Here is a 115,343-nt window from a genome sequence, read left to right as displayed (position 1 = left end):
GGATGGCGCAATGCCCAATGGACAGTTACCATACCCCGATAAATAAGGATAATTATGAAAAGAAAGAGAATAGAGAACGGGAATATAATTTTGCAATTAATCTTATCTGTAATATTCGGAGCAGTTATGCTGACCGGATGTACGGATGATGCATTCGAGCCAAACAAACGTAAGCCGGTCGACCAGACCGGTGTACCCGAAGGATTCGTACGGGCACATGTCAATATGATAGCATCCGGCTTTGAAACTGTACAAACTAAGTCATTAACCAGTCAGCAGGAGCATAATTGGACACATGTTGTTGTCGGACAGTTCGATGCGAATAATGAACTGATTGATGCGTCCGTTAAACAATACGTTCCCGATGAAAGCGGTAATTTTAATGTCATTCTAGCCAATAGTGATGGTACAAATAACCTTATTTATTTCATTACCAATTACGGTAAAACCAATGGTGATATGGGAATGTCAGGGAATAATCCTTTTATTAATCCAGCCACAGGTACTTTTGCTGTAAATCTGGACGAATTTAAAACACTCGTTTATACGCCGGACAGTACGGATAATGCAAGTATCTCATCCGGGGATAAACTGGTGATGGTTGGTTCTATAAATATGGAGGTTAGCCTGGAGGAAACACCTATATCAAGTATACTGGTTTATGTGGATAAACTTACAGCAAAACTGGATGTGATGATAGAAGCTTCCCAGTCGATCAGTTCTCCCTCTCATCCTTTCATTGGTGCAACCCTTTCTATAACCGGACTTCAAATAGTGAATGTTCCCAAGCACGCCGCTTTTGCTACTGATGGAGACAAAATTACTGTTCCGGAGAATCTGTCATCTATTAAAGCTGATTTGACAGATAATGGAGGAGATCTGGTTAAAAATTACAGCACTTCCGAGTCATATTATATACTGGAGAACAGAATGCATGGTGATGATGAGGCTCTATATCCGAATAATACATCTGAAAGGGGAAAGGAACAGTTTAAAAACAATGCGGCAGCCGATAATGAAATCGACAATCTGGCTACATATCTGCTGGTCGAGGGAGTAATGAATGATGGACGTAATGTGGGAAAGGTGACCTGGAAAATATATTTGGGTGAAAACAATATAGACAATTTCAATATCAAACGCAACACTCATTATACCGTTACCGTGAAAATTGACGGAGCCGGTATCGTAACTTCCGATATCCGTGTAGATAAAGAAAATCTGCATGTGCGTGAATTGCGTTATCTGAATGGTCGGTATGCTTCCAACCGTTCGCCCGAAACCTCTTATCTGGATCCGAATGATACGAATTGGGGTAATCAGGTAAGACCTGTTCCTGTCGCAAACACTAATTCTTATCTGTATATGGATGCAGGCGAAGATACCTGGGGATTTGAACTGGTCGATATTTATGGCAATGCTATCACCAACTGGCAGGGGCTATCGCTTTCGTATCTTCCTCTTAAAGATGGTGCATCGGATCCCGGAACAAATGCAAATATGGGAATTGGAGAGATTCGTTCCAAGTGGGTAGAAGATGATGAAGCAAACTGGATAAATGTAGGTATGAAGAAGAATGGATTGCCTTCGGGAGCACGTATCAGAATAAATGTCGGAGTAAACGTTATGCCTGTGCCGCGTACTGTAGAATTACGGTATTTTAATGATAATGAACCGGATATGAGCCGAGCTTGGCGGGTTACCCAGTATGCTACCGATAAGATTACGATTCTCGACAATAACTTTTTCCCTTCTGAAGCCGGTACGTATGGTGTGATGGTTCGGGCTAAAGAAGGATCCTATTGGAGACTTCAGGAAATAACGGATGCGGGACCTGTATTTGAGGGGGTGATGGATCTTGGTGGGGACAAAGTTCAAAACACTGTAGGGGATGGTTATGTCAGCGGACATGGTACAATTCTCTTTAAAGTAACAAGATTTGACGGTGTTGCTAATAAACGCAAGAGAATCGTAGTGAGAACATTTGATGGAAATCCCAATGGTGAAATTCAACCCGGATATGCTGATAAAACGGTATACATAAATCAAATGGCCTCTGCAGAGAATCTTATAAAAACTAAAGCATTAGCGTCCGGAAGATATGTTTATGATTATACTACCGATCCTTTGTATGAAACAATGTTTGCCTTTGAGGGTAGTTTGCCGATGGGGATAAATCTTGTTGATGAAGGTACTGACTACGACAAAGATGAATCCAAGTACGGGGCTACGAGTACGAGTGACGGAAAAGAGAACACGTTAAAGATTTTCAAAGCATTGGAAGGATATGTGGCTGAACAGATTAATTATGCCGCTCAGGGAATGACGGCTCCACCGGTCTTTTCACCGGCAGGTTTTTGTATGATGATGAATGAAGAATGGTGGGATATAAACAGTGCGGATGATCCCCGTTTGGAATGGTATCTGCCTGCACGTTACCACGGATTGATGGGGGCTACTGCCGTTATGTTAGGAGTGAAAGGCATTGCGCTTAATAGTCGTGGACATTACTGGACGAGCACGGTGCCGAAGACTACTCCCTCGTCAGTACAGAATTCGGCATACTTTGCCGGAACTACCGTGGATGTGAGTGCCAATTATAGCTCAAGCAGTATTGTGCGCTGTGTGCGGGATAATAAAAATGTGGAAAAGACGTATCCATACCTCACGAATATAAGCGGTAATCCGGTAATCGTATCATACGAAAAAGTGAATGGTGTAGAAAAAGGATATGTCGATGTTAATCCCATGACCACAGGAACGTATAGTTATTACAGATTGGGATCGCCCTTGCGTTTCACTGAAAAAGATCAGGTATCTGACGTGTCGGGAGAAGGTCCAGCAGACCCAAACTGGAGTTACCTTTCCCCCCGATTCCGTGTAGCGAAAAAGGATGCTGTTATAGTTAATTCTTTGTCAAACGGCACTTGGGTGGAAGCTTCAGGATGGAGTAATTCGAATGCGGTTGATCTTGCAACACCTCTTACTGGTTGTGCTGCTTACAGTGAAGAGGGCAGTGAATCAGGATGGCGTCTTCCGTCGGAATTGGAGATGAGGCAGATTCTTTTGCTGGGAGGTGGTGTCGGCTCTAAATCGGGTAGTCCCGCGCAGATTCCGGAATTACAAAAAGGAGGGATGACTTTTAATGATTTTACTGATCTCGGTTTCGACCATCTCGGAGGAGAGCAAACTAACGGACGTTATTATTGGGTAAACCGAAAATATCCGAATGATAATCGTGCTGTATATTTCAATGTAACCAATAGATGGGACAATGCAATCAGCGGTAGTGCCATGGATTGGAATACGTCTTCTGTTTACGTCCGTTGTGTAAGGGATATGTAAGAATGATGCAGTGTAAATAAAAAGATATAATATACTCATTGAATTAATATCAAAGCCACTCCACCCCTAATGAAGTGACTAATAACCTCATGTTTGCGATGAGTTTCCGAACCCCAGGCATACCCCGGCTAACAGGACAAAAACTACTATCCAAATACTCACAGACGATGAGTGTTTGTACTGATTTTCGGAAAAAAAAGAAGAAACAGCGGTTTGATGGCGGGTCAATTCTACTGACGAATTAGCGGTCTTACTACTTATGTCGGTTATGCTGTGATGTTTTTTCCCTTGCAATAAAGCTATCTCTGCCGGATATTGTCGGCCGGTACTATCAGGTGGCGAAAAGACCACCCGGGTTATATTCCAGTTAATAGAATCTATAGTGAATGTTTTACGGTTAAAAAGGGAAGAGTCTTTGCCGGAGGCAACTAATGAGTCAATATAGAAAGCATGTTCTTCTCTCGTGCTGCCCCGTCGTATCTGGCAAGACGGCAACAGAAATACCAGACATAAAATATAAAATAATATCTGCATTCTATTGGTACCTTTCTCTTTCAGGGAGAGATGAAGAAAATTCCGTTTCTTGTACAGAATGGCCTGGTCGAAAAGCAATCCTGATTTCTTCAGGATATCCAGTAAACGGCACGGTCCTTCCGGGATATAGCAATCGGCAGCCTCCCCTTTCCGGTGCTGGCTGTTAACGACACCACCAGCTAGACGGTTAACAGAGTCACTACGATAACCACTCAGTACGGCAATCGGACTATTATAGAGCCCTCCCAATGGTTCCAACAGATGAACGGCCAGATAACAAAGTGACTGACGGACAGCAGGAGGCGGTTCATTATCCAATCCGTTCTCTACCGCTATACGGCTATAAGTCAACTCTTCCAGACTGAAATGTTCACTCAACATGGCTTTATGCTTTTTGTTACTCATGATTGTTGATTTTAAATTTATACGAATAATCCACTCCTTTATCACGAGCTATTGTCGCCCAGGAATGCCTTGCCACATGAGTCGTCAATTTTACATTCAAGCCGAGAATCTTTGCAACCCGTTTCAATCGTTTATTTTGTAACCTAAGCGCACTTTCATAGCCTGCTCCATCTTTTGTCAGGAGTGGGAACAGATAAGGGCTGTCTTTTACTTCAGATGCATACCGCCGGATAATCATGATCATTTCCGGGAGTAATTCAATATGTAACACCTTTCCAGTTTTGCGCCTCACATAAGTCAAGACTCCCCCTTGGATATCCTTTTTCTTTAAATGTGCCAAATCCACAAACGACATTCCCCGCGTATAATAAGAAAAAAGAAATATCAAAAGGGCAAATTCCAGCTTTTCGGGTAATCGCGTCACAACCTTTTCCTTCCGGCTTATCTTCCATCAACCAATGTTCATACGCCACCATCAACTCCCCGTCCATCTTTTCCGCATACACTCTCTTCGATCCTAAAAAACGCCGGAACGAATTGTACTCCTGTAATTATGTGCCGTACTCTTTTTACCACTATCTTCCAAGCGGTCTATTTTCTGCTGCATAAACTGCAACATTTCCACTTTCTGCCGCCTGCCTGTAGCCCGGCTTTTGTCTGTTCTCATATACTTAATTATTTACTAATTGATAAATATTAAAGGAATTTAGTAAACAAAATAACACATAAACAGGCTTTCTACTAACAAGCGAATCAAAGAAATCCGTATAAACAGAAAAGTATGTATTCCTTTCCTTCCGGATAGCATTCACTACCTGCACAGATAGATAAAAAGGGAATCAGAAAAGAAAGGACATGACCTGATCTGAGGTATACAAAGTGAATATTTTTTTTAAATAGCAGCTATTTTTCTTCTAAAAGTATCTACCAGACAGTCTAACTTTCACTTTACTAAATGTTATACAAAACAATATAAAAACAAACCGGACTACACCTATCCGTACAGATAAATGCAGTCCGAAAATCATTTTTCCATATTATTAGAAAACTACCATCCAAAAAGATAATCCTTAACTTCCGTACAGTTCCATATTTTACAGGCAAACCGGAACCGGATACTTACAAAGCAAAGATACAGAAGGTAAAATAACAAAATGACATTTTGACTTTAGAGTGATAATACTTCATCTACTTAGACTTTGCAAATTTAGAAAACAATTTTTCATCCAACTTAGTATGAATAATTTTAAGTATATCACAAAATTCTTCTTCAGTAATTATTTCTGGTTCATCCTCTATTATTATTTCACAATAATTTTCTCTTCTGTTTGTATATTCATCAGAATTTTCATATTCAAATATACCATATCTAAATCCAGCATAAACGCCTTTAAAATCAATAACATCATACCCATCAAGATCCAAACGGTATATTTCTCTTACATAACAAATTTGTAATTCTGAAAGCCGCAAATACTTGTTATTATAGACCTCTTGCAAAAGCTTTTTTCTCTTCTTTTCACATGATTCTATTTTCCTCTTTGCATTAGCGATAGACTTCTCCATCTTCTCTATTTCCGCGTTCAATTCATCTATTTCCATTATTATAATATTTTATGTTTCAACAAAAGTAAACATTTCTACACCCAAACCGTAAAAATCAAGATGTTTAACAACACAAACAACGAGATTGGAGATAATATGTGACAGGAAACAACACCCTGAGACTCAATCAGCAAAGAGTACTTTTAATAATTAATGATTATTCGCATTACAGATTGATTTATTTGTCTATTTTTGCGCACTCATTTTAATATTCAATATGAATAATGTGCTGATTCTTTTAGACAGTCTGAATGATTGGAAACCGTATTATAAGACAAGCAGTATCTTAACTGTTTCCGATTATTTAAAAAACAAATCTCTCCAAAAAGAAAAGGGGAGTAAGTTTGTCATCAACCTCAGTAATGACTACAGTTATAATTCCGAAGGATATTACTGTTCATTACTGGCTCAAACCCGAGGGCACAAGGTGATTCCCGGAGTAGATATCATCAATAAGCTGGAAGCCGGGGCGGGTGTCCGCATGGACCGGAACTTACAGAAGCTCTGTTATCAATGGATACAGAAAAACAATATTACCGACGATATCTGGTATCTGAACCTCTATTTCGGGACTTGCCAGGAAAAAGGGCTGGAGAAAATTGCCCGATTCATCTTCGAAAACTATCCTGCTCCCCTCCTTAGGATCAGTTTTAATACCCGGGCTAAGAACCAGATCGAATCCATTCAACTCTTGTCATTGGAACAACTGAACGATGAAGAACAAAGTTTCTTCGCTGAAGCGCTCGACCGTTTCAACAAAAAGGTATGGCGTGCACCCCAAACCGTTAAATCAGCCCGGTATAGTCTGGCTGTATTATACGACCCGGAAGAAAAGTTTCCGCCCAGCAACAAACAGGCCATAAACAAGCTGTTGGAAGTAGCCAAAAAGATGGATATACATGCCGAACTGATCACGGAAGAAGATGCCACCCGTCTGATGGAGTTCGATGCTTTATTTATACGTACGACGACTTCACTGAACCATTACACCTTCCGGCTTTCGCAATTGGCAAGGCAGAACGGAATGGTCGTGATAGACGATCCGTTATCCATCATCCGGTGCACAAATAAAGTATTCCTGAATGAATTATTTGAAAAGGAAAAGATACCGGCTCCCCTCTCGATGCTGATATTCAAGTCTAACGAAAATACATTCGAACAGATCAGCAACCAGTTGGGATCACCGTTCATCCTGAAGATTCCGGATGGTTCTTTCTCTTTCGGGATGAAGAAGGTGACCAACGAAACGGAGCTGGAAGCAGCACTCGACCTGCTGTTTGAAAAATCGTCCATCCTCCTCGCCCAGGAATTTACTCCGACTGAGTTCGACTGGCGGATCGGTATCCTGAACGGTGAGCCGTTGTTTGCCTGCAAGTATTATATGGCCAAAGGACACTGGCAAATCTACTGTCATTATGATTCGGGAAGAAGCCGGTGCGGACTGGTCGATACCATTCCTATTTATCAGGTTCCCCGCAAAGTGCTTGACACGGCAGTCAAAGCGACTTCATTTATCGGAAAAGGATTATACGGAGTCGATATGAAAATGGTCAACGACCGCGCCATGATTATCGAGATCAACGATAATCCGAGTATCGACCACGGTATCGAAGACGCTGTACTGGGCGATGACCTGTATTACAGGATACTGAATCATTTCGGGCGTATGTTGGATATGAAACACTTCTAAAAGATGGAACAGGAGATTATAACCAGGCAGGCAACCCGGGCAGACCTGGACGGGATTATGAGAATAGAGACATCCTGTTTCGGTCCGGACAGCTTTTCCAAAAAACAATTCGTCTATCTGATCACAAAAGCCAAAGGAATGTTTTATGTCGTTGAATACCAAGAGAGAATAGTCGCTTACGTTTCTCTCTTGCAAAACGATCATACCCCTAATCTGCGCATCTATTCTTTAGCCGTACATCCCGGTTTCAGAAAGCAGAAGTTAGGGCAACACCTGATAGACAAAACGATCGAATTTGCCAGACAGCATAATCATCCAAAGATTACGCTCGAAGTAAACGTATCAAACCCGGCAGCGCTCCGTCTTTACCAAAAAAACAAATTCGAACCGGTCCGCACAATAAACAATTATTATGCGGACGGTTCGAACGCTTATTCCATGCACCTGGAAGTCGGTTATTTATAGATCTTTGCAGCATATCCGCCGCCCGGAGCCATTTTGATCTTCAGCTTACGGTCGGCGGGAACCGGGATGATTTCTTTTTTATAATCGCAGGCGGCACGGTCGGCATTGATACCGTCTTTGAAAAGTTCCAGTTTGTAATCGCCGTCACCCAGGAAAGAAAGATCCAGTTCCATCTCGCGCGGCTCCCAATTGGTCAGGGCACCCAGATACCAGATATCATCGTGCTGGCGGGCCATCGCGATATATTCGGATACTTTTGCATCGAGCACCTGTGTTTCGTTCCAAACGGTCGGGATGTTTGCGATAAACTCGGTACATTCTTTTTCACGCATATAATTGGTCGGATTATCGCAAAGCATATTCAGAGGCGATTCGAAAATCACATAAGTAGCCAGCTGGCGGCAACGGGTACCCTGGCTCATCGGTTCGGAGTTAACCGGACGATAGTTGGCACGGGTTGCATTCCGCATGGCACCCTGTGTATAATCTACCGGACCGGCAACCATACGGATGAACGGGAATGTCACGTCGTAAGTAACCATATCGTAAGAGGCAGGCGACCATTTCAACTGTTCCAAACCATTCACCCCTTCATAATTGATCACGTTCGGATAAGTACGCTGCAAACCAGTCGGTTTACATATGCCGTGAAAATCGACCAACATCTTATATCTGGCACAAGTTTCTGCCGAGCGGTACAAGAAATTGATAAGTTCCTGATCGTCACGGTCCATAAAGTCAACCTTGAAACCTTTGACACCCATATCCGCATAATGCTTTACCACATTCTCCATGTCACGGTCGAAAGCATAAAAGCCTGCCCAGAGGATAATATCCACATTCTTCGATTTGGCATACGATACGATTTCCTCCATATTGATTTCCGGGATGACTTTCAGCAAGTCAGCTTCCAGGTTAACAGCCCAGCCCTCATCCAGAATTACATATTCGATGCCATGTTCGGAAGCGAAGTCAATATAATATTTATAAGTATCGTTATTGATACCGGCACGGAAGTCCACTCCATAAATGTTCCAGTCGTTCCACCAGTCCCAGGCAACCTTACCCGGTTTGATCCAGGAAACATCACTTACACGGGAAGGAGAAGCCAGGCGATACACCATATCGCAATCGACCAGCTGCTTGTCATTTTCAGAAACGACAAATACGCGCCACGGGAACGAACGGTTTCCTTTGGTTTTAGCTATAAAATCTTCACGTTCCTTGACCAGCATCTGAAGGCGGTTATGTCCGCCCTGTTGTTTTACCTTCGGATAAGGGGCATGCACAGATTTCAGAGAGGGCTTATCTGTTGCATTGTTCAGGAACATACCCGGATAGTCTTCCAAATCGGCTTCGGTGATACATAGTTTCTTTCCGTTACCCAGATCTACCAGATAAGGGAGGATCATCAAACGCTTGTCGTTCAGTTTGGTGATAGCTTCATTCACATAAGGTTGCTCAAACGAGTTGGAGAACTGTTCTTCGAATGTCGGCTTCGTACTATTCACATAAGCAGAAAATGTCTTATGGTCTGTCGAGAAGTTATAGGTTGCCGCTTCGTCTGCAACGACAATCTCCCCTTTCTTACGGGTAATGAAACGATAAGCCAGTCCATCGTTATATAAGCGGAAGGCTATACTGTAATCTCCACGGAAAGAAATCGTCATTTCATTATAGATATCGCTTACTTCCGTCTTCTTATAGAAAGGAGAAGGGATCACTTTGTCTACCGACCCTTTGGTTACTTTCGATACTTTTGGTTTTGCTCCCAAAACTTCTCCATTCTGTAAAGTCATGGAGATTGCGGATGGAGCCAGGACCTCTGTTCCGTCATGAGTCAGGGAAAATTCTACATTATCACCTACGGTAACTACCGTTTGCAGTTTTCTGTCCGGCGATTGTAACTGATAACTCTTCTGAGCCATCAACGACATGCTTCCGGCCAGAAGGAATACGAGCAGTGCTTGTACTTTCATGGTATTTTTACTTTTTGTTTAACTATGGCAAATATACATGAATAAATAAAAATAGAATTCCTGAAATTGTTTTATCTTTGTCAATATCGTATCAAAAAGTAACATAAACACATAATAACGACCATGAAAAGACTCTTTTGCCTACTATTTTTCTGTATGGCATGCCTTTCTGCCGGGGCACAATGGAAATGGCAGAATCCGATGAATGCAGGTTTTCCTGTAGTACAAAACCAGGGCTGGCCTGATGAAATAGGTTACAAATATGTCCGCCTGCCTGACCGGGCAGAGAAGGAAATAAGATCCGACGTATGGAACCTCTCCCGCAACTCGGCCGGGTTAGCGATCCACTTTTATAGTAATGCCCCACAGATCACCGTCCGCTACAAAGTGAGTGGCGGATTGAATATGCCGCACATGCAAAGTACCGGTGTATCCGGCGTCGACCTGTACAGTATCGACAGCAACGGGAAATGGGGCTTTTGCTTCGGAAACTATTCTTTCGGAGATACCATAACATACAGTTACAGGAATTTAGGTCAGGACAGCTATCATAACCGTGGGTTTGAATACCGTCTTTACTTACCTTTATATAATACGGTAGAATGGATGGAGATCGGCACTCCCGAAGGCAGCGAACTGACCTTTATCCCGCAATCGCCGGAAAAGCCGGTCGTACTCTATGGTACCTCCATCGCACAAGGAGCCTGTTCTTCCCGTCCGGCTATGGCCTGGGCCAATATCCTGCAACGTTCGCTGGGCTATCCGCTTATCAACCTGGGATTTTCCGGAAACGGGAAACTGGAAAAGGAAGTGCTGAACTACATCATAGAGCAGGATGCACGTATATATATCCTGGATTGCCTGCCTAACCTCACACAAAAGACAGAACAGGAAATCACAGACCTGATCATTGCTGCCGTAAAACAGATCAGGGCAACCCGCAACGCCCCCATCCTGCTGGTCGAACATGCCGGATACAGCAATGCGCCGACCGACAAGGGACAATACCAAGCATATACACAAGCCAACAAAGGCTCGCAAAAAGGTTTCGAAATACTACAATCGGAAGGTGTGAAAGACCTCTACTACCTGACACACGACGAGCTCAATTACTCGCCGGATGCCTGGGTAGATTACGTACACCCCTCCGACCTGGGCGCACAGGCTCAGGCGACAGCCGTAGAAAAGAAAGTACGTGAAATACTCCGTATCCCGGAAGGTAACCGCCCTACCTGCCAGCCGGTAACCCAACGCCGCGAACCGAACAATTACGAATGGCAAAAACGCCATCGCGAAATAATAAGCCATATCAAGCAGCACCCTCCCAAAGCCGTTATCATAGGCAATTCAATTACGCATTTCTGGGGAGGCGAACCTGCCGGCCCATTAAACAGAGGTCCGGAAAGCTGGAAGAAATACATGGCAGCCGCCGGTTTTCAGAACCTGGGATATGGTTACGACCGCATCGAAAACGCACTCTGGCGTATCTACCACGATGAACTGGACGGTTACGAAGCAGAGAAGGTCGTCCTGATGATCGGAACAAACAACATGGGTTCCAGTACGGACGAAGACATTGTAGAAGGTCTACGATTCCTTATCACAGCCGTTCGTAACCGCCAACCGAAAGCAACGATCCAGGTAATGGGTATCCTTCCCCGTCGCGAACATGAGGACTGGGTGAAAAACATCAACCGGAATATCCGGACGATGGCCGAGGAGGAAAACTGCCTGTTCGGCGATGCAGGGCCAGCCTTGCTCCTACCCAACGGAAAGATAGACGAATCTCTCTTCTCCGACGGATTGCATCCGAATGAAAAAGGATACCGGCTAATTGCTCCGATTATTAAATAACGACCTACGTACCAGCCAGAAAGAAACGGACAAGGTACATATCTCAGCGATCGGTACATCATACCAGATGGCATCGATACCGAACACGGCAGGGAGGACAAGTATGCCGATTCCCACAAATACGAGTCCTCTCAAAGCTGAGATAATAATAGATATCTTAGCATTCCCTATCGCCGTAAAATAGCTGGAAGCCAATATATTCAGTCCACACAACAAGAAGGCGAAACAATAAATCGAAACACCCCTCGAAGCAATCTCAAAAGCCTCGCTCCCATGATCCTTGAAAAAGAGTCCGATCACCTGCTCGCCAAACAGCAACAACAGCAAAAACAAACCGATCCCGATCAGCGAATTCGTCCGCGCCGCCAATTTCAGGATCGATTTGATACGTTCCTGTTGTCTGGCCCCGTAATTATACCCGATAATAGGAATGATCCCATCCGATATGCCAAGGAATACGGTCGTTCCGATAAACAATATATAATTGATTGCCGTAAATGCAGCCACCCCACTCTCTCCTAGATACCTCATCATGGTAATATTGAAAAGAAATACCGTAATCGCCACCGACAACTCCGACATACCTTCGGACGAACCGTTATAGAAAGCATTCCACACCAGCCGCCGGTCATAGCGTCCACGCTGCACAGCAACCACTTCATGACGTGAGAATAAACGGGGCACGTTAAAACAGGCTCCCATCGTAAAAGCAATACCGGTAGCCAGTCCGGCTCCCATAACGCCCCACCCCAGAACGGCAACAAACACGAGGTCCAGAACAATATTCAGAACCACAGTCATCCCCATAACAGAGGTCGCATACAACGGATGCCCCATCGCCTTGATTATATAGTCGCTGAAAAACATCGCACACAGCAGCGGGAAGAAAGGAACGAGCGCCCGTATATAATGTACCGCATCGGGTAACAACACTTCGTTCGCCCCCAAAAAAGAAGCAATCTTTCCTGCTGACAGAAAAATAACCAGGCTCACCACCACGGACATCCCCAGCAAAAACACGAATACCGAGCGCAAAGCATCATTAGCCTCCTGCTTATCCCCTCTTCCGAGGCTGATACTGACAAGGGTTTGCCCCCCGATACCCATCACGATTGCAAATGCCGAAATCAAACTGTAACACGGCAAAACCAGATTCACACTGGCAAGCGCATTGGCTCCTACGAAACGTCCCAACACAATCCCGTCGATCACGGATTGTATACCCAGGAACAACAATCCCGCAACGCCGGGAAGTGCATACTTCATAAATAAGCGGGGAATCTCACCTGTCAACAATAATTTCTCCCTTTCCAGGCGGAAGAGAGCTTTGTCTTTATTCATAAATCAACTCACTTTTGGTTTCCGGCTGCAAAGGTAGGGAGGTCTTTTCAGAGAAAAATTACCATAGGATAATTTCGGTCTGCTCTTTTTATTTAGAAGAAGAACGAATACGGCTCAACGATTGAGGAGTGATCTGGAGATAAGAAGCGATATGCTTGAGAGGCACTCGCTGGAAAAGTTCGGGATTGCTGCGCAACAAGGCTTCGTATTGCTCGCGGGCATCACTCCAACTATCATTAATAAAATAATTTTCATACTCCCGGAGGTAATAATCAAGCAGTTTGAGTCCCCAGACAGCTATGTCGTGCGACTGCTCGAAAAGCTCTTCCAGTCTGCGGGCAGGGATACGGAGCAAGTCCGAATCTTCCACCATCTCGATATTATAAGCGGCAATATCCCGGTAGACGAAATTTATCATTTCGCCATCCGAAGCGAACCATAATGTGATGTCTTTCGTTTCCCTTTCGACATAAGAACGGATCAATCCCTTCCTGACGAACCACACGAACGGATCACGGTCACCCTCCCTGATAAGAAGATCGCCCTTCGGGAAAGAAACCTCGTCCATCTCATCGATCAGAAGCCGGATGGCTTCGTCCGACATCGGATAGATCAATCGCTGTTGTTCTATAAATTTATCCATCGGACTTCTGTAAAAGTTCCAGTAACATTGTCAAAGCGGTATCGGCTGCCGACTGTATGTTTTCGGCCCGCACCGTACCGAAATGATAACAATGTGAAACGACCTGTTCCTTCAAAGCGGCAGCGATCCAGACCGTTCCTACCGGTTTTTCGGGACTTCCCCCGCCCGGTCCGGCAACTCCCGACGTCGCCACCGAGCAATCGCATCCCAACGTACGGATAGCTCCCTGCGCCATCTGTTCCACCACTTCACGGCTCACGGCACCATGAAGACGCAAACTGTCTTCCGAAACTCCGAGCACATTATGTTTCACCTCGTTGCTATAAGAAACAACGCCCCCGACAAAATAATCGGAACTACCAGCCACCAGGGTAACCATATTGGCAATACGTCCGCCCGTACAGCTTTCCGCCGTACCCATTAACAATCCTTTCGAACGGAGAAGTCCGCCAAGTTGTTCGCTGAGCGAATTATTATTATTCATATCGTTTTATTATCAGGTTTAAATGTTTTAATAATTATCAGATTTAAACTAATTAATTGTCTTAGCTTGTCCTGAAAGGACTAATTGTGAATAGCCCCCTCAATATAAGAGGTTTTCACGGAATATACTATCATACTGTCATTACAACATGTAAATAACTATATAGCAACCATTTAAACTATGACAGTACGTTTTTATACTATCATTTACCTATCATGCAACCATCATTTTAACTCTATTTTAACCAACGGACAGTCTTTTTAATCCGATAAAAGCGTTTGTTACAACCGCCTACGGCATCTTATAATTCGTCAGATTACTTCCTTTTTATCCCAAAACTATGACTTAATTTCACTCGAACACAGACTTTTTGTTGCCGGGATGCCCATTTCACCCCTTTTTACACCCCCATCTCGACGATGCCTACACCCGGGTGTCAAAGGTTTCGAGACCCGGGTGTCGAGCAACTTTTATCACTATCCGCCTGTCTTTTAGCCATATACTTAGTAAAAACGACATACTGTCTATCCCATTTTTTAAGCAGGAAATGATAGTAGTATGATAGATAAATGATCGTTGAAAACAGCTACTATCATACTATAACAAACATGTATACAACTACTTATATCAAAATATGATAGTATGATAGTATATTTCAACCTTTGTATTCTTCTTTAAATAACAACCCTAGAGAAAGGAACTGCATCCATCGGGCAGAAATCCTTATCGAGGTATTTATAATAACCTGTAATGGCGACCATCGCTGCGTTGTCTGTTGTAAACGCAAACTTCGGGATATGTACCTTCCAACCATACCGCTTGGCATGATCCAGGAAAGCATCACGCAAACCGGAGTTAGCCGATACACCTCCGGCCACTGCTACCTCTTTTATATTCAGGTCTTTCGCTGCTTTACGCAACTTATTCATCAGGATATCAACCACTGTAGACTGTAAGGAAGCACAGAGGTCTTGTTTGTTCTTTTCGATAAAATCGGGATCTTCCTGCAACCGATCCCTCAACGTATAAAGGAAAGAGGTTTTCAACCCGCTGAAACTGTAATCGTACCCTGGAATATGCGGTTTACTGAAAGCGAAGGCTTTCGGATTTCCTTCGTTGGCCAGACGGTTCACCACCGGACCACCGGGATAACCCAATCCCATCACCTTGGCACATTTGTCGAAGGCTTCGCCGGCCGCGTCGTCTATTGTCTGGCCTATCACCTCCATGTCGTTATATGCGTTCACCTTAATGATTTGCGAATTGCCACCCGACACCAGCAAACAAAGGAAAGGGAAAGAAGGCGCATGATCGTCCTCCGGCGTTTCCTTGATGAAATGGGCAAGCACATGGGCCTGCAAATGGTTAATCTCGATCATCGGGATATCCAGAGAGGCGGCAAATCCTTTGGCAAAAGAGGTCCCGATCAGCAGGGAACCCATCAGTCCCGGCCCTCGTGTGAAAGCAACGGCGCTCAATACTGATTTATCGATACCGGCCCGCTTGATGGCTTCGGCAACCACCGGGATAATATTCTGCTGGTGTGCCCGCGAAGCCAGTTCAGGAACGACACCGCCATAAGCCTCGTGAACGGCCTGGCTGGCTATCACGTTCGACAGCATCACGCCGTCGCGTATTACGGAAGAGGAAGTATCATCACAGGATGATTCTATCCCCAATATTGTTACACTCATACTCTTCTCTCGTTTTTTTGTGCAAATTTAATGAAATCTATCGCGATATTGTTGTAGATTTGCGTTTAAAATATAGTAAAGATATCAGAGGACTAAAATACATAATCATTACCCTACTCGTTTTGTTCTGGATATTCTATGCAATGCCTTTCATTTTATTGAAGATACCTTATATCCAATCTCAGGTTTCCGGCATTGCATCGACAGAATTATCCAGCCATCTCGGTGTGCCCGTAAAGATAGGAAATGTAAATATCGAGTGGTTCAACCGCGTGGTACTCGACAACTTATACCTGGAAGACGAGGCTGGTAAAACCTTATTCGAAGCAAATCATGTGGCTGCCGGTTTCGAAGTCCTCCCATTGCTCAAAGGCAAATTCGTATTCTCTACGGTCCGGTTATTTGGCTTTTCGGTCAATCTTAATAAAAAGACTCCCGACAGTCCGCTAAACCTCCAGTTCGTTATCGACGCTTTCGCCAGCAAAGATACGCTGAAGAAGAATCCGAATATCGACCTGCGCTTCAACTCCATCCTGATACGCCGCGGTAATTTCCGGTTTGACGTGGAGAGCGAGGCGCAAACGCCCGGTAAGTTCAACGCCAAACATGTGGACATCAAGAACCTGAGTGCCAAGATTTCCATGAAAGCGTTCAATAAGGACAGTCTCAACGCGAATATCAAAAAGATGAGTTTCGACGAGGCTTCCGGCTTTACGTTGAATAAACTCTCGATGAATATCATCGGCAACCGCGACAGCACATTTATCAATAACTTCGAAATCAAGTTGCCGGAAACCGATTTGAAAATCAGCAAGGCCAGGATAGACATGCGCGAAATCAACAATGCTTCCGAGCTGCTGAACCATGCGCCGCTGGCACTGAACATCTCTCCGTCGCAAATCTGCCTGAAAGACCTTTCGTCCTTCGTTCCGGCCTTTAGTAATTTCACCGAAACCATCGAACTTTCGGCCGAAGCCTCCGGAGCCATCAACAATATCAACCTGAAACAGTTGACATTACGATACAGCGACAAGATGCTGTTTATCGGGAAAATGGACCTGAAAGGAATCAGCCACCCGGAAGATGCCTATATCTTCGGACAGGTGAACAAAATGTATATTACCACCGACGGACTGAGCGGACTGATAAACAATTTCAACAAAAAACCGGTCGTCCTGCCCGATCCGGTTATCCGGTTGGGTACGATCAACTTTACCGGGGAGATATCCGGCTTCTTCGATAACCTGGTAGCTTTCGGCAAGTTCTCTTCGGCTATCGGTTCCGTACAAACCGATATGATATTCGGTAGTGATAAAGAAAATAATATCGCAGCCTACCTGAAAGGACATGTTTCCACCTCCGGCCTGCTTCTGAACGAACTTTTCGACGAAGGCAACCCTTACGGTAACGCCAAGCTGAACATATCGGTCGATGCCAAACGGCATAAAAACAGCAGTTTCTTTGGTAATATCAAAGCAAATATCGACGAATTCGAATACAAGAAATACAAATACGAAGATATTCAGTTATCCGGAAATTTCAAGAAAAACAGCTTTGACGGGATGGTACAGGTGAACGATCCGAACGGAAAGTTGTATGCAGAGGGTATGTTCCGGCATGAAGGAAAGAACTCCATGTTCAACTTCACCGCCAATCTGGAGCATTTCCGCCCGGACAGCCTCCACCTGATCGATAAATACGAATCGCCGGATATCTCGTTATCCCTGAACGCCGACTTCACCGGCAACAATATAGATAACCTGGAGGGGAACATCACGATAGACAGTCTGTCCTTCATCACAGCACCCAGCAGCTTTTTCCTGAAAAAGTTTCAGGTAACGGCCTCCGGTCATTCGCTGGATCGCCATCTGACGATCTCGTCCGACATTCTGAACGGGGAAGTGACAGGTGCTTACTCGTTCAAAACAATCATCCCGAGTTTCATGAATACCTTCAAAGGATATATTCCGGCGCTTATCAATGCCACGCAGAAAAAGCAGAAAGTAGAAGAAAACAATTTCTCGCTGTTGCTGACTGTGGAAAACACGGAGAAGATATCCGAAACACTCAAATTGCCGGTAACAGTAGTGAACCAGGCACGTATCACGGGACATTACAACAACCTGTATAACAAATTCCGCATCGAAGCCTTCCTCCCCAAGTTCAGACTGGGCAAATCCATGTTCGAATCCGGTTATCTGACATGCGACAACCCGCAGGAAAACATCAACCTGCTATTAAAAGCGATCAACTACAACCAGAAAGGACTTCGCAACTACCTCGATCTGAAAGTGGATGCCAAGGATAACCGGATCAATACGCTGATCGGATGGGCAAACAACAAGGAAAAAGAATTTCGTGCCGAACTTTCGGCTTCCGCCCTCTTTACGGAAGAGGAACAGGAGAAAAAGCCTGCCGTGCTACGAACCGATATTGCCGTGAAAGAGAGCCAGCTGGTGCTGAACGATTCTCTATGGATCATCCACCCGTCGGATATCAGAATAGCCGACGGCAAAATAGATATCCATAAATTCAGGGTAGGCAACGAAAAACAATCGTTGTTGCTGGACGGAAGCATCTCCAAAAATCCGGCAGATACCCTTTTAATGGATCTGAAACAGGTTGAACTCAGTTATATATTCGATATACTGAACATTCCGGTATTACAGTTTGCCGGGAAAGCAACGGGTACATTCAACATCTGCGACCTTTACGGAAGCCGCATGCTGAACACCGACCTTGAAATAAATGACTTTTCATTCAACCAGACTCCCCTCGGCCGGCTAAATCTGTTCAGCGAGTGGGACGATGCCCAAAAAGGTATCCTGATGCTGGGCAGCATCTATAAAAACGATACGACATGGACCGACGTAAGCGGCTATATCTTCCCGGTCGGACAAAATGCCGGACTCTCCCTGTTCTTCGATGCCAACGATATCAACCTGGGATTCCTCCATCCTTTTGTGGAAAAGGTGGCCAAAAACATGAAAGGACGGGGATTCGGAAACGTCCACCTGCACGGCCCGTTCAAAGCGCTGACCGTAGAGGGCGACGCATACGTGCTGGACGGCGGCCTGGGTATCGAATATACCAATACGTATTATACATTCTCCGACTCCATCTACATGGATGCCGGTTCCATAAATATGCGCGACCTGACGGTTCACGACGAGTTCGGCAATCCGGGTACCGTCAACATGAGCGTCTACCATAACCACTTCAAAGATGTCAGCTTCGACGTGAATGTTAAGACAAAGAATATGCTGGTATTCAACGCTACCCGCAAACTGAATCCACTGATCTACGGTACCGTTTTCGGTAGTGGTTCGGCCTCCATCAAAGGAAATGACAAGCTGATCAACTTCGATATCAATATGCGGAGCGATCCCAAGACGTCCATTACCCTCGACTTCATCAATAATACTACTGCTGCCGACTATGACTTTATCACTTTTGTGGATAAAAAACAATTGAAAGATCTGGCCAACGGTACATTATCGCGGGATTCCCTGAAGATTGTAAACAATGAAGAAGAGGAAGGGGCCGAAATGCGCATGAACTTCCTGCTCGATATCACCCCCGATGCCAAAATCGAACTGATTATGGACCCGATTGCCGGCGACAAAATAACCGGTAATTGCAGCGGAAGCATGCAGATAGAATACGGGACGAAAACAGACTTACGCATGTATGGCAACATGGGAATCGTCAGCGGTAACTATAATTTCAGCTTACAGCAGATTATCCATAAAGACTTTAAGATACGCGAAGGCAGTGCAATCGACTTCCGTGGCGATCCCTTCGATGCGACGATGCATATAAATGCTATTTATAACCTGACCGCCAACTTGCGCGATCTGGATGACGGACTTGCCAGGGAAAGTCCACGAACCAACGTCCCCGTCAACTGCGTGCTTAACCTGGATGGTATGTTGCGCAGTCCGGCAATCTCATTCGACCTGGAGCTGCCCGGCACCAACGAAGAGATAGAACGACAGATGAAGGCATTGGTCGATACCGAAGATATGATGACGCGCCAGATCATCTATCTGCTGGTATTGAATAAGTTCTACACACCCGACTATTCTCAGAATGCGTATCGTTCGAGCGAATTCAGCGCAGTAGCTTCTTCTGCCATCTCTTCCCAGATTTCAAGCATTCTGAACAGCCTGACCGACAAGGTACAGATCGGAACGAATATCCGTACCAGCGAAGACGGTATACAGGATACGGAAGTGGAAATGTTGCTTTCCAGCCAATTGCTCGACAACCGCCTGCTGTTCAACGGCAGTTTCGGATACAGGAACAATACGTATCAGCAAAAGAATGACTTTGTCGGTGAGTTCGACCTGGAATACAAGCTAACCCCCAGCGGAGAAATCCGGCTAAAAGCATACAATCATGCAAATGATATGTACAAATACCTCAACGGGGCGTTAACAACTCAGGGCGTAGGTGTCATGTTCAAGAAAGACTTCTCCCATCTCTCCGAGTTTTTCCGCCGGAGAAGGAAATTAGTACCGATTATCCCGCTTGCCCCAGCCGATACAATCGCACCGGCAAAGGCTGATTCAACTATTGTAACAGTTCCTTCACGGCCTGAAGATAAGTAGGCAGTTGGTTGCTTTTCAGTATCTTCTTCCGCAGACGTTTCTCCGCCTCTGGCAACAAGTAATCCCAAAGGGTTTTCATTTTGGCCAGTATCTGATGGTCGCCTCCTTCAAGCGCACTGCTATATTTTTCAAACAACAACGTGTGGAAATGTAGCAGTTTCGCTTTCTTTTCTTCATCCGTAAAACCATTGCCTGCTACTGCATATTCCGCAGCCAGCCAGGGAGAGGATAACAAGCCACGCCCCAACATCACACCCGCCAGACGGGGAAACCGGCAGAGAATCCGGTCGATATCTTCCAGGCTGTTCAAATCTCCGTTATAGAAAAGCGGATGCCTGCATGCTTCATAAAAACGCGCAAAACTGTCTGTATCCACATTCCCTTTGTATTGTTGCGTACCTATCCGGGGATGCAAAGTAACATGAGCCAGCCGCAAGGAGTTCATTACCGGAAGCAAGGCAAAGACCTCATCCGGAGCATTCCAACCCAACCGGAGTTTAACCGAAAAGTTCATCTCCGGGAACTCCCGGATCGTCTGTAACAAAGCCTCCGCCTCTTCAACAAAAGGAAGAATCCCCGCCCCCCGGTGCAAACGCGCCTGCATAGGGTAAGGACAACCCATATTGATATCCGCCTGCCGGTATCCCTTTTCCCGAAACAATGCTGCCAGACGGCGGAACTCATCGGGAGTAGCAGCAATCAGTTGGGGAATCACAGGTGTTTCCGAATTTCTGTCCGGAGCGATATCACGGATATCTTTGTTACGGAAACCGTCTTTCTCCACACGCACAAAAGGGGTGTAATAATTCTCCACCCCACCGAATATACGGTGGTGGACTTCCCGGTACACGGCATCGGTATATCCTTGCAAGGGAGCGAAATGTATTTTATAATCCATCAGGGAAACAGTTCTGAGAATAATGAATGAAGTTGTGTTTTAGCCAGTTCGAAATCCTGCTTTCCACCTAATTCCTTTTCCAGCGAAGTGACGCCTTTATCAGTGAAGCCACAAGGATTGATCAGGGAAAAATAACTCAGGTCGGTATTGATGTTCAGCGCAAAACCGTGCATGGTGACGTACCGGCTACTCTTCACCCCGATGGCACATATCTTACGGGCACGGCCTTTCACCATAGGCTCGATCCAAACACCGGTCGCTCCTTCCAGCCGCTCCCCTTTTATCCCGTAGAGAGACAGGAAGCGGATAATGACTTCTTCCAGGGTATGGATATACTGTTTCAGTCCCAGTTGCCAATGCTCCAGGTCGAATACCGGATAGCCGGTGATCTGTCCGGGGCCGTGATAGGTAATATCCCCTCCCCGGTTCGTATGGAAGAAAGAAATGCCCCGCAGTTTCAGCAGCTCAGCAGGGATCAACAGGTTAGCGTCTTTCCCGCTTTTGCCGATCGTCAGCACGGGTTCATGTTCGCAGAAAAACAGTTTATTCTCTCCTTGTTCGCCCCAAACCTTGGCATGCAGCAATGTCTCAAACGCTTCCGTCTGAACCTTTAAAGCGTCGGCATAAGCGATACGTCCGAGGTCGTGAAAAGTGAAGCTCTCCATTTCTTTCTCTTTTTTATTTTACCATCTTTATTTTCTATCTCTCCGGCACCGTGGCCCATCTGTATCTTTATCAGCTTACCCATCAGGGAAAGGATCTGCCCCTGCCGTTTCAGCATGTAGGGAGAGGGTTTGCCGGAATTGAATTTCCGCGGATTGGGTAGTGAAGCAGCTATCAACGCCGCCTCGCCCGCACTCAACCTGGCTGCCGGCTTCTTGAAATGAGCCTGTGCCACCGCCTCGGCCCCATAGATACCATCCCCCATCTCTATGGAGTTGAGATAGACCTCCATGATGCGTTCCTTTCCCCATATCCATTCAATCAGCAGGGTGAAATAGGCTTCGATCCCTTTCCGGATATAACTTTTCGTGGGGAGAAGGAAGACGTTCTTGGCTGTCTGCTGTGAGATCGTGCTGGCACCACGGACACGTTTCCCTTTCTCGGCTTCGTCGCGGGCCTTCTGTATCTGCTCGATATCGAAGCCGTTATGGTCGAGGAACAGGTTGTCCTCCGAAGCGACCACCGCCTGCACCAGCGGCTGAGCGATCTCCGACAATGGCACCCATGTATGATCGAGCTTGAAGGGTTTGCCGGCCTTATGCTGGTCATACAGACGTGTCAGCATCAAAGGCGTATAGTAAACGGGGATGAACTTATACGCCACCACCGCCAGAATGCTGGATATGAACAGAAAGATAAGTATGTTCCTGCACCAGATCAATATCCGTTTTATAATAGGCATATCCGAAATCTTTTTAATCCGGACAAACTTACATAAAAATCCGGATTTATAAACGTGTCTGATAAGATATAAACTCTAAAACAGCGAAAGCTGATCATCCCTCAGGCTCTTCATCAGCTTGTCTTTTATCACATCCCCCGCTACGACATTACCGATCAGCATGGGAGAGTTTTTATCGTGCTTCCGATTGTTGAACCCGGCGGTATTGTAGTTACCCTTGATAGCATAGCAATAAATGCAGCCGTTCAGACAACTTTCGTAAGTGCCTATATCGATGCTTTCAATACAGTTGCAGATATCCCGCTGGTTCTTGTCCTTCCTGGCGGAGATAGGATAGCCAATGATCTTTTCGATCAGTTTTTTATCCACACACAGGCCACTGGGTATTCCCAGATGGGTCAAGTCCACTTTCCTCGTGCAGGTATCGAACTCGATAGACGGATACTGATTCATAGTTTGTTTGAAAGAAACGGCCATTTCTTCGATCTCTTCCTGCTTCAGAGGCTGTATGTCGAATTTGCTCACTTCGCCGCGAATATGCTGATAATGGTCGATAAAGCCGAGCATACACCGCTCCGTATGATCTTGGAGGCCATATGCTATCCCGGCAAATGCTTCTTTATGAAAAGAGGTGTCGTATTTCTTATTAGTCAATAAGGGATCGTATCGCCAAACGACCTTTTCCCGGCCTATCTTATCGGAAAGCCGTTTGAATATTTCGATACGTTCCTTCACCGCCGGTAAATGATTTTCCACATCTTCGCCATAAGGATTGAGGGTAAACTGAAAATAATAGTTGTAATCCTTTATCCCCTCCAGCTTGTCGATCATCCGGTTCGGATTCTTCGTCCAGAACACAAAACAATCCACCACCGCAGGGCTCAAATCAATCCTGCTGATCATTTTGGGATTGTACGGATTGGGTACCAATACATATTTCTCTTTAATCCTATTGAAGAACCATTCCGAATAGAAAGCGGGAATATCGGTTCGTCTACTTGCGCTTATAATCATATACCTATAGGAACAAAAAACGTGCCACGTTTGTTGCTCCCATAGATACCCGCAGGTACGACACAATCATTTAACTTTTACCGCCACCTTTCGTACCGTCACCCCAACCTGTACGATATAGATCCCCGTCGGCAATTGCCGACGCATCAACCCCGGGGTTGAACCGAAGCTGTCGAGCAGGCGGCCTTCCGCCGTAAAGATGCGGACGGGCGACGTCGGCAGGCCTTCGGGAAGGCGGATGCAGAGACAGGCGTCTTCGCTCCATATCTCCGGCTCGGGGGCGGCGGTGCGGATCGGCTCGTTGGCGACGGGCGGCGGGTTCAGCAGGATGCCGTCGATGTAGACTTCCACGTCGGTGCGCACGTACTTCAGCAGGTAGGCTCCGTCGGAGGTGCGGGGCTGAAGCGTTTCGCCGCGGCTGGTGGTGACTACGGGTTGCGACTGGCTGTAGGCCGTGTCGAGCGTGAGGTAGAAGCGGAAAGTGCTCCACGATTCTACGTCGTAAGTGCCGGCTACGGGATCAGTTACGGCACCTTCCACGCTGGGAAGGAAGACGGAGTAGTAAATCGGAGCAGGCGGCGGCGTGGGATCCTCGTAATTGAAACGGGCACTCAGGTAGAGGTCGGTGGCGGGCATCGGGATCGTATTGCCGGCCAAGGTACGCAGATTGTCGGCACTGCTGCCGGAAAGGTACTCCGAGAAACGGTAATTAGGGCTTTCCGTATACGAAAGCGTCAAAAGGGTGCCGGAAACTATCTTGCTGCCGTCAGATAGTTCGTTTCCGTCTTTGTCTGTTACCTTCAGGGTTCCTCCGGTGGGAGAAACGATGTGAAGGATATGCTTCGGAAGGAAATAGGTGGCGGCATCGAGCGAAGGTTGCGGGGTGTAGCCCGGGCCGGTAGGCCAGGTGGTGTAAGAGTAAGGGGGGGCATCGCCTGTCTGCATCTCCAACTGCGGCAGGTGCATGCCATCGCTTGTATCCCAACCATCGCCCCAAGTCAATACAGAACCAAAGTTATCAAGATCGACATCCGGATCGCCGTTTTCGTTATCCTTTGCACCGTTGCTTACAAACGAACCGTTCACCTGTATCTCGGGGGAGGCGTAGTTGCCGGTGAGAGTGGAATTACTCTCCTTATTACCAACTATCCGGTTAGTGAATGAGTTACCTCCTGTTATCCGTCCATTGACGGCCAAACTGTTTGTGAGAGTGCCCTCGTTCCGCAAATATCCGCAGATACCGCCGGCGTAATAGAATTTCGCTCCTGTTCCCGTTTCAACATCTCCCGTGGCATAGGTGCAGGAGATCGTTGAATTAGAACTACCATACCCAACAATACCACCAACATTAACTATACCTTTAGGTTCTACCTTTACATTTACAGTAGCATAACAATTAGTAAGCAAACCATTATCATCAAGATATCCTACGATCCCACCGGCATAGATATTATTACCCATTCCTGAAAAGCTTGCCCCAATAGTGCCCTCTCCCACTACATAGCAGTTAAAGATGTTATGAGCGTACCCGGCTATTCCACCGGCATAAGCAGAACCACCCGTCGAATTTGCCTGTATCCCCGCATCCGCCAGACGGACACCGAGGTTACGGAGGATTCCGACAGACGCATAACCGAACAAGCCGGCATAGGCAGCCCCACTAACAGTTTCGACCTTCATCACCTTCAGCCCGTTCACACAATGCCCCCGGCCGTCGAAATTACCTTTGAAAGGATAAGTAGCGTTCCCTATCGGCGTCCAATCATAATCCGACAGGTCGATGTCGGCGGCGAGGGCGAAATAGTAGTCTTTAAAGCCTCCTGCTTGACCGTTATCGTCCGGATCGATCGAATTGCCGTTACCACAACTGATAGACGCCTTGCTATTCACCTGCTGCGCAAAGTAGGCAAGCTCTTCGGCGGTGGCTATCACGATGGCGTTGTCCCAGGATGAGCCGTCGTCACCGTCTTTGTTTGCTATCTGAGTCGCACAATAGTCTTTCCAGTTATCCTGCCCTGCCGCCATCGGGGCAAAAAGGCAGAGGAAGAACAGAGCCGCCAGAAGGCGGCAGGCTGTTTGTCGGTAAGTTGTTATCGGTTTCATAGTCTATCCTATTGTTTTATGTTTATAATCGTAAAGGAAACGGTAGCACAGATAGAGGAAATGCAGGAGTTCGGAACCGTAGAACTCTCCGTCTTCACCGATTCCCAGGTTCTTATTACTCGTATTGCCATTTCCGCAAAATCGAATGTTCTCATTGTAAATATACCGTATATCTTCATCTGTATGCATATCTCCGAATACCACTAAACAATACTTCTTCCAGGCATTCAGATCATCTTTATCGAAAGGATAATACTCGGCACCCTTACCTTCGCCTTTAGGGGCGGTTCCGTCAGGCTTTTCGTCCGGCTTTCTTCTGAAACGGTTCACATAAGGCTCCGTCATGTCGATACAGAACTTTACGAATTGGGTTCTGCTGTCCGGCACGTAGTTGCCTGCCAGGTATTTATAGCATTCATACAGGGTTTCGCAATACTGGTATTTGTAGAAGGTCTTATCGTATCCGATCTTATCATACTCTTTTGCGGGAGTTTCCGAGAAGAAGTAAAGGTCGTCTATAATGCCAGCGTCTACCAGTTTACGGCCAGTATTATTCCAGCGTATCTTATCATTCTCCGACAGAGAAAGCGGTGTATCAAATGAGATGGCCTTTATCTTATCATAAGACTCTTCGAGCATCTTGGCACATTCTTCCACCCACTGATAATACCGATCGTTGCATGGCTGCATAATGTCGAAGGTAGCGTATCGGTTGATGTTTACCATATAGCAGAAGATTTGCTGCAATAAAGAGATAGCAAGGTTGTCGCCCGTCAAGCCACCGACTATTTTCTTTATATTGGCGTTATTACCTATATTGGCAATCAGCGAATAAAGGTTTTCACTGGTCAGGGTAACTTTCACAGAACTTGAAATATCTTTATCCGATACTTTGTGATAGAGCAACACGCCATACTTAACCGAAACATGGAACCATTGCGTATCAGAAGATTCAGAGGTAATTCCGAGATAGAAGCCGGTCATTGCCGGTTTGGACTTTTGGCTCCATAAAGCTTCTGCCCCTAAAGCCGAAGCCTTATCGGTGTCGAGCACGATGCCCAGGTAGTCGAGCAGCATCTCGTAAGACATATTGCGCATCATCGAGCTGTCCGGCAGCTCGAGAGGTTGGCCGGAGGGCTTTGCTTCTGCGGGTATCGGCACACCGTTCTCCAGTTCGTAAGCACCCGACAGGTAGCTGTTGCGCCAGATACCCGACTCGGCCATGTAGCCCAGTTGGCGAAGCGAGCCGGCCAGGTAAGAGCGGTAAGTATTAACGTCCTTTTCCTCTGCCTTTCCCAACAGTAGCTGATGGCATATATCGGCCACGAAACGGTAGTTGCCACGGTTGTACTCTGTATCTATCTCTCCTTTTATATTACCGCCCGCCTTTTGCATGAAACGGACATACTTCTCTGCCCGTTCCTTTTCGGGCAACGGATCGAGGTGCACCGGATTGGCATCATACCAGCCCAGGTAGCGCTGGTAGACGGCACGGGCATTATGTTTGAGCGTGCCGTAGTAAGGACGCAGGTAGGGAGTGCACTCCAGCGGTTTGGGCAAACGCACCTTTTCAGCTATCTCATCGGGTTTGAAGCCCTGGTTCATATAGAGCAGGCACTGATCGTTGAGATATTTGTAGGCGGCGGCGGTGCGGAAAAGGTATTCGTTTACGGCGTTCTCCTTATTTACGGCATTGACACGGGGCCAGTTGTGTGCCTGAAACACCACTTCGGCATCGGGCCAGAGGCTGAGCGTTTGTATCAGGAAATCCGACCAGGCTTTGGCATCGCGCACCTGTGCTCCGCGCAGGGTATAGAGGTTGTGGAGCGTGCCATTGCAGTTTTCGGCCATCCAGAGGGCACAGTGCAGCAGTTCACCATCCTTGTAAAACTCCAAGTAGTTGTTCATCTCAGCCGGAGCTTCGGTGCCGGGGGTTAGCTGAAAGTAGAGGCGCACGTTGCCGAAAGTAAGGTAACGGCGGCCTATCTCCTTCTCGCCGCTAAACTTATTACTGTCTTTATACATAAACTCTTCGTCCACCTCAAAGGAAGGGCGCAGGTAGCCCACCGTGCCGAGCGATTGTCCCTGTCCGATACCGATGCTGATGCGTCCCTCAGGGCCGGCGGCCAGTCGGGTGCCGTACTGGTAGGAAGCGCGGCGCCCCATAGCCACACCGGCATACAGGTTTTCGCTTACAGCATGCTGCTCGAAACCTTTGGGAGCGTAGATAATTAGCTCGCCACCATTGATATCCTTCAGGGTTTGCAGTCCGCCGTAATGGTCGATATGGCTGTGGCTGACGATGACGGCTTCTATCGTTCCCTTACCTACCTTTACATAATTATTTTTATACTTCTTATCCAGATAGTCATTGAAGAGATCAACTGCCGCCTGTGTGCATTCGCCGCTCATCAGGGTGTCGAAGATCAGCCACGACTTGCCGGTATATACAAAGGAGATGTTTGCCATATCGTAACCGCGCACCTGGAAGATGGACATTTCGTCGTGTACCCGGAATACGCCGTTCAAATGGTTGTTGCGGCCGTTGTTCCAAAGGCTGGGATGGACAGTGTAGTTCCCGTCGTATTGTTTTTCCAGGAAGTCGTATTCAGCCTGGCTCCAGACTACTACTTTTTCATCCTTGTCTTCGTTATCATTGTATTTGTATACAACACAATTCTCGTCACCCGTATAATCGGGAGTATCCACTTTTTCAAGCGTAGTGTCGCCCAGCAGGATATATTGCGCTTTATTGCTTTCAATGGTGAAATCGGTGGCCACCGGCTGGCTGCCGGTAGGGTTATTGCTGATAAATGTTTTCTCTTCCATGATATGTTGTTTTTAGTTGTTTATGTCATAACGGACTATTTTACCGCCACCTTTCGCACGGTTTTACCAACCTGTACGATATAGATCCCCGTCGGCAATTGCCGACGGTTCAACCCCGGGGTTGAACGGAAGCTGTCGAGCAGGCGGCCTTCCGCCGTAAAGATGCGGACGGACGACGTCAGCAGGCCTTCGGGCAGGCGGATGCAGAGGCAGGCGTCTTCGCTCCATATCTCCGGCTCGGGGGCGGCGGCACGGATCGGCTCGTTGGCGACGGGCGGCGGGTTCAGCAGGATGCCGTCGATGTAGACTTCCACGTCGGTGCGCACGTACTTCAGCAGGTAGGCGCCGTCGGAGGTGCGGGGCTGAAGCGTTTCGCCGCGGCTGGTGGTGACTACGGGTTGCGACTGGCTGTAGGCCGTGTCGAGCGTGAGGTAGAAGCGGAAGGTGCTCCACGATTCTACGTCGTAATCGCCGGCCACGGGGTCGGTCACGGCGCCCTCTACAAAGGGTAAGGTAACTGTGTAGTAGACCGTTGGCTCGGGCTCGGGTTCAGGTTCGGGCACAGGCACTGCTTTCCAATGGGCATAAAGCGTTTGCGGCTCGGCGCTGGTTTCTACTTTTGTTTCGCCAGAGGGAGCGTCGTACCAACCCTAGAAGGTGTAGCCCGAATGGGTGAAGATATCAGTCGGGAGTGCGTCGCCTTGAAGGATATATCTTTCATCAACAGCAGGGGATGCCGGATAGTTGGCATCGAAAGTGATGTAATGGTACGGAAAATGCCCCTTGACGGGATTACCTGTAAGGGTTCCTTTGTTGTAGATAGTACCGCTATTCGTAAGAGTTACACCCGCGTCGATGGTAAAGGTTTGGTCTTTGGCAATAGTGACCTCCGCCCCATCGGGGATTTCGGCGTCGCCGCCCAGGGTAAAGTCGTTGCCTACCAGTTTGGAGTATTCCTCCAAGAAGCTGCCGGCATCGTCTTGCGTGCCGTAGATAAGGAGGCCGGCAGGGTGGTTGAGATTGCCGCTTATGCCGCTTTTTGCACCTTTGCCACCGATGGCGACAACGAAGACATTGCTATTTTTATAAAGCCAGAAAGAGCTAACCTTTATACCGGCACAATCGTTTCCTCCTGTAACTGTCAGGGAGCCGGAGCCCATAAAGGTTATATAATTATAGTTTAAGTTCATCCCAACCCCACGGGTAGACGTTAGTCTATTTATTCCTTGCAAGGTAAGAGAATAATTCATCTGCTGCCCGTCACTTCTATCCCTATACACCAAAGCTTCATCCGCCACAATATTCAAGTCTTCAATTGTTAGTGTAGTTTGTGCACCCTCCGCAATTACAATCCCGCATCCGACAGCGTTATCCTTATTTCTGCCTTTGATTAAGACTTTGCCACTTCCGCTAATGGTAAGCAATTCCTCCGTGCCATTATAGCTAAAAGTTGCACCACCATCGGTTTTGGTAACATCGAACCCATCTTTCCCCCCTATATTAAGGGATGTGTTGCTTTCAACGGTGCCGGTGTTGGTGAAGGTGCCGTTGTTGGTGAAGGTTCCCTTGTTTTCGAGAGTGCCGTTGTTGGTCAGGGTGATGCCGGCGGGGATAGTAAAGGTCTGGCCGGCGGCAATAGTGACCGTTGCCCAAGCAGGGATTTCGGCGTTGCTCTCCAATGTGACGTTGCCTTTCAGGACGGAAGAGGTCTGTACAATGGAGCCGGCGGACTGTTGCCAGCCCAGGATAAACAGGCCGTTCTTATGATCCTTTATCTGGGTAGTCGCAATGTTACCAGCAGCATTCATCCCGTCGATGGCTATGACAAAGGCGTTTCCTTCAATGGAAGGATAACTGGAGGAGGTACCGCCATCTATGCCGGGAACCGAATATAGGCCGCCACCGCCGATGGCGGTTACCGTGCCTCCGACGATCTGAATCGTCATACCCTTTTTAGGATCGCTTACACCGATACCGGGCGCACCTGCCCCGCCTTCGGCATGGATGATGCCACCTTTTATGGTCAGAGATCCTCTATCACCACCGATCCCTGCTCCTCCGGGAGTATTGCCATCTCCATTTGCCCCTATGGCAGTCAGGGAGCCGCTTCCATATAAGTCGAGAAAGCCTTCGATCTCTATCCCGGCAGTTCCCGACGAGCCTGTCGAAACAAACCGGTTCGTTCCTTCTATTGCGATAGAACAGTCCCCCCCCTTTATTTTCAGAGGTACCCCTTTTCTTTCAATATTCAGGTCTTTTATTGTCACCCCCAGAGAGCCTAAAGGTTCTATTTCAATTCCCCAGTCGGTAGATTTTCCGTTTCCCGTAATGGTTACGTTATCACTACTTCTAATGGAAAGTACTTTATTATCGTAGGAAATATCAGTATTATCCCCTACAACGGTAACCTCAAAAGGACAGTCTTTTTCTTGTGCCGCCGCCCCGTTTACTCCGAGAAGCAGGAAGGCTATAATCAGAAATAAATAAGATGTAACATGTTTCATAAGTGATATTATTTTAGATTGTTTGTGAATGTCGGAAGAGCCGTTTGCCTGTCGGGTGAAATCGAAGCGGCTTGTTCGATGCCATCGAAGCGGTCGGTTCGACGCCATCGAAAGGGACGCTTCGACGCCATCGAATCAGGCGGTTCGACAGCATCGAACAGATCCTTGCCCTGCGAAAGAGGTTTACTCGATCTCCGGACGGTCGTCACCACCGCCGCCGCTCGTGCCGCCCACCACCAGCGGAATGGCATACGTGAGGGTACGCGATTGCTTGAGCTGGGTGCTGTTGGTGCTGAACCAGGTTTCGAGCGTAAGCTGGTAGCTGCCCTTGGCCAGGTCGGCAGGAATGTTGAACATCAGTCGTTTGGGATCGTTGATAGCCAGCAGCGTGATGGTGGCGGCCACGCTCTGGTCGGCGGTGTTGACCAGCGTGAGCAAGCCCAGCCCCGTGCCGTCGGCATTGACACTGCGTATCTTCGAGCCTGTGACGTCGAGGATGCCGCCGGGGGTGACGGTTCCGTCGGTCTTGCCCGTGGTCACGTCTTTCACCAGGCTGATGTTGGCGCCGCCCATGTCGCGCACGACACCCGAAAATTCGAGCGCCACCTGATCCGTTTCGGCACGCAGGGCGGCAGTGGCGATCATGTTGATAACTGCCTTATTCTTCGCCGGGTCTACCACGCCTGTCTTTCCGAGGAAGAGGCCGAGGATGCCGGGTGAATACTGCACGTTGTCGGTTACTACATTGTTGTTGCCACAGACAAGTTGGCGGATTTTCGCTTCCACCAGTTTGGTGATGTTCACGATCGTATCGACGCGGTATTCGGTGCGTTCTTCAGCGATCAATCGCGCCACGTCGGCCATGTAGAAGGTTTGGATCGGTTTCACCTTAGCGGCGAAGTCTTCCTTCACGTCTTTTGTCATCAGGTACTCTTCGAGGTCGAATTTCCACACGTACTTTTTTGTTGCCATGGTAATTTGTTTTAAATATTATTACTAGCGATCATTCTGTTTGTTTATTCCTTTTCGTGTTCGTCGAGGATGCGTTGCGCTTCTTTCATCTCGTAATAGAGCCGGCACGCCAGCACGATCAGCACGACCGTCAGCAGGCTCAGCACCGCCACACCTACCCAAAAATACCCTGAATCGTAATAACCGACGAACCAGTCGGGCACGGCGGTATTCCTCTCATCGATGTGTTGCATTCCTATCATCTGCTTTATTTTTATGCTGCAAGGTGAAGAAAAAGGGGGAGAATGTTGTAACATTTTGCAAAATGCGACAAAATAGTGGGGATTTGAAGGAAGAAAAACAAATTTTCAGAGTGAAGACTCCACTATGAGTAAATAATTAGGAATAAACGTATCAAACTTTACGGATGGATTTATATCTTTGTGTAAACGTTAATTATACAAACTATGGCATCGACATCACAAAAACAGCCGGTTGATATGAAATACAGCTTAACCGATATAACAACAGAGCCGTCTGATGAACAGTTATCCCAACTTATGAAAGAAGTTGCAGAAGAAGCAAAACAGAAATCGGAAAAAGCCAAATCGGCTTTCTTCCAGAACATGTATGAATATATCCGCGAGCAGAAAGAGAAATATTCTACCATTAATATCAAGTTGGATAATGCATAAGCCTGTGTTGATAATAATAGCAGGGCCTAACGGTTCTGGTAAGACTTCCATTACATCCCGAATTATTAAACATGACTGGATGGAGGACAGCATTTACATTAATCCCGATAATATTGCTCAGGATAAGTTTGGTGACTGGAATTCTGTTGAAGCCGTGATGAAAGCTGCTAAATATTCGGAGGAACTGAGAGAGCAGTGTTTGAAAGAACGGAAAAGTCTTATTTTTGAAACGGTGTTGTCTGTTTATGATAAAGTAGATTTTATACAGCGTGCAAAGGAGGCCGGTTTCTTTATTCGTTTATTCTTTGTATGTACAAACTCTCCCTCAATAAACGCTTCCCGTATTGCAGATAGAATTATGGCAGGAGGGCATGACGTGCCTATTACCAAAATTATATCCAGGTATCAGAAGTCTATTTCTAATTGTAGTATCGCATCTAAATTTGTAGATCGCACCTATGTTTATGATAACTCAATTGATTATAGTGAAGCCCAGCTGCTATTCAGATTGGCAGAAGGGAAATTAGTAAAACAATATGCCGATCTGATTCCAGATTGGGCAAGACCGATTCTACCGTAAATCATTGTAACCTGTATGTGCAAAAAATAAAGAAAGGAAATCTAATGGAACGATTACTGGAACTGACTGACATAGAAATACGCATGGGATTCGCTGCATCGTGTGTGGAGACGGCGGCAAAACAGGTAGGCTGTACATACAAGGAGATGTATAGACGGATGAAACGCGTAGGCTTGATAGACAAGTATATCCTCCGGCACTACGATACAATCCATACCGAAAGCCGGGAAAATATCACCGCAAACATTCTTGAAAGCCTGGACAACTGGGAAGCCAGCCAAGGTATCACCGCCCCCAAAGGGACTAATCTTTATCTGTTGAAGCAACAGGAGAAAGGAGATGGCAAATGCTGAAAGTTTATCATGGTGCAACTTGTGCAGTCCCCGAACCTCTTTGTAATGCAGGACGTCCGAATCTGGATTTCGGTCAGGGTTTTTACGTAACCGATTTACGGGAACAAGCTGTCGGCTGGGCACAACGTCAAAGCGCAGGACGTAATGTAAAACCGTTACTGAATGTCTATGAGTTGGATATAGAACGCGTTCGTGCAACCTATCGGTGCCTTCATTTTGATGCTTATGACGAAGCATGGCTCAACTTTATAGCTAATAGCCGTAAAGGCCTGGAACCTTGGAAAGGATATGATTTCGTTGAAGGAGGAGTTGCCAACGACAGAGTTGTCGATACGGTAAATCTCTACCTGTTAGGCCTGATGACGGCCGATGTGGCTCTTGAACGCCTGGCACAGCATTTGCCGAATAATCAGATGTGTTTGTTGAGTCAACCGCTGGTAAACGATTGTTTGCGCTATATCGCTACCGAATTATTGACAACCACTGATATTCAGAAAGGAGAGTAAATCATGAGTGACAATAATATCATAAAAGACATTATCCTATGGCAACGTATCGGTTGCATAACCGTCCGTCTTTCGGAGCGGCTGAATGTTTCTCCGGAAAAGGCTTTCGACATCTTTTACGAAAGCGATACCTGCCAGCGTTTCCATGATCCCGATACCGGACTTTATCTGTACGGCGACCTCTATATCGTAGATGAAGTGATGCGCGAATTGCAGGATAAGCAAAGGTAATTGACCTTCTTCCTCCTAAAAGGTGCCGAATTCGACACCTTTAAAGACAGGGTTATTCAATAACTCCCATGTTTCATCCCTACCCCCTATTCTTCCTGAAAGAAGCCGGGCTAAGCCCTGTTTGTGCCTTGAAGGCGCGGTAGAAGGTTTGGCGGGTGGAGAAGCCGGAGTCGAAGGCGATGGTTTCGAGTGAAAGGTTGTCGTTGGCCGGATCGGAAAGCAGCAGGATGGCCTGACGAACACGGCATTCGTTGATATATGCGGAGAATGGTTTGCCGTGGACGGTATTTACAGCTTTCGAGATCATGTTACGGTGAACACCCATGCGTTGCGACAGGGTTTCGAGATCGAGATCCGGGTCGAGGTAGATATGCTCTTCGTCGGTCAGGCGGCCGAGATTTTCCATCAGGGTCCTGTCGGTAGCATCTGCCTCTGCCGGAGGCACGACAGCCGGGACCTGCTCCGCCCATTCACGGCTACGGGCAACCAGCCTGCGGTAAGCCTGATGCTTTTTCCGGTAAAGAACGGAGATGATAAGCAAGGCGACAAAGATTACCCCCGCCGTCACACCCATACTGACCGAAACGTGCCGGAAGGTAACGAGCTGCGCCTCCTTACGGGCACGCTCCGACTCGAATAACTCCTGTTTGGCGCGGAGAACCAGCAGGCCACTGTACTTTTCGTCCTGCCGACGATTTGCCACCGTCGTCGAGTCCATATAAGCAATCGAACGCTCCCGGTCGCCGATGCGGGCATAATAGCGAGCCATCACCGGATAGAGGTCGCACGAACGGTACGACATCACCCAGGGCCATTGTTCGATATGGTAAAGGGTACTGTCGATCATTGCCTTGCAACTATCCGGCTTGCCTGTTTCCAGATAACAGTCTGCCAGCCCGACATAGATACCCGAGGTAAAGCTATGATCGCCCTCCGCCTGCGAAAAGGGTAAGGCGCCTTTGTGCAGTTCCAACGCTTCGCGGTACAAACCACGTTTGCGATAGTTGGAGGCCAGGTTGCTCAAGGCGATGCAGTCGAACATGGGACGCAGCTTGACACGGTCTTTACATTCGAGCATGGAGCGAAAATAGTAGTCGGAAGTATCCGGTTCGCCGATACTACGGTAATAAAGCCCCAGTGCGTTGCGTGCCTGAAGATTATAGAGATTGTAATAACGGGGAACAGGGGTATCCTGCAAAGCCGCTTTCAAGTAAGGGATAGCGTTCTCGTAATCGCGAAAGTCGAAATAAAGACGACCCAGGTCGTACCAGATGTTTTTCTCTTCCGCGGGATCGATATCACCGCCGACCACTTCCAGGCGTTTGGCGATACGTTCGGCACAGAGGAAAGCGGCGTAATATTGTTCATGTAAATACAGTTTACGGAAAATATAGATAAGCGCTCTCATTTCCATAGAGGGATCGTTGCGGGCAACACATTTATCGACAAGGGCGTAGAAAGTGGCTACTTTCTTATTACGCTTCTCAGGTGTGTTGTCAGGAAGGGCAATGGCTTCGCCGTATTCCAGTTCGCGCCGGAGAATGCTCCCTCCGATCCGTTCGACTGTTTCGCGCATCCGAAGAAATTCAGCATGGCGGTCGGCATCTTCGGGGATGCCGTCGATGGCTTCTTCGTAATAGCGTTGCATCTGATCCGCTATCGCTTCGTAGCCGACTTTTGCACAAAGAGCCAGGAGGCTATCGCGATCGGGGATTTTCGTTTCGTTGTTTTCCGGAAGATAGATGCTGTCGGCTGCACGGGACTGCATTTCAGGGATATAACGCAGATCGGAAGCGAAATGATCCTGAAAAAGAGTATCGGCCTTACTCTCTACTGCTCCGAGGGCAACAGAAAGTAAAAGGCCGATACCAATTAGTATATGTATTGCTTTACTTGTATGCATTCCGTTCTCTTTTAAGATTAACTGGAAATGCAAATATAAGGTTTTTTAGTTAGGCACAAACATGGAAGGCTGGAAAATCAATCATTCTATTATTATCTTTTCCAGTATTGTTCCATCTGTTCCAATGTCTTACCTTTCGTTTCGGGAACGAATTTCCAGATAAAGGCAGCGGCAAGGATACCCATCAGGCCGTAAATCCAGTAAGCGACACCGTGATTAAACGTTTCCGTCAGGTACTGGTTCTTGTCAAGCATCGGGAAAGTCCACGATACGAGGAAGTTGGCAATCCACTGTCCGGCAACGGCAATACTCATCACCGTCGAACGGATAGAGTTCGGGAAGATCTCAGCCAGCAACACCCAGCAGACAGGTCCCCATGACATAGCGAAACCGGCTGTATACACCAGCATACAAACCAACGAGCCTATGCCGACAGAATGTGTATAGAATGTTGTTCCCAAGATAATCATGGAAACAGCCATCACTAACGCACCGATAATCATCAACGGACGGCGGCCGAACTTATCGACCGTAAAGATTGCCAGCACAGTGAACGACAGGTTCACGGCCCCTACCACAATCTGCTGCAACAAAGCGGCATCGGTAGCAGCTCCCATCGTCTTAAATATCTCCGGTGCATAATAAAGCACTACGTTGATACCGACAAACTGCTGGAATCCGGACAACAGGATACCTACCATAATAATAAGTACACCGTAGGAACGAATCGGGAACGCCAGCGAAACGAAGAAACTGCCGATCAGGGCAATCTCCAGGGCACTTGTATTTCCTGCCAGCTCCAAGGCTCCATAGGCCAACAGGAACAAAACGAGCCATGCTCCCATAAAACGGAAGTAAGGACGCATGGAGGGTGCCTTTTCCTTGAAACTTTCTTTTATGTCGACCAGTTCTTTCGCCGCTTCGTCTTTTCCCATCAGGCGATCGAGGATGGTCAATGCTTTTTCCGTCTTTCCGCGCATCACCAGGTAACGGGGCGTTTCAGGAACAAACATCAGCAGGGTAAAGAAAAATACGGCAGGAATAATTTCAGAAGCAAACATCCATCTCCATCCAACCGTGTGCAACCAAGAAGCATCACCCTGCAACGCAATCGTATAATTCACAAAATAAACGACCAGCATACCGAAGATGATTGCAAACTGGTTCCACGAAACCAGGTTACCACGACGGTCTGCCGGAGCAACCTCGGCAATGTACATCGGCGAAACCATCGAAGCCAGACCGACCCCAATACCGCCAAGAATACGGTAAGCCACAAATAAATACATGTAAGTATGATCTCCGCTTCCAGGTAATCCCAGACCGAATTCGGGCCAGGCCGAACCGATAGCCGAAAGCAAGAAAAGAATAGACGCCACGATCAACGTCGGCTTACGTCCGTAACGCTGGCTGACCCACCCGGCAAAAGAGGCACCCAGGATACAACCGATCAGCGCACTGCTGACAACAAACCCTTCCAGCGAATTGGCCTGGTCGAGCGGTAACCCGTAAGGTTCAATAAAAAATTTCCGTAGTGATTCTACTGTTCCGGAGATAACTGCCGTGTCATATCCGAATAATAACCCTCCGAGGGTAGCAACGAGGGTGATACCAAAAATATAACTGTTGTTGTTTTTCATGTTTACCAGATTAAGAGTAACTTTTCCCCTCTCGAGAGGGGGCAGGGGGTGTGTTAATGCCAGTTATAGGACTAAATTTAAATACCCCTTAATCCCCTCTCCAAAGGGGAAAGAGTTACTCCTTGTAACTAATTATATGTATAAATTGAGAATCATCTCATATAACTCCTGCTTACCGCTGATCTGTTTCGGTTCTCCGTCGCGGAGAGCGATCGTACGCAGGTCTTCCAGGGTAAGTTTACCGTCTTCAAAGGCTTTACCGTCGCCACCATCGAAGCTGGCATAACGTTCGGCACGCATCTTGGTGTAATCAGACTGTTCTATAATAGCGGCTGCACACATCAGAGCACGGGCAAACGCATCCATACCACCGATATGAGCCAGGAAGATATCATCCAGGTCTGTCGAGTTACGACGGGTCTTTGCGTCGAAGTTTGTTCCTCCGGTTGTCAGACCGCCACCCTGAAGGATGACCAGCCATGCCTGAGTCAGTTCGTAAATATCCATCGGGAACTGGTCGGTATCCCAGCCATTCTGATAGTCGCCGCGGTTTGCATCGATACTGCACAACATGCCGGCATCCACAGCAGCCTGCAATTCGTGTTCGAATGTATGTCCGGCCAGCGTAGCGTGGTTCACCTCGATATTCAAAGCGAAATCTTTATCCAGGCCATAGTGGCGCAGGAAGCCGATCACTGTTTCCGAGTCTACGTCGTACTGATGTTTTGTCGGTTCCATCGGTTTCGGTTCGATCAGGAACGTGCCTTTGAAACCATTCTTGCGGCCATAGTCACGTGCCATGGTAAGCATCATAGCCAAATGGTCTTTTTCACGTTTCATATCTGTATTCAGCAAGGTCATATAACCTTCACGACCACCCCAGAATACATAGTTCTCGCCACCTAAAGCGATACAAGCGTCGATAGCATTCTTAATCTGTGTTCCGGCACAAGCCAGTGCAGGGAAGTAAGGATTGGTTGCAGCACCGTTCATATAACGTTTGTTACTGAATACGTTGGCGGTAGACCATAACAGTTTCTTTCCGGTTGCCTGTTGCAAGCCTTTGGCATGTTCCACCATTGTCTGCAAGTCTTTCTCAAACTGAACCAGTGTAGGAGCTTCGTCCACCACATCCACATCGTGGAAACAGTAATAAGGAATGCTACATTTAGTCATGAATTCGAAAGCTGCATCCATCTTATATTTGGCACGGCTGATCGGGTCGGAAGCAGCATTCCAGGGGAATGATTTTGTTCCTCCGCCAAACTGGTCACCGCCTTCGGCACATAATGTATGCCAGTAAGCCATCGCAAAACGAAGATGGTCTTTCAATGTTTTACCCATTACCACCTTGTTTTCATCATAATAATGAAATGCCATCGGATTCTTTGAATCGCGTCCTTCAAACTGAATCTTTCCTATTCCCGGGAAGAATTCTTTTTCACCTTTATAAAAGTCCATGAAATTAATTGTTTTAATGATTTATATTACATTGGTATGTTATTCTCACACATCAGCTTATCCAGCCGTTCTTTCCATATGCTGTAAGCTGCACAATATTTATCCGCCTTCAGGCCGTCGGGTTCAATCACATCTATCTTCTTCAAGGAGGCAAATGCTTCCTCGGCCGACTGATAAATACCGGCACCGATACCGGCTCCCTTGGCAGCACCTACGGCACCGTTTGTATCGAACAGCTCGATCACCGTTCCGGTCACACCCGACAAAGTATCACGGAAGACCGGGCTCAGGAACATATTGGCACTACCGGCACGGATTACATCTATATCGATACCCATCTCGTTCATAATATCCATTCCGTATTTGAAAGAGAACACGATGCCCTCCTGTGCGGCACGGGCAATATGGGCTTTGCTATGAATATTAAAATTCAGGCCGTGTATCGAACAATCGATCTGCTTATTCTGCAACATACGTTCGGCACCATTACCAAACGGCAGAATGGACAGTCCTTCCGATCCGACAGGGATACCGGCGGCCAGTTCGTTCAACTCCGGATAACTGATTCCTTCGGGCGCCACATTCTTCTTCACCCAGGAATTCAGAATGCCTACCCCGTTGATACAAAGTAATACGCCCAACCTTGTCTGATCCGCAGAATGGTTTACATGGGCAAAGGTATTTACCCGCGACAAGGTATCGAAATTCACTTTTCCGTTTACACCATACACCACACCGGAAGTACCACCAGTTGCAGCAATCTCACCCGGATTCAATACGTTCAGCGACAACGCATTGTTTGGCTGGTCGCCGGCACGGTAAGTCACAGGTGTACCTTTCTTCAACCCCAGTTCTGTAGCAACGGAACCGAGCAGTTCCCCCTGCAAACCGAATGTCGGACGTATCTCAGGTATCAGGTCGTTGCTGAATCCGAAATAGTTCATCAGGTCTTCAGAAACCTGTTCGTTCTTAAAGTCCCAGAAGATACCTTCCGACAAACCGGATACGGTTGTTACGATATCCCCTGTCATCCGCATGGCGATAAAATCCCCCGGCAGCATGAACTTATGAACGGAACGGAATAACTCCGGTTCAAACTCTTTTACCCAGGCAAGTTTGGATGCGGTAAAGTTACCCGGCGAATTCAACAGGTGGGACAAGCATTGCTTCTCCCCTATATTTTTAAACGCACGGTCTCCATAAGGTACGGCACGGCTGTCACACCAGATGATAGAAGGACGCAGCACCTCCATCTTCTTATCGACCAGCACAAGTCCGTGCATCTGGTAAGAGATACCGATCGCTTTGATATCGGTTCCCTGAATACCGGCTTTCGCAATCGCTCCTTTAATGGCTACTTTCAGATACTTCCACCAATCATCCGGTTCCTGTTCCGCCCAACCGGGTTTTATAGCTTTAATAGGCGCTTCCTCTTTCGGATAGAAATCCGCCCCGATAGTTAATCCCGAACTGGCATCTACAATCGAGGCCTTCACAGAAGAACTACCTATGTCACAACCTAACAAATACATATCTTTACTGATTAATTCTTATTAAATTTCGAATGCAACTTATTATACTTCACTTTGTCGAAACGATAATAGCGGGCGGCACGGTGGGCAACTCCTGTTTCGATCTCGTCGGTCTGTACGATATATTCCAGCGACCCCATTTTCTTATGAAAGTTACGGACATCCATTTCCTTATTATATATGATCTCGTACGTACGACGCAACTGATAGGCTGTAAATTTCAAAGGCAGGTAATCGAAAATGATGGATGGCTCCTTTTCAACCCACTCACGTATTTCCTCCACAGCGGCCTCGATGATTTCTTTATGGTCGAACGGCAAAGAAGGCAGTGCGTCGACAGGAAACCAGGCCAGTGAATTATATTTATTGGTCGGGTTCGACTTCCGTCCGATCTTACTCAATGCCAGATAAGCTACGGTTACGATCCGTTCGATCTTCAGCTTCATGGCGTTTTCCAGCCACTGCATATCATCTTTGTTTTTTGTACGCGAGGGAGAGCCAAAACTGCGGAATTGTTTTAAAGGAACGCGTTTCAAACCTGTAGCCTCATTAAATACACGATGAGCTGCCGTATCCAGATCTTCATTTTCAAAAATCAGACTTCCGGGAAGCTTGTAACGTTTCTCATCGCTATTGTCCATTTGCCGTTCTATAAGCAGCACGCATAGTTTATCTTCGTTTACGCCCAGCAGCACGCAATCAACAGACACATGCGAGTAAAGCATCTTGTTATTTTCCATATGTGTTTCCATAATATTACGTTAAACAGTTGCAAATATAAACATTTATCCAATATACAAAACACACAGAATCATTTTTTCAATATTTATAACAGCTTATTTATCTGATAATTTACTATCTTACCTCATACAATAACATTTATCCCCCATAATGTAAACAAAACAATATTGCGATAAACCGTTGATCTTTCTCTTTTTAACATGCTTTATCTAAACTTTCTGAACTATTCTGTCCTCCAACTACTTTTATTAATACTTTTGCCACAGATTATACTTGAAAATGGACATAAAACATATACAGTTCACATGCCGGATGTACTGGGCGAACATGAAAGGCATCCTGAATATATTCGCGGAAGGCCTCATTCTTCTGGCATCTATCGCTTCCTTATTCGTACTGATCTACCAGTTCGGGTTCCAGCAGACAAGCGAAACCATACACCATTTATATCTGAGCCGGATTTATATTTTACTGGCATTTTTTATCGGTATCACGCTCCGCTATATCGTCCGGTTCGGTGAGATCATACAGGAAAAGCTCTTATATCTGGATATCGGCATTTACTTCCTGCTGTTTGCCGTTTTGTCGGCAAAGGTATTTTTCAGAGAGGTGATTCAGCAGTCACTGCCATACCTCGATTTCCTGTCGAAGCCGTTGTTTGTCTATACGCTGATGCTATTGCTCAGTATGATCCATCTGTCACGGCAGACTTTCACGCTTATGCAAACACGTATCAAGCCGTCACTGCTGTTCCTACTGAGTTTCATTTTTGTGATCCTGATCGGAGCCGGATTGCTGATGCTGCCGAACGCGACAACCCGCCCGATCCATTTTGTCGATGCGCTGTTCACGGCAACGACTTCTGTCTGTGTAACGGGACTGACTACGGTTGACGTAGCGACTACTTTTACACATATCGGGCACGTTATCATTATGATCCTGATACAAATCGGCGGAATCGGAGTAATGACTTTTACCAGTTTCTTTGCCCTTTCTTTCATGGGGCATTCTTCTTTCACCAGCAAACTGGTTCTAAAAGATATGCTGAACGAAGACCGTATCGGTGGGTTGTTCCGCGTTATCCTGAATATTCTGTTCGTTACTTTCTTTATCGAAGGAATCGGGGCCTACTTTATATATATGGATATCAGAGGCGTGTTGCCGGGAGCCACTACGCAGGATAACATCTTCTTTGCTATCTTCCATGCGGTTTCCGCCTTCTGTAATGCCGGTATTTCCACACTGAGCGGTAATATGTGTGATCCGATAGTGGCCCATAACTACAATCTACATGTATGGATTTCCCTGTTAATTATCTTCGGTGGCCTGGGATTCCCGATCGTTTTCAATTATCTGAAACTGCTAAGGCATTTCATCGTTAACACTTTTATGATAGCTATCGGACAACAGAAACATTATATCCATACACCCCGTATCATCAATATCCATACATATATAGTAGTAATAAGTACGCTGGTCCTGATCGTCGGAGGCATGTTCTTTTATTTCCTCTTTGAAATGAATAATACATTGGCCGACCTGCCTCTGAAAGGGAAGCTGGCTGATTCGCTGCTCGGTGCCGTGACACCCCGAACGGCCGGTTTCACCGTGGCAAATATGGATGCGCTTCGTCCGGTAACGCTGATGCTGACCCTTATCCTGATGGTTATCGGGGCGGCTCCGATGTCGACCGGTGGCGGTTTAAAAGTAACGACCGTTTTTGTAGCTATTGCCACAGCATTGAATGTTTCCCGTGAAAAGGAAAAGGTTGAAGTTCGTAAACGCGAGATATCTCCCGCCACTATCCGCCGGGCTTTCGCAACGATTGTCTTCTATTTTATCTTTGCCTCGCTGGCTGTCTGGATATTGTCTTATACGGAAGAAGGGACACCGGTGTTTACACTTACATTCGAAGTTGTTTCGGCTTTGAGTACGGTGGGATCGAGTCTGAACTTCACCCCTATGCTTTCCATGGCCGGAAAGTTGATTATCATTTGTACGATGTTAATCGGACGTATCGGGGTACTGACATTCATGGTCAGCTTTATGAGAGAGTACAAAAAGAGGGATTACACATATCCCCAGGAAAATATATTAATGTAATATGTAATGCCTTATGAAATTTCTGGTTATAGGATTAGGAAATCTGGGACGCGCCATCGCGGAAAATCTCACCCGTATCGGCGATGAAGTGATAGGAGTCGACCTGAACCTGCATAAAGTGGAGGCCGTAAAACAAACGATCTCCGGCTCCGTCAGCCTCGATACGACTGACAGGGATGCACTAAATACACTGCCGTTGAGCGAAATGGATGCCATCTTCGTTACTTATGGCAAGAATTTCGGAACGTCGGTACAGACTGTCGCCTTATTGAAGAGCCTGGATGCAAGCAGGTTGATCGTCCGTTCGATCTCTCCCATTCATGAAACGGTGATCCGCTCGATCGGTGTATCGGAAATCATTCGTCCGGAACAGGATTATGCAGCAACCTATGCCTCCCAGAGTTTGCTGGGCGACCTGTTCCAGCGTTGGTATCAGGTAACGGAAACACATCATTTGTATAAAATAAAGACACCGGGAGCTTTAGTCGGACAGACGCTAAAGACGATCGACTTCCAAACGAACTTCGGTATCCGCCTGGTCGGAGTAGAACGAGCCAAAGAAGTACGAAACCTGATCGGATTGAAACAAACAGAATACTATGTGGTCGACCCACTGACCGATGATCTGGTGCTGGAAGCCAATGACAAGCTGATCCTCTTCGGAAAAATGGAGGTGCTCCATAAGATCAAAGAATTGTAAGGGGAAAAAAACTATACTGAAGGCTTTTTCAAAGCATATATGTTTCGTCATTAAAACATATATGTTTTGAATACAAAAGTCCCTTATTTTGATTACAAAAGAAGGGAGCTTTTCAAACCAGCTTCGCATAAGAGTTCTGCCGGTCCGGCTGAAACCCTAACGGGCTAGCTCGCTTTTGTTCTTGCTTCTCTCAATATCCATTAATTTCCGGATTGTTTTTTGATAATCTTCTAAGGTCAGTATATCATAATCCTTGCTGCCTGTCCCTTCTCTAAAATTCCCTCTGATACTTGGAGCATCGGGATATTTCTCTTTTATTATGTCGTCTATCAAATAACCATACAATCCTTGAGGACTACTTTTGAACAGAAAACTTTGAAACAGCCTCTCAATATAGTCCGGATTTTTACCAATGAAAGTCTTATAATTCAGATATGCTTCAGATTTCATATAATCTTCGGCACAACTACTAAAGTTAGGCTTTTGTAATTCCTCAAATAAAGCTCTTTCCAGTTTCTTATATCCAAGGCTATCGGTTAAGTCGCCTTTTTCCAAACAGTGAATTCTTTCCTCTTCTACATCCATTTCTTCCCTGATTCGCCGAAACATAGTTTTCAGATCATACCCTTTATAAGTAGAGATGGAGAAAGCACCACTTTCTATCCGTGCATTTACCTGCGGGTCTGTGATCACTTTATTGTCAAAAACAAAACAAATTCGTTTGCCGATAGATCTTTCCGTAGCGTCTGCCCATCGACTCACTAGGGATTGGTTTATAGTCCCAACAATCATATACATCATTCTATTATCCGAGTATGAGAAAGAATCCAATCTTAGAAAGGCAAAATCTTTGACTGTTATAATTGATTCTTTTGAGATACTGTCTTTCCTCCCTTCCATTATATAATACCAGCCATTTTCTCTTTCTATCGTTTGTGCGTTACAATATAATATACAATGCAATGCAAAGAGCAACATAATAAGTTTAGATGCTTTCATATTAATACTACTTTTTAATTAAATAATAAATTGCAACTCCCAATATAGGAATAAGAAGGATAATCAGGATATACAACAATTTATACTTCTGCTGCCGGACAGAATGAATTACACTCCAGATCACAGCTATATCCAAGAGCAGCACTAACAATATTACAGTCAACCCATTAACCATATTCATCAAATTGCATAACCTGCATGCATAGAACTCGCAGCTAATAACATTAAGGCCACTATCAAGAAGGGAATACGATATATTCCTCTATCGAATAAAGCAGCTATACAAACGGATGCTGTCGATAAAGCTATCAGTTTGTTATCAGTTTCAATAACGATAAAACTAACAGCAATAGCAGCTATCGCTATAAGTATCAACAGGTAATTTAAAGTCTTCATCTCCACAGATCATTTGATTTCCTCATCCTCGAAGATGCAATATTAGGTATTATAAACAAGAAAAGCCTTGAATTGCTTCAAGACTTTTCCGGGTATGACAGTTTTTTTCGTATATGGCTTACGGTTTCAGGGGTTACACCCAGAAAAGAAGCAATTTCTTTTAGCGGAACCTTCTCTTTCAGGTTGGGACAACGCTGCATTAACTTGACATAACGTTGCTCGGGAGTGTCGCAATAACTTTCTAACAACCTCATATATACCATTTCAAACAAAGCCTCAGCTGCTTTATGCCTAAAACGTTGTTCCTCTGGTCCTGTATTTAAATATTCCAAATAATCAGATAACGAAACGACATATACAACACTCTCTGTTGTAGCCTGAATATTAACGACAGAGGTTGTTCTTTTAAGAAAAGAGGAATAGTCGCAAATAAATTCTTTCTCAAACGAATATCCAACCACCGCCTCTTTACCATTGTCGCCAATACGAGTGAGGCGGAAGGCCCCTTTTTCAACATAGCCTGCATAAAGTGAACTATCATTCTGACGAAGAAAAAACTCTTTTCTTTTGAGAATACGTTTTTCTCCCTTCTTATAGAAGAAGTCTGTTAGTCCGGAACAATCCAGCAGATCTATATAGGTATTGAATCCTTCCACTATTTAATCTTCGCACAAAGATTATCAATCGATCTTCTTCACCAGCACCTTGTCGATACGTGCACCGTCCATATCTACGATTTCAAATTCAAAGGTCAGCCAGGTCAGCGTCTCACCGGTCTTCGGAACGCGTTCAAGAATTTCCAGGATCAGACCACTCAATGTATTATAATCATGTTCGGCATACAGATCTTCCATATCGAAATATTCCAGAAAGTCATAGAAGTTATACTGTCCGTCGACCAACCAGGAACCATCGGCACGCTGCACGATCTCGGCCTCCTCTCCCACTTCCGGAACCTGTCCGATCAACCCTTCCATAATATCTTTCAATGTTACAATACCCTGGATTCCTCCAAATTCATCCGTAACAATACCATATTTAACACGTGCTTCCTTAAACTGCTCCAAAGCATTATACACACTCTGGTTCTCGGGAAGGTATTGGGCGGGGCGTATCACCTCTTCCAACGAAAAATCTGGTTCGTCAATCCGGCCGAACAGGTCTTTCAGATAAACAACACCTTTGATATTATCAAACTTCTCGGAAGCTACCGGATATATATTAAACAGATTTTCCTGTACCTTTTCACGGATCTTCTCGATACTGTCGGTGACATCCAGCCATACCAGATCGCTCCGGTGTGTCATGATCGAACCGACATTTCGGTCTCCCAGGTTGAACACACGTTCTACGATATCCTGTTCCACTTCCTGCACTTCACCTCCGTCAAAGCCTTCTTTGACGATTGCCTTGATCTCCTCTTCCGTTACTTTATTTTCTTCGTTTGCTTTAATTCCGGTAATTTTTATAACAAGGGAAGTGCTTTTCGACAACAACCAGACAAAAGGCAAAGCCAGCTTCGATAAAAAGTACATCGGTTTAGCGACCAACATCGAAACCCGTTCGGCATACCCCATACCGATACGCTTCGGAACAAGTTCACCCATAATCAAAGTCAGGTAAGTCACAATTATAACGATTATTGTTTTAGATACTCCGAGTGCATAAGGCTCCAGCACAGGCACATGACGCACCACTTCTGCCAGGTTATAGGCAAACGCCTCTCCTGAATACAAACCGGTCAGGATACCGATTAGCGTAATTCCGATCTGGATAGTTGATAAAAACCGGTCGGGTTCTCCAGCCAGCTTCAAGGCTGTTTGCGCTGATTTATTACCTCTTTTTGCATCCAGTTCCAGCCGGGCCTTGCGGGCAGACACCAGAGCAATTTCAGACATAGACAAAATTCCGTTCAACAAGATAAGGCCGATAATAATAAAAATTTCCATTTGCTATATATACAGCGATTGATTAGGCAACGAAGATATGAATTATATCGAAATTAATACTACATTTAGAACCTTAATTAATACATGATTTAAAACATGAAACATCAGATCATATTACTTGGCAAAGATATAACCTCCGTTTATCACGGAATCAAAGAATTCGGCCCCGACCATGTGCATTTGCTTTGCACGAATGAGACAAAAGAGGTGGCAGCTCCCCTATTTCCGCTCCTTCCCGACGGTATTCGCCGGACATTATACCGGACCGAACCATACGACGGAGAACATGTCCGTAACGTTTGCCGCAAAATACACCAAACGTATCCTTCCGCCGAATTTGCCTACAACCTGTCGGAAGGTACCAAAGTAATGGCATTCGCAGCTTTCACCATCGCAAAAGAATACAGCGTCCCAGCTTTTTACCTGTCACAATTAGGCGAACTGATTCGACTGGACAGCTTTGAGAAATACCCGATGAAAAGCCAACTGGATAACAAGGAGATACTGGGACTGAGCGGAAATATCCTGACAGAATATCAGGACGCCAAACACCTGAGTGATACCGACGTGCAGGCTTCCGGCCTGATCAAACAGTTCATCGAACAATATCCGAAAGAGCACACCATGATACAGAAGTTCTTCAACATCTTCTGTAACAGGGAGCTGTCACGCCTTCCGGCATCACGTGTTTTTAAAAACGGACTACGTTTCAAACAGAGGCAAGGTACTTTTCTTGTTGCCCAACAGAACCGTGTGTTGCTCAGGCTAACGACACCGAACGCCTGCATGCTGTTTTTCAAAGGACGCTGGTGGGAAACACTGGTAGCACACAAAGTCAGATCATGGAGCCAAAAACGTCCCAACAGCCCTGAGGTATGGCAAAGCGTCCTGTTTCAGACAGAGGGAAACAATCCAAGGACAAAGAATGAAGTAGATGTACTGCTGAACAACCAACAGAAACTAATCTTTATCGAATGTAAATCAGGACAAGTCACCCAAAATGATATTTATAAGATTGATGCGGTGCGCGAAACATATGGCGGAGATATTTCTTTAGCCGTTTTAGCCAGTTATTACCCGGTAGAAGACAACCTGCGGGAGAAATGCAAGGATTTACAAATAAACCTGTTCGCCCCTTCTTATATAGAAGAGCGCATCAACCATCTGAACATGCTGCCTGCATGGCTTGAAAAGTTATCCAACTCCCTGCAACTATAAAATAAAAGAAGCCGTTCTACCTTCTCAGGCGGAACGGCTTTTATCAATCGATAAGTTTTTGCTAATCTAATACATATTAGAAAACAATATCGGGAGATAGATACTTACACTTATTCTAAATTCTAAACTTCATCATCATATTCATAGAGGGAAACTTGTTTGTTTCCCTAACACCTACTTACACTGCAAATGACGTGCCAAAAACAGCGAGGAATAGAAAAACAATCACTAACAAACTAGTTGTCAGATAATAAAAGATCATTTTACGACATTTCCAATTTTACTCTACCGCAGAAGTGTGGTGGGGAATCAATGGGGAAATGGGGAATTTTTCCACACCACACACCTATTGCATATCACAACTGTGTTCCTTTTGTTTCACAGATGGATTCCGTTTGTATCACAATTGGATTTCTTCTGTTTCACAGCTGTGATACGAATAAGGAATATGATAAAAAGAGAAGCATCTAAAGGGTTTACGACACTGACTGCCGGGTAGTCCTTAACAAACGGGCAGATGACCGAAGTTATATCCCGACAAAAAAGCCAGTCCTGTAACAGACTGGCTTTCATGCGTACCTTATATATAATTAAGACTTTACTTACTTTACAAACTTTGCTTTCAACAGATAATCAGCACAGCCTTTCACCCCAGCAAACTGGGTACGACCATCCGGCATACCTTCCAGTTCCACGTAATATTCTTTCACTCCAATCTGATACGCCTGTTTGAAAATCATTTCAAAGTTCATGAAGCCGGATTGTCCCAGAATGGCGCGATCTTTAATATGCAACAGTTTAATACGATCCGGATATTTCTTCATATATTCCACCGGATCATTCTGCCCGATCACCGTCCAGTACACATCCATTTCGAAAAATACCAGATCAGGATCCGTATCTTTCAAAAAAAGATCATAGATTTTTTCGCCTTTATTATGGCGACCAAAGACAGCTCCCGTACCTCCCGGAACTACTTTGGCAAACTCAAAATCATGATTATGATAACCGAACGGAATACCAGCTGCTTTGACAATCTTTCCAGCTTCATTGAATACATCGCAAACATAAGCAACCTCTTCCACACTACGGGTGCGTGGTTGTCCGGGCTGAACCAGATATTTCACACCTAACTTGGCATGATCGTCTGCCGTCTTTTTCCAATATTCCATAATTGTATTGCGGGTATCCGGCGTGTACTCGCCTGTCGGAGGATTCACATGGGAACTGGTGATCTTCAATCCGGCATCTTCTGCCATCTTCTTGAATTCCATCATATCGACACCATTGATCTTGCCATTATTGTAACCTGCCAGTTCAAGGGTAGAATAACCCATCTGTTTAAGTTGTTTCATTCCGGCAGGAACATCTTTAGTTAACTCGCCTCCTAAAGAATAAATCTGCAAACCGATACTTTTTTTGGCTGTCGTTTCCGTACGAACGGGAGTGGCTGCCTGTAACGCTTCTGCCTTTCCGGCTACTAACCCTCCAAGAGTTAGAAAAGAAGCACTTTTCAGGAAATTTCTTCTATTTACCATGGTCTATAAAATTTAAAGTCTCCAAAGGTATTATTTTAAATCTGAAAAATAATTCTATATTTGTCCTAATTTAAGAACCTTATAAATAAATTTAAGAGTATGAACCCTATTTATTGCCAAAGTTGCGGTATGCCGAAAAAAACGCTGGAAAAAGGATTGAGTATCCGGCGAAACCTATAAAACCGTGTAGACCGTTATGTATCAGGAATATCCTCCATGCCAACTGCTTGCCCCCTATATTGACAAATACTGGGAGTTCAAGGGTGAAACCGAATACGATATGCACTATAAGATACTACCCGACGGCTGCACAGACTTTATCTTTTCTATCGGGGAACCGTCGCAACCCCTGAACGGAGAGATGCTGATGCAACCCTACCGTTTCTATTTTGTCGGCCCGATGCGGGTTTACTCGGAGCTGGTGACCCGCTCTACCCGCCTTCATATGATGGGTGTCCGCTTCTCCCCCTGCGGACTGGCGGCTTTTGCCCGGATGCCTTTAGGCGAATTTACCGACACGAGGGTCAATGCATCCGAGTTGAATGTCCTGTTCGACGATCATTTTGCAGAAATGTTGTGCGAAAAGGAGTCTTTACAGGAACGCATACATATAATAGATAGACATCTTATCGCCCACCTGCCGGGACTCCAGCCGGTAGACCCGCAGATCATCCGGGCTACCGATCTGATCGTCCGGGCAAACGGGATGCTGCCCATACAGCAATTGACGGACAAATTGTACATCGGCCAACGGCATTTCGAGCGCAAGTTCAAACACATCACCGGCTATACTCCCAAAGAGTTCAGCAGAATCACCAAGTTCCGGTATGCAACCCGCGTATTAAGACAGATGAAGGGGGAAGATATGCAGCAATTGGCTATCGACTGCGGCTATTACGATCCGTCCCATTTCATCAAGGAATTCAGGAAGTTATCGGGGAGTAACCCCTCCGCTTTCATGGCTTTGCCGATACCGGAAGACGATCCGCTTACTTACATAGAATAAAGAAAGTCGATTTTTTACAACAGGAAGCGGGAAGTTTCCTTTATGTTTGCCGAACGAAATTAATACATCAGAACATGGAAAAAATCAAACAACAAGCAATCGATTTGCTAAATAAATGCGAAGTCTTAACCCTTGCCTCCATCGACGAACGGGGCTGTCCGCGTCCGGTCGTCCTGTCGAAGATTAAAACGGAAGGGATCGATACGATCTGGTTCTCAACGGGAACAAGCTCGGAGAAGACAAAAGATTTTATCAAAAACCCGAAAGCCGGAGTCGCTTTTTACGAAGGACACGACAGTGTTACGCTGACCGGCACAATCGAAGTGGTAAACGATGTGGAAGAAAAGAAAGCCCTCTGGGTGGATTGGTTCTATGAACACTTTCCCAAAGGGGTGGACGATCCGGAGTATTGCATTCTGAAATTCACGGCTGAACAGGCAACGTACTGGATCGGCAATCAGTTTATCAAAGGAAAAATTTAACCGGTAGGTATCGGTCGAAAGATTGCTGCCAACGTTTTTCCGAAAAGCATGCACCCTCTTGGTAAAAAGCATGTATCCTTTTCGGAAAAACGTCGGCAGCTATTTTTTTAATCGTCCAGTTCTCCCTGGTTACGCATGTGTTTTCCGTCGCAGAACGGTTTATTCTGCGACAAACCGCAACGGCACAAAGTGACACGATTGCGGACAGGATAAACCCGTCCGTGTTCATCTTCTATCGGGATGCCGCCTTTCACCCAGATAGGGCCGTGAACGCTGAGAGCCACGTCTTCAAGGATACTGATGCCTTCGGGCAGTTCCGGTTCGATACGTTTTCCGTCTTTCGTGACGGCAGTGAGACGTCCGCTGGGACAGTTGGCGCATTGCTGTTTCACGATTTCAATCGTTTCGGCCGAGTCGCCCTCTTCCACTTGTTCCCAGGACGTACCGTGGGTATCACAGAAACGGGCCACGGCGCAAAGGCTTTCGGCGTCCAGCATATCGATCACCTTCCCTTCGTAGAGGACAGACATTTCATCGTATGTGTCATGGCTGGCGGTCGTATCTCCTTTAAAGCCGTTTTTCTTATGCGTCCCGTCGCAGAACGGTTTGTTATGCGAACCGCCGCAACGGCACAGATGATATACGCCTTCCGGAGCATACTTCTGTATTTCCTTATAACCGGTGGAAGCACCTTTACGGTCGTTTACATAACGCAATTGGTTCAGGGGAATATCCCCGATCACTTCATAAGGCCCGTTGGGAAGAACCTTGATTTTCTTTTCACTATTAGCATCCATTACCTAAGTTGTTTTAATTTTATGTACTATTTAATAAACAACCGGCAAATGGGTTTGTTTAGGCATATCTCCGGAAAAACAATCCGGGAAGATCAGAAACCCAACCCCAACTCAAACATAAAACGGAAACTATCGGTCGAACCGAAGCAGGAATATTTCGTCGTAATCTTATTAATCAACGTCAGCCAGATACCTCCACCATAGGACGTATGCCATCTTTTGGATTGCTCGCCGGGAAACCAGACACGCCCGTAATCGAACCCGGCAAAGACACCATACTTCAGGGGGGTAAACGGATTCTTCAACTTCCCCATATCCAGCCGGATGTCCGAATACTGGTAAAAAGATTGCTTTCCGATGAAACGGTTGTCCCTGTAACCGCGCAATTCGGTGGATGCTGCTTGGTAAAACTCATACTTATTATTGAAAAGCTGCTGGGTTTTCACCATCGTAGCCCAGGTAAGGCGGTCGGTTATTTTTACATCCAGTTCCACCGATGCTTCGGCGTAAGGGAAATTACGGCTTGCATCTTTCAGGTTCATCTTCCAACCTCCGGTAAGCGTCCCTCCCAGTTTTGGGATGAAGGAACAGATCTCTTTTTCCGTATGGAAGGAAAGTCCGAGGTCGATAAACAGGTTGGTTTTGAAGATACGATGATCCTCGGGATAAAACTGGTTAATGAAACGGTCGTTGGTCTCCTTGGCTTTAAACATTTCCCAGGAGGCTTGCACGACCAACCTCTCCTTTTCGCTGAAATCCAGATGGAAGGAAGGGGATAATTTGAACTGGCGGATATGCACGCGGTTGTAATTCTTCTTCGCATCCTTATAGCCGTCCGTATTGTTTCCGAAGCCGAAGAAATTGTAAAAGTTCCTCCGCGAGCTGATCGTTGCATCTATATTAAACGATTTCTTCCCGTCATAAGACGGAAAAATTCCCTGATAGACAAAGCCTTGTATATAGTTGTACCCGATACGGTGCTGGTAGGTAAAGGGTGAACGCTTGAAACCATACATCGTATAGGTAAAGAAGGTTCCGAGACTGAATCCCTTGTCCGAGTCGTAAATTCCCCAGGGAGTGAAAGACATCTTATGATGCTTTATCTTATTATAATCGTACTGATGAATCTCAGGGATATCCGAAAATACCTTTTTGACATGGGGCACGGTATCGAGGGCTGCCTTCCCCGACTCATATTCATAAACACGTATGTGGTGACCCGGTTCCATCCGGTAGGTATTCTTTCCTTTCCCGGCAATCAGGAAAACAGGCACCTCCTTGTTTGCCCTGCCACTTACTTCGAAACGGTCGTCACCCTCCAGGCCGTAGAGCCAGATCTCTTTTGTCTTTTTCCGGCTGTATTTCCGGTCGAACACCCGTTGCCCGGTCTGCTGGTCGTACATCTGTATGAACAGACTGTCCGGGTTATGGCGGTCGATCACGAAACGGTCTGAACGGTTGGTTCCCGTCAGCACCGGAGTTTGTTGCAACGAAGCAAAATAATTTTTTGCTATCACCTCCAGCTTCTCCCGCCTTTCCTTTATTATCCGGGTAATCCGTTTAATTTCTTTGTCTTCTATTCCTTTGGGAAGCCTTGAAAAAGCCTCGTCGATGATAGAGTCGGTAAGCGTCTGCCGGATAAATCGCGCCTGTCCGGTCCATACGGAAACGTCGCTTTGGGAAGTCAACGCCATATCCAAAGCAAAGCCCAACGTATTCTCTTTCCAGACACTTTTCGGGGAAGCGTCGTAATTGACGATGAAACCCAATCCCAGCACACGGAGCATTTGTTTGAACAAAACACCGTCTACCTTCGTAAAAGCGTGGTTACGGTCTATGACTATCGGAGCATAGAGGATGCTGTCTCCCTCGGAGCGGCCCAGCCAGTTCCAGTTTTCGGGTATTTTATTCCAGTCGCCTATCAGCATATCCAGCAGGCGTTCACGGATATAAAGCACCTGATCTACCTGAAAATTCTTGTTGGCCTGTATGGTATCCAACAATTCTTCCGTCAGGAGAATATTCGGACGGGTATTGAAATCCGGTACATCAATAACGCTAACCAGCTTATTTTCGATAGACGTCCCGTTGGCAACCGTATCGCGGGTCGAATGTTCCGGCAGGTAAAATATCCGCGAATTGTTTGAACTCAACCCCGACGAGCGTGCCAGATAATCGGCGGAAATAAAGGTATAGGGATTGATTATCGTATAGGCATCCCCGATAAACTGATCCAGGTAAGTATTTTTAAATACCTTCTTGTTATAGACTTCCTGGAAGAATTTCGACTCGATAAATGTGGTATATCCGCCTAACGGTTTCAAAAGACAGAGTTGTTGCTGGTTGTTTTCAAGCAATAATCCTTGAAAATCGGCAGCCTGTTCAACCACCTTCACCCCTCCCCACAGCGATTGCAAGGTAACGGCGGGAACGGTAATAGGGAGAGAATAAAGTGTGCGGTAATGCTCGCCCCACAGCTTATTATACAAATCGCTTTTGCGCGTGGCAGAAGGAGGGTAAATGGATTTTCGGACAAGAGAATCACCTTCGCCCACCCGTGGTAAGACAGAGGCCGTCATATCCGCAGAAAAGACAAACAGCATAACAAGAAAGACTATATAAGAAGCAGGACTAAGCCGCATTTTCATCATCATCAGATAATTAAACAGTAATTACATCCTACAGATAAAGACCTGTATATATAAGTAACACATCAGGCGTTTAACTTGTTTTATTCATACTGCCCGGCGACCTGTGCCAGTATCTTTGCCATCTCTTAACAGCCTTCCCGTATTTAGCAAACTGTCAATTCACCCCATTCTTAAAGGGGCTGTACGTAGACTAATCAATACCTGTCTTTTTTCATGCAACTGTCCGCGACTTAACAAATAACACTTCATTCAGATAAAGCCCAATAAAGTGACATTATAAGACTAAAAAAGAATAGAACGAATCACTCAAGCAATAAGATCTCCCATACGAAGCAAATTTGTCAATCTATTTGCAATGCTTATTTACTATGCTACAGAAAATAAAAATGTTATTCAACATACGATTTTAGTATAAAATGACTTCCAGAAAGACTCAATTAAACACTTATTAACCATTATCCTATTTAAAACAAACCTCCATTTCGTTTTAAACAAGTTTTTTGTTCGTTTTAAACGAAGTTCAAATTCCTTTAAAACGAAATGAAAAAGCATTTATCGGGAAGCAGCTGTTAATTTTTGTATCCACAAGCATTCTGTAAGATAGATTTAAACCAGCGCACTCGTCACAAATAATCGAATAATAAAGTCTTTATGCTTAACAAGTAGTATATTCTATTACATTTTGTCAATTACGAATAAATACACAATAATTTGCATAACATTTATGGTCTTGAGCTATTTTTTTCCGTTCTTTGTTATACAGTTGAATATTCATCCCTAATTATAAGCTTATGAGTTTTGCCGGCCATGTTTTCGATATGATACGAAGAAATAAGGAAGATCGCGAAAAGCTCAGCCAGCTTCGCGGGAAGGGAAAAGATATGCGTACCAAATATTCTTCCCATATCCCAGACATCAGTGTCGAAGAATATGAAAAGATCAACCAACAATTGAAAGAACGTGAAAGAAACGAACAAATCTACATTTCACGAATAAAACTATTTGCTTTAGCTGCTATCATAGCCATAGTTATGCTATCATGGATTCTATTCAAACTCTTTTCTTGGTAAAAACAGCAAATTATCAATGTCACTCCCCCGGCACAACCTTCAGGGCGGTCGTATGCTTAATCTCGTTCAACACGAAGGAACTCTGCATCTTTACGATGCCATTTACTTTGGTTAGTTTGTTAAAGACAAACTGGTCGTATGCGGCCAGGTCTTTAACAACTACCTTTAGAAAAAAATCGTAGATGCCGCCGATCGAATAACATTCCATCACCTCATCAATCTCTTGTATCTCTGCTTTGAAACGTTGGATATGCTCATCGTTGTGCACCGCCAGCGAAACGTTGCAGAAGACCACCAGCGGAAGTCCTACCTTCTTATTATCCACCAGCGCAACATAATTCCTGATATACCCCTCTTCCTCCAGCCGCTTCACCCGTTCGTAAACAGGAGTTTTCGAGATATTCAGTTCCGCCGACAACTCTTTCATGTTCACTTTTGCATTATTCTGCAACGCTTGTAAAATCTTAATATCAATCTGATCCAGTAAAGCCATAGTATTTTTTCCTATTTTCGTTATCAAAGTTATTCCTAAAACATACAACGTCCTGTATTCACTCCAAATATAGGAATAATTCCTTATTTTCAACAAATCATCAGAACTGATTTACTAAATACATATATTTGCAGTACGATTTTCCTGAATTATTAATAGAAATTTACCGACAACATGGCAAAAACAAATCTGACTTACTGGTATCACCTGATCGCGATCATAACGGTTATTATCTGGGGTACTACATTTGTATCGACAAAAGTACTGATCCACCACGGGCTTTCGCCGGTCGACATCCTCTTTTACCGTTTCGCGCTGGCTTATATATGTATCTGGTTTATCTCGCCGAAGGTGTTGTTTGCCCGGAGTAAGAAAGACGAGCTTATGTTCGTTGCCGCCGGACTTTGTGGGGGATCAATCTATTTTATTACTGAAAACACGGCTTTAGGCATCACGCTGGCCTCGAATGTGTCGCTGATTATCTGTACAGCTCCTATCCTGACGGCATTTCTTTCGTTGCTTTTCTATCGGCAGGAAAAGATAAAGCCAAACCTGATATATGGCTCGGTCATGGCCTTGATCGGCGTAGCGTTTGTGGTGTTCAATGGTAGTTTCCTGCTGAAAATCAATCCGCTGGGAGATATGCTTACGCTAATTGCCGCATTGATGTGGGCGTTTTACTGCCTGATACTGAAACAGATGGGGAACCGTTATCCGACATTGCTGATTACGCGGAAAGTGTTTTTCTACGGGCTTGTCACGCTAACGCCGATGTTTCTGATTCATCCGTTGAATACAAATACCACTATTCTCCTCAACCCGGTAGTGGCAGCTAACCTGCTGTTTCTGGGAGTGATAGCATCGATGCTTTGCTACATCATGTGGAACACGGCGGTAAAAGAGCTGGGGCCGTTCCGTACGGCAAATTATATCTATATCGTTCCGTTGGTGACGCTGATCACTTCGGCCATCGTGATTGATGAAATTATCACGGTCGTTGCCCTGATCGGTTCAGTGTTTATCCTGAGCGGGGTGTATATTGCGGAAAGAGGGTTTCGGTTCGGAAAGAAACAGAATTGTCCCCCAAATTGAGGGACAATATAAAAACTATTCTTATTTCAGTGCCTCAACCACCTTCGGCAGCATCGTCCAGATGGCATTTTCGCACTGGGCGGTGTAGAAGTTTCCGTCTATTTCAGATTTTTCGTCGGTGGCCAGTCCGGATTGGATGGCAGGTTTTGCCAGCGGATGTACGGCTACTTTCTTGCCTTTCGCAACACCTGCAATTTCAAACATCAACGCAGCTGCACAATGGCCTATCATCATCTTTCCTTTATCACCAAAGGCTTTGATGACAGCCAGCATATCCTGGTTGTACTGCTTTCCGGCGTTTTCGCTGAACACAGGAACGGCATCCCCGCAACCGAACACTAAAGCGTCGAACTCGTCCTCATGCCCTTTCAGGTTGGCTACCACATCGTCCACCGTCAGCTTAATACCCGAATTAGTCTTAATCTCTGTCGTTTCGGCAACAGCAAATACCTTATAAGAAATTCCATTTTCAAAAAATGCTTCCAGATACTGGAACAAACCTGATCCGTTTACCGGATTTACTGCTAAAACTGCTACTCTTTTTGACATAATTGTAATTATTAAGTGAAACAATAGTTACCTTTCGTAAGTTTATTACCTTTGTGCAGCAAATGTAGACGTTCCGTGCGAAACAAACAAGAACGCACTCCGGGATAAGCTACTTACACAGAGGTAACTATTATTGAATTTCAGCTTGATAGAAAAAGGAAAAAAATGAAAAATTTTCACCCCACAGGAAATTGTCCGGTAAGGGACGTGCTCAGCCGGCTGGGCGACAAATGGTCGATGCTTGTCCTGACTACTTTGAGCGTGAACGGCACGATGCGTTTCAGCGACATTCACAAGACCATCGACGATATTTCACAGCGGATGCTGACCGTCACGCTCCGGACTTTGGAGGCCGACGGCCTGGTGCACCGCAAAGTATACCCCGAAGTGCCGCCCCGCGTGGAATACTGCCTCACGGAACTGGGCACAACTCTGATGCCACATATCGAGGCCCTTGTAAACTGGGCGGTCGGAAACATGGACGAGATACTGACGAACCGGCAGACTGCCGGGCAGTAAATCGCCGGAAGGACGGCGTTACAGCTTGATTTTCGCAATCAACTCCCTGACGACCGTTTTGAGTTCGGGCGGCCCGATAATCTCGGAGCGGTCGGCAATGGAGAGATACCAGCGAGCGAATAGGTCTGGTATTTCTGGAGGTAATACTCTCCGTCGGGTTGCTCGTCGTAAAGTCCGTAAGTGTACTTGGAGACTTCCGTATCGCGTGCGACATCGCGGTGGACACGAAGTTTCACCTCGATATCGACTTCGGAATAATAGACTTGTTCTATCAGTTCGTTCAGCGGAGGATGTGCTTCCTCAAAATCGTTTTCGGTCAAAGATAGATGGACAATCCTTCCCAGGTGGAAAGTACGGTAATCCCTCCTCAACTTGCACCAGGCGAGGACATACCAGATGCCTCTCGAGAAAAACATGCCCTGAGGCTCGACCGTCCGTTCGGTGACCTGGTGGTTATAGCCGGCACGGTAGGTCATCAGTAATTGCTTCTTATTCAACAAGCCTTTCAGAAGCGGCTGAAGGACATTTCCGGGGATGGCAGGCGGTGCGCTGTAACTCCCCGAAATCCGGATGTACTGGTCGAAATGGTGAAGGATATCTTTTTCGGCTGTTTTCAGTACTGCACGTATCTTATCCATGCCACTGCGGAACAGTCCGTAGGTATCGCCGTCGGTCTGATGGCTGACAAGTTTCTCCGCCACCAGGAAAGAGAGAGCCTCCTCGGTATTGAACATCAGGGGCGGCAACTTGAAACCGTCCACCAGCGAATACCCTACCCCGGCCTCGCCACCGACAGGGATGCCGGACTCTTCAAGCGCACGTATGTCGCGATAGACCGTCCGGAGACTTACTCCGAACTGCTCTGCAATCTCGCTTGCCGTGACAACAGGGCGGGATTGCAGCTTGACCAGGATAGCGGATATTCGTTCCAGACGGTTCATTGTACGTGTTTCTTCAGTTGATTTTTTTACAAAGATATCAACTTTCCGGGTATCTGTCGAACGATTAGCAAATCATCACCCGGATTGATTGGGGGATCAGGCGGATGATGCAAATGCCGTCGCCGGTAGGGCCTTCGGGGGAGTATTCGTTCATCCAGTCTTGCCAAAGTTCGCGCTTCAGTTCCACGTCGGTGACAATCTCGGCCTTACCCGCAATCTGCATCTGGCCACCTTCCAGCGTGGCGTACATCACTTCGCAGCGCGGATCCTGACGGAGGTTCGCTAATTTCTGCGTGGTGGCTTCTGTCGCGAAATGGAGTTGCTGCAATGTTTGTCCAGCCAGGTTGTTCAAGGCCGAAAGACGCGGGCCTGTCTCGGCATTGCAGGTGGCGACGATGCCGTATTCAAATCCCTTGATAAACTTTTCGGCTTCTTCCACCTGCTCTTTCGTCATCCCGGAAACCTCTCCTAAATAATACAATTTTAATTCCATCTTCGTAGCTTTTTAATGTTTATACTCGAACTATGGGGCAAAGGTATGGGGCGGAGGTGACAACAGTATGTCAGGAGGGGGAGAATAATTAACTACAATACTGATTTTATTTCCACACTTATAATAAAAGCTATACCCCCAAAACAATATTAGCATCAATATTCAGCTTCCGGCTTATGTCTCTGGCAACTTTCAACGTAGGTTCGCATTTACCGGAAAGATACTCACTAACCCGGGAAGGACTCACGCTCAACAGTTCCGAGAGCTTAGTTTGAGTAAGATTCATTTCATACATACGAAGTTTAAGAACGTCCACCAGCAACGGAGTTTCCACAGGAAAATGTTCTTCTTCATAATCAGCAACTAAATCAGACAGCAAATCCAACTCAAGGTAATTCTTGTCATCCGTAGGAGTGTTATTACTTACAACTTTCAGCAATTCTTCAATTCTTGCACAGGCCGCATCGTACTGTTTTTTATCTTTTATCTTTGCCATAATTTACTTACAGTTTATACGTGTGTCTCACGAATACAAAATCCTAAATTTTGGAACAATCTATTTTATCGTATTCTTTATGTGTGCCGATAAAGCGGATGAAAACCTTCCTGGCGGCAAACAAGATTATCGCAACCAATCTATACTCATTGCCCTTAATATTGAAAACAAACCTGTCATTACCCACATAATCAACACTATTGAACGTTTGCTTTATATCTGCCAGGCATGACCAGTCACTCTTTTCCGTCTTTTTGTACCAATCTCTCAAAGGAACATCTGCGTCAGCATGCTTCTTAGAATATTCCCTCAGAGTAGCAAATGTGATTATTCTCATGATTACTTCTTTGCGACAAAGCTACCCACTATTTTCCAAATATCAAAACATTTTTCCAATATTCAGAAATAACTCTAATAAAAAACAGAGATTATCCATCAAGTAATATTTAGTTCTATTTCTTTTATATACATTTGCGAACAGGGATAAGCCTATAATAAATCATCTTACCATGAACGACAAATTAAACATTCTCTGGACAACCGACAATAAAGACACCATATTCAATATGTTAGCCATGTACACCCTCAACTCCAAAAAGAGAGGCTGGTGGCAGGAAGTGAATGTGATTCTTTGGGGAGCTTCCGTAAAGTTAGCCGCCCAGGACACACAGGTTCAAACGGAAATTCTGGAAATGCTTCAAACAGGTGTCACCGTCGAAGCCTGCCAGGACTGCTGCGAAAGGTTCGGAGTGAAACCTGTAATCGAGAAACTGGGAGTTACCGTCAGATATATGGGAGCTCCGCTAACCGAATATCTCAAAAACGGAGAAAAGGTATTGACTCTTTGATTTGTAAGATATACCTACAAAATAAACTTTATTTTTCACACCGAAATACACAACATTATGGAACTTCCTATTTTAAAAGACAAAAACATCTTCCCCACAAATGAAGTCCTTGCTGACGTTCTGGAGGCTAGTTTCCCTGCATTCGAAGCGTTCAGCGCATCGGCTGAAGCCGCCGGCCTGACACTCGAATGGAACTATTACAACGACGGGAAAGCTTGGTTGTGCAAAGTCCTGTCGAAGAAGAAAAACCTCGCGTGGCTGGTTGTCTACCAGAACTACTTCAGGACCACCTCCTACTTTACCGAAAAGCATCTGGACCGTATCGCCGACATGGAAATTACGGAAAGCATCAAAGAGGAATTCTACCGGGCGAAACCCAGTGGTAAACTCATCCCTATGAGCGTTGTCATCACCGAAAAAGAACAGGTGAAGGATGCCTTGTCGATGATACTTTTCAAGAAAGGATTAAAATAAACGCATATGCAACCTAACGAGATCATAAAGAAACACATCGCCCCTTGCGGACTTCACTGCGGGGGTTGCTTTGCCTTCAACGGTGGCAACATACAGAAACACAGCACCGAACTCATCAAAAGCCTGGGTAACTTCGATGTTTATGCCCAACGCTTCGTCACCATGCTCGACGAACCAGTCTTCGAAAACTACCAGAGTTTCAAAATGATGCTGCATTATTTCTCGGAAGCCAAATGCAACGGTTGCCGCGAACAGGCATGTGCCCTGTTCAAAAGTTGCCATGTCAGGGATTGTTTCCGTGAGAAGGGTGTCGATTTTTGTTTTCAATGTACCTCTTTCCCCTGCGAACAAACCGGGTTCGACGAACATTTGCAAAAACGTTTCATCTCCATCAACGAAAAAATACGGAAAATCGGCATCGAAAACTATTACGAGGAGATAAAAGATGTTCCTCGATATTAGTTTTACTGCTTGACAAACAAGAGAATGACCAGCAAAGCATGCCTACCGGACAACTACAATATGTAAATATTAATATATAACTTATCTGATTTCATGGACAAAACATTACATATAGCTTCAGAACCATCAGGAATAGGTACAATAAAGTTATTTTTTTAAAGATCAGGCATCAATGACAAAGTCTTAGTTTTTGAAAATACACTTAAACATGCTTCCCTTTCCCCCATTAAAGATTTAAATAATGAAGGACTGAAAAAACGATCACAATCTCTTGAAAAACTGATTGGGAAACATCATTTTCCTGATAGTCATCTGATAACTTTACAGGACTTCATAAAATATGATTTCGATAAATACGATAATATCGTTGTTTGGCATGGAAATGATGTTGATGGACGACTCTTTTTTTACATGGCTTGCTCACTAATCAAAGGTCAGTTATATGAAGCTGACACCACTGAAATAAAGGTTTTATTTCCTCATCTTGAACAAAATCCGTTTATATTGCCGCTAGCATGTTGTTCTATCGATAATATAGCTGTTTTATATGATAAGATTAAGCACATATCAGATGATCAAAAAAAAGAGTACGCTTTACTTTGGGAAAAATGGTCGCAATCGGATGCTCCAATAAGAATTATCAATAAAGAGAATGCAATCCAGGAAGTGGAAGAAGATTATTTTGACGAATCTATTCTCTCCAATTGTACTAACGAATTCCGAAATGTAGCACGAGTTATAGGAGAAACTTTATACGACAGCAACTTTCTCATAGGTGACTCATTTCTCCACATAAGAGTCATTGACTTAATCGCTCGCAAGAAGTTATCTGCACAAGAAAACGAAAAATTCACACAAGAAATAGCAACATCTAATCTGTCGGATAAAAACAAAATCGTTATAAATGGAGTAAATGTAACCGAGTTAAGGTTTTTCTCTATCAAGAAACTATAACCGGTGTCAGATATCGGATGATACTATAAAAAATGTACCTTTGTCCATCATGAAGAAATTAGTAATTGTCGGATGCGGACGGCTGGGCGGTATCGTCGCCGAAGCCGTTATCAAAGGCATTTTGCCTGAATATGATTTAGTAGGTGTCTATTCCCGTACGGTATCGAAGGCCGAAAGCATGGCCGCCCGGATGCAGGAACAGGGAAAACCTTGCCTAGCGTGTACAACCATAGCGGATTTGCTGGCGCTGAAACCCGATTACCTGGTGGAAGCTGCCTCACCTGCCGCCATGAGGGAATTGGCTATCCCCACCCTGAAAAACGGTACTTCAATCGTAACCCTTTCTATCGGAGCGCTTGCCGACGACGACTTCTACCGCGAAGTCTCAGAAACAGCTAAGGCACACAGCACGCGTGTCTACCTGGCCTCCGGAGCAACCGGCGGTTTCGATGTGTTACGGACGGCTTCCCTGATGGGAAATGCCACCGCGAAGTTTTTCAATGAGAAAGGCCCCAACGCCCTGAAAGGCACGCCCGTTTACGACGAGTCGCTGCAAACGGAACAACGTACCGTCTTCTCCGGAAGCGCAACAGAAGCCATCAAGCTCTTCCCAACCAAGGTCAATGTCACCGTTGCCGCCTCACGGGCTTCAGTAGGCCCCGGGAACATGCAGGTCACAATGCAGTCCACCCCCGGATTTACGGGCGATACACAACAGGTAGAGATCTGGAACGACCAGGTACACGCCGTAATCGACGTCTACAGCGCGACAGCCGAGATAGCCGGTTGGTCGGTAGTGAATACGCTGCTGAACATCACCTCACCCATCGTCTTTTAAAAGGTTCATAAACAATCCTTACCGAAAAAACAGTCATTATGGAAACCAACTATCAGAAATTCCTGTCGGGAGAATATTGCAACCGCCTGGATAAAGAAGTGTTTGATATGATCGTCCGTAACAAACGGTTGCTTGCGGAATTCAATTCGACCGACATTTCGGACAGCGAAGCAAGGACAACTTTGCTGCATGAGCTATTCGGTCGCGTCGGAAAACATTCGAAAGTCGATATAAACTTCCACTGCGAATGCGGCAAACATATCTTTATCGGGGATAAAGTGATTATCAACATGAACTGTACCTTCCTCGATAACAATTATATAACGATAGGAAATAACGTCCTGATAGCTCCCAACGTGCAACTCTACACTGCAACCCACCCGGTAAGTGCGTCCGAGAGATTTGTGGAAGACTGGGATGAAAACTCGGGAGAACTGTTCTTTCGTACAAGAGCGCTGCCTATTACGATAGGAAACGATGTCTGGATTGGTGGCGGAGTAATCGTACTGCCCGGCGTTACTATCGGCGATAACTGCGTAATCGGTGCCGGAAGCGTTGTCACCCGGTCAATACCCTCCAACAGTCTGGTGGTCGGGAATCCCTGCCAGGTTGTCAAAACTATATAAAAATATAGAGCACGCGGATAAAACACTGATAATTAATACTTTTCAGTGATTATTCGCGTGCTACCTATTCCAACTCTGTTTATTTGCAATTGGCCGAAAGGTTTGCCAACACTTTCTCGCTCAGACGATCAAAAGCCTGGCGCGTACGTCCTGTCGAGACTTGCATGCAACGTACATGCGGATGGTTCAGCAGGTGGCTGTCTCCCAATGCTCCGGCGGTATCGCAGAAGCAGAGATTGTCGCCTTCGAGCCATTTCATGAAGGGAGCCTCGTCCCAGGCCGGAGACAAACCGGTGTTAAACAGTATCTTTTTATTGCCCAACTGCCCGAATTCGGCTTCATGCAACAGGACAGTGTTCTTATTCAGGCAACAGAAAACGGCTTCACTCTGCGACAACAGTTCGCCAAGCGGCAGGAAACGATAGCCCTTCCCGCGTGCCGCCTCTTTCTCGCTCCGGGCGAAATAGGCAACATCAGCCCCGAAAAACTTCAAGGCATCCGCTATCATGCCACCGGACTTACCCAGTCCTACGATACCGACTTTCATCCCGGTAATCTCACGGGGGATGTCGTCCCACGCCTCCTGCTCAAAACCATGCAGGCAACGCACCAGTTCGCTGATGACATACTCCACCACCCCTTCATCGCCATAATCGCGGATACCGGTGACAACGATACCCCGTTCGTTCGCATAGCGAATATCGACATTCGCGCTTTCCGGCGAGTAAAGCGAGCAACACATCCCGATATACCGGACGTTCGGACACTTTTCCAGTGCCGCCCTCCCAATCCGCGAGGTGTAACTCAACAAAACAGCGTCCGCATCCCCGATACGGCTTGCCACCTCCTCATCGCCGGATGGTATATCGTCGTACATAATAACTTCTTTCGCAAAATCTTGCAATTTCTTTTCTGCTGATGGAATCAGGCTTACAGGCTCTATCGCCACAAGTTTCTTAAACATCGGAATTTCTGCTTATTTTTATCGCACAAAGATAGCCCTTTCTTCCCACAAAGCGGAATTATCCCTCTCCATTCTTACAAATCAAAAACTTATTCTATCTTTGGGAACATGGAAACAAAGAAAGCTACAATCAGCAAAATCAACGTCGTCATCGATTGCAAAGATGCAGGCATCATGGCACGTTTTTACAGTCAGCTTCTGAATTGGGAGTGGACACACCCGCAGGCAAACGGTTGGTCAGCCATCACTTCGCCCGCCGGTATGGTCATCGCCTTCCAGGAGATTGAAGAATACGAACCGCCCGTCTGGCCCTGGCAGGCAGGGAAACAGGGGCAAATGCTACACCTCGATTTCTATGTGGACAACCTCGAAGAAGCCGTCCGCCACGCCCTCAGTCTGGGAGCACGCCTTGCCGGTGAGCAATATTTCAGAACTTCCCGCACATTGATCGACCCCGCCGGCCATCCTTTTTGCCTGGATACGGACGAACCGGAGTAACCTGTCAAAAACGAACATCATGAAAAAAAAGGACTTGAACGAAATGAGCAATGAGGAACTTTGGCAACTGTTCCCTATTATACTGTCGCCCCATAACCCGGAGTGGCCCGGACGTTACAAAACAGAAAAAGAGCTGCTCATAAAAACCATCGGAGCGGAAAACATCGTCCGTATCAATCATATCGGAAGCACTGCCGTCCCCGGTCTGACAGCCAAACCGACGATCGACATTTTGCTGGAGATACAGCAGAAAACCGATCCCGTCCGCCTCATCCCGACTATCGAGTCAGCAGGTTACATCTATTGCCACAAACCCGACAACCCGCCTCCCCACATGATGTTTATGAAAGGATATACGCCCGAAGGATTTAAAACTCAAGCCTTCCATCTCCACATAAGATACTCCGGTGATTGGGACGAACCTTATTTCCGCGACTATCTCCTCGCCCATCCCGATACGGCCAAGGTCTACGGTGAGTTAAAGGTCAAACTACAAAAGCTATACGAACACGATCGCGACGGCTACACCGATGCAAAAACCGATTTCATCCGGGAGATAACAAACCGGGCAAAAGAACAGATTACCTATCCCACAAACATGGAATAAATTATGAAAAACAAAGAGGACACACGGGATGGCTAAGAGTACATCCATTACACCTAAAAAACAATGACACAACAACAAGCTAAATTTATATACATATAAAATAATAGTATGATGAAAACAAAATACATCACCCTGACAAAAGAAAACATCGGAACGGAACATATTTGTTGCGCCTTCTCCGACAAAAAATGCAAGGAAGGCTACGAGCTGAAAAAAGAATGGCTCAGAAAAGAATTCGACAACGGATACTTATTCCGCCGCCTCGACGAACGTGCCAAGGTATTCATCGAATACGTCCCCGCCGAAAAGGCCTGGGTTCCCGTCAACGCCCCCGGCTATCTGATGATCAACTGTTTCTGGGTATCCGGACAATACAAGGGATGCGGACACGGCAAGGCGCTATTGCAATCCGCCATCGACGATGCCCGGTCGCAGGGAAAAGCAGGACTGGTCACCGTAGCGGGTACATCCAAATTCCATTTCATGAGCGACACCAAATGGCTTCTGCGCCAGGGTTTCCAGACGGTGGAAAAACTCCCCAACGGTTTCAGCCTGCTGGTTCTGAAACTGATGTCCGATGCGCCCGAGCCCTCTTTCAAGGCCTGCACGAAAAGTGGGGAATGCGAGGAGAAAAACGGGCTGGTCGTTTACTTCACCAACCGCTGCCCGTACACAGAATACCACGTCCTCGGTTCGCTGGCAGATGTAGCCCAAAGCAAAGGAATCCCGCTGAAAATAATCAAACTGGAGACACTGGAGCAGGCACAGGCTGCCCCCACCCCGGCCACCATATTCACGCTTTTCCACAACGGGCAGTTTGTCACCACCGACCTCAGCGTATGTCTTGAGAAACGGTTTGAAAAGGCAGTAAAGATATAAGACGGAGGAGATAAACACTTCCCCTCCTGTATTCCCGGATTGCCCGAAACAATCCGGGGACACAATGTCTTAAACGCAAAAAATCCCTGCAAGCAACTTGCAAGGACTTCCGTTTTTCAGCGGAGAGATAGGGATTCGAACCCCAGGAACCTTTCAGTTCAACGGTTTTCAAGACCGCCGCAATCGACCACTCTGCCATCTCTCCAGTATGTTTTGCTATCGTTTTCTCTCGATTGCGGTGCAAAGGTAGTGATATTTTTTATATCTCCTAATTTTACGAAGCATTTTTTTCTTTTTAAGCTATTATTTTTCTTTTAACCACTCAGAATGGGAAGTCGTATCCGTTTTATTACTATTTTTGTATTCTATAATTATCAATGAAGTAATAAGTTTTATATGAGAAAGTTGAAAGATTTATTCCTGATTTCGGTGGTGTTGCTGCTGGTTAGTTGCTCCATGTCTGCCAAATCGGATAAAAACGAAACAGGAAACGTAGCTGCCCAGGGCGAAGTTGTAGTACTTAACAAAGCTGACTTTCTGACCAAAGTATATAATTACGAGAAAAACCAAACAGAATGGGTCTATGAAGGCACCAAGCCTTGCATCGTCGACTTCTATGCTGACTGGTGCGGACCTTGCAAGAAGGTTTCTCCTATATTAAAGGAATTGGCCGGAGAATACAAAAACGACATCATCATTTATAAGATCAATGTCGATAACGAAAAGGAACTGGCTGCCGCTTTCGGCATACAGAGCATCCCTACCCTACTGTTTATTCCTGCTAAAGGAAAACCGCAACTGGCACAGGGAGCACTTTCAAAGGAACAGTTCGTTGAACAAATCAATGGTTTCCTGCTGGGAAAGAAATAAGGGGACACACAATAAAAAAGAGGACACTCCACATAGGAAATGTCCTCTTTTTATTTGGCATTAAGCGAATTACTCAGCGCTTTCTGCTGCAGGAGCTTCTTCAGCAGGAGCGTTTGCTGCTGCTTCTTCAGCTGCCTTTGCTGCAGCGGCGGCTGCTAATTCAGCTTTCTTTTTAGCTACTTCTTCTGCTTTTGCCTTGTTAGCTTCTTTTTCAGCTTCCAGACGAGCTTTTTCTGCAGCCTTAGCCGCTTCGCTGTCTTTCGATTTTACTGCTTCAACAGAAGCTTGTTTGTTTTTCAACCAAGCCTGGAATTTAGATTCCGCTGTAGCTTCGTCGAATGCACCTTTCTTAACACCTTCCAGTAAATGCTTTTTCATGCATACACCTTCGCGTGACAGAATGTTGCGAGTTGTGTCTGTAGGCTGTGCACCTACCTGTAACCAATACAAAGCTCTTTCGAAGTTCAAATCTACTGTAGCAGGATTAGTGTTCGGATTATAAGAACCTATCCTTTCAATAAACTTTCCATCACGTGGAGCCCTGCTGTCTGCAACTACGATCTGATAAAAAGCGTAGCTTTTGCGACCGTGTCTTTGCAATCTAATTTTTGTTGCCATGTTTGAATAATTAATTTAAGCTGTTTGTATTAGCGGGTGCAAAGATAAGTTGTTTCAAAACATAAAACAAATATTCCAAACATTTTTCCTACCTTTGCGCCTTCTTTTTACATATATATATAATGTACGTATGATTTCTATTGATGGACTGACAGTGGAGTTTGGCGGAAGTGCCCTCTTTTCTGATATATCTTTCGTTATAAACGAGAAAGACCGAATTGCCCTGATGGGGAAAAACGGTGCGGGCAAATCAACTTTGCTCAAAATACTAGCCGGGGTACGCGAACCGACACGCGGAAAGGTTTCGGTACCCAAAGATACGGTCATAGCCTATCTGCCGCAACATCTGATGACGGAAGACGGGCGCACCGTATTTGAAGAAACGGCACAGGCTTTCGCCCACCTGCATGAGATGGAGGCCGAGATCGAAACGATCAACAAAGAGTTGGAGACACGTACTGACTACGATTCGGACAGTTATATGGAGCTGATCGAGCGCGTCTCCACACTCAGCGAGAAATTTTATTCCATCGAGGAGATCAATTATGACGCCGATATCGAGAAGACATTGCTCGGACTGGGCTTCAAGCGCGAAGATTTCAACCGGCAGACCAGCGAGTTCAGCGGTGGCTGGCGCATGCGTATCGAGTTGGCGAAGTTACTCTTGAAGAAACCGGACGTGTTACTGCTCGACGAGCCTACGAACCATCTGGACATCGAATCAATCCAGTGGCTGGAAGATTTCCTGATCGATAACGGGCAGGCGGTGGTTGTCATCAGCCACGACCGGGCATTCGTCGACCATATCACCACCCGCACAATCGAAGTCACCATGGGCCGCATCTACGACTACAAGGTGAATTACAGTAGTTATCTGCAACTCCGCCAGGAACGCCGCGTACAACAACAAAAGGCGTTCGACGAACAACAGAAGATGATTGCCGAAACCCGGGAGTTTATCGAACGTTTCAAAGGGACATACTCCAAAACGCTACAGGTACAAAGCCGTGTCAAGATGCTTGAAAAACTTGAGATACTTGAAGTGGATGAGGAAGACACATCGGCACTCCGCCTGAAGTTCCCGCCCTCTCCCCGCTCCGGTACATATCCGGTGATTATCGAAAACGTGGCAAAAACATACGGCGACCATACGGTGTTCCGCAATGCCAACCTGATGATTGAACGGGGCGACAAAATCGCTTTCGTAGGAAAGAATGGCGAAGGAAAGTCCACGCTGGTGAAATGTATCATGAAAGAGATCGAACACGACGGCACGCTGACCATCGGACATAACGTGATGATCGGTTATTTCGCTCAGAATCAGGCTTCGCTGTTGGATGAGAACCTGACCGTCTTTCAAACGATAGACGATGTCGCCCAAGGTGATATCCGTAATAAAATTAAGGATTTGCTCGGCGCGTTCATGTTCGGCGGAGAAAATTCAGCCAAGAAAGTGAAGGTTTTGTCGGGTGGAGAGCGCACGCGCCTGGCGATGATCAAGCTGCTGCTCGAACCAGTCAACCTGCTGATTCTCGACGAGCCGACCAACCATTTGGACATGAAAACGAAAGATATCCTGAAACAGGCGTTGCTCGACTTCGACGGTACGCTGATTGTGGTGTCTCACGACCGTGATTTCCTGGACGGACTGGTGACGAAAGTCTACGAATTCGGCAACCAGCGGGTCACTGAACATCTTGAAGGCATTTACGAATTCCTCCAACGGAAGAAAATGGAGAATCTCAACGAACTCGAAAGAAACAAAACAAGATAACAATCAGTCAATTACAGTTTCCTCGTAGTCCCACTTTCAGGAAACTGTAATGAAGTAATAATCAATAGCAAAGCATTAAATCTTCACTCCCAAAGAAAGCATCAAATCGTAGGTAGCTCGGTTCACGTCGTCGTGGTAGCTGTAATGCGTGCGGCGGGAAAAGTAGCGGTTCGAGAGCGATATATTCCATTTTTTGCTGGAAAGATAAACCAGTTTGATGCCCATCACTGTCAAGCGGGAATGACCTTTGTCACCTTGTACGTTGAAAGTATTCGGGTCGACCGTGCTCAGGTCTATGTCCGGATTGTAGCCTTTCCAGGTAAAAATATGATAGTTTTCCATATTTAGCAAAAATGTCCAGTGCTTGTTGTAAGTCAAACCTGTAAAGGCTTTTACACTATAACCGCTTCCCATGTTGTAATCGCGTTCATCGAGACGAAAATAGTCTGACGAGCCACCTCCCAGGGCAACACCGTTCACATAAAATTCGCCGTAGGCATCGACCTTGTCGCTCGGCTCCGAACGTTTGTAATAGATCAAACCGCCTCCCACAGCCGCCGCCTCCGAAATGCGGTAGGGCGACACCTTGCCACCATCACTGGAGCGCAACTGCGAATCGTAATAGTCGAAGTGCTGGAAGACACCGGCCGTCAGCGTGCGCGGCCCTTTCTCCCAAACCCGTTTACCCCACAAGGCGCCGATAGCATTCACCTGCGTGATGACCGGCTGACTGGAAAAGAAATCGAATCCGGCACGCAGCTGAAACCATTCGTAGGGCGAATAAAACTCGTCTTCAAAAGGGTCGCCATAATCCAGACGCAGCGAAAGATGCATACTAGTCGTCCCATGTTTCGAATGCTCCTGCTCCGCCAGGAAACGAGGACCGGCACTCACGATAAAGTTCACGGGCACAAACGAGTATGCCCTACCTTTATGCGGCCTGTGACGCCATGCCTCACCGGTTATCAGACGGTTTATGCCACGCACGGGCGATATCAGTCCAGAAAGTATCTCACGCCCTACACGCTCCGCCCCACTCGACCGGTCATCGATAAAAAGGTCGGACAGACGGTAAGTGATTTCACCTAACTCCACCCCTCCGAACGTGGTAGCCATCAGGTCGTTGATAGAGGGCGGTTCATTCTCCATGAAGAATTCCCACATCAAACTCCCACCGGCGGCGAAAGGGATAGACTGCCAGAAATTCATCCCGTTGCTGCGTGCGGCATTGAAGTAAAGCGAGCCGTGGTAGGGATGCGCCACCAGATTGGTCGAAAACTTGTCGGTATCCCAGACAGGGCCGGTTTTGAAATTGTTCTTAATCGTATGACCATTAATATGAGCAAAGTCCTCGTTCATCAGAAAACGGTCGAAAGCCCATATCCCGACATTCAAGCCGAACACCTCGCCGGCTGCCAGCCAGGGCTTTTTAGGCATGAAAACAGTCGAGTCGCTCACGTAATTTCTTGTATCCATTTTAGGGAAGTGTTGCCCCTGCATCCACTGTGCTGAAAGCAAAGCCAGCAATCCTATCCATATAAATCTCTTCATCATGTAACATTCTTTTGGCCTGAGCCTTATACCTATTACTCATGCAAACTTATATATAATTAACAGTAAAGGATTCGTTTGGTTTAAATTATTCTTAGGTTGTGTCGCTAGAAACAAACACAATTCAAAGGAAATACTTACTTTTGCAGAAAAAAACAAAATGATAGATTTTATCACCTTTTGCGACTATACAGGGACGTTTGCATTCGCAATTAGTGGGATCAGATTAGCCTCTGCAAAACAATTTGACTGGTTTGGCGCCTATGTGGTCGGACTGGTTACTGCCGTGGGCGGAGGGACAATACGCGATATCCTGCTGAATGCAACCCCTTTCTGGATGGAACAAACATCTTATTTAACTGTTTCCGCACTAGCTTTATTGTTTGTTATCATCTTCCGTAAATATGTGATCCGGCTGAATAACACGTTCTTTATATTCGACGCCATCGGACTGGGTCTGTTCGGCGTGGTCGGAATCGCTAAAACACTCGAATTCGGCTTCCCTATGTGGGTAGCTATCGTAATGGGAACGATCACCGGATCATTCGGGGGAATGATGCGCGATATATTAATCAATGAGGAGCCGCTAATCTTCCGAAAAGACATCTATGCCCTGGCATGCGTGTTCGGTGGCGGTGTATATTATTTATGTATGCTCGCCGGGTTAACACCCTCCATCACCCAGTTCGCTGCAGCGTTGGGGATATTCCTGGCACGTATCATAGCCGTAAAATATCACATAAGCGTTCCCGTTTTGAAGGGAGAAGAATAAATTTATTACCTTTGCATTATGACAGTAAACATGAACGATCAGCGCGATAAGGCTTCTATCCTGCTTATCTATACAGGCGGAACAATCGGAATGATTGAAAATCCTGAAACCGGAGTATTGGAATCTTTTAATTTCCAACATCTTAGAGACAATATGCCGGAACTGAAAAAGCTCGGTTACTCAGTATCGACTTATCAGTTCGATCCGGTAATGGACTCGTCCGAAATGGGGCCTGACTCATGGATGAAGATTGTGAAAATCATCGCAGATAATTATGCGAAATACGATGGTTTCGTGGTGCTGCATGGCACCGATACCATGTCGTTCACCGCCTCTGCCCTGAGTTTCATGCTCGAAAACCTCAGCAAGCCGGTCATTTTCACCGGTTCACAATTGCCCATCGGCATGTTACGCACGGACGGGAAGGAAAACCTGATCACGGCGATCGAGATTGCTGCTGCCAAAGAAAACGGAATACCTATTGTACCCGAAGTCTGCATCTTCTTTGAAAACGATTTGCTGCGAGGCAACCGTACGAGCAAGATCAATGCCGACAACTTCAATGCATTTCGTTCATACAATTATCCGGCCCTGGCACATGCCGGGATATACATTAAATACGATACGGGACAAATTTATCACCCAGTTTCGCGTAAGCCGCTGAAACCGCATTATCTACTGGACCGGAACATCGCTATCCTGAAGTTGTTTCCGGGCATCTCGCCGCAGGTGGTGGAAAGCATCCTCAACATTCCCGACCTGAAAGGGGTCGTGATGGAAACTTTCGGTAGCGGGAATGCCCCGAGTTACGACTGGTTTCTGACCATGCTCAAAGATGCAGTAGACCGGGGTATCGTAATCGTCAATGTAACCCAGTGTAGCGCCGGAAGCGTTGAGATGCACCGGTATGAGACGGGCCATAAATTATTGGAAGCCGGCGTTATAAGCGGGTTCGACAGCACGACGGAAAGCGCTGTCGCCAAGTTGATGTTCCTTTTCGGCCACGGGTTATCGCCCGAGGAAGTGAAGGACCACATGAACTGTTCGCTTATCGGGGAAGTGACGATCCCTGATACGTTCCGTTCCTGATTATACTATGTAAAACAGAATAGGCCGCGAGGCGGAATAGAAAAATATGAAACTATCATTTCTTAGCTTAGCAAGTGGAAGCAGTGGCAACTGCTATTATCTGGGTACTCCCGAATTCGGGATACTGATTGATGCTGGTATCGGAATACGTACCATAAAGAAGGTGTTGAAAGATAAAGCGATCGACTTTTCCAAAATCGTGGCAGTCCTGATAACGCACGACCATGCCGACCATATCAAGACGGTGGGTTGCCTGGGAGAGAAAATGAATATCCCGGTATACACTACCGCTGCCGTCCACCGAGGAATAGAAAAAAGCCGTTATGTGGAAGAGACGTTGATCGGTTCACGCCGGGTCATCGAAAAAGAAGTACCTTTTACCATCCGCAACTTCAATATCATCGCTTTCGAAGTGCCTCACGACAGCACGGACAACGTAGGCTACTATATCGAATACGGAGAGCATAAGTTTACTTTTGCGACCGACGTGGGCCATATTACGGATACAGTGAGTCGTTATATGCGAATGGCTAACCATCTGATCATCGAGGCCAACTACGACGAGGAAATGTTGAAGTTCGGCACCTACCCCGCTTTCCTGAAAGAACGTGTAGCGAGTCCGACAGGCCACCTGAGTAACCGTGAAGCTGCCGAATTCCTGGCAGCCAACTATGACCCGAAGCTGAAGGACATTTGGTTGTGCCACCTCAGCCGCGACAACAACCACCCGGAACTTGCCTATAAGACAGTCGACATCCGATTGTTTCAAGAAGGGGTCCGTGTCGGCAAAGATGTCTCTCTGATAGCACTTAAGCGCACGACTCCGTCTGATATCTTTGAATTCGAGTAAAAAATAGTTAGAAAAAAGCGACCGAAAAGTTTGCAAAGAAAAATTAAACCTCTATCTTTGCACCCGCAATCGAGAAACAAAGTCCACAAGCAGGAAACAAGGATTGCAACAGATTGACTTGGTAGCTCAGTTGGTAGAGCAAATGACTCTTAATCATTGGGTCGAGGGTTCGAGCCCCTCCCAGGTCACTCAAAGAAAAAACCGATTGACTCGGTAGCTCAGCTGGTAGAGCAAATGACTCTTAATCATTGGGTCGAGGGTTCGAGCCCCTCCCGGGTCACAAAAAGCCTGTTATAGAAAGTTCTATGACAGGCTGTTTTGTATTATCTATCCTCCAGATATCCCGATTCTAATAAATTGTTAATCATTTTAATTTATTCTTTTCTGTCACATATGTTACAATTTAAAAAGGACAGATGGTGTACTTTTGTCTCAAATCATTTAATAATCAGTTTATGGAACAGTTACATGCACATGAAGTTCTTTTCATGATGGAAGGAAACAGTTACTCAGAGAGCAGCCTGAGAGCAGCTATCATTAATAAATTCGGTTCGGAACAACGTTTTTATGCCTGCTCGGCCGATAACATGAATGTGGATGAATTAATCGAATTCTTGAAAGAAAAAGGGAAATTCATGCCTATGAATGATGGTTTTACGGTAGATGTCAGCAAGGTTTGCAGTCATTAAATCGATACAAATTATTTTTACCCGAGCCTTTTAAAATACAAAAGCCGCCCTATTCTCACGAACAGAGCGGTTGTTTGCCCACTGAAGGGCTTGGGATACAACGTTATTAGATATGAGGATTAACGTTATAGAGTAAAAAGTATGATTTCACCAATTACATTGAATTTATTGATATACTAGTTAATCCAATCAACAATAAAATCAGCTCGCGGGTCCTCACCAGGACTCTTCGGCTCAATAGGGACTTCCCAGTCCGTTATAAAAGCACCTGTATAATCAGATTTGTAACTCACCTCACGGTCTTTTTTATCTCCATTCGATGAATCGTCGCAACCCCATACAAGTGAAGTTCCACGCTCGCCTGCGCGAACGGCATACATCGATCTCTGTTTTTTTTCAGTCCTTCCCCACGCCAAGGGGAGGATACTAGTTTCAGCCAAAGTCATTAACCTAAAATATTTATATACATCTAATCAAACTCACAAAACAACATCTCTTAAAAACTTTGATGTAAAGGTATCCCGCCCGACGCAATGTTTTGCGACAATCTCCGGCTATTTTATTTACGATATTTATAAATGTAGACCCAATACGGAAGCAAACCCTCCGAAAAGGAGGAAACAGACCGAAAAAGAAGAAATTTACTCATTTCATAACAATCCGGCCCATTTTATGATAAAATCAGCTTATTTTGCAACGGCTGGCGGAAAAGGCCCTATACAGGCTTCCAACATTTCCCGCACACCCATTGTTGTATTGATATAAAAATGAACAGAATGAAAAATAAAACACATCAGAAAAGGGTCGCAGCCATACACGACCTGTCCGGATTCGGAAAATGCTCACTCACCGTCGCATTACCTATTTTATCTGCCGCAGGCATTGAAACATCAGCTCTCCCCACAGCCATCCTGTCCACTCATACCGGAGGTATCAGCGGATACACCTACCGCGACCTGACGGAAGATATGCGCCCGGTCATGAAACACTGGAAGTCGCTCGACATAAAGTTCGATGCCATCTACACCGGCTTCCTCGGTTCGTTCGAACAGCTCGACATCGTTAAGGAGTTTTTCGACGCATTCAGGCAGGAAGACAACCTGATACTGGTTGACCCGGTTATGGGCGACAACGGCGAACTGTACACCGTCTTCACTCGCGAGTTCGCAGCCGGCATGAGGATGCTTTGCCAAAAAGCCGACATCATCGTGCCCAACCTCACCGAAGCGGCCTTGCTGCTCGACGAACCGTACCATCCGGGGCCTTACACCCACGCATATATCGAAAGCCTGCTGAGGAAGCTTGGCGCACTGGGTCCGCAGAAAGTAGTACTGACCGGCGTTTATTTCAAGGAAGACGAACTGGGGGCCGCCACCTACGACCGGACGACCGACACGATAGACTACGTCTTCACCCAGAAAATACCCGGTTATTACCACGGGACAGGCGATGTGTTTGCCAGCGCCCTGCTGTCGGCCTTGCTCAACGACTTCAGCCTGATCGACGCGGCGGCCATTGCCGTTCATTTTACGACCGACAGCATCCGGCGGACTTACAAGGCAAAGACCGACTATCGCTTCGGTGTTAATTTTGAACAAAGTTTTCCCGACTTTCTAAAAGAACTCAAACTCGTATAAAGGGTTTCGATTTTATTTTTCATCTTTGCGGCATCATATATATAAGAATATAAACTTCAAAACTCCTATACAATTGATATGAGTAAAATAAAAATTGCTATTTCCGGAATAGGGGCTGTAGGGGGTTACTACGGGGGGTTGCTCGCTGCCCACTACCAGGATTCGGAGGATGTGGACATCTTCTTCATCTCCCGCGGCGAGAACCTGAAGGCTATCAAAGAATTTGGCTTGGAAATAAAAAAATCTTTCAAGAAAACAATAGCCATACCAACCCTCGCAACCGACAATCCGGCAGAGATAGGTCCGGTGGATTACCTGCTCTGCTGCACGAAAAGCTACGATCTGGAAGAAAATATCCGTCACCTGAAGCCGGTCATCAGTCCGGAGACTGTCATCCTACCCCTGCTCAACGGGGCCGACATCGCCGAACGGATAGAAAAAATACTGCCCGGAAGCAGAATATGGAAAGGCTGTGTTTACATAGGTGCGCGGCTCGTTTCGCCCGGATATATCGAGAAATTCACCCTCAAGGACCGTTTGTTTTTCGGACTCAACGGCAAGGATAAGGAACAACAACTGGAGTTAAGGAATATATTGAGCTCCGCCCGCGTGTTATCGACCAACCCGGAGGACATCGACCTCGAGATATGGAAGAAATTCTTTATGATCTCCACGGCAGCAACCATCACTTCTTACTTCAACGAACCGATTAACAGTGTGATAGAAAATCATATCGACCTGTTCATCACGCTGGGATACGAGTTAAAAGACGTTGCCGAAGCCAAAGGAATCAAACTGCCGGAAGATATTGTTTTCTCGTCTATCCAGGCCCAAAAGATGATGCCGAACGGTGCGACCACTTCAATGCACAGTGACTTCAAGCGCGGAGGCCAGACGGAAATCGAGACACTGACCGGCTACGTAATCCGCGAGGCGGAAGCCCTGGGGCTGGATGTCCCCACCTACCGGTTCATGTACAACGGGCTGACACAATTCCCCTATCCCCAATAAGGTCATGAGGAAATCAGCATAGCCTAACAAAATAACAGGGAACGCATACGACGCAGAAAACTCAGAGAAACACAGATATTATATTGATTATTAATAAAATATTCTGCGAAACTCTGCGTTTTCTGCGTCGTTTCTGTTTCCTAATTCCTTTTTTCAGGAAAAACTGTTATCTTTTTCCCGGAAAATTATCCGATATAAGTCTCCATGAATTTGGCATTCGGAGCCGGAGAAATCGTCACCACCTCGGTATCTGCCGGGATAAGCACCGTCTGACCCTGATGAACGAATATTTCGTTTCCTTTATTGTCGCGGATAGAAGCCTTACCCTCCATACATATATATACGACAAACGAATCGAGTTCGGAGAAGTCGCGCACCATCATCGTATCGAGGTCGAGCAGGTTTGTCGTGAAATACTTGCAGTTGGCCAGTTCGACTGTCGCGTTGGTATGTGCCTTATAATGCGTGCGGTAGTCGGGAGACATGGTATAGTCGATGGCATCTTTGGCCAGCTCGGTATGCAGTTCACGCCCGTTACCGTTGGCATCCTTACGATCGTAGTCGTAGATGCGGTAAGTGATGTTGCTGGTCTGCTGTATCTCTGCGATAAAGCATCCGGCACCGATGGCGTGAACACGCCCCGCAGGCAGGAAGAACACATCGCCCGGCGACACTTCATAACGCTGGAGAACGTCCATGATAGTGTTATCGCCTACCCGTTTCACATACTCCTCTGCGTCAATTTGTTGGGAGAAACCGGAATAGAGGCCAGCTCCCTCCGCGGCGTTGATTACGTACCACATTTCGGTCTTGCCAAAAGAATTGTGGCGTTTCATAGCCAGCTCGTCGTTGGGATGCACCTGGATAGACAGGTCATCACGGGCGTCGATAAACTTAATCAGCAGCGGGAAAGTAGAGCCGAACCGGTCCATTACCTTCTCACCGAGCAACTGCTTGCCGTAAGTGCGAATCAGTTCATCGAGCGACTTGCCTTCCAAGTCACCATTATCGACGATGGAATAGTTACCCTCTACATGCGAAAGTTCCCAACTTTCACCGATACCTTCTTCAACCGGTGTGATGCCCTTAAATGGGCAGATGTCTGAGCCTCCCCAAATAATCTTCTTGAGGATAGGCTTAAAAGTCATTGGATATAACATACTGTGTGTTTTGTTGTTTGATTACTTCTTTATCTTTACTTTTCTCAGTACAACAGCACTGCGTGCCGGAATGTACAGTTTAAGCCATTCTTTTTTGTCTTTTTTAAATAATGGATCGAATTGTGTGAAATGACGCACCGAATCGTCCGCCAGGCCGAAACCACCGAAACGGGGGGCATCTGTGTTGAGAATCACTTCATACTCGCCTTTAGGAACCAGGAAGCCGTAGTCGGTGTACGATTTCGTCGGACTGAAGTTGAACACAAATACCAGGTCTTTGCGCATGTAGGCCAGAATCTGGTCGCCATCGCTATCCCACACCTTCTGTATTGGGGTAGACTGGAAGTTTTTCACGCTACGGAGCAGTTCGATCATTTCGCGGTCGAAGTCGCCCAGATAGTGATATTTCAAATCCATATTATCTACCAGTTCCCACTGGCGGCGTGCATATTTGTGCGACCATCCGTTGCCTTCGCGCGGGAAGTCGATCCATTCGGGATGTCCGAACTCGTTGCCCATAAAGTTGAGGTATCCGCCGTTGATGGTCGAGGCGGTCACCAGACGGATCATCTTATGGAGCGCCACACCGCGTTCAACAACAGCGTTGTGGTCGTCCTTCTGCATGTGCCAGTACATGTCCGCATCTATCAACCGGAAGATGATGGTCTTATCTCCCACCAGTGCCTGATCGTGGCTTTCGGCGTAACTGATTGTCTTTTCGTCGGCACGGCGGTTGGTCGTTTCCCACCAGATGGACGAGGGATGCCAGTCTTCATCTTTCTTTTCCTTGATCGTCTTGATCCAGTAGTCGGGAATGTTCATTGCCATGCGATAGTCGAAACCATAGCCGCCGTCTTCATAGTTGGCAGCCAGTCCGGGCATGCCGCTCACTTCCTCGGCGATGGTGATGGCGTTCTTATTTACCTCGTGGATCAGTTTGTTGGCCAAGGTGAGATAAGCAATCGCGTCGCCGTCCTGATGTCCGTTGAAGTAGTCGCCGTAATTGCAGAAAGCCTCGCCCAATCCGTGACTGTAATAGAGCATGGAAGTGACACCGTCGAAACGGAAACCGTCGAACTTATACTCTTCAAGCCAGAATTTGCAGTTCGAGAGCAGGAAATGCAACACCTCGTTCTTGCCATAATCGAAGCAAAGCGAGTCCCAGGCGGGATGCTCGCGGCGTGTACCGCTCAGGAAATATTGATTATAGGAACCGTCGAAACGTCCGAGGCCCTCCACTTCATTCTTAACAGCATGGCTGTGTACAATATCCATGATGACAGCGATTCCCATGCCGTGGGCGTCGTCTATCAGCTGTTTCAGCTCTTCGGGCGTACCGAAACGGGACGAGGCGGCGAAGAAGCTGCTGACGTGATAACCGAACGAGCCGTAGTAAGGATGCTCCTGTATCGCCATGATCTGTATCGCGTTGTATCCTTCGCGGGCAATGCGGGGTAGCACGTTGCGGCGAAATTCATCGTATGAGCCGACTTTTTCCTCGTTCGTCGACATACCGATATGGCATTCGTAGATCAGCAGCGGGGCGGTGTCAGGCTTAAAGCGTTTGTTTTTAAACGCATATGGCTTGACTGGGTTCCACACCTGTGCACTAAATATTTTAGTTTGTTCGTCTTGCACGACACGGCGTATCCAGGCCGGGATGCGTTCACCGCTTCCTCCGTCCCACTCAACCAGCAGTTTGAAAAGGTCTTCGTGACGGAGCAGCTCTTCTTCGAGCGCAATCTCCCAGACACCGTATCCGAGGCGTCTCATTTTATATCGTTCGTCTTTCTTCCAGTCATTAAATGTACCGATAAGATAGATAGCTGTGGCATTCGGGGCCCATTCGCGGAACACCCACCCCTTGTTGGTTTTATGCAAACCGAAGTACAGATAGCCGGAAGCCATCTCGGCCAACGTCTGTTTCCCGTTGTTGGTCAGGCTCTTTTCCTTGTCAATCACGTATTGATACCGTCCTTCTATCGCCTCTTTATAAGGGGCAAGCCAAGGGTCATTCTTTATTAGATTCAGCGACTCCATGATTTATTTGAGATTGGTTTAGCGCAAAGATAAAAGAAAAAAAGATACCGTATTGATATTCCCGGGATATTTCTTACTTTTGCATCAAACCCCATGCAATATATGAGTAGAGGAACAAAGAGTATAGCCTTTTATTTAGTGATGATCCTTGTATTCGGTTCATTGATGTATTTTATCGCCAAAGAAGGAGAGAGCCAACAGATTGAAAGCGCCATGACATCGGCCTACGACGCCCCTAAAAACCTCAGTGAAGGTTTTTCCTTATTTTGGGAACTGATGATGCATCATATCCAGTCGCCTATCGGCATCCTGCTGTTGCAGATCATTACGATATTGATTACCTGCCGCCTGTTCGGCTGGTTGTTTCAGAAGATTGGCCAGCCTACGGTCATCGGCGAGATTGTGGCCGGTATCGTACTGGGGCCATCAGTGCTGGGGCATTTGCTACCGGAGGCTTCGGGATTCCTTTTCCCGGTCGAGTCGCTGGCCAACATCACTATCCTGAGCCAGTTCGGGCTGATCCTGTTTATGTTTGCCATCGGTATGGAGCTGGATATCACCGAGGTTCGGAAGAAATTAAAGGAAACGATCCTAATCAGCCATACAAGCACGATTGTGCCCTTCTTTTGCGGGATGCTTACTGCCTACTTCGTTTACGACACGTATGCCGACAAAGGCACTCCCTTCCTATCGTTCGCCCTGTTTATAGGTATCGCCATGAGTATCACTGCCTTCCCGGTGCTGGCACGTATCATACAGGAACGCGGATTGACGCGGACGCATCTGGGGACGATCTCGCTCGCCAGCGCAGCCAACGGTGACATCACGGCCTGGTGCCTGCTGGCCGTCGTGATAGCCATCGCACAGGCGGGGTCAATGCTGAGTGCGGTCTATAATATTCTTTTCTCCGCCATTTATATCGCTTTCATGTTCTTTGCCGTCCGTCCGTTCCTGAAAATGATCGGACATATTTACCATAATAAGGAAGTGATCGACAAGGGCCTGGTCGCTTTTATGTTCCTCCTGCTCATCATTTCGGCTTATTTGACCGAGATGTTAGGGTTGCATGCGTTGTTCGGCGCGTTCATCGCGGGGGTGGTGATGCCAAGTAACGTGAAATTCCGCAAGATCATGACCGAAAAGGTGGAAGATGTATCGCTGGCCCTGTTTCTCCCTTTGTTCTTCGTTTCGACGGGGTTACGCACAGAGATCGGGCTGCTGAATAGTCCCGACCTGTGGTGGATGTGCGGCGTCTTTATACTGGTGGCCATCATCGGTAAATTCGGCGGTGCCATGTTTTCGGCTCGTTTCGTGGGCGAGAGCTGGAAAGACAGCCTCTATATCGGCGCACTGATGAATACGAGGGGATTGATGGAGCTGGTCGTGCTTACGATCGGTTACGAAATGCATATCCTGCCCCCATCCATCTTCGTGATGCTGGTATTGATGACGCTAGTGACTACATTTATGACTATCCCGCTCGTTTCGTTCATCAAGTTCTGCTTCCAGACACGCGAGAAGATCAAAGAATACAAAGCGGTGGAGGTAGCCGACGGCACGTTCAAGGTGTTGCTCTCGTTCGGACGTGCGGGCAACGGGCAGATCATGCTCGACGTAGCCTACCAGATGTTCGCCCATATCCGGCATCAGGTGGACCTTACGGCGCTTCATCTCACCGTCGGTTCGGATGTGAACCCGCTGCACACGGATAACTTCGAGGAAGTCAGCTTCGGGCCTATTCTCTATGGGGCGAAAAAGCTGGGAATCAATATAGAAACGCGCTACGAGGTGTCGAACAACGCCGGACAGGATATCACGGACATCGTAAACACGGAGGGTTTCGACTTCCTGCTCGTGGGTTCGGGCATTTCGATGAGTAACCAGCCGGACGACATCGAGGCGAACCGCTACCGCACCTCTTTCTACAACCGTTTCTTCCGCCGTTTCAAGGCGCCCGAATCGTGGTTTTACCCCGGTGCGCTATTGAAAGACAAGACGAAAATGTTTATCGGAAAAAGTAATTGCGACGTGGGGGTATTCGTGAACCGCGGCTTCGTGAAAGCGAGCAATGTGATCGTGGTGGTCGACTCGGAGAAGGATCTCTTCCTGTTGGAATATGCTTCGACGTTGCTAAAGACAACCCACGGATCGGTCAGCATCCTCGACCGCAGCAGTTCGACGACTCCGGGCAGCGAAAAGATAAAACATGCCATCCGCCAGTTCGTCGATACGACCAAGCAGGCGTCGCTGCTGGCAGACAAGGATATGACAGCGGCGATATTCAGCAACTATAATTTCATGTTGATAAGCTACGATACCTGGAACGACGTCTCTGAACACCGCCGCGAAGCGTTGCAGAAGATGCCGTCGACGCTGATTATGAATCATAAAGAGAAATAAAGAAGATATTTCGGAAGATGCGTTCCCCCAAACAAGAGGACACACCCTATTTTCAAAAAGGATGCACCCTTTTGACGAAGAGGATGCATCCTTTTTTATTGCGACGTTAATTCAATTTAAACCTAACCCCTAATTTTACCCCGAAAGACATAACCTTCACTTTATCTGTTACGTTTGAATTCATCATGCCATTATAAGGAATACCCTTTCCTACCGTCATGTTCCCGTCCGGATGATAAGATGCAGGAGTGGATAATAGCCCCTGATCTTTCTTTTTCTTCATGTTGGTGAAACCGTAGTCGATGTAGCCGCCCAGCAACAGGTCGGTGTCTTCGCCCAGGGTGAACAGGAAACCGAGTTCGGCAGTTCCGGCTACGCCCAGTTTCAGTTTGTTCTTTCCGCTCCAGTCCAACTCGCGGCCGGGATCGTTGATCGTGCCGAAGCCGTGGTGAGGAACAGGCGCCTCCGACGGAGAACCCACGTCGGAAGGGATATGGGGGTAGTAACCCGAAACATTCAGTTCGCTGGCTGTATTGCCTTCGACCTTGTATTTGGCTTTGACAGGAATCTGCAACTTCACTCCCAGACCGGCGTACATGCCCCATTTTTCCTCTTCGCCGAAGTGGGTCTGGTACATTGCCAACAGCGGGATATCCAGCAGGAAGGCGGTCTGCTTCTCTTCCAGGTTCTTCAATCGGGCACGCAGTTCGAACTCACGCGGGTGGCCGGAGAAGTCATCGTCGTCGGTCATATTGCCCAGTTTCATGTATTTATCGTCGGACATATCACCTGTCAGTTTGCCTGTCGTTGCATAACGGGAGATACCTACCCCCGTCGAGAAACCCCAATGACGGTTGAAGAAGTAGCTGTAACGGAGATCTATTTCATACCCCGGTTTAGCGTTGCGCTTGCCTTTCTCTTCAAAACCTTCGATCTGGTAGTTCAGCTTGTAACGGAAGGAAGAGGAGCCGACGCCGCCCGATACCGTCAGGTAAGAGGTCTTCGTTGTATCTTTCTTTTCCTCCCGGTAGTCCTCGCGGTATTCCTGACGCTGGCGCTGTTGCTGCTGGCTGTTGTTATACTGGCTATGCTCTCTGCCACCCGTTCCTTGCTGGGCCGAAACGGTGGTGGCAAGGCAGCCTGCTGCGAATAAAAAGATTGTTTTCTTTATGTTTGAAATTATTGTTGACATATCTGTTAGCTTATTTTACGATGATTTTATGGGTTGTTGTTCTTCCTGAATCGGTGGTCACCTTCACGATGTAGCTGCCTGAAGCCATATTCGCGGGGATGGTGGTTTCGACTGTCGTGGTCGACTGCTTTTCGACCAGCTGACCGTTCAGGTTATAGATCTCGATGACTGCCGTCTCCGAGGCTTCGCCAGGCATGCCCAGCTTGACGGTTATCGGACTGTTCTTCTGCACCATCGTCGGGTAAACGGTGGTTACGGGGAACTGTGTCAGCGTATCGAACGTGATCGGGCAACTCACCACATGGCTGTCGTCTGCACGGTAGGCCTGGATGAAGTAACTGCCCAACAGGCCCTCGGGCACGGAGTAGTAGATCGAAGTGCCGTTCTTCTCGATTTTCTGCCCGTCATGATACCACTGGAAACGAACAAACTCGTTGTCCGGATTGGTGATGTACAGGAATTCGTTCCATTTCACCAGGACTCTCAGGCCGTTCTTGCGCACCGTCACCGTCACACTGCTCTCCATTCCACAGTCGCCATATACATCTACGTAGTAAGAGCCTTCCTTGTCGGACGTCAGGGCAGCCTGGTAGGTGGCCGAGGTCGCTCCTTCGATCGCCTCTTTGTTGAAGAACCACTGATAGGTCAGGTTCAGGCCACGGGCTTCTACGTTCAGGGTGAAGGCGTCGCCGTCACAAACGTATACGGACTGCGGTTGTTTGGTGATCATCGTGGTTTCCAGCATCTCGATTTCGAACGGATGCAGTTCCACCAGGCCCGGGTCGCTTTTCTTGCGCACATACACGTTTCCGGTGTAAACGCCCTTGCCGATTATCTGATAAACGGGCACTGCGAGATAGTCGGGAGTCACATCTTTATAGTCGGAATCCGTAAAGCCGGCTTTAAGCGCTTCGTCGGAGAAGCGGACGGAATATTCCAGGATATTGTCCGGATCGAGCAGGCGGAATGGTATTCTGAATTCGCTTTCCGAACCGCAGTGGGAGGCGATGTCGCCCAGTTCGATCATACCGCCGTCGCGGATGATGATGGTGTGGACGTAAGGAGGCTCGGTGTAATAGGCTGTCAGGGCCACGCTTTCACCGTTGTAGAGTGTCAGCTTGGTCACCGTATACACGTAGGTACCGACCAGCGTATGGGCTTCGCCCCGGTTGAAGGTATAACGCTCGGTTCTCGGAACGGCTTCCTCCAACGGATAGTGGTAACCGGCGGGGGTGGCGGTGTATTCGATCTCCCAGCGGTCATAAGTGATATTGTTGAAACCGACCGGACGGATCTGGACGTAGACCGGTGTGCCTTTCACCACGCTTGTCGTAGTCAGATTGTCCACATCGCGGAAGTCCTGAAGCTGGTTCGACGCCGTGGAGACCGACCATTGCAGGGCGCCGTGCGGGCCGGGGCCGGGACCGGGGTCTTCGCAGTCTGTGATGACGATGGTGTGCCGGTAGGGCGAGTCGTTATAATCGTATGTCTCGACGATTTTGTTTCCATACAGGTCATACAATGTCAGTTTGGTGACAGTGTAGACATATGTGCCGATTTCCGTATGTGCTTCGCGGTTATTGAAATTATGACGTTCGGTCTTGACGGTTGGATTCATGCCATAATAATGTTCCGCCGGAGTCACGGAGTATTCAACATCCCAACGTTCAAAAGTGATGTCTTCATGTCCGATCGGGCGGATTTGTACAAAGACAGGAGTTCCATAATTCACGGACGTTGTTGTCTGGTCGTCCACGTCACGGAAGTTAGATTGCTCGTGAGTGGTGGTCGATACCGACCATTGCAAAGCCGGTATTTTAGCTATCGGCTTCGCCTGGATGATCACGGTGTGGGTACAGGTGGCGTTACGATAGATATAAGTGGCAACCTCTACCCCATCCTTGTAAAGGATCAGTTTGCTTACATTATAATAATAAGTTCCTTCCAGCGTATGAGCTTCCCCTTTGTTGAAATCGTAGCGAAGGTTTTTTGCGATAGATTCTTCCATCGGGTAGTGGTAATCAACCGGCGTTGCGGTGTATTCGATGGACCAGCGGTCGTAATCTATGTAGTCAAGCTCTATCGGTCTGATCTGGACGTAAACGGGAGTTCCAACCATCACAGAAGTGGTAGAGTTGTTCTCCACATCGTTGAATTCGAATATCTCCGGAGTTGTTTTAGAGACTGACCATTGCAGCTTCAGGATAGAGTTGGGTTCCCACTGGGCGTACAGGTCGGTATTTTCTGTAATCGTGAAAGTCGCCCCGGGCTGGTATGCCGTACCTGTGCCGTCGGCATTCGTCGTCCATCTCAGGAAAATATGGTTCGGACGGATGGGCAAGGCGGTTGCCGGATAGGTGGCGACAGTTACTTTTCCCTCATCATATGAATGCTTATAGGTTTTGTCGGGCTCGAAGTTTGAATGATAGGTTACTTCCAAGGCATTTTCTTTCCATATGGCTTTATACATCGCATTCTTCGTCACGGCGGCCGAGCTGACCCAATCTTTTTCTTCCGCATCATCCGTTACCCATTTAACGAACGTCTTACCTTCGGGATGCACCAATTTATCCGGGGCTGTTGTGGGGCTGGATACTTTACCTCCATTATTGATAACCTTGTAATAATAGGAGGTCTTGCCATCTTTCTGGTTGTAATAATCAGCACCGGCGTAGGTATTGGCCTCCAGACCTGTCCAGTTTCCGCCATTGGCATTAAAACGTACCCAGAGAATTTCGACAGCGCCCGAATCCGAAAAGCCATCACTGGTCGTAATACGAGGATTGCCGTTCTGGTCTTTGCCCATCAGTTCACTCAAAGTAGAGTTATCGACAGTATCATCGGCAAGACCACTTGGCTGTATGTCGGCCAGGCTCTTGTCATTCGGCAGGATCGGTATCGTTTTAATAACACCGTAAAAAGCATCGTTCGCAGTATCCCATCTCGGATCGCCAGCCTTTTTGTCGCCGTAGGCGATAGGTTTAGGATCGGCTACGCCAAAGATATCTTCCAATGATTCTCCGATAACATTATTACCGGTTTTTGATGACCATGAAGAAGAAGTGATTGCCGGATAAATATCAGGATACCCTCCCGAATAGCTATAAGAACTCACATTCCCACTGATAATATTATTCTTTAATGCAGCTTTACCACTGCCATATACAGAAATACCTCCTCCTGCATTTCCGGAAGAGGCAGTTCCTTTCAAAGCATTATTCTTGATAACTGTGTTATTTTCGAAAACAGCCGTCGCTTTGGTATCGACTTCTACTGCACCACCTCCGTCCATGCCATCGGCTAAAATCGAACCTTTTCGCTGTTCCCCCCTTGCCACATTTCCATAAAACGTATTATTCTTCACCTGCGCATTCAGCAGGTATTGGCCGACAAGAGCAATCGCACCGCCCTCATCGAAAGCGGTATTCTCTATAAACGTACTATTTGTTATTTCGACTGCCGGTCTGTTCGGATAACTTCCTCCTCCATTATGCACATAAAAATAGAGAGCACCTCCATCGGCAGTGTTCCCCAGTTCGCCATAAGAGTCTATCTCATTTCCAACAAACTCACAATTATCAACTATAAACTTCTCAGGATAAGCATCTTTCAATGAGATAACACCACCACCAGCAGCGCCATCTTTTACAGCTGTATTATTCGTATTCTTGTAGAAACGGCTATTCTTAAAGGAAATAAGATCGGCCACATTCACTGTTATATAAATAATCGCTGAGGCATTCGCCCAGGCACCTTTGGCATAATTATAAGCGAATGTACAGTTTTCCACTTCATAAGAAGTACTTCCCCTCGTATAAATAACAGATCCACCATTATACGAATTTGTTATACCTAAAGAGATAAACGATGATTCCTTGATTGTTACTTTCTTGGAAGAAACATTTACGCCGGCTCCCGGTGGTCTCATTTTAGAAAAAAGACAATTAATTATCTTTAATTCTCCAGGGAAACTACCAGTTACTCCTCCTCCAATATTCGAAGCATCCGGATTCCAGTCTTTTGGGAATTCTCCACCTACTAATTCCGAGTCTTTTACTAATCCGGTAAGAGTCAGGTTTTGAATAGTCAATGTTCCCTCTCCTGATCCGTTGGCTGTAAAATGCTGTTTGTTTAAAGCAGCTTTCAGGGTTTGATTTGCCCCGTCAATAGTGATCTTTGCAGACGAATTGATTGTCAGATCAATAGAAGAAGCCTGCGTGTCAAAGTCCTCCACAAAATCCGCAGTCAGCACAAACACACTATTCTCAGTAGCAGTACTGACTTTCGTTTTTAACTCTGCTACCGTATTCACATCAACCGACGTTTGGGCTATTGCAGGCAACGTCGCCCATAATACCAACTGAAATAGAACATGTACGATCTTTTTCATAATACATTTACTCATAATTCTAATAAAATAAAGTTCAAAATATCTTCATCCCAAAATCAAAAGGGAATCATTTCCACTCTCTACCGACAGTTAAAAACCATTATCAAATCGAGGCAAATTTATAAATTAAGAACTGAATTGAGCATTAATTTTAATACATTAACGCGGCTTTGAAATACAATGGCAGCATGCTTTACATATCCACCATTTATGTTTACAAAAAGAACGAAGCAGCCATGATAACAGGCTCGCAAATTCAACATATTTAACACATCTACATAAAATGTCGCTTATAAAAACAAAAGAGACTGCCCCTTTCGAAACAGTCTCTTCCAACAATGTATTTATTATAGACTTAAAACGTCACATCTATCCCTCCCATAAATACCGCTTTCGGCATCGGATAACCTTCGTTAATAGAATATCGTGTAGCTGTCAGATTCTCTCCTTTCACAAACAGTTTCAATCCTTTAGCCTGCGAACCGAAACGGTAAGAAGCACGGGCATTCAATACGGTATAATCTTCTTTCTTATTTTTATCCGGTGTATTTCCAACAGTCGTATACAAATCGAAAATAGACTGCACACTCAGGTTAAAAGTAAAGCGGCCGGGCATATAAGTGGCACTGGCATAAAATTTATGAGCCGGAGCAGCCACTATAGCTTTATTCGTATACAGATAACTATAATTCATATCCAGATTCAAGTTGTTTAAGATCTGATATCCAGTCTCAAACTCAATCCCTTTATTATAAAAGCGCCCGATATTCGACATCTGACGATCCACTACAGAGATCATATCTTTCCCTTCAATATAAAAAGCCGTCAGTTCAGCATGCAAACGATTGTCACAAAAGTACTGCCCCACAGACAGTTCATAACTCAGCATACTTTCCGGTTTCAAATCCGGATTCGCCTTTGAATAAGGGAGATAGGATATATACAACTCACGCAGTGTCGGACTTCTATATCCTTTCGAAAAAGAACCCTTGATCGTATTACCCTGAAACGGACGAATCGCAAAACCAGCCTGTGGAACCCATTCGCCTCCATAAGCGCTACTATGTTCGTAACGTACGCCGGCATTCAGACTCAAAATATCGAAAAGATCCTGCTGCATGATTGCATAACCGGCTACTTCATTGACCGATTTCTTAACAATTTCTCCGACCGGGCCGTTAATCGTATCATTCCAGGCATGCCCTCCCCAATTCTTATAATCGACACCAGCGGTAAATGTATTTCCCTCCACTAAACGGAAAGACTGGTATAATTGAACACCGGTATTATGATCATCCGAATAAAACAGGAATGAGCGCGGGTCGGCATTAACGGCATGGCCGTCATTTATCTTATGGTGTCCCCAGTTATAGAAAACACGTAATGCTCCGCTAGACTTCTCATGATGGTTCTCCAAAGCGAAAGATGTTGTTCCACGAAGAATATGCATGATATGATCCAGCAACGGACTGGTAATCGCACCCGGATCTTCCGTATTATATTTAGCTAAGCTCAAATTTCCGGTTACTTTATATTGGTTATTGATCCGATATCCCATATTAGCAAAACCATTTGTAATATCAAATTTGGAATCAGGCCGGTGACCATCTGAACGGTCGTGATTCACAGAAACGAAACTACTGAAATTTCCGATATTATAGCCATTATTAATCATGTACTTCTGCGTATTGTACGAACCAAACATAACACGTGCCTGCGTACGACGGCCTTCCTGTTTATGCTGGCGGGTGATAATGTTGACTACTCCTCCCATCGCATTTGAACCGTATAATAACGAACCCGGTCCACGGATCACCTCAACCCGTTCAATATCAGAAGCCACATATGTATCAGGCAACGAATGTCCAAAAACACCAGCCCATTGCGGCTGTCCGTCAAACAACATCAACACTTTATTCCCTTGACCTACTCCACGAATATTTACCGTACCGGCCGACCCGTTTGAAACACCAAATCCGGTAATCCCCTTTTCCGTTACAAACAATCCGGGAACACGCTCCGATAACACCGGTAACAAAGCCGACTCACTGCTAGCCTCTATCTGATCCCGGTCTATCACTGAAATAGTAAGGGGAACACTATTCCGGTTTACCTGTATCTTATTTGCAGAAATCACTACACCCTGCAAATTGATCAGACTATCTATTCCCAACGGCTCAATCGGTTCGACCGGATCAACCGGCCCGGAGGCAAAGACTGCCGAACCCGCCAGCAGTCCTGAAATAAGTAAAAATCCTTTCTTCATCATTTATTCTTGTATAACATTTGTCATCTGTTTCCCCATCCAAGGTAACACCTATTTAAATAATCGTGTTACCAAACCGGCAAAAAAATAGGCTTAATCCGCCCGACTCATCACCAATTTACCATGTTTAATTCCCTTTATAGCAGTCAGTTTATCGGCCAATTCCGTCAAACGGTGAGCCGTGCCCATCACAGTTTCGATGTGCAGACAAAAATGCTGATTGATATAATACTGGGAAGACGAGAGTATCACGTCCTGATAGTCTTGCTCGATACCGACAATCTTGGAAGCTATCGCTTTCTTCTCCTGGTCGTACATTATAATAATAGTACCGGCAACGATATGGTTACACTGCCATTTCCTTTCGGCCACGTTCTTTTCTATCAGGAACCGGATCGCTTGCGAACGATTGGCGAAGCCATTTTCGTCCACATACTTATCCAACGATTCCAACAGATTCTCTTCCAGAGAGACACCAAAACGTTTTATAGCCATATAGTGTTTATTTATTTCAAGCGGTAAAGATATATATTTTCTTACCGGTACAAAAGTAGTACGATAATAAAGATATAACATTATACAAATTACGGTAATTTGTACCTATATTACAGATTTATTAACCGCCAATACATGCACGTTTACAAACATTATTCATTAAAAAAATTATGGAACTGAACAAAGAAAAAAACAAAACGACCATCTCTGTCAACCTGAAACGACGACAGGGAACAGACAACAACCGGGAAACCGCTTTGTACCTGCAAGTGATTTACCGCCGTAAAGTCAGACAAATAAGTCTCCCATACAAACTGCATGAAGATGAATGGGATGAAAACAGACAACTGGCAATAGTCCCCCCAGGATGCCTTCCTGAGCGGTATCTTTATCTGATGGAGATAAACCAAAAAACCAGCGAAGAAAAACAGCGTATGCAAACAGTTATTACCCGGCTTCCGAAAAATAAGGAAATAACAGCCGATATGATCATAGAAAGTTATAAGGCACTTCTCAGGGGGAATACCTTTATCGCTTATATCGAACAAATCATTAAACAATTTGCGGCAGAAGACAGAAATGCCAGTGTAAGGCATTACCGAAGCCTGCATAACAGTTTTCTTAAATACCTACCGACAGAGAATATCCTACTGAACGATATCGACGAAGAGCTGATAAAAAAATATGAATCATGGCTGATCGAAAGAAAATTGCATCCCAATACGGTCTCTTTTTACATGCGCAACCTGAAAGCGCTTTAGAACCGTGCCGTTAATGACAGAATTATCGAAGCACGTCCCTCACCATTCAGGCATATTAATACCGGTACAGGGAAAAGCACCAAAAGAGCAGTAGACAAGAATGTAATACTCAGCATAGAAAAGCTGGACAGCAAAAAACTATCTGAAAAGGTAATCCTTGCCCGTCTCTACTTTCTTTTTTGCTACTACGCACAAGGTATGGCATTTATCGACCTGGCACACCTGACCGACAAAAATATTCAAGGCGACTACCTGATCTATACACGGCATAAAACAGGGGAAAAAATACGTATCAAACTACTGCCTGTCATGAAAAAGATCATCCGGTATGTCCGGCAGAACAAAGAAGGACTTTTATTTCCCATATTATCCGGACCAGATGCTTCATACAGAGAATACGAAAAGAAACTTCGTCTTTACAATGGTGAACTGAAAAAACTGGGGTTACTGGTCAATGCACATCTTTCTTCATATGTTGCACGTCATTCATGGACTACACATGTAAAAAATCTGGGAGTTCCCGACAATCTCATTTCAGAAGGGATGGGACATACCTCAGTAAAAACGACACATATTTATATCGACTTTACCAAATGTAACATGCTTGATCTGATCAATAAGAAATTGATTACGGGAAAAAGCAGAAAAATCAAGGGTATCTGAAAATAATTCTATAACGGGAAATCTGTCTCTTACCAAGAGACAGAACCGGAAAATACGATATTATAATATAGGGTATATGCGAAGAAAATTCCACTTCCTATTGTTTTTGCTCATTGGTTTACCAGTTTTTGTTGCCGGACAACAGACTGCATTAAAAACCAATGCTCTCTTTTGGGCAACAACAACTCCCAATATCGGAGTTGAAGTGGGTATTTCCCACAACATAACCATTGAATTATGGGGAGCATACAACGCCTGGAAATATCCGGATGACATGAAGCTGAATTTATACCTTTTGCAGCCGGAAGCCCGTTATTGGTTCTGCCGTAAATTCGAAGGACACTTCATCGGTATGCATGGTCATTACGGTCATTTCAATATCGGGCAGATCCCCTTCATCTCAGGGCTAAAAGAATATACATTACGTGGCGATCTCTATGGAGGAGGCGTAAGCTATGGCTATCACTGGGCATTCGACGAACGCTGGGGGATTGAAGCAATGATCGGGGCAGGTTATGCTTACATGAAATATGACAAACTGCGCTGTGCCGAATGCGGCGAACGCGAAGGCAGTTACACCCGCACCTACTTTGGTCCCACCCGCATCGGTATTTCATTCATCTATTTCCTACGTTAATATTTTCGGCTTATGAGACGACAGATATATACATTAATATTAATACTGGGTGTTATGCTTTTATTTCCCCTGTCCGGAACCGCGGCAACAAAAGGTATCCGTATCGTGCCGCGCTCCGCCTGGGTGAAAAACGACAGCCTGCATCTTTCTATCCTAATGGACCTGGAAGATGTACAGGTGAATACGTATACAGCCGTTACTTTCACACCGGTATTAAAAAACAAACAAAGTACGCTTGAACTTCCGGCCGTCATACTGACAGGCGGAAGCCGTCACCGGTTCGACAGACGCGAACAGGCCTTGCAGACAAACAAAAGCCGACAGGCCGTTCCTTTCCTGACAATCATTGAAAACCGGCACACTGCCGGTAGTAAAAAAGTAGATTATCTGATCACGGTTCCCTATGCTGCCTGGATGCAACAGTCGTCTTTATTATTACGTCAGGATTTAAAAGATTGCTGCGATACACAAACATTAGGCATCGACACACTAAGATACCGGTTGCCTTTCGCATCGGCGCTTCACACAGAAACAGCCACCGTCACAAAGGAGCAGAATGAAAATAAAGCAATAACGAAACGCGTACTTCCCCATACAGTCCGTCCTGCAAAAACCGGTAATCACGCTACGCCCGTTCTTCCCGCTCCTCAACATATTGAAAAAATAGTATGGAGCAATTCCGATCTCGACCTCTACATTCCGATGGTTTCTTTCCTCACTCCCGATCTCACAGGGTCTGACAAGCACCATACGGAAAGTGCCATACTCTATATCGACTACCCACTGGGAAAAGACGACATATATCCGGACTACAAAGACAACAGGAAAGAAATCGATAAAATAGACCGTATCCTCTCGCCGCTTTCCAACAATCGCTTCTCCACTTTCGAGCGGATACAGGTACGGGGCTACTCCTCGCCCGACGGTCCTTATGGGGAAAACGAACGTCTGGCACAGGTACGCTCACGGTTGTTTGCCGGCTATATCCGCGACGCTTACGACCTGCCGCGCCACCGCATTGAAGTATCGTCGGTAGCCGAAGACTGGGAAGGTCTGAAAGAGCTGTTGCAGCAGACCCAACCGCCCTATGCCGATGCGGTACTCCGCATCATCAGGAAATACGGCATCTTCAACGGTCGCGAAAAACAACTGATGGACCTGCAGGGAGGAATGCCTTACAAAGATATGCTGCGCCGTTTCTTCCCGAAACTGCGCCGTATCGAAGTTGTGGTAGAATACAATATTAATGAGATAGACCACCAGGATGCCTCCGAACTGATCTATACCCATCCCGACCTGTTGAGCCTGGAAGAGATGTACGAAACGGCACGCTACTACCGTCCCGGCACCGACCAGTACCGCGAGGTTTACGAGATAGCCGCCTTCCATTTCCCTGACGATGTAACGGCCAATGTCAACGCCGCCTCTGCCGTGATGCTGACAGGCGACCTGATCTCGGCCTGGAATTACCTGCGAAAAGTGGAAGCCGATCCCCGTGCCTGGAACAATATGGGCGTGCTCACCCTGATGGAAGGTAATCCCGAAGGTGCAGCCCTTTGGTTCCGCAAAGCGGTAGGCATAGAACCGCGGAAAGCAAGAAGAAATTTACAAATCGCGGAGGGAATGTATAAATGAGCATGCAACGGTTCATACATATTATCCGGGGATTACTGTCGATTGTACTGACAGCCTGTTCGTTTGGCGACGAGCCTGCCATCTGCCCGTACAACACGCGCCTCGAATACTGGTATGCCGGAAGCGGTACACAAAATATGCTGCCTACCTATGTAGACAACCTCCGCCAATACCTGTTCGATGCCGACGGGCAGCTGCTCTCCGAAATCACCCTCAGGGGCGACAGCATAAGCGGATGGCAGGGAGAACTGAAAGACGGCACCTATACCTTCGTCCTTTGGGGAAATCTGGGAGGAACAAACGAACAAATCATAACCACAAAAAGCAATATGAATATAAACGAAATGACACTAAGCGCCGAGCAGCAAGGTATCCCGCCGGGTTACCGCGGCAACACCGACCGGCTTTACTACGGCACCGCAACCGTCGAAGTAAAGAACGGAGCCGCCCAACGCCGGCGGATATACCTGTCGCACGCCCATGCCGCCATGACCGTTACTGTCCGCTGGATGACCGACGAACCGGCAGACGGTATTTTCCGGATGCGGCTGAAAGGTATTCCGGCCCTCTACAGCTTCAACGGCAGCGAAGCAAATCCCGTGCCTTCGGGCGACGGCACTTATTCCTTACCTTATATAGGCAACAAGATCACCTATCATGAAACCCGTGCCGCCATGAACTACGAGGGCGAAGTGATCGGCGAATTCGTCACCTTCCGCTACACCTCCTCCACCCATCAGTTATGGAGCCTCTGGCGCGACGGAGAGCAGATCGTCAAGGATATCGACCTGAACCTGTTTTTCAACAAACTGCCTATGGATATGGATACAAACATGGAACAGGAGTTCGATCTGCTGGTCACGGTGTATGAGAATAAGATCGTTGTAACACAGGCCACGGCATCCGACTGGGATGAAGGGGGAGCGATTGGATAATTGAAAGTTACCGTAATATTAAAAATATAGTGAAATGAAAAAGATTAATTACATGATGTTATCCTGTTTATTCGTACTGCTGGGGAGCTGTACGGAAGAGGTACAACAAAAAGGCGAACAACCTGCACCGGAGGGCGGAAGCGATGCCATTACACGGCAGGAAGTAATGCTCAATTTAAAAAACAAACTGGTACTCGACCGGGAGAAAACCAAAGGAGAAACAATCGCTACCGCCGAAGAGAATGCCATCTCGGCCCTCGATGTATATGTGTTCGCTTCCGAAACGGAAAACGGCGATTACTCTTTCATGGAACGGTTCGCCTACCGCAACACTCCAGACGCTGTCCTGCCTGCCGGAGCTTCGGAATTGCAACTGACGCCGACCGATGCCGACGCCAAAGAAACAACCGGCCTACTGAAAGTGAAGAAAGGACTGTTCGTCAAACTATATTGCATTGCCAACAACACGACACTGGTCGACCCTGCACACGAAGGCCAGCCGGTAGACGATGCGGCATTCGTCCCGCTCGAACTCTCTACTACCGACGATAATAAAACAACAGTAAAGACGCCCGGTGCTCCGCTGGAAACAACCTTCGCCACCTGGCATACACATCTGCTGACAAGCACGGTTCAGGCCGATACGCTGGCTACACCCCTGGCCATGACAGGCGCACTCACAACTCCGCTCGACCTGACCGATTTCGGCAGCGCGGCACGCGTTCAGGCAGGAATACGCCTCACACGACTCGTCGCACGCTATGATATTATCAATGAAGCGGGAAGTTCCCGCTTCACCATCGAGACAGTCTCGATGGGCAACGCACGACGCGGCTCGGACTTATTCCCAATACGACCTTACGGCGATATGCCCGAAGCGAAACCAGACGAACTCATTACAACTCCGGAGCGACGATTCTACGGAGAGAATGCAAACAAGGGGATACAGGCAGGAGCCTTCTACTCCTATCCTTCACCACTTAAAGACAAAGGTTTCTTAATTCTGAAAGGTATGTATAAGATCAACGAATCAGAAAGCAAAGAGGTTTCCTACCAGATACCCTTCACACAGCAAGCGGCGGACGGCAACCAGACTTTCCTCGAGATTGCCAACAACCACCGCTACACCATCGCCATCACGGCAGCAGACGAATACCATCTCGACTGTACACTCTACGTGGCAGACTGGACAGACGACGGTAGCATCGACGATTTCAAACCCGACCAGGATTCGGGAGAAATCGACGTGACAATTCCCGCCGAATTCACGGACGACACTAAATACGACCCCGACACGCGCTCGGTCAGCATGTCGCTTAAGCCCAAAAGCCAGTTCACCGTGACTACTACCGCCACGGCTAATCTCACCGTTTATAAAAAATATGTAGGCGGAATTGACGCACAGCAATACGACTGGCTGGAAATATCAGAACCAGCCGTTTCCACTAAAGCGGCTTCAATGAATTATAATTATACCTTCTCGCTCAAAGAAGATTATACACTGGGACGTTACCCGCGCGCCGTATTACGTTTCACCAACACCATGAACGGCTCGGAAACAACCTTCTTCGTGGAAGCTGTTTCTGTACCGCAGGCAGACGTAACACCGCAGGTAGGCGATAACAACCCTAACTCTTTCGATGCTGAAAACAAGCTAGTAAACCTCTACCGCATTACCGGCAGTAATGCACATGTGCGTATTACCTGCCCGGACGGGTCAGAGGTGGATAGTAAACCCGACTGGCTCGATGTCGCCGTCTACAAACAAAGCGGAGCAGAAACTACCTATTCCTTTACACTCAACGACCGCGATGTTACCGGCGTTACTGACGATAAAGGCACTGTCGTTTTCTATAATAAAAAAGCGAACGATCTAAAAACGGATATTGTCGTACAACTGCTCGATGCCACTCTCAAACCGGACTTCACCTATCCGAGTCTGAATGATGGAAAAAACAGTTACGAAGCACCTGCAGGCGACACGCCGGGAAACATCAATATGCAGATTTCGGACAATAACGAATTCTCTATCGGGTGTAAATCCATGCTGGGCATCGAGATCGGCTTGGACTTCGACGGAGGTTCCGAATGGCTAAAAGTAAAAGGCGCTCCCGTCACAAAAACTCTCAATGAAAATACCCTGTTGACCTTCTCGTTAGACAATGCAAAGCTGAGAGGAGCGAAAAAGGCGACCGTCACACTCAAAAACAAGATTGGCGGCGAAAACACCGTCTTCACCGTATCACCGGTATTCCCCGTCCCCACCGTCACTTTTGTCAGCGGAAGCAACTCGCCCACCCAAAACACGATGACGGGCACTGACATCAAATTGTATCAGGTGAAAGGATCGCAAGTTAGCATCAAAGCAAATGCACTGGGTGGTACCTGCGTCAAAAATATCGAAGGCGACATTACCGTTGAGGCGGCCGATGATTATGCTGTAGAAAAGACCTATGTAGTCACCTGGAAGAGCGGTAACTCTGCCACTTTCCAGATTGCTAACAAATCGGACGAGACAAAGGCTACTACTACGTATACGGTAAATGCACCGGCTACGACAATTGAGGCATCAAACCTCTATGTAAAAGCGGCTAACTCTGGAAATACAAACATATCCGTCACTTCTCCTGAAGGAGTTAAGGCAACTGTATTGAATTGGAACAAAGGCGATCAATGGTTTGACATCTCAACAGACCAAACTACTGGAAGCGGTGCTAAAAATATTGTAATCACCCAACGCAATAATATAAACGCGATAATGAAATCTGTTACCATCCGACTGACCAATAAAATAGCAGGAGGAGCATCTAAAGATATTACAGTGACTCCGAATGGATTTGTAGCGCCTACATTATCAGAAAGTTCCAAGACATTCGATAATTTTAGTAAATCGTACTCGACGACTACAACATTTACTGTCTCCTCACCCGGAGGTTCTAATTACGTCAAGATGACAAATGAAAGTGTGGCATCAATTTCAAAAAGTAACAACAAGTATACCATTACATTAAAGGATAAAGGTAGTACAGTTATTACCATCGCCAATGCATCCAGTACAGATCTAACGTCTACTTATACATTAACAGTAAAAGCATCAAAGAACTACAATGGAAAAACTGCATATATATATGGCAATTATCTGATTGCTCCTGAAGATGCAGCAAATAGTGTAGCCCTAAAAGATGTCGATAAAACAATCTGTTCCAAACAGACTGGTGCAACTTGGCGCATTCCGACATCGAGCGAGTGGAGAACAATATTGGGAACCAGCGGAACAGATGTATTATCATCATCATCTGCTCTATGGCAAGATTGGTATAATAAGAATCTGTTTGTATTGACCTCGGGAGCATATCTTTCTATGACCAGTTATTTCAGTTCTGATTCTGAAACGATGAGATTTTTTTCAGGAGGTGCGAATGTAGCTACTGAAAATAATCAGAATACAATTGGACACGTTCGTTGTATCACTGATAAATAGAAAACAAATAACAAAAACGGCAAGCAGGCTCCGCCTGAGCGATCTTTGACATGATGGGATTGATAGGAAAAAGATAAATCTGTTTCTAATCAAGTGTTGTAAAAACAATGAGACTAAACTGATTCTATTTTGAAAATATTTTAATCAACTTGTATTCTATATCAATTGAAAACAATACCTTTGCCTACATAATTCAACAATCAAAACATATTAATTATGAAAGACAAAGGAGAAATTATTGTTTATCAATCTGAAAACACCTTACAATTAGAGGTTAGAATGGAAGATGAAACCGTTTGGCTGACCCAGGCACAAATGATAGAATTATTTCAAAGAGATCAATCAGTTATAGCCAGACACATCGGAAACATTTTCAAAGAAAAAGAGTTGGATGAAAAAAGCAATATGCATTTTTTGCATATTGCAAATTCAGATAAACCGGTGAAGGTCTATAGCCTCGACGTTATTATCTCTGTTGGCTATCGAGTAAAGTCACAAAGAGGTACTCAATTCAGGATATGGGCGAACAAAGTACTTAAAGAATATATGTTTAAAGGATATGTTATTAATCAACGCATAAACAAAATAGAAGTGACTATTTACACAAACCAGATACCGAAACAGTTATCGTTGGATTTGCAGCGTCACAACGCTCAATATGATCCAATCGACATCCAATTGTTTAGACAGTCGCACGACCGTTTCCTGATCATAGATGAAAAAGAACTTTACCATATCGGTGCTTCCTTGAAAGATTTAGGAAAGAAATGGTTCGCTTTCTCTAAAATACAATTAGATATAAAAGAATTACTAAATCATTTATAAAACAGAAACTCCCTTCTTATTTCTTTTCCCTGTCAATCGCATCTGTAACCTAACGACAGATGCACCAATCGTTACGCAGCCCCCAGCAAGGGATTGCGCAGCTTTTTGTGTGCGTTTGTGTAAACAGCCACCCCGGGACAGTTTCCCGGACAGGTTCCGCCCGAGGGCGACATCTGGTTCCACTTCGTGGGCGGAGGTGGCTACTGAACAATTATTAGGTAAAACCTATTGTTTTCGTTTAGATAAAGATTTATCCATAATAACATGTGCTTTTACAAAAGGCCTCTACGAAATACGTGTAGAGGCTGAAAGTAATAAAGAATTAGCATTAAAAAAACGGAAGCCGCTCATACCACGACTTCCGTTTCCATCATCTTATACTCTTACCTTAATCTAATAACTGTATATCATCTAAAAGTTTCTTCCGGTATCCCACCATAGACGGGTTCCACAATTGTCGGCGCCACCCAATGCCTTTGTCAAAGCAGCATACTGCTCGGGATTGGCTGTTTGGATGCCGACAAAGAAGTTTAGTCTGCGCGGTCCCAGATTTGTATCGATTGTTCCCTGGCTGTCGTTCACCAAAACCGGGAACAGCTTAGGATAGCCGGTACGTCTTTGTTCAGCCCAAGCCTCACAGCCTTCGGGATAGCAGGCAATCCATTTCTGGGTAATAATCTTTTCAAGTTTTTCTTCGTTTGAAGCAGCGTTGTCCCATGCAGGAGTTACCTGGCTCATAGCTTCTACATTGAAAGCAGCATTGAAAGCATCCTGATAGCCTTTCGGCGTTTTCGTACTTTCCAGATATACGGCAACATCTTTAGCTCCCCACTGTGCAAAAGAGGCTTTAACGCCGTTTTCATAACAAGAACCCGGATTTTCGGAAGACCAACCTCTCAAAGCGGCCTCTGCACGCAGAAACCATACCTCGGCAGCTGTCATCAAGATAGCATTAGACGTCTGTGAAATAGTACTTTTCGAATGCTTGCTGTAATTTTTATGGTTGAACCCTGTTCCCTGGCGGATTCCTTTATAAGTTCCCTTCACCGGAACAATTTCAGTGCCTTCGCCACCAGCCGCTCTATCAAAATACTTCGGCAAGCGAGGGTCATCATAACCACCCAAATAAGATTCCATGTTCGCATTCAGAAATACTTCACCCCAGCCTTTATTGATTTCACCGAACGGGTTATTATAACCGGTTCCGTCGGTAGAAACAGCTACGATATCGTTATCTTCTTCCAACAAACCTCCTGCATCCGTCAAAGCTTTCTTGGCTTCTGAGGCTGCCAGTACGGGGTCGGCCATGGCAATACGGATAGCGAGACGGAGGCGCAACGAATTAGCAAACCGTATCCATTCGGCATACGTACGTTTGCCCTGCGGCATCAGGATATCAAATTTGGCAAAGTTTTCCACATCCGGATTTGCTTCCATATAGGCACGTATCAAGCCGATTCCGGCATCCAAGTCTTCAAAGAATGCCTTATAAGCCTCAGCCTGTGTATCCGGCATGGAACCAGTCTTCGAACCAAACTGTGTATAGACGATAGGACCATACAAATCAGATACACGGTGCATCAGTTCAACCTTCAATATCTGGGTAATACCATAGAAAGAAGGATAATCTTTCTCCGTCAGATCTTCGGATTTCTGAATCTCCGTCATGATATATCCGTAGGTGTTTTCCCAAAACGAACCGTTCCATCCGTCCTGCATATTATAGGTTGTGTTCCCACGCCCTTCATTAAACGGATTGAAGTCGTGCACATAACCGGAAAACATATCGGCACCCAGGTTCTGCATTACCTGGAACGGCCAGTTCTTACCACCACCCCAGTCGTAATTAAAATAAATACCCTGCTGAACTACTCCCAAAGGAATACCGTATTTATTGAACTCCTGCTCTTTCGATTTATCCGGGAAACCGGCCTGGTTCGTATTATAAGATTCAAAATCATCCGTACAAGCTGAAAAACCGATCAATCCGCCCAGAAAAATTGCGGCTATATATTTATAATTCTTTTTCATAATATACTGTCTTTATTAGAATGTAAATTTAACATTGAAACCTAAGCTTCTGGTAGTCGGCATACCGAATACATCGATACCCTGGTTGTCGTTGCCCGTTGAAAGGACTGCATCCGGATCGAAAGGAGCCGATTTGTGGAAGAAGAATAAGTTACGACCGACAAATGACAACTGTACATCCTGGAAAACCTTCGTTTTCTCCAGCAATCTCTTCGGGAACGTATAGCCTAAAGATAGTTCACGCAGGCGGATATTGGTTGCACTATACATATAATATTCGGTACATCCGTTACGACCGCTGACAGCCGTATAGAATTTATCCGGTTTCACTTGCGTACCTTCCAGGTCTACAAATCCGGCATTACGTGCTGCAGCTGATTCGACGCTCACACCCTTCTGGTCCATATCGGCCTGTGTCTGCGACAAAACATCGCCACCAAAGCGGCCATCGATCAGGAAGTAAAGGCTAAATCCTTTATAAGTCAAGGTATTTCCCCAGCCCAACATAAAGTCAGGATTGCTATTACCTACTTTGACCGTATTACCCGAACCGACTACGTTAGGAACCAAATCACCATCCTCATCCTTCGAGAAAACAATTTGGCCTGTCGCTTCGTCGCGTTCGAACGCCTTGCCATAAATATCACCCAGTGCACCACCTTCTACAAGACGCATGGAGTAAGAGGAAGAGAAACCTTCGTCGCCATAGACAAATGTCTTCAGGTCAGGATGAAGTTCGATCACTTTGTTCTTATTCGTTGAGAAGTTGAATGAAGTCTTCCAACGGAAATCTTCTGTCATTACCGGTGTGATACCCAAGCTGATTTCAACACCCTGATTCTGGATGTTACCGGCATTCACATAGTAATATTTATAAGCTGCACCAGCAGAAGAAGGCAAAGTAAACAACTGGTTCTTCGTGTTTGTCTTATAGTAAGTGAAATCGAAGTCCAAACGGTAATCGAAGAATTTCCATTCCGTACCTACTTCCCATGAAGTACTCATTTCAGGTTTCAGTTCATCGAACGGAGCTTTTGAATTCGTCTGGATAGCTCCGCCAGCCACGATCAGGTCGTTGCTTCCGGCAACCGGATTACTGATGAAAAGAGGCAGGTCATTACCTACTTTACTCCATGAACCTCTTACCTTACCGAAGTTGATCCATTCCGGCATCGTCAGCGAGTTATTGATGATCCATGACAAGCCAACCGACGGATAGAAGAAACTGCTGTGTTTTGTATAAGCCAGCGTCGACGACCAGTCGTTACGGGCGGTCAGGTCCAGGTATAAACTTTCTTTCCATCCCAGCTGGGCGGTTGCAAAGACAGACTGCATCACACGTTTCTGATCGATCTGCTGGTCGATATAAGAAGCCGTAGACATGATGATGTTAGCTACCGAGAACTGGTTCGGATAATACAGGGAAGCAGTCTTTGAATCCAGCCTCAGGGAGTTGACTGTCGTACTATTAATACTACCACCGATAGCGCCTGTCAAAGCAAAGTCGTCCCATTTCTTATTAAACATAGCCATAAAGTCTCCATAATACAACGTTTCCGTATGATTCAGGTCTATATAACGGCCGTTCGATCCGGCAATAGCCGGTGCGGTCGATGCATACATTTTCTGGTTATATGTATCGTGTGTATAATCGACTGTTCCACGAGCTTGCAGGCTCAACCAATCTGTAATCTTCAGGCTGGCCGTCAAAGAAGTGATGGCACGGGTACGTTTGTCGTTACTTTTAATACGGTTAGTGATCCAATACGGATTCTGTTCCATATCACGTTCGGCATCTGTATACCAGTTTTGTTCCATCAAATTGCGGGTGTCGTTGAAAGTTTCAAAGTTCGTGCGATACTCACCGATATTCTCGCCACGCGGGAAACGGTAAAGACCTACCAACGGGTTCATGTAATAACCACCGGAGGCCGGACGGTTCTTGATACTCTGCGACAGTAAATTCACGTTCGCATCCAGTTTCAGGTAATCATCAAAGAAACTGGCGGTTTCGCGGAAATTCAGGTTATGCTTCTGCATCTTATTATGCTCCACGATACCTTTTGCGGTTGTGTTGGCATATGAGAAATAAGTCTGCATCTTTTCGTTACCGGTCGTAAGAGACAGGGAGTTGATAGCGGTCACTCCATTCTGGAAGAAGTCACCGACATTATCATAAGGGGTCAGACTCCCCTTCGGCCCCCAACTGGTCTTTGTTTCCTTATCCATCCCGTATTCATTCTGAAATTCCGGTAAACTCATGGCATGATCGACCGTCAGGTTGGAAGAGAAAGTGATCTTCTGCACGCCAGCTTTCCCTTTCTTCGTTGTGATCAGGATAACACCGTTGGCTGCTTGCGAACCGTAAAGAGCGGCAGCGGAAGCACCTTTCAGGATACTCATGCTTTCGATATCGTCCGGGTTGAGGTTGGAAATACCATCGCCACCATCACGGTTACCGGCATCTGCCGTACCACCGATTGCGCTGACAGCCTGTTCGTTACTGCTATTCAACATCGGTACACCATCGATTACATATAAAGGTTGGTTGTTTCCGCTTACCGAACGGTTACCACGAATAGATACTTTGGCTGAACCACCCAATCCGGAAGAACTTTTGTTGATCTGAACCCCTGCTGTCTTACCAGCCAGGGCATTGATCATATTCGGGTCTTTCGCACGTGTCAGCTCATCGCCCCCCACCTGCTGGGTCGAATAAGTAAGGGAGGCTTCTTTCTTTTTGATACCCAAAGCCGTGACTACCACTTCTTCGATATTCTGGGTATCTTCTGCCAATTGTACATTCAGAGAAGACTGGCCGGCATATTTAACTTCCTGCGGGTTATATCCGATATAAGATATAACGATAACGGAATTTTGAGGAACGGTCAATGTAAATTTACCATCGATATCGGTAATCGTACCGTTGGTTGTACCTTTTTGCAACACGTTGGCACCGATGATCGGTTCGCCCGTTTTATCAGTAACAACACCTGTTACCGTCTTTCCGGCCTGTTGCATGATCGCTTCCTTTTTATTAAGGATAATTTTTGTGTTTACTACCGTATAAGCGATATCGGAATCACCGAACAGTTTGTTTAGCACATCGAAAATGTTCTTTTCGTCTACTTTTACAGATACTTTACGGCTGGTGTTTACAATGTTGGCATCATAGATAAACGAGAAGTCCGTTTCATTTTCAACAGCTTCGAGCACACTGGCGATCGTACTGTTCGACATATCCAGCGAAAGCGTAGCATTTTGTGCATACGTATTACCCGCTACTGCGATACCAAGACTAAGGAAAAAGAATACAACGCTCAATCTCATAACTAATGGTATTTTTCGGAAGAGAGAATAACTTTTCTTACCGATAATTTCTAAGGTTACAATTTTATTCATAATTTTGTGATGCTTATTATTTAATATAAAGTTAACTATAGCTGCGTCAACAGCTTGGACTTTTACATGCGGGAAGATGCGTCAACATCTTTCTGCATGTTTTTTGGACTCTTTTTTACTTCCACATAGGCATTCTGATTTAAAAAGGTTCTACACTATTATTTTATTCTTTCGATATTTCTATAACAGACATTTCCAAACGATTATCATTCGTTATGACCGGCTTATCGATCTTAAACTTGATATCCGAGGCGAGCTTGATATATTCCATGACCTGCGGCAATTGCTCATTTTTAAACCTTGCGGTAATGATGGCATTCAGCACGTCCCGGTCTTTCACGTTAAACTGTACATTATAATGGCGTCGCAACGTCTTCAGGACCTGCCCCATCGGAGTATTCTTGAAAATGATCTCACCATTACGCCAGGCTACCTTATTATCTGCGTTGACCGAAGTGATAGATAATTTTCCACCTACCCTCGTAAAATCCGCTTTCTCGTCGGGTTTCAGAATCTGATGAACGATTTTACCTCCTGCCTGTGCTATATTCAATTTCACAGAGCCTTCCACCAAAGTTGTGGAAACAACATCGTCATCATTATAGGCAGATACATCGAAACGCGTTCCGAGCACTTCCACAGAATAGACCGGATCGACTTTCACGATAAAAGGCTTTTCCGGATTCTTCGTCACTTCAAAATAACCTTGCCCGGTCAATTCAACCAGCCGGCACTCAGGCCAGAAATTTTCAGGATACTTCAAAGAACTTCCGGCATTCAACCAAACTTTCGATCCGTCAGGCAATTCGAAAGTCGAAACCACTCCGGGATTGGTGCGCACTTCTACCATGCGCACCTTCTCTTTACCCGTCTGCATAAAGAAATAGGCAGATAAAACTAATACCGGAATGAACAGTATCGCTGCAACTCTTTGCATAAACTGTAGGGAGCGGCGGAAACTAACCTTTTTATTTTGTTTACGTACTCTCGATTTGAAACGGACCAAAGCCATTTCGGGATCGACCGATTCCATTACCCGCAAACGGTCAGTCACCTGCAAGGTGAAATAGACCTGTTCCAGTAGTTTCTCGTTCTCGGTCGACTCGGCAACCCAGTCGTCAACCCGGGTACGTTCCTCGTCAGTCAATGTTCCGTCGAGATATTTTATCAGTATGTTTTCGTCTACTATCATCTTTTTTCCTGTTTCTATAATTAATACAATTCAGAAAAAAGATATACTAAACGAAAATGTGATTTTTTTTAGAAAAAGTTCAATATCTTTTCCTGCTTCTCGATTGTTATCTAATAAACAGATAGTTATAATAAATAAAAAGCATATGAAAAAGATTGTTTTACTTCGCCACGGCGAAAGCGCATGGAACAAAGAAAACCGGTTTACGGGTTGGACGGATGTTGATCTGACAGAAAAAGGGATTGAAGAAGCATATAAAGCAGGTGAATTACTAAGAAAAGAAGGATATGTGTTCGATAAAGCATACACCTCCTACCTGAAACGTGCCGTCAAAACATTAAATTGCGTACTCGACCGCATGGACCAGGATTGGATTCCGGTAGAGAAAAGCTGGCGTTTGAATGAAAAACATTACGGAGCCTTACAAGGTCTCAACAAAAGCGAGACAGCCGAAAAATATGGTGATGAACAGGTCCTGATCTGGCGCAGAAGTTACGATGTGGCTCCGCATGCATTGAAAGAGGACGATCCGCGTAACCCCCGATTCGAAATACGTTATAAAGATGTACCCGATGCCGAATTGCCACGTACGGAATCACTGAAAGATACTGTCGAACGCATCCTCCCTTATTGGAAAGACGTCATTTTTCCTTCGCTCGAAACTGCCGACCAGATTTTAGTGACAGCCCACGGCAACAGCCTGAGAGGTATTATTAAATATGTACGTAACATACCGGATGAAGAGATCGTACACCTGAATCTTCCGACAGCCGTCCCTTACGTACTCGAATTCGATGACGACCTGAATCTTGTAAAAGATTATTTCCTGGGGGATCCGGAAGAGATCAAAAAACTGATGGAAGCAGTTGCCAACCAGGGGAAAAAAACAAAGAAATAATTATTTATCATAGCTGACGCCCGGAAATATTTCACAAAAACCCGGGCGTTAATTGTTAATTCTTAAAATATTTGTTTAAGTTTGCACTATATCAAAACATTCATATCAGTGATAACAAGCAATGAAGAGACCTTAAATAGACTTAAAGCCGGTGACGAGAGTGTATTCGATGCGGTCTACAAACAATATTATAAAGGGTTATGCGCCTTCGCCTCCCAATATGTAGCCGAGACGGAAACGGAAGAAATCGTACAGGAAGTGATGATGTGGCTTTGGGAAAACCGTGCGATGCTGGTTCCTCAAATGTCCCTCAAATCATTGCTGTTTACTATTGTCAAAAATAAATGCCTGAATAATATAACCCACAATCAAATCAAACAACGGGTACACGAAAAGTTGTATGCCAAATTTGAAAATCAATTCGAAGATCCGGATTTTTACATAGAAGGAGAATTGATCGCCTTGGCAACCAAGGCGATCAGGGAGCTCCCTGAAGAATACCGGAAAGCATTCGAAATGAATCGTTTCGGACATCTAACCTACAACGAAATAGCCGAGCGTACCGGTGTATCACCCAAAACCATCGCTTACCGCATATCACAGTCTTTGAAAATACTACGCACGGAACTGAAAGAATACATGCCGCTTTTTCTAGCTCTCTTACATTGACAACATAGCAATATCGACATTTTGTCCACAAAGCTATCATTTACATTTTAACGCAAATAGCTTCTCATTTTAAACAAAACGATACGTTAAAAAATATTACCCGCTGGGGTATTTTATTTTACCCGGTATATTAATCCGATTTACCCGGTTGGGTAGTGTCATTTTGATAATCGGAAAAACGGAGAATATGACAGGACAATCTTAATCCATCCTTAAACAAAAATAAATGAATCATGTTTAAATAATAAAGTGGCCTCTTTATAAAAAACAACTTAAAATATAACAGTATATGAAACGTACATTTTTAATGATAGCATTTGCCGCACTGGCAACTATCGCATATAGTCAAACCGACGATAAAGGTTACGAAGAAGGAAAATATGTATTGAAAGGCGTATCAGGCCTCAACCTGTCGCAAACAGCGATGACCAACTGGTCAGCCGGAGGTGAAAACTCAGTAGCCGGAAATGCCTATCTGAACGGTTCGCTGACACATAAAAACGGAAACTGGCTCTGGGTGACCAACCTGGTTCTCGATTACGGACTGACAAAAACCAAGTCGCAGGGGATGCGCAAGAGCACCGATAAGATCGGACTTTCCACCCAGCTGGGCTATTCAACGAACAATGTCTGGTTCTACACACTAATGGGCGACCTGAACACACAGTTTGCCAAAGGATACAATTATCCGGACAAGGAACATTATATCTCCAACTTTTTCGCGCCGGCCTATTCCAACGTCTCGCTGGGTATGGAATACCGCCCGAAAAGCAATTATTCGATCTACCTCTCTCCCGTTTCAGCAAAAATGACTTTTGTTGAGGACGATTACCTGTCCGATCTGGGCGCATTCGGTGTCGATCCCGGTGACCGTTTCAAGATCGAATGTGGCGCTTACCTCAAAGCCCGTGCAGAAATGCCGGTGATGGAAAACGTAAGCCTGATCACTACAGCCGATTTTTTCACTCCGTATAGTAATCAGTTCGGAAACATCGATGTCAACTGGGACATGCTCATTAGTATGAAGATCAACAAATTCCTGTCGGCTACGCTCAACACGACACTGAAATACGACAACGACGTGAAAACCTTCGATGACAACGGTACGAAACATGGGGCAAAAGTACAGTTCAAAGAGATACTCGGCGTAGGTCTTGCCTATAATTTTTAGGAATAGAAAGGAGACTGCCTGTGTTTTTAAGAAAAAACCTTCCGCAATCGGTTGCAGTATCCAAAAGAAAGGAGTAAATTTGCACGTCGAAAACAAATATGATTAGAAATGATCGATAAAATTAAGGCTCTGCTTCAGGAAGTAGAGAATATGAAGGCTGCAAATGCCGAAGAGCTGGAAGCTTTACGCATCAAATACCTCAGCAAGAAAGGAGAAATTTCTGCGCTGATGAATGATTTCCGCAACGTTGCGGCTGACCAGAAGCGTGAAGTGGGTAAATTCCTCAACGAGCTGAAAGAAGCTACTCAAAATAAAATCAATGAACTGAAAGAAGGTTTCGACAATGTACAGACCGGAAACGATGACATCGACCTGACGCGTACATCTTATCCTATCGAACTCGGCACACGCCACCCGCTTTCAATCGTTAAAAAGGAAATCTGCGACATCTTCGGACGTCTGGGATTCAGCATTGCTGAAGGTCCTGAAATCGAAGACGACTGGCATGTTTTCTCTTCTTTGAATTTTGCTGAAGACCATCCTGCACGTGATATGCAGGATACGTTCTTCATACAACATAATCCGGATGTGTTATTGCGAACACATACATCATCGGTACAGACTCGTGTGATGGAGACTCAGGAACCTCCTATCCGCATCATCTGCCCCGGACGTGTATATCGTAATGAAGCTATTTCTTATCGCGCACACTGTTTCTTCCACCAGGTAGAAGCCCTGTATGTTGACAAGAATGTCTCATTCGCCGACCTGAAACAGGCATTGCTTTTCTTTGCAAAAGAAATGTTCGGTCCGGAAACGAAAATACGTTTACGCCCCTCCTACTTCCCGTTCACAGAGCCATCTGCTGAGATGGATATTTCCTGTAACCTGTGTGGCGGTAAAGGATGTGCATTCTGTAAACATACCGGTTGGGTAGAAATACTCGGTTGCGGTATGGTAGACCCGAATGTACTCGAAAATTGCGGTATCGACAGCAAAGTTTATACCGGATATGCACTGGGAATGGGTATCGAACGTATTACAAACCTGAAATACCAAGTTAAAGACCTACGAATGTTCTCAGAAAACGATGTTCGTTTCCTGAAACAATTCGAATCAGCCAATTAAATTGAAAACCTAAATCATTTACCATCTTCCCCGGGCCTTTAACCAGCCCGGGGGAAACACACAAGGAGGATGAAATATGATAAAGGTTTTAATTTTAATTACAGGAGGAGCAATCGGATCGGCACTGCGTTATGGAGTTTCCATGTGGGTGCAGCGTTCATTGCAGTACTCCTTTCCCTTTGGGATACTATCCGTTAATATAATCGGCTCTTTTCTGATCGGCTTCTGCTGGAGTCTTGCCGAAAATTATAACTTCTCAACCAATACAAGGGCATTTCTTTTTACCGGCCTGTTTGGCGGATTTACAACTTTTTCTTCGTTTGCACTGGATACTATGTCACTGATAAAAATCGGTGATTATAAATTAGCTCTCTTAAACATACTGGCTAGTAACGTTTTAGGACTTATTGCCGTTTTCCTGGGTTTGTTACTCGGAAAAAATGTATTATCTTTAATGAAATAACAGGATGAAAAAAGAGGAACGATATAAAGGTGTATTAGACTGGTTCGAAGCAAACGTACCGGTTGCAGAAACGGAACTTCATTACGACGATCCGTACCAACTGCTTATTGCCGTGATTCTATCGGCTCAGTGCACCGACAAACGGGTGAATATGATTACGCCGGCTCTGTTTAGGGATTTCCCGACAGCAGAAGTGCTGGCAGCTTCCACACCGGAGGTCGTATTTGAATATATCCGTAGTGTCTCCTACCCGAACAATAAATCGAAGCATCTGGTCGGGATGGCCAAAATGCTGATGGCTGATTTCGGCGGCGTAGTCCCTTCGGACATAGACGAGTTGCAAAAGCTGCCCGGCGTAGGACGCAAGACAGCCAATGTGATCGCCTCCGTTGTCTACAACAAGCCGGCAATGGCCGTAGACACCCACGTATTCCGTGTCGCCAACCGCATCGGATTGACAAACAACAGCAAAACACCGCTCGAAACAGAAAAAGAACTGGTGAAAAACATCCCGGAGAAACAGATACCTATCGCTCACCACTGGCTGATCCTGCACGGACGATACGTCTGCGTAGCCAGAAAGCCCAAATGTGAGGAATGCGGACTCAAGCCTTGGTGCAAATATTTCCTGAAGGCAAAAATTTAGAGAATGAGAATTTACAGGCGGGAAATAGTGATTATCATCTTAACTGCTCTCGCTACGCTGTCGGCAGTCTACTACTTTTTCGGTGACATGAAAGAGAGTAAAGAACTGGTGCAAACAGATTTATATACCCTGACTGCACCGGAACCGGAAGCGATACTTGCCGTAAACCGTCCTTCCGTTTTTGCCCGGATAATACTAACCAAGGAACCTGTTTACCAGGCATTCGCCTCTAAAATCCCTGAAATATATCTTACTATCATCCGAAAGAATCCGGAAATTGCCTCATTACATCTCTCATTCCATCCGCAAGGTATTGTAATGTATGCAAAAGCGGATAAAAGCATGTCCCGACATATAGAAGAAAATGTTTTAAAAACAGCTTTCAAATCATTCGCTCCTCAACAGCAAACCAAAGGAGGCATCACTTTTACCTATTGCCCGGATGCCGGAAACCGCTTTTTCGGCTACTACCAACATAATGGCGTATGGGTCGCCAGTTACAGCAGGAAATTGCTGGAGGAAGTAGCGGCCATACAAAGAAAGCAGAAAAACAACCAGCCGAAGGAACAAATGTTACTCCGTAAAACACTCGACAGCAATGCTCCGCTTAACCTGATGATACAATCGAAACTGTTAGACTTATATGTGAAAGCGAACGATTCTACCCTATGGAGAATCAGCGACAGATGGCTGGGAGCCGACCTTTTTGAAAGCGAAGGGAATATTTGTTACTTTAGCAGTCTGCCGTATCATGAACCAGCCGACACACTTTTCAAGACGATTGGCGATACACTGTCGGTCAGATTAGAACAACATTTCCCGCAACTTCATATTTCCAGCCAGATTTATGAAGAAAACGGGAAAGTATATTATACCGGTTGCAGTTTGGGAATTTCCAATTGATCATATGCCAGATGAACATGCGGAGGCAACTTTTTTTCTACCTGGCTTTGCAAGCCGATCCGATGGCTCATATGAATCAGATAGGATTCTTTGGGACGGATGCGTCCGATCTGCTCTAATGCTTCTCCCACACTTTCATGCGTCGGATGCTCTTCCCAGCGCAAAGCAGTAATAATCAAAACATCCAATCCTTCCAGTTTGGCATATTCTTCTTCCGGAAGAGATTTCAGGTCGGTCAGGTAGGCCATATTCCCTATCCGGAACCCCAGGATAGGCAGTCTTCCGTGCATTACCCGGATAGGAATTATCTCTATCCCGGCAGCCATAAAAGGTTCTGTCGTCACACGGTGGATTTTTAGATTGGGAACACCCGGATATCTATTTTCGCGGAAAACATACGGGATACGCGTCTCTATGGCTTCAGCCACATTTTCTTCAGTATATATATGTATGTCTCCT

At 45.9% G+C, this 115,343-nt stretch carries 103 protein-coding genes, 3 tRNA genes and 1 pseudogene (2 of these 107 running past the window's edge); 53 read left to right on the top strand and 54 right to left on the bottom strand.

Annotated elements, in window-relative coordinates; all coding sequences use genetic code 11:
- Positions 1 to 42 carry the final stretch of a BF2992 family fimbrillin-A clan protein gene (locus HMPREF1535_RS15745; RefSeq protein WP_007653196.1) on the top strand. 1,125 nt of this gene lie to the left of the window's left edge, so 42 of the gene's 1,167 nt are visible here — the last part of the coding sequence; the start codon falls outside the window, past its left edge; its stop codon occupies positions 40 to 42.
- Between the two features lie 12 nt (positions 43 to 54).
- The gene (locus HMPREF1535_RS15740) at positions 55 to 3,345 is read left to right on the top strand and encodes a DUF4906 domain-containing protein (RefSeq protein ID WP_046146792.1); all 3,291 of its coding nucleotides are present in this window, start codon (positions 55 to 57) and stop codon (positions 3,343 to 3,345) included.
- 87 nt (positions 3,346 to 3,432) lie between these two features.
- Here the strand turns inward: HMPREF1535_RS15740 and HMPREF1535_RS15735 are convergent, their stop codons facing one another.
- The 5 genes from HMPREF1535_RS15735 to HMPREF1535_RS15725 all read right to left on the bottom strand — a co-directional run bounded on the left by HMPREF1535_RS15735 (position 3,433) and on the right by HMPREF1535_RS15725 (position 5,886).
- Entirely contained in the window at positions 3,433 to 4,284 is an 852-nt protein-coding gene (locus tag HMPREF1535_RS15735) for a D-Ala-D-Ala carboxypeptidase family metallohydrolase (protein ID WP_046146791.1), read from the bottom strand.
- Positions 4,277 to 4,630, bottom strand: a complete 354-nt coding sequence (locus tag HMPREF1535_RS26110; protein WP_392391975.1) for a site-specific integrase — start codon at positions 4,628 to 4,630, stop codon at positions 4,277 to 4,279. The genes HMPREF1535_RS15735 and HMPREF1535_RS26110 overlap by 8 nt, the downstream gene beginning before the upstream one ends.
- A complete protein-coding gene (locus HMPREF1535_RS26105) occupies positions 4,542 to 4,736 on the bottom strand; it encodes a hypothetical protein (RefSeq protein ID WP_208856841.1) in 195 nt (64 codons plus the stop codon). The genes HMPREF1535_RS26110 and HMPREF1535_RS26105 overlap by 89 nt, the downstream gene beginning before the upstream one ends.
- A gap of 65 nt (positions 4,737 to 4,801) precedes the next feature.
- Entirely contained in the window at positions 4,802 to 4,951 is a 150-nt protein-coding gene (locus tag HMPREF1535_RS25845; protein WP_154670878.1) for a hypothetical protein, read from the bottom strand.
- A gap of 521 nt (positions 4,952 to 5,472) precedes the next feature.
- Positions 5,473 to 5,886 carry a hypothetical protein gene (locus tag HMPREF1535_RS15725; RefSeq protein WP_046146790.1) on the bottom strand — a complete coding sequence of 138 codons (414 nt, stop codon included), beginning with the start codon at positions 5,884 to 5,886 and terminating at the stop codon, positions 5,473 to 5,475.
- 220 nt (positions 5,887 to 6,106) lie between these two features.
- Here HMPREF1535_RS15725 and HMPREF1535_RS15720 point away from each other — a divergent pair, with 220 nt between their 5' ends.
- Both HMPREF1535_RS15720 and HMPREF1535_RS15715 read left to right on the top strand, forming a co-directional pair.
- Positions 6,107 to 7,579, top strand: coding sequence for a RimK family protein (locus tag HMPREF1535_RS15720; RefSeq protein ID WP_046146789.1), 1,473 nt, complete (start codon positions 6,107 to 6,109; stop codon positions 7,577 to 7,579).
- Between the two features lie 3 nt (positions 7,580 to 7,582).
- Positions 7,583 to 8,044 (top strand): GNAT family N-acetyltransferase, encoded by a 462-nt coding sequence (locus tag HMPREF1535_RS15715; protein ID WP_010803696.1) that lies wholly within the window; start codon positions 7,583 to 7,585, stop codon positions 8,042 to 8,044.
- Here the strand turns inward: HMPREF1535_RS15715 and HMPREF1535_RS15710 are convergent.
- Complete coding sequence (locus tag HMPREF1535_RS15710) at positions 8,035 to 10,023, bottom strand: retaining alpha-galactosidase (protein ID WP_046146788.1); 1,989 nt, start codon at positions 10,021 to 10,023, stop codon at positions 8,035 to 8,037. The genes HMPREF1535_RS15715 and HMPREF1535_RS15710 overlap by 10 nt on opposite strands.
- Positions 10,024 to 10,146: 123 nt before the next feature.
- On the opposite strand from HMPREF1535_RS15710, the gene HMPREF1535_RS15705 reads away from it, so the two are divergent.
- Positions 10,147 to 11,877: an SGNH/GDSL hydrolase family protein gene (locus HMPREF1535_RS15705; RefSeq protein WP_046146787.1), complete on the top strand. Its 1,731-nt coding sequence runs from the start codon at positions 10,147 to 10,149 to the stop codon at positions 11,875 to 11,877.
- Here HMPREF1535_RS15705 and HMPREF1535_RS15700 read toward each other — a convergent pair.
- The 4 genes from HMPREF1535_RS15700 to tsaD form a co-directional block, all read right to left on the bottom strand.
- On the bottom strand, positions 11,854 to 13,218 hold the full coding sequence (locus tag HMPREF1535_RS15700; RefSeq protein ID WP_046146786.1) for an MATE family efflux transporter: 1,365 nt from the start codon (positions 13,216 to 13,218) through the stop codon (positions 11,854 to 11,856). The two genes, HMPREF1535_RS15705 and HMPREF1535_RS15700, sit on opposite strands and share 24 nt — an antisense overlap.
- Before the next feature lie 88 nt (positions 13,219 to 13,306).
- On the bottom strand, positions 13,307 to 13,861 hold the full coding sequence (locus HMPREF1535_RS15695) for a Crp/Fnr family transcriptional regulator (RefSeq protein ID WP_007653179.1): 555 nt from the start codon (positions 13,859 to 13,861) through the stop codon (positions 13,307 to 13,309).
- Complete coding sequence (locus tag HMPREF1535_RS15690) at positions 13,854 to 14,345, bottom strand: CinA family protein (RefSeq protein ID WP_010803699.1); 492 nt, start codon at positions 14,343 to 14,345, stop codon at positions 13,854 to 13,856. Before HMPREF1535_RS15690 ends, HMPREF1535_RS15695 begins: the two co-directional genes overlap by 8 nt.
- Positions 14,346 to 15,019: 674 nt before the next feature.
- Positions 15,020 to 16,039: a tRNA (adenosine(37)-N6)-threonylcarbamoyltransferase complex transferase subunit TsaD gene (tsaD, locus tag HMPREF1535_RS15685; RefSeq protein WP_046146785.1), complete on the bottom strand. Its 1,020-nt coding sequence runs from the start codon at positions 16,037 to 16,039 to the stop codon at positions 15,020 to 15,022.
- A gap of 143 nt (positions 16,040 to 16,182) precedes the next feature.
- Here tsaD and HMPREF1535_RS15680 point away from each other — a divergent pair, with 143 nt between their 5' ends.
- On the top strand, positions 16,183 to 20,652 hold the full coding sequence (locus HMPREF1535_RS15680) for a translocation/assembly module TamB domain-containing protein (protein WP_046147575.1): 4,470 nt from the start codon (positions 16,183 to 16,185) through the stop codon (positions 20,650 to 20,652).
- On the opposite strand, the gene HMPREF1535_RS15675 is transcribed toward HMPREF1535_RS15680, so the two are convergent.
- From HMPREF1535_RS15675 to HMPREF1535_RS15635, 9 genes and pseudogenes are all read right to left on the bottom strand, one after another.
- The gene (locus tag HMPREF1535_RS15675; protein WP_007653172.1) at positions 20,615 to 21,550 is read right to left on the bottom strand and encodes a tRNA dihydrouridine synthase; all 936 of its coding nucleotides are present in this window, start codon (positions 21,548 to 21,550) and stop codon (positions 20,615 to 20,617) included. The genes HMPREF1535_RS15680 and HMPREF1535_RS15675 overlap by 38 nt on opposite strands.
- Positions 21,550 to 22,215, bottom strand: a complete 666-nt coding sequence (lipB, locus tag HMPREF1535_RS15670) for a lipoyl(octanoyl) transferase LipB (protein ID WP_007653171.1) — start codon at positions 22,213 to 22,215, stop codon at positions 21,550 to 21,552. Before lipB ends, HMPREF1535_RS15675 begins: the two co-directional genes overlap by 1 nt.
- On the bottom strand, positions 22,161 to 22,955 hold the full coding sequence (mtgA, locus tag HMPREF1535_RS15665; RefSeq protein ID WP_007653170.1) for a monofunctional biosynthetic peptidoglycan transglycosylase: 795 nt from the start codon (positions 22,953 to 22,955) through the stop codon (positions 22,161 to 22,163). Before mtgA ends, lipB begins: the two co-directional genes overlap by 55 nt.
- Positions 22,956 to 23,030: 75 nt before the next feature.
- A complete protein-coding gene (locus tag HMPREF1535_RS15660) occupies positions 23,031 to 23,969 on the bottom strand; it encodes a DUF1848 domain-containing protein (RefSeq protein ID WP_007653164.1) in 939 nt (312 codons plus the stop codon).
- A gap of 66 nt (positions 23,970 to 24,035) precedes the next feature.
- Positions 24,036 to 26,072, bottom strand: a complete 2,037-nt coding sequence (locus HMPREF1535_RS15655) for a GLUG motif-containing protein (protein ID WP_046146784.1) — start codon at positions 26,070 to 26,072, stop codon at positions 24,036 to 24,038.
- A 3-nt stretch (positions 26,073 to 26,075) separates the two neighbouring features.
- Positions 26,076 to 28,901 carry an alkyl/aryl-sulfatase gene (locus tag HMPREF1535_RS25105; protein ID WP_052716725.1) on the bottom strand — a complete coding sequence of 942 codons (2,826 nt, stop codon included), beginning with the start codon at positions 28,899 to 28,901 and terminating at the stop codon, positions 26,076 to 26,078.
- A gap of 35 nt (positions 28,902 to 28,936) precedes the next feature.
- A pseudogene (locus HMPREF1535_RS15645) lies at positions 28,937 to 31,405 on the bottom strand (InlB B-repeat-containing protein).
- A 183-nt stretch (positions 31,406 to 31,588) separates the two neighbouring features.
- Complete coding sequence (locus tag HMPREF1535_RS15640) at positions 31,589 to 32,377, bottom strand: DNA-binding domain-containing protein (RefSeq protein ID WP_046146783.1); 789 nt, start codon at positions 32,375 to 32,377, stop codon at positions 31,589 to 31,591.
- Between the two features lie 44 nt (positions 32,378 to 32,421).
- Complete coding sequence (locus HMPREF1535_RS15635) at positions 32,422 to 32,619, bottom strand: hypothetical protein (RefSeq protein ID WP_007653156.1); 198 nt, start codon at positions 32,617 to 32,619, stop codon at positions 32,422 to 32,424.
- 237 nt (positions 32,620 to 32,856) lie between these two features.
- Here HMPREF1535_RS15635 and HMPREF1535_RS15630 point away from each other — a divergent pair, with 237 nt between their 5' ends.
- Genes HMPREF1535_RS15630 through HMPREF1535_RS15610 form a run of 5 tightly spaced genes read left to right on the top strand, consistent with a single transcriptional unit; the run spans position 32,857 to position 34,721 of the window.
- Entirely contained in the window at positions 32,857 to 33,051 is a 195-nt protein-coding gene (locus tag HMPREF1535_RS15630; protein ID WP_148499115.1) for a hypothetical protein, read from the top strand.
- Positions 33,044 to 33,631 (top strand): ATPase, encoded by a 588-nt coding sequence (locus tag HMPREF1535_RS15625; protein ID WP_046146781.1) that lies wholly within the window; start codon positions 33,044 to 33,046, stop codon positions 33,629 to 33,631. Before HMPREF1535_RS15630 ends, HMPREF1535_RS15625 begins: the two co-directional genes overlap by 8 nt.
- A gap of 44 nt (positions 33,632 to 33,675) precedes the next feature.
- The gene (locus tag HMPREF1535_RS15620) at positions 33,676 to 33,984 is read left to right on the top strand and encodes a DUF3791 domain-containing protein (RefSeq protein WP_046146780.1); all 309 of its coding nucleotides are present in this window, start codon (positions 33,676 to 33,678) and stop codon (positions 33,982 to 33,984) included.
- Positions 33,978 to 34,490: a DUF3990 domain-containing protein gene (locus HMPREF1535_RS15615; protein ID WP_046146779.1), complete on the top strand. Its 513-nt coding sequence runs from the start codon at positions 33,978 to 33,980 to the stop codon at positions 34,488 to 34,490. The genes HMPREF1535_RS15620 and HMPREF1535_RS15615 overlap by 7 nt, the downstream gene beginning before the upstream one ends.
- Before the next feature lie 3 nt (positions 34,491 to 34,493).
- Positions 34,494 to 34,721, top strand: a complete 228-nt coding sequence (locus HMPREF1535_RS15610; RefSeq protein ID WP_046146778.1) for a hypothetical protein — start codon at positions 34,494 to 34,496, stop codon at positions 34,719 to 34,721.
- A 79-nt stretch (positions 34,722 to 34,800) separates the two neighbouring features.
- Here HMPREF1535_RS15610 and HMPREF1535_RS15605 read toward each other — a convergent pair whose 3' ends face one another.
- The 5 genes from HMPREF1535_RS15605 to HMPREF1535_RS15585 all read right to left on the bottom strand — a co-directional run bounded on the left by HMPREF1535_RS15605 (position 34,801) and on the right by HMPREF1535_RS15585 (position 42,009).
- Positions 34,801 to 36,624, bottom strand: coding sequence for a helix-turn-helix domain-containing protein (locus HMPREF1535_RS15605; RefSeq protein ID WP_046147573.1), 1,824 nt, complete (start codon positions 36,622 to 36,624; stop codon positions 34,801 to 34,803).
- 92 nt (positions 36,625 to 36,716) lie between these two features.
- Complete coding sequence (gene xylE / locus HMPREF1535_RS15600; protein WP_007653153.1) at positions 36,717 to 38,264, bottom strand: D-xylose transporter XylE; 1,548 nt, start codon at positions 38,262 to 38,264, stop codon at positions 36,717 to 36,719.
- A 132-nt stretch (positions 38,265 to 38,396) separates the two neighbouring features.
- Positions 38,397 to 39,725 (bottom strand): xylose isomerase, encoded by a 1,329-nt coding sequence (xylA, locus tag HMPREF1535_RS15595; protein ID WP_010803714.1) that lies wholly within the window; start codon positions 39,723 to 39,725, stop codon positions 38,397 to 38,399.
- A 26-nt stretch (positions 39,726 to 39,751) separates the two neighbouring features.
- Positions 39,752 to 41,257 carry a xylulokinase gene (locus tag HMPREF1535_RS15590; protein WP_046146777.1) on the bottom strand — a complete coding sequence of 502 codons (1,506 nt, stop codon included), beginning with the start codon at positions 41,255 to 41,257 and terminating at the stop codon, positions 39,752 to 39,754.
- Between the two features lie 11 nt (positions 41,258 to 41,268).
- The gene (locus HMPREF1535_RS15585) at positions 41,269 to 42,009 is read right to left on the bottom strand and encodes an NUDIX hydrolase (RefSeq protein WP_007653150.1); all 741 of its coding nucleotides are present in this window, start codon (positions 42,007 to 42,009) and stop codon (positions 41,269 to 41,271) included.
- A gap of 268 nt (positions 42,010 to 42,277) precedes the next feature.
- Here HMPREF1535_RS15585 and HMPREF1535_RS15580 point away from each other — a divergent pair, with 268 nt between their 5' ends.
- Positions 42,278 to 44,101 carry a TrkH family potassium uptake protein gene (locus HMPREF1535_RS15580; protein WP_007653148.1) on the top strand — a complete coding sequence of 608 codons (1,824 nt, stop codon included), beginning with the start codon at positions 42,278 to 42,280 and terminating at the stop codon, positions 44,099 to 44,101.
- 13 nt (positions 44,102 to 44,114) lie between these two features.
- Positions 44,115 to 44,801: a potassium channel family protein gene (locus HMPREF1535_RS15575; RefSeq protein WP_007653146.1), complete on the top strand. Its 687-nt coding sequence runs from the start codon at positions 44,115 to 44,117 to the stop codon at positions 44,799 to 44,801.
- A 156-nt stretch (positions 44,802 to 44,957) separates the two neighbouring features.
- On the opposite strand, the gene HMPREF1535_RS15570 is transcribed toward HMPREF1535_RS15575, so the two are convergent.
- From HMPREF1535_RS15570 to HMPREF1535_RS15555, 5 genes are all read right to left on the bottom strand, one after another.
- Positions 44,958 to 45,800, bottom strand: coding sequence for a SecDF P1 head subdomain-containing protein (locus HMPREF1535_RS15570; protein WP_046146776.1), 843 nt, complete (start codon positions 45,798 to 45,800; stop codon positions 44,958 to 44,960).
- A gap of 7 nt (positions 45,801 to 45,807) precedes the next feature.
- Entirely contained in the window at positions 45,808 to 45,975 is a 168-nt protein-coding gene (locus HMPREF1535_RS25440; protein WP_224265813.1) for a PLDc N-terminal domain-containing protein, read from the bottom strand.
- Between the two features lie 5 nt (positions 45,976 to 45,980).
- Entirely contained in the window at positions 45,981 to 46,196 is a 216-nt protein-coding gene (locus HMPREF1535_RS15565) for a hypothetical protein (protein WP_007653141.1), read from the bottom strand.
- Positions 46,197 to 46,273: 77 nt separating this feature from the next.
- The gene (locus tag HMPREF1535_RS15560; protein ID WP_007653139.1) at positions 46,274 to 46,852 is read right to left on the bottom strand and encodes a Crp/Fnr family transcriptional regulator; all 579 of its coding nucleotides are present in this window, start codon (positions 46,850 to 46,852) and stop codon (positions 46,274 to 46,276) included.
- Between the two features lie 24 nt (positions 46,853 to 46,876).
- Positions 46,877 to 48,145 carry a hemolysin family protein gene (locus HMPREF1535_RS15555; protein WP_007653132.1) on the bottom strand — a complete coding sequence of 423 codons (1,269 nt, stop codon included), beginning with the start codon at positions 48,143 to 48,145 and terminating at the stop codon, positions 46,877 to 46,879.
- Between the two features lie 96 nt (positions 48,146 to 48,241).
- Between HMPREF1535_RS15555 and HMPREF1535_RS15550 the strand changes: the two genes are divergently transcribed.
- Positions 48,242 to 49,363, top strand: coding sequence for a Card1-like endonuclease domain-containing protein (locus tag HMPREF1535_RS15550; RefSeq protein WP_007653131.1), 1,122 nt, complete (start codon positions 48,242 to 48,244; stop codon positions 49,361 to 49,363).
- Between the two features lie 378 nt (positions 49,364 to 49,741).
- Here the strand turns inward: HMPREF1535_RS15550 and HMPREF1535_RS15545 are convergent, their stop codons facing one another.
- Entirely contained in the window at positions 49,742 to 49,936 is a 195-nt protein-coding gene (locus tag HMPREF1535_RS15545; RefSeq protein ID WP_007653130.1) for a hypothetical protein, read from the bottom strand.
- Positions 49,937 to 49,965: 29 nt separating this feature from the next.
- The gene (locus tag HMPREF1535_RS15540; protein WP_007653129.1) at positions 49,966 to 50,901 is read right to left on the bottom strand and encodes a sugar phosphate isomerase/epimerase family protein; all 936 of its coding nucleotides are present in this window, start codon (positions 50,899 to 50,901) and stop codon (positions 49,966 to 49,968) included.
- A 196-nt stretch (positions 50,902 to 51,097) separates the two neighbouring features.
- Here HMPREF1535_RS15540 and HMPREF1535_RS15535 point away from each other — a divergent pair, with 196 nt between their 5' ends.
- Both HMPREF1535_RS15535 and HMPREF1535_RS15530 read left to right on the top strand, forming a co-directional pair.
- On the top strand, positions 51,098 to 51,907 hold the full coding sequence (locus tag HMPREF1535_RS15535; protein WP_007653125.1) for an AraC family transcriptional regulator: 810 nt from the start codon (positions 51,098 to 51,100) through the stop codon (positions 51,905 to 51,907).
- A 74-nt stretch (positions 51,908 to 51,981) separates the two neighbouring features.
- Positions 51,982 to 52,389: a pyridoxamine 5'-phosphate oxidase family protein gene (locus HMPREF1535_RS15530; protein WP_007653123.1), complete on the top strand. Its 408-nt coding sequence runs from the start codon at positions 51,982 to 51,984 to the stop codon at positions 52,387 to 52,389.
- Positions 52,390 to 52,496: 107 nt separating this feature from the next.
- On the opposite strand, the gene HMPREF1535_RS15525 is transcribed toward HMPREF1535_RS15530, so the two are convergent.
- Both HMPREF1535_RS15525 and HMPREF1535_RS15520 read right to left on the bottom strand, forming a co-directional pair.
- Positions 52,497 to 53,186: a CDGSH iron-sulfur domain-containing protein gene (locus HMPREF1535_RS15525; RefSeq protein ID WP_007653120.1), complete on the bottom strand. Its 690-nt coding sequence runs from the start codon at positions 53,184 to 53,186 to the stop codon at positions 52,497 to 52,499.
- A 92-nt stretch (positions 53,187 to 53,278) separates the two neighbouring features.
- The gene (locus HMPREF1535_RS15520) at positions 53,279 to 55,840 is read right to left on the bottom strand and encodes a hypothetical protein (protein ID WP_232312433.1); all 2,562 of its coding nucleotides are present in this window, start codon (positions 55,838 to 55,840) and stop codon (positions 53,279 to 53,281) included.
- Between the two features lie 788 nt (positions 55,841 to 56,628).
- On the opposite strand from HMPREF1535_RS15520, the gene HMPREF1535_RS15515 reads away from it, so the two are divergent.
- A complete protein-coding gene (locus tag HMPREF1535_RS15515) occupies positions 56,629 to 56,907 on the top strand; it encodes a hypothetical protein (protein ID WP_007653115.1) in 279 nt (92 codons plus the stop codon).
- A gap of 19 nt (positions 56,908 to 56,926) precedes the next feature.
- Here the strand turns inward: HMPREF1535_RS15515 and HMPREF1535_RS15510 are convergent, their stop codons facing one another.
- Positions 56,927 to 57,400 carry an Lrp/AsnC family transcriptional regulator gene (locus tag HMPREF1535_RS15510; protein ID WP_007653114.1) on the bottom strand — a complete coding sequence of 158 codons (474 nt, stop codon included), beginning with the start codon at positions 57,398 to 57,400 and terminating at the stop codon, positions 56,927 to 56,929.
- Positions 57,401 to 57,574: 174 nt separating this feature from the next.
- Here HMPREF1535_RS15510 and HMPREF1535_RS15505 point away from each other — a divergent pair, with 174 nt between their 5' ends.
- On the top strand, positions 57,575 to 58,492 hold the full coding sequence (locus HMPREF1535_RS15505; protein ID WP_007653112.1) for a DMT family transporter: 918 nt from the start codon (positions 57,575 to 57,577) through the stop codon (positions 58,490 to 58,492).
- Between the two features lie 21 nt (positions 58,493 to 58,513).
- Here the strand turns inward: HMPREF1535_RS15505 and HMPREF1535_RS15500 are convergent, their stop codons facing one another.
- Complete coding sequence (locus HMPREF1535_RS15500; RefSeq protein ID WP_007653110.1) at positions 58,514 to 59,041, bottom strand: DJ-1/PfpI family protein; 528 nt, start codon at positions 59,039 to 59,041, stop codon at positions 58,514 to 58,516.
- Positions 59,042 to 59,206: 165 nt separating this feature from the next.
- On the opposite strand from HMPREF1535_RS15500, the gene HMPREF1535_RS15495 reads away from it, so the two are divergent.
- Positions 59,207 to 59,560, top strand: a complete 354-nt coding sequence (locus HMPREF1535_RS15495) for a winged helix-turn-helix transcriptional regulator (RefSeq protein ID WP_007653108.1) — start codon at positions 59,207 to 59,209, stop codon at positions 59,558 to 59,560.
- 38 nt (positions 59,561 to 59,598) lie between these two features.
- Here the strand turns inward: HMPREF1535_RS15495 and HMPREF1535_RS15490 are convergent, their stop codons facing one another.
- From HMPREF1535_RS15490 to HMPREF1535_RS15475, 4 genes are all read right to left on the bottom strand, one after another.
- Positions 59,599 to 60,501, bottom strand: coding sequence for a helix-turn-helix transcriptional regulator (locus HMPREF1535_RS15490; protein WP_244275640.1), 903 nt, complete (start codon positions 60,499 to 60,501; stop codon positions 59,599 to 59,601).
- A 64-nt stretch (positions 60,502 to 60,565) separates the two neighbouring features.
- A complete protein-coding gene (locus tag HMPREF1535_RS15485; RefSeq protein WP_007653105.1) occupies positions 60,566 to 60,994 on the bottom strand; it encodes a pyridoxamine 5'-phosphate oxidase family protein in 429 nt (142 codons plus the stop codon).
- A gap of 130 nt (positions 60,995 to 61,124) precedes the next feature.
- The gene (locus tag HMPREF1535_RS15480; protein WP_007653102.1) at positions 61,125 to 61,490 is read right to left on the bottom strand and encodes a helix-turn-helix domain-containing protein; all 366 of its coding nucleotides are present in this window, start codon (positions 61,488 to 61,490) and stop codon (positions 61,125 to 61,127) included.
- Positions 61,491 to 61,533: 43 nt separating this feature from the next.
- A complete protein-coding gene (locus HMPREF1535_RS15475) occupies positions 61,534 to 61,827 on the bottom strand; it encodes a type II toxin-antitoxin system HigB family toxin (protein WP_007653100.1) in 294 nt (97 codons plus the stop codon).
- A gap of 172 nt (positions 61,828 to 61,999) precedes the next feature.
- On the opposite strand from HMPREF1535_RS15475, the gene HMPREF1535_RS15470 reads away from it, so the two are divergent.
- The 6 genes from HMPREF1535_RS15470 (at position 62,000) to HMPREF1535_RS15445 (ending at position 65,692) form a co-directional block, all read left to right on the top strand.
- Positions 62,000 to 62,338 carry a DsrE family protein gene (locus tag HMPREF1535_RS15470; protein ID WP_007653099.1) on the top strand — a complete coding sequence of 113 codons (339 nt, stop codon included), beginning with the start codon at positions 62,000 to 62,002 and terminating at the stop codon, positions 62,336 to 62,338.
- Positions 62,339 to 62,395: 57 nt separating this feature from the next.
- Complete coding sequence (locus HMPREF1535_RS15465; protein ID WP_007653096.1) at positions 62,396 to 62,812, top strand: DUF3788 family protein; 417 nt, start codon at positions 62,396 to 62,398, stop codon at positions 62,810 to 62,812.
- 6 nt (positions 62,813 to 62,818) lie between these two features.
- A complete protein-coding gene (locus HMPREF1535_RS15460) occupies positions 62,819 to 63,274 on the top strand; it encodes a DUF3795 domain-containing protein (RefSeq protein ID WP_007653094.1) in 456 nt (151 codons plus the stop codon).
- A 411-nt stretch (positions 63,275 to 63,685) separates the two neighbouring features.
- Positions 63,686 to 64,228, top strand: a complete 543-nt coding sequence (locus HMPREF1535_RS26270) for a DUF3658 domain-containing protein (protein WP_244275638.1) — start codon at positions 63,686 to 63,688, stop codon at positions 64,226 to 64,228.
- 49 nt (positions 64,229 to 64,277) lie between these two features.
- On the top strand, positions 64,278 to 65,066 hold the full coding sequence (locus HMPREF1535_RS15450) for an aspartate dehydrogenase domain-containing protein (protein WP_007653091.1): 789 nt from the start codon (positions 64,278 to 64,280) through the stop codon (positions 65,064 to 65,066).
- 38 nt (positions 65,067 to 65,104) lie between these two features.
- On the top strand, positions 65,105 to 65,692 hold the full coding sequence (locus HMPREF1535_RS15445) for a sugar O-acetyltransferase (RefSeq protein WP_007653090.1): 588 nt from the start codon (positions 65,105 to 65,107) through the stop codon (positions 65,690 to 65,692).
- A gap of 79 nt (positions 65,693 to 65,771) precedes the next feature.
- Here the strand turns inward: HMPREF1535_RS15445 and HMPREF1535_RS15440 are convergent, their stop codons facing one another.
- Complete coding sequence (locus HMPREF1535_RS15440) at positions 65,772 to 66,656, bottom strand: NAD(P)-dependent oxidoreductase (RefSeq protein WP_007653089.1); 885 nt, start codon at positions 66,654 to 66,656, stop codon at positions 65,772 to 65,774.
- A 108-nt stretch (positions 66,657 to 66,764) separates the two neighbouring features.
- Between HMPREF1535_RS15440 and HMPREF1535_RS15435 the strand changes: the two genes are divergently transcribed.
- From HMPREF1535_RS15435 to HMPREF1535_RS15425, 3 genes are all read left to right on the top strand, one after another.
- Positions 66,765 to 67,154 (top strand): VOC family protein, encoded by a 390-nt coding sequence (locus HMPREF1535_RS15435; RefSeq protein WP_007653088.1) that lies wholly within the window; start codon positions 66,765 to 66,767, stop codon positions 67,152 to 67,154.
- 19 nt (positions 67,155 to 67,173) lie between these two features.
- The gene (locus HMPREF1535_RS15430; protein ID WP_007653087.1) at positions 67,174 to 67,761 is read left to right on the top strand and encodes a GrpB family protein; all 588 of its coding nucleotides are present in this window, start codon (positions 67,174 to 67,176) and stop codon (positions 67,759 to 67,761) included.
- A gap of 111 nt (positions 67,762 to 67,872) precedes the next feature.
- Positions 67,873 to 68,640 (top strand): GNAT family N-acetyltransferase, encoded by a 768-nt coding sequence (locus HMPREF1535_RS15425; protein ID WP_007653081.1) that lies wholly within the window; start codon positions 67,873 to 67,875, stop codon positions 68,638 to 68,640.
- 120 nt (positions 68,641 to 68,760) lie between these two features.
- Here HMPREF1535_RS15425 and HMPREF1535_RS15420 read toward each other — a convergent pair.
- Positions 68,761 to 68,845: transfer RNA gene (locus HMPREF1535_RS15420), tRNA-Ser, on the bottom strand.
- 191 nt (positions 68,846 to 69,036) lie between these two features.
- On the opposite strand from HMPREF1535_RS15420, the gene trxA reads away from it, so the two are divergent.
- Positions 69,037 to 69,510, top strand: a complete 474-nt coding sequence (gene trxA, locus HMPREF1535_RS15415; protein WP_007653008.1) for a thioredoxin — start codon at positions 69,037 to 69,039, stop codon at positions 69,508 to 69,510.
- A gap of 69 nt (positions 69,511 to 69,579) precedes the next feature.
- Here the strand turns inward: trxA and HMPREF1535_RS15410 are convergent, their stop codons facing one another.
- A complete protein-coding gene (locus tag HMPREF1535_RS15410) occupies positions 69,580 to 70,128 on the bottom strand; it encodes a 30S ribosomal protein S16 (RefSeq protein WP_007653006.1) in 549 nt (182 codons plus the stop codon).
- A 130-nt stretch (positions 70,129 to 70,258) separates the two neighbouring features.
- Between HMPREF1535_RS15410 and HMPREF1535_RS15405 the strand changes: the two genes are divergently transcribed.
- Complete coding sequence (locus HMPREF1535_RS15405) at positions 70,259 to 71,902, top strand: ABC-F family ATP-binding cassette domain-containing protein (RefSeq protein ID WP_007653004.1); 1,644 nt, start codon at positions 70,259 to 70,261, stop codon at positions 71,900 to 71,902.
- A gap of 75 nt (positions 71,903 to 71,977) precedes the next feature.
- On the opposite strand, the gene HMPREF1535_RS15400 is transcribed toward HMPREF1535_RS15405, so the two are convergent.
- A complete protein-coding gene (locus tag HMPREF1535_RS15400; RefSeq protein WP_007653003.1) occupies positions 71,978 to 73,453 on the bottom strand; it encodes a DUF3943 domain-containing protein in 1,476 nt (491 codons plus the stop codon).
- Positions 73,454 to 73,613: 160 nt separating this feature from the next.
- On the opposite strand from HMPREF1535_RS15400, the gene HMPREF1535_RS15395 reads away from it, so the two are divergent.
- The 6 genes from HMPREF1535_RS15395 (at position 73,614) to HMPREF1535_RS15370 (ending at position 76,853) form a co-directional block, all read left to right on the top strand.
- Positions 73,614 to 74,225 carry a trimeric intracellular cation channel family protein gene (locus HMPREF1535_RS15395; protein ID WP_007653002.1) on the top strand — a complete coding sequence of 204 codons (612 nt, stop codon included), beginning with the start codon at positions 73,614 to 73,616 and terminating at the stop codon, positions 74,223 to 74,225.
- Positions 74,226 to 74,255: 30 nt separating this feature from the next.
- Positions 74,256 to 75,314, top strand: coding sequence for an asparaginase (locus HMPREF1535_RS15390; protein ID WP_369978355.1), 1,059 nt, complete (start codon positions 74,256 to 74,258; stop codon positions 75,312 to 75,314).
- 46 nt (positions 75,315 to 75,360) lie between these two features.
- Positions 75,361 to 76,164, top strand: a complete 804-nt coding sequence (locus HMPREF1535_RS15385; protein ID WP_007653000.1) for an MBL fold metallo-hydrolase — start codon at positions 75,361 to 75,363, stop codon at positions 76,162 to 76,164.
- Between the two features lie 115 nt (positions 76,165 to 76,279).
- A tRNA-Lys gene (locus tag HMPREF1535_RS15380) sits at positions 76,280 to 76,352 on the top strand.
- A 19-nt stretch (positions 76,353 to 76,371) separates the two neighbouring features.
- Positions 76,372 to 76,444 (top strand) — tRNA-Lys (locus tag HMPREF1535_RS15375).
- Positions 76,445 to 76,619: 175 nt separating this feature from the next.
- A complete protein-coding gene (locus HMPREF1535_RS15370) occupies positions 76,620 to 76,853 on the top strand; it encodes a YecH family metal-binding protein (protein ID WP_010799837.1) in 234 nt (77 codons plus the stop codon).
- 176 nt (positions 76,854 to 77,029) lie between these two features.
- On the opposite strand, the gene HMPREF1535_RS15365 is transcribed toward HMPREF1535_RS15370, so the two are convergent.
- Positions 77,030 to 77,233: a hypothetical protein gene (locus HMPREF1535_RS15365; protein ID WP_232312432.1), complete on the bottom strand. Its 204-nt coding sequence runs from the start codon at positions 77,231 to 77,233 to the stop codon at positions 77,030 to 77,032.
- Positions 77,234 to 77,629: 396 nt separating this feature from the next.
- Between HMPREF1535_RS15365 and HMPREF1535_RS15360 the strand changes: the two genes are divergently transcribed.
- Complete coding sequence (locus tag HMPREF1535_RS15360) at positions 77,630 to 78,490, top strand: pyridoxamine kinase (protein WP_007652997.1); 861 nt, start codon at positions 77,630 to 77,632, stop codon at positions 78,488 to 78,490.
- 78 nt (positions 78,491 to 78,568) lie between these two features.
- Complete coding sequence (locus HMPREF1535_RS15355; RefSeq protein WP_007652996.1) at positions 78,569 to 79,501, top strand: ketopantoate reductase family protein; 933 nt, start codon at positions 78,569 to 78,571, stop codon at positions 79,499 to 79,501.
- A 185-nt stretch (positions 79,502 to 79,686) separates the two neighbouring features.
- On the opposite strand, the gene HMPREF1535_RS15350 is transcribed toward HMPREF1535_RS15355, so the two are convergent.
- On the bottom strand, positions 79,687 to 80,661 hold the full coding sequence (locus HMPREF1535_RS15350) for a type I phosphomannose isomerase catalytic subunit (RefSeq protein WP_007652995.1): 975 nt from the start codon (positions 80,659 to 80,661) through the stop codon (positions 79,687 to 79,689).
- A gap of 21 nt (positions 80,662 to 80,682) precedes the next feature.
- The gene (locus tag HMPREF1535_RS15345) at positions 80,683 to 82,701 is read right to left on the bottom strand and encodes an alpha amylase C-terminal domain-containing protein (RefSeq protein ID WP_007652994.1); all 2,019 of its coding nucleotides are present in this window, start codon (positions 82,699 to 82,701) and stop codon (positions 80,683 to 80,685) included.
- Between the two features lie 102 nt (positions 82,702 to 82,803).
- On the opposite strand from HMPREF1535_RS15345, the gene HMPREF1535_RS15340 reads away from it, so the two are divergent.
- The gene (locus tag HMPREF1535_RS15340) at positions 82,804 to 85,101 is read left to right on the top strand and encodes a cation:proton antiporter (protein WP_007652993.1); all 2,298 of its coding nucleotides are present in this window, start codon (positions 82,804 to 82,806) and stop codon (positions 85,099 to 85,101) included.
- A gap of 106 nt (positions 85,102 to 85,207) precedes the next feature.
- Here the strand turns inward: HMPREF1535_RS15340 and HMPREF1535_RS15335 are convergent, their stop codons facing one another.
- The 4 genes from HMPREF1535_RS15335 to nikR all read right to left on the bottom strand — a co-directional run bounded on the left by HMPREF1535_RS15335 (position 85,208) and on the right by nikR (position 93,444).
- Complete coding sequence (locus HMPREF1535_RS15335) at positions 85,208 to 86,293, bottom strand: outer membrane beta-barrel protein (protein WP_046146775.1); 1,086 nt, start codon at positions 86,291 to 86,293, stop codon at positions 85,208 to 85,210.
- A 10-nt stretch (positions 86,294 to 86,303) separates the two neighbouring features.
- Positions 86,304 to 90,683, bottom strand: a complete 4,380-nt coding sequence (locus HMPREF1535_RS15330; RefSeq protein WP_046146774.1) for a T9SS type A sorting domain-containing protein — start codon at positions 90,681 to 90,683, stop codon at positions 86,304 to 86,306.
- A 355-nt stretch (positions 90,684 to 91,038) separates the two neighbouring features.
- Positions 91,039 to 92,949: a TonB-dependent receptor plug domain-containing protein gene (locus HMPREF1535_RS15325; protein WP_007652980.1), complete on the bottom strand. Its 1,911-nt coding sequence runs from the start codon at positions 92,947 to 92,949 to the stop codon at positions 91,039 to 91,041.
- A 93-nt stretch (positions 92,950 to 93,042) separates the two neighbouring features.
- Positions 93,043 to 93,444: a nickel-responsive transcriptional regulator NikR gene (gene nikR, locus HMPREF1535_RS15320; RefSeq protein WP_007652978.1), complete on the bottom strand. Its 402-nt coding sequence runs from the start codon at positions 93,442 to 93,444 to the stop codon at positions 93,043 to 93,045.
- 170 nt (positions 93,445 to 93,614) lie between these two features.
- Between nikR and HMPREF1535_RS25100 the strand changes: the two genes are divergently transcribed.
- The 7 genes from HMPREF1535_RS25100 (at position 93,615) to HMPREF1535_RS15290 (ending at position 102,381) form a co-directional block, all read left to right on the top strand.
- Positions 93,615 to 94,205 carry a phage integrase SAM-like domain and Arm DNA-binding domain-containing protein gene (locus HMPREF1535_RS25100; protein ID WP_007652973.1) on the top strand — a complete coding sequence of 197 codons (591 nt, stop codon included), beginning with the start codon at positions 93,615 to 93,617 and terminating at the stop codon, positions 94,203 to 94,205.
- A gap of 21 nt (positions 94,206 to 94,226) precedes the next feature.
- A complete protein-coding gene (locus HMPREF1535_RS25095; RefSeq protein ID WP_345702295.1) occupies positions 94,227 to 94,868 on the top strand; it encodes a tyrosine-type recombinase/integrase in 642 nt (213 codons plus the stop codon).
- A gap of 76 nt (positions 94,869 to 94,944) precedes the next feature.
- Positions 94,945 to 95,505 (top strand): DUF3575 domain-containing protein, encoded by a 561-nt coding sequence (locus HMPREF1535_RS15310; RefSeq protein WP_046146773.1) that lies wholly within the window; start codon positions 94,945 to 94,947, stop codon positions 95,503 to 95,505.
- Positions 95,506 to 95,517: 12 nt separating this feature from the next.
- Positions 95,518 to 97,140 (top strand): DUF3868 domain-containing protein, encoded by a 1,623-nt coding sequence (locus HMPREF1535_RS15305; protein ID WP_046146772.1) that lies wholly within the window; start codon positions 95,518 to 95,520, stop codon positions 97,138 to 97,140.
- Between the two features lie 2 nt (positions 97,141 to 97,142).
- Entirely contained in the window at positions 97,143 to 98,075 is a 933-nt protein-coding gene (locus HMPREF1535_RS15300; RefSeq protein ID WP_187386436.1) for a FimB/Mfa2 family fimbrial subunit, read from the top strand.
- A 34-nt stretch (positions 98,076 to 98,109) separates the two neighbouring features.
- Positions 98,110 to 101,556: a hypothetical protein gene (locus tag HMPREF1535_RS15295; RefSeq protein WP_052716722.1), complete on the top strand. Its 3,447-nt coding sequence runs from the start codon at positions 98,110 to 98,112 to the stop codon at positions 101,554 to 101,556.
- A 216-nt stretch (positions 101,557 to 101,772) separates the two neighbouring features.
- Positions 101,773 to 102,381 carry a virulence RhuM family protein gene (locus tag HMPREF1535_RS15290; RefSeq protein ID WP_046146770.1) on the top strand — a complete coding sequence of 203 codons (609 nt, stop codon included), beginning with the start codon at positions 101,773 to 101,775 and terminating at the stop codon, positions 102,379 to 102,381.
- 411 nt (positions 102,382 to 102,792) lie between these two features.
- Here the strand turns inward: HMPREF1535_RS15290 and HMPREF1535_RS15285 are convergent, their stop codons facing one another.
- The 3 genes from HMPREF1535_RS15285 to HMPREF1535_RS15275 form a co-directional block, all read right to left on the bottom strand.
- Entirely contained in the window at positions 102,793 to 104,412 is a 1,620-nt protein-coding gene (locus HMPREF1535_RS15285; protein WP_007652968.1) for a SusD/RagB family nutrient-binding outer membrane lipoprotein, read from the bottom strand.
- A 15-nt stretch (positions 104,413 to 104,427) separates the two neighbouring features.
- Positions 104,428 to 107,814, bottom strand: coding sequence for a TonB-dependent receptor (locus tag HMPREF1535_RS15280; RefSeq protein WP_007652967.1), 3,387 nt, complete (start codon positions 107,812 to 107,814; stop codon positions 104,428 to 104,430).
- A gap of 163 nt (positions 107,815 to 107,977) precedes the next feature.
- Positions 107,978 to 109,006, bottom strand: coding sequence for a FecR family protein (locus HMPREF1535_RS15275; protein WP_046146769.1), 1,029 nt, complete (start codon positions 109,004 to 109,006; stop codon positions 107,978 to 107,980).
- A gap of 145 nt (positions 109,007 to 109,151) precedes the next feature.
- On the opposite strand from HMPREF1535_RS15275, the gene gpmA reads away from it, so the two are divergent.
- The 7 genes from gpmA (at position 109,152) to HMPREF1535_RS15240 (ending at position 114,884) form a co-directional block, all read left to right on the top strand.
- On the top strand, positions 109,152 to 109,904 hold the full coding sequence (gpmA, locus tag HMPREF1535_RS15270; RefSeq protein WP_010799852.1) for a 2,3-diphosphoglycerate-dependent phosphoglycerate mutase: 753 nt from the start codon (positions 109,152 to 109,154) through the stop codon (positions 109,902 to 109,904).
- Between the two features lie 108 nt (positions 109,905 to 110,012).
- Positions 110,013 to 110,573 carry an RNA polymerase sigma-70 factor gene (locus tag HMPREF1535_RS15265; RefSeq protein ID WP_007652962.1) on the top strand — a complete coding sequence of 187 codons (561 nt, stop codon included), beginning with the start codon at positions 110,013 to 110,015 and terminating at the stop codon, positions 110,571 to 110,573.
- Positions 110,574 to 110,862: 289 nt separating this feature from the next.
- The gene (locus HMPREF1535_RS15260) at positions 110,863 to 111,744 is read left to right on the top strand and encodes a DUF3078 domain-containing protein (protein ID WP_007652960.1); all 882 of its coding nucleotides are present in this window, start codon (positions 110,863 to 110,865) and stop codon (positions 111,742 to 111,744) included.
- A gap of 108 nt (positions 111,745 to 111,852) precedes the next feature.
- On the top strand, positions 111,853 to 112,872 hold the full coding sequence (gene pheS / locus HMPREF1535_RS15255) for a phenylalanine--tRNA ligase subunit alpha (RefSeq protein WP_007652959.1): 1,020 nt from the start codon (positions 111,853 to 111,855) through the stop codon (positions 112,870 to 112,872).
- 76 nt (positions 112,873 to 112,948) lie between these two features.
- On the top strand, positions 112,949 to 113,335 hold the full coding sequence (gene crcB, locus HMPREF1535_RS15250; RefSeq protein ID WP_046146768.1) for a fluoride efflux transporter CrcB: 387 nt from the start codon (positions 112,949 to 112,951) through the stop codon (positions 113,333 to 113,335).
- Between the two features lie 4 nt (positions 113,336 to 113,339).
- On the top strand, positions 113,340 to 113,981 hold the full coding sequence (gene nth, locus HMPREF1535_RS15245; protein ID WP_007652955.1) for an endonuclease III: 642 nt from the start codon (positions 113,340 to 113,342) through the stop codon (positions 113,979 to 113,981).
- A gap of 3 nt (positions 113,982 to 113,984) precedes the next feature.
- Positions 113,985 to 114,884, top strand: a complete 900-nt coding sequence (locus tag HMPREF1535_RS15240; RefSeq protein WP_010799853.1) for a hypothetical protein — start codon at positions 113,985 to 113,987, stop codon at positions 114,882 to 114,884.
- On the opposite strand, the gene HMPREF1535_RS15235 is transcribed toward HMPREF1535_RS15240, so the two are convergent.
- On the bottom strand, positions 114,851 to 115,343 hold the 3' portion of the coding sequence (locus HMPREF1535_RS15235; RefSeq protein ID WP_046146767.1) for an MBL fold metallo-hydrolase. The gene runs 275 nt beyond the window's last position; 493 of the gene's 768 nt are visible here — the last part of the coding sequence; the start codon falls outside the window, past its right edge; the stop codon is at positions 114,851 to 114,853. The two genes, HMPREF1535_RS15240 and HMPREF1535_RS15235, sit on opposite strands and share 34 nt — an antisense overlap.

Origin of the sequence: Parabacteroides goldsteinii DSM 19448 = WAL 12034, assembly GCF_000969835.1 — a bacterium.
Taxonomy (GTDB): Bacteria; Bacteroidota; Bacteroidia; order Bacteroidales; family Tannerellaceae; genus Parabacteroides; species Parabacteroides goldsteinii.
This window is presented reverse-complemented; position numbering and strand designations above follow the sequence as displayed.

Bases quoted from the DNA above. Each gene is read 5' to 3' on its own strand.
- HMPREF1535_RS15640 (WP_046146783.1), bottom strand. From the start codon at position 32,377: ATGGCAACAAAAAAGTACGTGTGGAAATTCGACCTCGAAGAGTACCTG.
- xylE (WP_007653153.1), bottom strand. From the start codon at position 38,264: ATGAAAAACAACAACAGTTATATTTTTGGTATCACCCTCGTTGCTACC.
- HMPREF1535_RS15575 (WP_007653146.1), top strand. From the start codon at position 44,115: ATGAAATTTCTGGTTATAGGATTAGGAAATCTGGGACGCGCCATCGCG.
- HMPREF1535_RS15605 (WP_046147573.1), bottom strand. From the start codon at position 36,624: ATGCATACAAGTAAAGCAATACATATACTAATTGGTATCGGCCTTTTA.
- HMPREF1535_RS15290 (WP_046146770.1), top strand. From the start codon at position 101,773: ATGAAAGACAAAGGAGAAATTATTGTTTATCAATCTGAAAACACCTTA.
- pheS (WP_007652959.1), top strand. From the start codon at position 111,853: ATGATCGATAAAATTAAGGCTCTGCTTCAGGAAGTAGAGAATATGAAG.
- HMPREF1535_RS15695 (WP_007653179.1), bottom strand. From the start codon at position 13,861: ATGGATAAATTTATAGAACAACAGCGATTGATCTATCCGATGTCGGAC.
- HMPREF1535_RS15385 (WP_007653000.1), top strand. From the start codon at position 75,361: ATGAAACTATCATTTCTTAGCTTAGCAAGTGGAAGCAGTGGCAACTGC.
- HMPREF1535_RS15570 (WP_046146776.1), bottom strand. From the start codon at position 45,800: ATGAAAGCATCTAAACTTATTATGTTGCTCTTTGCATTGCATTGTATA.
- HMPREF1535_RS15260 (WP_007652960.1), top strand. From the start codon at position 110,863: ATGAAACGTACATTTTTAATGATAGCATTTGCCGCACTGGCAACTATC.
- HMPREF1535_RS15475 (WP_007653100.1), bottom strand. From the start codon at position 61,827: ATGAGAATAATCACATTTGCTACTCTGAGGGAATATTCTAAGAAGCAT.
- HMPREF1535_RS15490 (WP_244275640.1), bottom strand. From the start codon at position 60,501: ATGAACCGTCTGGAACGAATATCCGCTATCCTGGTCAAGCTGCAATCC.
- HMPREF1535_RS15480 (WP_007653102.1), bottom strand. From the start codon at position 61,490: ATGGCAAAGATAAAAGATAAAAAACAGTACGATGCGGCCTGTGCAAGA.
- HMPREF1535_RS15325 (WP_007652980.1), bottom strand. From the start codon at position 92,949: ATGAAGAAAGGATTTTTACTTATTTCAGGACTGCTGGCGGGTTCGGCA.
- HMPREF1535_RS25845 (WP_154670878.1), bottom strand. From the start codon at position 4,951: ATGAGAACAGACAAAAGCCGGGCTACAGGCAGGCGGCAGAAAGTGGAA.
- HMPREF1535_RS15435 (WP_007653088.1), top strand. From the start codon at position 66,765: ATGGAAACAAAGAAAGCTACAATCAGCAAAATCAACGTCGTCATCGAT.
- HMPREF1535_RS15720 (WP_046146789.1), top strand. From the start codon at position 6,107: ATGAATAATGTGCTGATTCTTTTAGACAGTCTGAATGATTGGAAACCG.
- mtgA (WP_007653170.1), bottom strand. From the start codon at position 22,955: ATGCCTATTATAAAACGGATATTGATCTGGTGCAGGAACATACTTATC.
- HMPREF1535_RS15425 (WP_007653081.1), top strand. From the start codon at position 67,873: ATGAAAACAAAATACATCACCCTGACAAAAGAAAACATCGGAACGGAA.
- HMPREF1535_RS15275 (WP_046146769.1), bottom strand. From the start codon at position 109,006: ATGATAGTAGACGAAAACATACTGATAAAATATCTCGACGGAACATTG.
- HMPREF1535_RS15240 (WP_010799853.1), top strand. From the start codon at position 113,985: ATGAGAATTTACAGGCGGGAAATAGTGATTATCATCTTAACTGCTCTC.
- HMPREF1535_RS15680 (WP_046147575.1), top strand. From the start codon at position 16,183: ATGCCTTTCATTTTATTGAAGATACCTTATATCCAATCTCAGGTTTCC.
- HMPREF1535_RS15655 (WP_046146784.1), bottom strand. From the start codon at position 26,072: ATGAAACCGATAACAACTTACCGACAAACAGCCTGCCGCCTTCTGGCG.
- HMPREF1535_RS15545 (WP_007653130.1), bottom strand. From the start codon at position 49,936: ATGAAAGCCAGTCTGTTACAGGACTGGCTTTTTTGTCGGGATATAACT.
- HMPREF1535_RS15405 (WP_007653004.1), top strand. From the start codon at position 70,259: ATGATTTCTATTGATGGACTGACAGTGGAGTTTGGCGGAAGTGCCCTC.
- HMPREF1535_RS15365 (WP_232312432.1), bottom strand. From the start codon at position 77,233: ATGTATGCCGTTCGCGCAGGCGAGCGTGGAACTTCACTTGTATGGGGT.
- xylA (WP_010803714.1), bottom strand. From the start codon at position 39,725: ATGGACTTTTATAAAGGTGAAAAAGAATTCTTCCCGGGAATAGGAAAG.
- HMPREF1535_RS15460 (WP_007653094.1), top strand. From the start codon at position 62,819: ATGCAACCTAACGAGATCATAAAGAAACACATCGCCCCTTGCGGACTT.
- HMPREF1535_RS15610 (WP_046146778.1), top strand. From the start codon at position 34,494: ATGAGTGACAATAATATCATAAAAGACATTATCCTATGGCAACGTATC.
- HMPREF1535_RS15555 (WP_007653132.1), bottom strand. From the start codon at position 48,145: ATGGAAATTTTTATTATTATCGGCCTTATCTTGTTGAACGGAATTTTG.
- HMPREF1535_RS15470 (WP_007653099.1), top strand. From the start codon at position 62,000: ATGAACGACAAATTAAACATTCTCTGGACAACCGACAATAAAGACACC.
- HMPREF1535_RS15390 (WP_369978355.1), top strand. From the start codon at position 74,256: ATGAACGATCAGCGCGATAAGGCTTCTATCCTGCTTATCTATACAGGC.
- HMPREF1535_RS15485 (WP_007653105.1), bottom strand. From the start codon at position 60,994: ATGGAATTAAAATTGTATTATTTAGGAGAGGTTTCCGGGATGACGAAA.
- HMPREF1535_RS15700 (WP_046146786.1), bottom strand. From the start codon at position 13,218: ATGAATAAAGACAAAGCTCTCTTCCGCCTGGAAAGGGAGAAATTATTG.
- HMPREF1535_RS15430 (WP_007653087.1), top strand. From the start codon at position 67,174: ATGAAAAAAAAGGACTTGAACGAAATGAGCAATGAGGAACTTTGGCAA.
- HMPREF1535_RS15625 (WP_046146781.1), top strand. From the start codon at position 33,044: ATGCATAAGCCTGTGTTGATAATAATAGCAGGGCCTAACGGTTCTGGT.
- nikR (WP_007652978.1), bottom strand. From the start codon at position 93,444: ATGGCTATAAAACGTTTTGGTGTCTCTCTGGAAGAGAATCTGTTGGAA.
- HMPREF1535_RS15395 (WP_007653002.1), top strand. From the start codon at position 73,614: ATGATAGATTTTATCACCTTTTGCGACTATACAGGGACGTTTGCATTC.
- HMPREF1535_RS15330 (WP_046146774.1), bottom strand. From the start codon at position 90,683: ATGAAAAAGATCGTACATGTTCTATTTCAGTTGGTATTATGGGCGACG.
- HMPREF1535_RS26105 (WP_208856841.1), bottom strand. From the start codon at position 4,736: ATGGAAGATAAGCCGGAAGGAAAAGGTTGTGACGCGATTACCCGAAAA.
- nth (WP_007652955.1), top strand. From the start codon at position 113,340: ATGAAAAAAGAGGAACGATATAAAGGTGTATTAGACTGGTTCGAAGCA.
- HMPREF1535_RS15350 (WP_007652995.1), bottom strand. From the start codon at position 80,661: ATGTTATATCCAATGACTTTTAAGCCTATCCTCAAGAAGATTATTTGG.
- HMPREF1535_RS15340 (WP_007652993.1), top strand. From the start codon at position 82,804: ATGAGTAGAGGAACAAAGAGTATAGCCTTTTATTTAGTGATGATCCTT.
- HMPREF1535_RS15620 (WP_046146780.1), top strand. From the start codon at position 33,676: ATGGAACGATTACTGGAACTGACTGACATAGAAATACGCATGGGATTC.
- HMPREF1535_RS25105 (WP_052716725.1), bottom strand. From the start codon at position 28,901: ATGGAAGAGAAAACATTTATCAGCAATAACCCTACCGGCAGCCAGCCG.
- HMPREF1535_RS15525 (WP_007653120.1), bottom strand. From the start codon at position 53,186: ATGGATGCTAATAGTGAAAAGAAAATCAAGGTTCTTCCCAACGGGCCT.
- HMPREF1535_RS15580 (WP_007653148.1), top strand. From the start codon at position 42,278: ATGGACATAAAACATATACAGTTCACATGCCGGATGTACTGGGCGAAC.
- HMPREF1535_RS15585 (WP_007653150.1), bottom strand. From the start codon at position 42,009: ATGGAAACACATATGGAAAATAACAAGATGCTTTACTCGCATGTGTCT.
- HMPREF1535_RS15530 (WP_007653123.1), top strand. From the start codon at position 51,982: ATGGAAAAAATCAAACAACAAGCAATCGATTTGCTAAATAAATGCGAA.
- HMPREF1535_RS15445 (WP_007653090.1), top strand. From the start codon at position 65,105: ATGGAAACCAACTATCAGAAATTCCTGTCGGGAGAATATTGCAACCGC.
- lipB (WP_007653171.1), bottom strand. From the start codon at position 22,215: ATGGAGAGCTTCACTTTTCACGACCTCGGACGTATCGCTTATGCCGAC.
- HMPREF1535_RS15615 (WP_046146779.1), top strand. From the start codon at position 33,978: ATGCTGAAAGTTTATCATGGTGCAACTTGTGCAGTCCCCGAACCTCTT.
- HMPREF1535_RS15515 (WP_007653115.1), top strand. From the start codon at position 56,629: ATGAGTTTTGCCGGCCATGTTTTCGATATGATACGAAGAAATAAGGAA.
- HMPREF1535_RS15540 (WP_007653129.1), bottom strand. From the start codon at position 50,901: ATGGTAAATAGAAGAAATTTCCTGAAAAGTGCTTCTTTTCTAACTCTT.
- HMPREF1535_RS15450 (WP_007653091.1), top strand. From the start codon at position 64,278: ATGAAGAAATTAGTAATTGTCGGATGCGGACGGCTGGGCGGTATCGTC.
- HMPREF1535_RS25440 (WP_224265813.1), bottom strand. From the start codon at position 45,975: ATGGTTAATGGGTTGACTGTAATATTGTTAGTGCTGCTCTTGGATATA.
- HMPREF1535_RS15520 (WP_232312433.1), bottom strand. From the start codon at position 55,840: ATGATGATGAAAATGCGGCTTAGTCCTGCTTCTTATATAGTCTTTCTT.
- HMPREF1535_RS15465 (WP_007653096.1), top strand. From the start codon at position 62,396: ATGGAACTTCCTATTTTAAAAGACAAAAACATCTTCCCCACAAATGAA.
- HMPREF1535_RS15510 (WP_007653114.1), bottom strand. From the start codon at position 57,400: ATGGCTTTACTGGATCAGATTGATATTAAGATTTTACAAGCGTTGCAG.
- HMPREF1535_RS15345 (WP_007652994.1), bottom strand. From the start codon at position 82,701: ATGGAGTCGCTGAATCTAATAAAGAATGACCCTTGGCTTGCCCCTTAT.
- HMPREF1535_RS15710 (WP_046146788.1), bottom strand. From the start codon at position 10,023: ATGAAAGTACAAGCACTGCTCGTATTCCTTCTGGCCGGAAGCATGTCG.
- HMPREF1535_RS15335 (WP_046146775.1), bottom strand. From the start codon at position 86,293: ATGTCAACAATAATTTCAAACATAAAGAAAACAATCTTTTTATTCGCA.
- HMPREF1535_RS15295 (WP_052716722.1), top strand. From the start codon at position 98,110: ATGAAAAAGATTAATTACATGATGTTATCCTGTTTATTCGTACTGCTG.
- HMPREF1535_RS15285 (WP_007652968.1), bottom strand. From the start codon at position 104,412: ATGAAAAAGAATTATAAATATATAGCCGCAATTTTTCTGGGCGGATTG.
- HMPREF1535_RS15400 (WP_007653003.1), bottom strand. From the start codon at position 73,453: ATGAAGAGATTTATATGGATAGGATTGCTGGCTTTGCTTTCAGCACAG.
- crcB (WP_046146768.1), top strand. From the start codon at position 112,949: ATGATAAAGGTTTTAATTTTAATTACAGGAGGAGCAATCGGATCGGCA.
- HMPREF1535_RS15360 (WP_007652997.1), top strand. From the start codon at position 77,630: ATGAAAAATAAAACACATCAGAAAAGGGTCGCAGCCATACACGACCTG.
- HMPREF1535_RS15300 (WP_187386436.1), top strand. From the start codon at position 97,143: ATGCAACGGTTCATACATATTATCCGGGGATTACTGTCGATTGTACTG.
- HMPREF1535_RS15590 (WP_046146777.1), bottom strand. From the start codon at position 41,257: ATGTATTTGTTAGGTTGTGACATAGGTAGTTCTTCTGTGAAGGCCTCG.
- HMPREF1535_RS25100 (WP_007652973.1), top strand. From the start codon at position 93,615: ATGGAACTGAACAAAGAAAAAAACAAAACGACCATCTCTGTCAACCTG.
- tsaD (WP_046146785.1), bottom strand. From the start codon at position 16,039: ATGAGTGTAACAATATTGGGGATAGAATCATCCTGTGATGATACTTCC.
- HMPREF1535_RS15705 (WP_046146787.1), top strand. From the start codon at position 10,147: ATGAAAAGACTCTTTTGCCTACTATTTTTCTGTATGGCATGCCTTTCT.
- HMPREF1535_RS15495 (WP_007653108.1), top strand. From the start codon at position 59,207: ATGAAAAATTTTCACCCCACAGGAAATTGTCCGGTAAGGGACGTGCTC.
- HMPREF1535_RS15715 (WP_010803696.1), top strand. From the start codon at position 7,583: ATGGAACAGGAGATTATAACCAGGCAGGCAACCCGGGCAGACCTGGAC.
- HMPREF1535_RS15735 (WP_046146791.1), bottom strand. From the start codon at position 4,284: ATGAGTAACAAAAAGCATAAAGCCATGTTGAGTGAACATTTCAGTCTG.
- HMPREF1535_RS15305 (WP_046146772.1), top strand. From the start codon at position 95,518: ATGAGACGACAGATATATACATTAATATTAATACTGGGTGTTATGCTT.
- HMPREF1535_RS15565 (WP_007653141.1), bottom strand. From the start codon at position 46,196: ATGAAGACTTTAAATTACCTGTTGATACTTATAGCGATAGCTGCTATT.
- HMPREF1535_RS15675 (WP_007653172.1), bottom strand. From the start codon at position 21,550: ATGGATTATAAAATACATTTCGCTCCCTTGCAAGGATATACCGATGCC.
- HMPREF1535_RS15505 (WP_007653112.1), top strand. From the start codon at position 57,575: ATGGCAAAAACAAATCTGACTTACTGGTATCACCTGATCGCGATCATA.
- HMPREF1535_RS15410 (WP_007653006.1), bottom strand. From the start codon at position 70,128: ATGGCAACAAAAATTAGATTGCAAAGACACGGTCGCAAAAGCTACGCT.
- HMPREF1535_RS15370 (WP_010799837.1), top strand. From the start codon at position 76,620: ATGGAACAGTTACATGCACATGAAGTTCTTTTCATGATGGAAGGAAAC.
- HMPREF1535_RS15280 (WP_007652967.1), bottom strand. From the start codon at position 107,814: ATGAATAAAATTGTAACCTTAGAAATTATCGGTAAGAAAAGTTATTCT.
- HMPREF1535_RS26270 (WP_244275638.1), top strand. From the start codon at position 63,686: ATGGCTTGCTCACTAATCAAAGGTCAGTTATATGAAGCTGACACCACT.
- HMPREF1535_RS15355 (WP_007652996.1), top strand. From the start codon at position 78,569: ATGAGTAAAATAAAAATTGCTATTTCCGGAATAGGGGCTGTAGGGGGT.
- HMPREF1535_RS15440 (WP_007653089.1), bottom strand. From the start codon at position 66,656: ATGTTTAAGAAACTTGTGGCGATAGAGCCTGTAAGCCTGATTCCATCA.
- HMPREF1535_RS15535 (WP_007653125.1), top strand. From the start codon at position 51,098: ATGTATCAGGAATATCCTCCATGCCAACTGCTTGCCCCCTATATTGAC.
- trxA (WP_007653008.1), top strand. From the start codon at position 69,037: ATGAGAAAGTTGAAAGATTTATTCCTGATTTCGGTGGTGTTGCTGCTG.
- HMPREF1535_RS15635 (WP_007653156.1), bottom strand. From the start codon at position 32,619: ATGATAGGAATGCAACACATCGATGAGAGGAATACCGCCGTGCCCGAC.
- HMPREF1535_RS15310 (WP_046146773.1), top strand. From the start codon at position 94,945: ATGCGAAGAAAATTCCACTTCCTATTGTTTTTGCTCATTGGTTTACCA.
- HMPREF1535_RS15660 (WP_007653164.1), bottom strand. From the start codon at position 23,969: ATGATTATAAGCGCAAGTAGACGAACCGATATTCCCGCTTTCTATTCG.
- HMPREF1535_RS15725 (WP_046146790.1), bottom strand. From the start codon at position 5,886: ATGGAAATAGATGAATTGAACGCGGAAATAGAGAAGATGGAGAAGTCT.
- HMPREF1535_RS15500 (WP_007653110.1), bottom strand. From the start codon at position 59,041: ATGTCAAAAAGAGTAGCAGTTTTAGCAGTAAATCCGGTAAACGGATCA.
- HMPREF1535_RS15690 (WP_010803699.1), bottom strand. From the start codon at position 14,345: ATGAATAATAATAATTCGCTCAGCGAACAACTTGGCGGACTTCTCCGT.
- HMPREF1535_RS15550 (WP_007653131.1), top strand. From the start codon at position 48,242: ATGAAACATCAGATCATATTACTTGGCAAAGATATAACCTCCGTTTAT.
- HMPREF1535_RS15740 (WP_046146792.1), top strand. From the start codon at position 55: ATGAAAAGAAAGAGAATAGAGAACGGGAATATAATTTTGCAATTAATC.
- HMPREF1535_RS15630 (WP_148499115.1), top strand. From the start codon at position 32,857: ATGAAATACAGCTTAACCGATATAACAACAGAGCCGTCTGATGAACAG.
- gpmA (WP_010799852.1), top strand. From the start codon at position 109,152: ATGAAAAAGATTGTTTTACTTCGCCACGGCGAAAGCGCATGGAACAAA.